This is a genomic window from Streptomyces sp. NPDC039462 (assembly GCF_055639375.1).
The window spans coordinates 1-113,127 of the sequence record NZ_JBVKAO010000006.1 but is presented as its reverse complement, the minus strand read 5'-3'; the positions used below and the strand labels follow the sequence as shown (position 1 = coordinate 113,127).

98 protein-coding genes, 2 pseudogenes and 1 riboswitch (1 of these 101 only partly in view) are annotated in these 113,127 nt (G+C 71.7%); of the genes and pseudogenes, 57 read left to right on the top strand and 43 right to left on the bottom strand.

The features are described from left to right. Together qcrC and ctaE are read right to left on the bottom strand one after the other, a co-directional pair. Window positions 1-156, bottom strand: the 5' end (the start) of a protein-coding gene (qcrC, locus tag ACZ7LU_RS28845; RefSeq protein WP_362997664.1) for a cytochrome bc1 complex diheme cytochrome c subunit. It extends 654 nt beyond the left edge of the window; 156 of the gene's 810 nt are visible here — the first part of the coding sequence; the start codon lies at window positions 154-156; the stop codon falls past the left edge of the window. Window positions 157-233: 77 nt separating this feature from the next. Continuing rightward, window positions 234-854, bottom strand: a complete 621-nt coding sequence (gene ctaE, locus ACZ7LU_RS28840; RefSeq protein ID WP_055566234.1) for an aa3-type cytochrome oxidase subunit III — start codon at window positions 852-854, stop codon at window positions 234-236. A gap of 163 nt (window positions 855-1,017) precedes the next feature. Between ctaE and ACZ7LU_RS28835 the strand changes: the two genes are divergently transcribed. Continuing rightward, window positions 1,018-1,416: a hypothetical protein gene (locus ACZ7LU_RS28835; protein WP_398312786.1), complete on the top strand. Its 399-nt coding sequence runs from the start codon at window positions 1,018-1,020 to the stop codon at window positions 1,414-1,416. Window positions 1,417-1,498: 82 nt separating this feature from the next. Here ACZ7LU_RS28835 and ACZ7LU_RS28830 read toward each other — a convergent pair whose 3' ends face one another. From ACZ7LU_RS28830 to ctaC, 4 genes are all read right to left on the bottom strand, one after another. Next, window positions 1,499-2,746 carry a L,D-transpeptidase gene (locus ACZ7LU_RS28830; protein ID WP_471918429.1) on the bottom strand — a complete coding sequence of 416 codons (1,248 nt, stop codon included), beginning with the start codon at window positions 2,744-2,746 and terminating at the stop codon, window positions 1,499-1,501. 141 nt (window positions 2,747-2,887) lie between these two features. Next, complete coding sequence (locus ACZ7LU_RS28825) at window positions 2,888-3,286, bottom strand: cytochrome c oxidase subunit 4 (protein ID WP_055566237.1); 399 nt, start codon at window positions 3,284-3,286, stop codon at window positions 2,888-2,890. Then, window positions 3,283-5,025: an aa3-type cytochrome oxidase subunit I gene (ctaD, locus tag ACZ7LU_RS28820; protein WP_468083543.1), complete on the bottom strand. Its 1,743-nt coding sequence runs from the start codon at window positions 5,023-5,025 to the stop codon at window positions 3,283-3,285. The genes ACZ7LU_RS28825 and ctaD overlap by 4 nt, the downstream gene beginning before the upstream one ends. After that, on the bottom strand, window positions 5,022-5,984 hold the full coding sequence (ctaC, locus tag ACZ7LU_RS28815) for an aa3-type cytochrome oxidase subunit II (RefSeq protein WP_398296892.1): 963 nt from the start codon (window positions 5,982-5,984) through the stop codon (window positions 5,022-5,024). The genes ctaD and ctaC overlap by 4 nt, the downstream gene beginning before the upstream one ends. A 522-nt stretch (window positions 5,985-6,506) precedes the next feature. Between ctaC and ACZ7LU_RS28810 the strand changes: the two genes are divergently transcribed. Continuing rightward, on the top strand, window positions 6,507-7,883 hold the full coding sequence (locus ACZ7LU_RS28810) for an aminotransferase class V-fold PLP-dependent enzyme (RefSeq protein WP_471918428.1): 1,377 nt from the start codon (window positions 6,507-6,509) through the stop codon (window positions 7,881-7,883). Between the two features lie 3 nt (window positions 7,884-7,886). Here ACZ7LU_RS28810 and ACZ7LU_RS28805 read toward each other — a convergent pair whose 3' ends face one another. Next, the gene (locus ACZ7LU_RS28805) at window positions 7,887-8,861 is read right to left on the bottom strand and encodes a carbohydrate kinase family protein (RefSeq protein WP_398296896.1); all 975 of its coding nucleotides are present in this window, start codon (window positions 8,859-8,861) and stop codon (window positions 7,887-7,889) included. A gap of 144 nt (window positions 8,862-9,005) precedes the next feature. Between ACZ7LU_RS28805 and ACZ7LU_RS28800 the strand changes: the two genes are divergently transcribed. Both ACZ7LU_RS28800 and ACZ7LU_RS28795 read left to right on the top strand, forming a co-directional pair. Further along, entirely contained in the window at window positions 9,006-9,233 is a 228-nt protein-coding gene (locus tag ACZ7LU_RS28800; protein ID WP_471918616.1) for a hypothetical protein, read from the top strand. A 162-nt stretch (window positions 9,234-9,395) separates the two neighbouring features. Beyond that, window positions 9,396-10,907: a hypothetical protein gene (locus ACZ7LU_RS28795; protein ID WP_471918427.1), complete on the top strand. Its 1,512-nt coding sequence runs from the start codon at window positions 9,396-9,398 to the stop codon at window positions 10,905-10,907. 73 nt (window positions 10,908-10,980) lie between these two features. On the opposite strand, the gene ACZ7LU_RS28790 is transcribed toward ACZ7LU_RS28795, so the two are convergent. Continuing rightward, entirely contained in the window at window positions 10,981-11,337 is a 357-nt protein-coding gene (locus ACZ7LU_RS28790; RefSeq protein ID WP_030933606.1) for a HesB/IscA family protein, read from the bottom strand. A 259-nt stretch (window positions 11,338-11,596) separates the two neighbouring features. Here ACZ7LU_RS28790 and nadA point away from each other — a divergent pair, with 259 nt between their 5' ends. Further along, complete coding sequence (gene nadA, locus ACZ7LU_RS28785) at window positions 11,597-12,784, top strand: quinolinate synthase NadA (RefSeq protein ID WP_471918426.1); 1,188 nt, start codon at window positions 11,597-11,599, stop codon at window positions 12,782-12,784. A 20-nt stretch (window positions 12,785-12,804) separates the two neighbouring features. Here the strand turns inward: nadA and ACZ7LU_RS28780 are convergent, their stop codons facing one another. The 4 genes from ACZ7LU_RS28780 to ACZ7LU_RS28765 all read right to left on the bottom strand — a co-directional run bounded on the left by ACZ7LU_RS28780 (window position 12,805) and on the right by ACZ7LU_RS28765 (window position 15,975). Then, entirely contained in the window at window positions 12,805-13,485 is a 681-nt protein-coding gene (locus ACZ7LU_RS28780) for a response regulator (RefSeq protein ID WP_398296904.1), read from the bottom strand. Next, a complete protein-coding gene (locus ACZ7LU_RS28775; RefSeq protein WP_471918425.1) occupies window positions 13,482-14,702 on the bottom strand; it encodes a sensor histidine kinase in 1,221 nt (406 codons plus the stop codon). Before ACZ7LU_RS28775 ends, ACZ7LU_RS28780 begins: the two co-directional genes overlap by 4 nt. A 164-nt stretch (window positions 14,703-14,866) precedes the next feature. After that, complete coding sequence (gene pspAA / locus ACZ7LU_RS28770) at window positions 14,867-15,145, bottom strand: PspA-associated protein PspAA (protein WP_398296908.1); 279 nt, start codon at window positions 15,143-15,145, stop codon at window positions 14,867-14,869. Between the two features lie 32 nt (window positions 15,146-15,177). Then, on the bottom strand, window positions 15,178-15,975 hold the full coding sequence (locus ACZ7LU_RS28765) for a PspA/IM30 family protein (RefSeq protein WP_398296910.1): 798 nt from the start codon (window positions 15,973-15,975) through the stop codon (window positions 15,178-15,180). A gap of 261 nt (window positions 15,976-16,236) precedes the next feature. On the opposite strand from ACZ7LU_RS28765, the gene ACZ7LU_RS28760 reads away from it, so the two are divergent. From ACZ7LU_RS28760 to ACZ7LU_RS28750, 3 genes are all read left to right on the top strand, one after another. After that, window positions 16,237-16,863: a DUF3043 domain-containing protein gene (locus ACZ7LU_RS28760; RefSeq protein WP_471918424.1), complete on the top strand. Its 627-nt coding sequence runs from the start codon at window positions 16,237-16,239 to the stop codon at window positions 16,861-16,863. 74 nt (window positions 16,864-16,937) lie between these two features. After that, window positions 16,938-17,645, top strand: coding sequence for a class I SAM-dependent methyltransferase (locus ACZ7LU_RS28755; protein ID WP_471918423.1), 708 nt, complete (start codon window positions 16,938-16,940; stop codon window positions 17,643-17,645). A 123-nt stretch (window positions 17,646-17,768) separates the two neighbouring features. Continuing rightward, a complete protein-coding gene (locus tag ACZ7LU_RS28750) occupies window positions 17,769-18,833 on the top strand; it encodes a S1C family serine protease (protein WP_468556016.1) in 1,065 nt (354 codons plus the stop codon). 93 nt (window positions 18,834-18,926) lie between these two features. On the opposite strand, the gene ACZ7LU_RS28745 is transcribed toward ACZ7LU_RS28750, so the two are convergent. Further along, window positions 18,927-19,163 carry a hypothetical protein gene (locus ACZ7LU_RS28745; RefSeq protein WP_398296916.1) on the bottom strand — a complete coding sequence of 79 codons (237 nt, stop codon included), beginning with the start codon at window positions 19,161-19,163 and terminating at the stop codon, window positions 18,927-18,929. A gap of 99 nt (window positions 19,164-19,262) precedes the next feature. On the opposite strand from ACZ7LU_RS28745, the gene ACZ7LU_RS28740 reads away from it, so the two are divergent. Then, on the top strand, window positions 19,263-20,483 hold the full coding sequence (locus tag ACZ7LU_RS28740; protein ID WP_471918422.1) for a bifunctional adenosylcobinamide kinase/adenosylcobinamide-phosphate guanylyltransferase: 1,221 nt from the start codon (window positions 19,263-19,265) through the stop codon (window positions 20,481-20,483). A 3-nt stretch (window positions 20,484-20,486) separates the two neighbouring features. On the opposite strand, the gene ACZ7LU_RS28735 is transcribed toward ACZ7LU_RS28740, so the two are convergent. Continuing rightward, window positions 20,487-21,539 (bottom strand): class I SAM-dependent methyltransferase, encoded by a 1,053-nt coding sequence (locus ACZ7LU_RS28735; protein WP_471918421.1) that lies wholly within the window; start codon window positions 21,537-21,539, stop codon window positions 20,487-20,489. Between the two features lie 135 nt (window positions 21,540-21,674). Here ACZ7LU_RS28735 and cobT point away from each other — a divergent pair, with 135 nt between their 5' ends. Genes cobT through ACZ7LU_RS28720 form a run of 3 tightly spaced genes read left to right on the top strand, consistent with a single transcriptional unit; the run spans window position 21,675 to window position 25,361 of the window. Further along, window positions 21,675-22,814: a nicotinate-nucleotide--dimethylbenzimidazole phosphoribosyltransferase gene (gene cobT, locus ACZ7LU_RS28730; RefSeq protein WP_471918420.1), complete on the top strand. Its 1,140-nt coding sequence runs from the start codon at window positions 21,675-21,677 to the stop codon at window positions 22,812-22,814. Window positions 22,815-22,866: 52 nt separating this feature from the next. Then, window positions 22,867-24,645 carry a phosphatidylglycerol lysyltransferase domain-containing protein gene (locus tag ACZ7LU_RS28725; protein ID WP_471918419.1) on the top strand — a complete coding sequence of 593 codons (1,779 nt, stop codon included), beginning with the start codon at window positions 22,867-22,869 and terminating at the stop codon, window positions 24,643-24,645. Then, entirely contained in the window at window positions 24,642-25,361 is a 720-nt protein-coding gene (locus tag ACZ7LU_RS28720) for a hypothetical protein (RefSeq protein WP_468083521.1), read from the top strand. Before ACZ7LU_RS28725 ends, ACZ7LU_RS28720 begins: the two co-directional genes overlap by 4 nt. Here the strand turns inward: ACZ7LU_RS28720 and ACZ7LU_RS28715 are convergent. Next, window positions 25,280-26,065, bottom strand: a complete 786-nt coding sequence (locus ACZ7LU_RS28715; protein ID WP_471918418.1) for a hypothetical protein — start codon at window positions 26,063-26,065, stop codon at window positions 25,280-25,282. The two genes, ACZ7LU_RS28720 and ACZ7LU_RS28715, sit on opposite strands and share 82 nt — an antisense overlap. An 80-nt stretch (window positions 26,066-26,145) precedes the next feature. Here ACZ7LU_RS28715 and ACZ7LU_RS28710 point away from each other — a divergent pair, with 80 nt between their 5' ends. The 7 genes from ACZ7LU_RS28710 to ACZ7LU_RS28680 all read left to right on the top strand — a co-directional run bounded on the left by ACZ7LU_RS28710 (window position 26,146) and on the right by ACZ7LU_RS28680 (window position 36,970). Beyond that, window positions 26,146-26,928 (top strand): adenosylcobinamide-GDP ribazoletransferase, encoded by a 783-nt coding sequence (locus tag ACZ7LU_RS28710; RefSeq protein WP_471918417.1) that lies wholly within the window; start codon window positions 26,146-26,148, stop codon window positions 26,926-26,928. Between the two features lie 134 nt (window positions 26,929-27,062). After that, a complete protein-coding gene (locus tag ACZ7LU_RS28705; RefSeq protein WP_471918416.1) occupies window positions 27,063-28,610 on the top strand; it encodes a leucyl aminopeptidase in 1,548 nt (515 codons plus the stop codon). Between the two features lie 294 nt (window positions 28,611-28,904). Then, window positions 28,905-30,293, top strand: coding sequence for a dihydrolipoyl dehydrogenase (gene lpdA, locus ACZ7LU_RS28700; RefSeq protein WP_398296934.1), 1,389 nt, complete (start codon window positions 28,905-28,907; stop codon window positions 30,291-30,293). A 63-nt stretch (window positions 30,294-30,356) separates the two neighbouring features. After that, a complete protein-coding gene (sucB, locus tag ACZ7LU_RS28695) occupies window positions 30,357-32,111 on the top strand; it encodes a 2-oxoglutarate dehydrogenase, E2 component, dihydrolipoamide succinyltransferase (RefSeq protein ID WP_471918415.1) in 1,755 nt (584 codons plus the stop codon). Window positions 32,112-32,250: 139 nt separating this feature from the next. After that, window positions 32,251-32,874 (top strand): GntR family transcriptional regulator, encoded by a 624-nt coding sequence (locus ACZ7LU_RS28690; RefSeq protein ID WP_398296938.1) that lies wholly within the window; start codon window positions 32,251-32,253, stop codon window positions 32,872-32,874. A 302-nt stretch (window positions 32,875-33,176) separates the two neighbouring features. Continuing rightward, window positions 33,177-35,882 carry a pyruvate dehydrogenase (acetyl-transferring), homodimeric type gene (gene aceE / locus ACZ7LU_RS28685; protein ID WP_398296940.1) on the top strand — a complete coding sequence of 902 codons (2,706 nt, stop codon included), beginning with the start codon at window positions 33,177-33,179 and terminating at the stop codon, window positions 35,880-35,882. Between the two features lie 116 nt (window positions 35,883-35,998). Beyond that, window positions 35,999-36,970 (top strand): helix-turn-helix transcriptional regulator, encoded by a 972-nt coding sequence (locus ACZ7LU_RS28680; RefSeq protein WP_471918414.1) that lies wholly within the window; start codon window positions 35,999-36,001, stop codon window positions 36,968-36,970. Window positions 36,971-36,988: 18 nt separating this feature from the next. On the opposite strand, the gene ACZ7LU_RS28675 is transcribed toward ACZ7LU_RS28680, so the two are convergent. Beyond that, on the bottom strand, window positions 36,989-37,915 hold the full coding sequence (locus ACZ7LU_RS28675) for an SDR family oxidoreductase (RefSeq protein ID WP_471918413.1): 927 nt from the start codon (window positions 37,913-37,915) through the stop codon (window positions 36,989-36,991). 134 nt (window positions 37,916-38,049) lie between these two features. On the opposite strand from ACZ7LU_RS28675, the gene ACZ7LU_RS28670 reads away from it, so the two are divergent. Beyond that, on the top strand, window positions 38,050-38,571 hold the full coding sequence (locus ACZ7LU_RS28670; RefSeq protein WP_471918602.1) for a DUF4240 domain-containing protein: 522 nt from the start codon (window positions 38,050-38,052) through the stop codon (window positions 38,569-38,571). A gap of 21 nt (window positions 38,572-38,592) precedes the next feature. Here ACZ7LU_RS28670 and ACZ7LU_RS28665 read toward each other — a convergent pair whose 3' ends face one another. Beyond that, on the bottom strand, window positions 38,593-39,399 hold the full coding sequence (locus ACZ7LU_RS28665; protein WP_471918412.1) for an SDR family NAD(P)-dependent oxidoreductase: 807 nt from the start codon (window positions 39,397-39,399) through the stop codon (window positions 38,593-38,595). A gap of 82 nt (window positions 39,400-39,481) precedes the next feature. On the opposite strand from ACZ7LU_RS28665, the gene ACZ7LU_RS28660 reads away from it, so the two are divergent. Next, window positions 39,482-40,150, top strand: a complete 669-nt coding sequence (locus tag ACZ7LU_RS28660; protein WP_471918411.1) for a TetR family transcriptional regulator — start codon at window positions 39,482-39,484, stop codon at window positions 40,148-40,150. A 3-nt stretch (window positions 40,151-40,153) separates the two neighbouring features. Here the strand turns inward: ACZ7LU_RS28660 and ACZ7LU_RS28655 are convergent, their stop codons facing one another. Both ACZ7LU_RS28655 and ACZ7LU_RS28650 read right to left on the bottom strand, forming a co-directional pair. Further along, on the bottom strand, window positions 40,154-41,287 hold the full coding sequence (locus tag ACZ7LU_RS28655) for a PP2C family protein-serine/threonine phosphatase (RefSeq protein WP_398296948.1): 1,134 nt from the start codon (window positions 41,285-41,287) through the stop codon (window positions 40,154-40,156). 65 nt (window positions 41,288-41,352) lie between these two features. Continuing rightward, complete coding sequence (locus tag ACZ7LU_RS28650; RefSeq protein WP_471918410.1) at window positions 41,353-41,841, bottom strand: GNAT family N-acetyltransferase; 489 nt, start codon at window positions 41,839-41,841, stop codon at window positions 41,353-41,355. 77 nt (window positions 41,842-41,918) lie between these two features. Here ACZ7LU_RS28650 and ACZ7LU_RS28645 point away from each other — a divergent pair, with 77 nt between their 5' ends. Both ACZ7LU_RS28645 and ACZ7LU_RS28640 read left to right on the top strand, forming a co-directional pair. Continuing rightward, window positions 41,919-42,833, top strand: a complete 915-nt coding sequence (locus tag ACZ7LU_RS28645; protein WP_471918409.1) for a TIGR01777 family oxidoreductase — start codon at window positions 41,919-41,921, stop codon at window positions 42,831-42,833. A 261-nt stretch (window positions 42,834-43,094) separates the two neighbouring features. Continuing rightward, the gene (locus ACZ7LU_RS28640; protein WP_471918408.1) at window positions 43,095-44,381 is read left to right on the top strand and encodes an NAD(P)/FAD-dependent oxidoreductase; all 1,287 of its coding nucleotides are present in this window, start codon (window positions 43,095-43,097) and stop codon (window positions 44,379-44,381) included. Window positions 44,382-44,453: 72 nt separating this feature from the next. Here ACZ7LU_RS28640 and ACZ7LU_RS28635 read toward each other — a convergent pair whose 3' ends face one another. Further along, window positions 44,454-45,899, bottom strand: a complete 1,446-nt coding sequence (locus tag ACZ7LU_RS28635; protein ID WP_471918407.1) for a regulator — start codon at window positions 45,897-45,899, stop codon at window positions 44,454-44,456. Between the two features lie 217 nt (window positions 45,900-46,116). Between ACZ7LU_RS28635 and lipB the strand changes: the two genes are divergently transcribed. The 5 genes from lipB to ACZ7LU_RS28610 all read left to right on the top strand — a co-directional run bounded on the left by lipB (window position 46,117) and on the right by ACZ7LU_RS28610 (window position 50,351). Beyond that, the gene (gene lipB / locus ACZ7LU_RS28630) at window positions 46,117-46,914 is read left to right on the top strand and encodes a lipoyl(octanoyl) transferase LipB (protein WP_398296958.1); all 798 of its coding nucleotides are present in this window, start codon (window positions 46,117-46,119) and stop codon (window positions 46,912-46,914) included. A gap of 192 nt (window positions 46,915-47,106) precedes the next feature. Next, complete coding sequence (locus tag ACZ7LU_RS28625) at window positions 47,107-48,072, top strand: lipoyl synthase (RefSeq protein ID WP_398296960.1); 966 nt, start codon at window positions 47,107-47,109, stop codon at window positions 48,070-48,072. A gap of 362 nt (window positions 48,073-48,434) precedes the next feature. Then, the gene (locus tag ACZ7LU_RS28620; RefSeq protein WP_365367177.1) at window positions 48,435-48,641 is read left to right on the top strand and encodes an SCO2195 family GlnR-regulated protein; all 207 of its coding nucleotides are present in this window, start codon (window positions 48,435-48,437) and stop codon (window positions 48,639-48,641) included. Window positions 48,642-48,671: 30 nt separating this feature from the next. Further along, complete coding sequence (locus tag ACZ7LU_RS28615; RefSeq protein ID WP_398296962.1) at window positions 48,672-49,379, top strand: DUF4191 domain-containing protein; 708 nt, start codon at window positions 48,672-48,674, stop codon at window positions 49,377-49,379. Window positions 49,380-49,679: 300 nt separating this feature from the next. Further along, window positions 49,680-50,351 carry a UdgX family uracil-DNA binding protein gene (locus ACZ7LU_RS28610; RefSeq protein ID WP_471112150.1) on the top strand — a complete coding sequence of 224 codons (672 nt, stop codon included), beginning with the start codon at window positions 49,680-49,682 and terminating at the stop codon, window positions 50,349-50,351. 14 nt (window positions 50,352-50,365) lie between these two features. Here the strand turns inward: ACZ7LU_RS28610 and ACZ7LU_RS28605 are convergent, their stop codons facing one another. Continuing rightward, window positions 50,366-50,833 (bottom strand): RDD family protein, encoded by a 468-nt coding sequence (locus ACZ7LU_RS28605; RefSeq protein ID WP_398296966.1) that lies wholly within the window; start codon window positions 50,831-50,833, stop codon window positions 50,366-50,368. Window positions 50,834-51,136: 303 nt separating this feature from the next. Here ACZ7LU_RS28605 and glnA point away from each other — a divergent pair, with 303 nt between their 5' ends. After that, the gene (gene glnA / locus ACZ7LU_RS28600) at window positions 51,137-52,546 is read left to right on the top strand and encodes a type I glutamate--ammonia ligase (protein WP_398298442.1); all 1,410 of its coding nucleotides are present in this window, start codon (window positions 51,137-51,139) and stop codon (window positions 52,544-52,546) included. Window positions 52,547-52,880: 334 nt separating this feature from the next. Here the strand turns inward: glnA and ACZ7LU_RS28595 are convergent, their stop codons facing one another. Beyond that, on the bottom strand, window positions 52,881-54,335 hold the full coding sequence (locus tag ACZ7LU_RS28595) for a 5'-methylthioadenosine/S-adenosylhomocysteine nucleosidase family protein (RefSeq protein WP_471918406.1): 1,455 nt from the start codon (window positions 54,333-54,335) through the stop codon (window positions 52,881-52,883). Window positions 54,336-54,486: 151 nt separating this feature from the next. Here ACZ7LU_RS28595 and ACZ7LU_RS28590 point away from each other — a divergent pair, with 151 nt between their 5' ends. Next, complete coding sequence (locus ACZ7LU_RS28590; protein WP_471918405.1) at window positions 54,487-55,002, top strand: hypothetical protein; 516 nt, start codon at window positions 54,487-54,489, stop codon at window positions 55,000-55,002. 121 nt (window positions 55,003-55,123) lie between these two features. After that, on the top strand, window positions 55,124-55,927 hold the full coding sequence (locus tag ACZ7LU_RS28585) for a hypothetical protein (RefSeq protein WP_471918404.1): 804 nt from the start codon (window positions 55,124-55,126) through the stop codon (window positions 55,925-55,927). Between the two features lie 526 nt (window positions 55,928-56,453). On the opposite strand, the pseudogene ACZ7LU_RS28580 reads toward ACZ7LU_RS28585, so the two are convergent. The 3 genes and pseudogenes from ACZ7LU_RS28580 to ACZ7LU_RS28570 form a co-directional block, all read right to left on the bottom strand. Further along, a pseudogene (locus ACZ7LU_RS28580) lies at window positions 56,454-57,316 on the bottom strand (DUF3631 domain-containing protein); the annotation flags it as partial. Between the two features lie 58 nt (window positions 57,317-57,374). Then, complete coding sequence (locus tag ACZ7LU_RS28575) at window positions 57,375-58,163, bottom strand: metallophosphoesterase (RefSeq protein ID WP_471918403.1); 789 nt, start codon at window positions 58,161-58,163, stop codon at window positions 57,375-57,377. Further along, entirely contained in the window at window positions 58,160-61,585 is a 3,426-nt protein-coding gene (locus ACZ7LU_RS28570; protein ID WP_471918402.1) for an AfsR/SARP family transcriptional regulator, read from the bottom strand. Before ACZ7LU_RS28570 ends, ACZ7LU_RS28575 begins: the two co-directional genes overlap by 4 nt. 146 nt (window positions 61,586-61,731) lie before the next feature. Here ACZ7LU_RS28570 and ACZ7LU_RS28565 point away from each other — a divergent pair, with 146 nt between their 5' ends. Further along, a complete protein-coding gene (locus ACZ7LU_RS28565; RefSeq protein WP_471918401.1) occupies window positions 61,732-63,306 on the top strand; it encodes an MFS transporter in 1,575 nt (524 codons plus the stop codon). A 56-nt stretch (window positions 63,307-63,362) separates the two neighbouring features. Here the strand turns inward: ACZ7LU_RS28565 and ACZ7LU_RS28560 are convergent, their stop codons facing one another. From ACZ7LU_RS28560 to ACZ7LU_RS28540, 5 genes are all read right to left on the bottom strand, one after another. Continuing rightward, window positions 63,363-64,238: an ABC transporter ATP-binding protein gene (locus ACZ7LU_RS28560; protein WP_471918601.1), complete on the bottom strand. Its 876-nt coding sequence runs from the start codon at window positions 64,236-64,238 to the stop codon at window positions 63,363-63,365. An 11-nt stretch (window positions 64,239-64,249) separates the two neighbouring features. Next, the gene (locus tag ACZ7LU_RS28555) at window positions 64,250-65,350 is read right to left on the bottom strand and encodes a FecCD family ABC transporter permease (RefSeq protein WP_471918400.1); all 1,101 of its coding nucleotides are present in this window, start codon (window positions 65,348-65,350) and stop codon (window positions 64,250-64,252) included. Beyond that, entirely contained in the window at window positions 65,347-66,390 is a 1,044-nt protein-coding gene (locus tag ACZ7LU_RS28550; RefSeq protein WP_471918399.1) for an ABC transporter substrate-binding protein, read from the bottom strand. The genes ACZ7LU_RS28555 and ACZ7LU_RS28550 overlap by 4 nt, the downstream gene beginning before the upstream one ends. 66 nt (window positions 66,391-66,456) lie before the next feature. Next, a riboswitch (cobalamin riboswitch) is annotated at window positions 66,457-66,641 on the bottom strand. Beyond that, window positions 66,639-67,127 carry a VOC family protein gene (locus tag ACZ7LU_RS28545; protein WP_471918398.1) on the bottom strand — a complete coding sequence of 163 codons (489 nt, stop codon included), beginning with the start codon at window positions 67,125-67,127 and terminating at the stop codon, window positions 66,639-66,641. It overlaps the preceding riboswitch by 3 nt. A 5-nt stretch (window positions 67,128-67,132) precedes the next feature. Next, window positions 67,133-67,993, bottom strand: coding sequence for an AraC family transcriptional regulator (locus ACZ7LU_RS28540; RefSeq protein WP_471918397.1), 861 nt, complete (start codon window positions 67,991-67,993; stop codon window positions 67,133-67,135). A gap of 190 nt (window positions 67,994-68,183) precedes the next feature. Here ACZ7LU_RS28540 and ACZ7LU_RS28535 point away from each other — a divergent pair, with 190 nt between their 5' ends. Both ACZ7LU_RS28535 and ACZ7LU_RS28530 read left to right on the top strand, forming a co-directional pair. Continuing rightward, entirely contained in the window at window positions 68,184-69,314 is a 1,131-nt protein-coding gene (locus tag ACZ7LU_RS28535) for an HAD family hydrolase (protein WP_468716192.1), read from the top strand. 56 nt (window positions 69,315-69,370) lie between these two features. Next, complete coding sequence (locus ACZ7LU_RS28530) at window positions 69,371-70,138, top strand: alpha/beta hydrolase (RefSeq protein ID WP_471918396.1); 768 nt, start codon at window positions 69,371-69,373, stop codon at window positions 70,136-70,138. Between the two features lie 39 nt (window positions 70,139-70,177). Here ACZ7LU_RS28530 and ACZ7LU_RS28525 read toward each other — a convergent pair whose 3' ends face one another. Further along, window positions 70,178-71,146 (bottom strand): alpha/beta hydrolase family protein, encoded by a 969-nt coding sequence (locus tag ACZ7LU_RS28525; RefSeq protein ID WP_471918395.1) that lies wholly within the window; start codon window positions 71,144-71,146, stop codon window positions 70,178-70,180. Between the two features lie 90 nt (window positions 71,147-71,236). Continuing rightward, window positions 71,237-71,545 carry a hypothetical protein gene (locus ACZ7LU_RS28520; protein ID WP_362997767.1) on the bottom strand — a complete coding sequence of 103 codons (309 nt, stop codon included), beginning with the start codon at window positions 71,543-71,545 and terminating at the stop codon, window positions 71,237-71,239. 168 nt (window positions 71,546-71,713) lie between these two features. Here ACZ7LU_RS28520 and ACZ7LU_RS28515 point away from each other — a divergent pair, with 168 nt between their 5' ends. The 4 genes from ACZ7LU_RS28515 (at window position 71,714) to ACZ7LU_RS28500 (ending at window position 75,250) form a co-directional block, all read left to right on the top strand. Next, the gene (locus ACZ7LU_RS28515) at window positions 71,714-72,082 is read left to right on the top strand and encodes an arsenate reductase family protein (protein ID WP_398296994.1); all 369 of its coding nucleotides are present in this window, start codon (window positions 71,714-71,716) and stop codon (window positions 72,080-72,082) included. A 208-nt stretch (window positions 72,083-72,290) separates the two neighbouring features. Beyond that, entirely contained in the window at window positions 72,291-73,319 is a 1,029-nt protein-coding gene (glnII, locus tag ACZ7LU_RS28510; RefSeq protein WP_362997771.1) for a glutamine synthetase, read from the top strand. 300 nt (window positions 73,320-73,619) lie between these two features. Further along, on the top strand, window positions 73,620-74,189 hold the full coding sequence (locus tag ACZ7LU_RS28505; RefSeq protein WP_471918394.1) for a winged helix-turn-helix domain-containing protein: 570 nt from the start codon (window positions 73,620-73,622) through the stop codon (window positions 74,187-74,189). Window positions 74,190-74,263: 74 nt separating this feature from the next. Further along, entirely contained in the window at window positions 74,264-75,250 is a 987-nt protein-coding gene (locus ACZ7LU_RS28500) for an NAD-dependent epimerase/dehydratase family protein (protein WP_471918393.1), read from the top strand. A gap of 66 nt (window positions 75,251-75,316) precedes the next feature. Here ACZ7LU_RS28500 and ACZ7LU_RS28495 read toward each other — a convergent pair whose 3' ends face one another. After that, on the bottom strand, window positions 75,317-77,515 hold the full coding sequence (locus ACZ7LU_RS28495; protein ID WP_471918392.1) for an MMPL family transporter: 2,199 nt from the start codon (window positions 77,513-77,515) through the stop codon (window positions 75,317-75,319). Window positions 77,516-77,768: 253 nt separating this feature from the next. Here ACZ7LU_RS28495 and ACZ7LU_RS28490 point away from each other — a divergent pair, with 253 nt between their 5' ends. The 3 genes from ACZ7LU_RS28490 to ACZ7LU_RS28480 are packed head-to-tail and all read left to right on the top strand — an operon-like array spanning window position 77,769 to window position 81,093. Beyond that, window positions 77,769-79,046 (top strand): sensor histidine kinase, encoded by a 1,278-nt coding sequence (locus ACZ7LU_RS28490; RefSeq protein WP_471918391.1) that lies wholly within the window; start codon window positions 77,769-77,771, stop codon window positions 79,044-79,046. Then, window positions 79,031-79,681: a LuxR C-terminal-related transcriptional regulator gene (locus ACZ7LU_RS28485; RefSeq protein ID WP_398297007.1), complete on the top strand. Its 651-nt coding sequence runs from the start codon at window positions 79,031-79,033 to the stop codon at window positions 79,679-79,681. Before ACZ7LU_RS28490 ends, ACZ7LU_RS28485 begins: the two co-directional genes overlap by 16 nt. Window positions 79,682-79,713: 32 nt before the next feature. After that, on the top strand, window positions 79,714-81,093 hold the full coding sequence (locus ACZ7LU_RS28480; protein WP_470975653.1) for a DUF1996 domain-containing protein: 1,380 nt from the start codon (window positions 79,714-79,716) through the stop codon (window positions 81,091-81,093). A 13-nt stretch (window positions 81,094-81,106) separates the two neighbouring features. On the opposite strand, the gene ACZ7LU_RS28475 is transcribed toward ACZ7LU_RS28480, so the two are convergent. Further along, window positions 81,107-81,490, bottom strand: a complete 384-nt coding sequence (locus ACZ7LU_RS28475) for a hypothetical protein (RefSeq protein WP_471918390.1) — start codon at window positions 81,488-81,490, stop codon at window positions 81,107-81,109. A 176-nt stretch (window positions 81,491-81,666) separates the two neighbouring features. On the opposite strand from ACZ7LU_RS28475, the gene ACZ7LU_RS28470 reads away from it, so the two are divergent. The 6 genes from ACZ7LU_RS28470 to ACZ7LU_RS28445 all read left to right on the top strand — a co-directional run bounded on the left by ACZ7LU_RS28470 (window position 81,667) and on the right by ACZ7LU_RS28445 (window position 90,982). Continuing rightward, the gene (locus ACZ7LU_RS28470) at window positions 81,667-84,801 is read left to right on the top strand and encodes an alpha-N-acetylglucosaminidase (RefSeq protein ID WP_471918389.1); all 3,135 of its coding nucleotides are present in this window, start codon (window positions 81,667-81,669) and stop codon (window positions 84,799-84,801) included. An 813-nt stretch (window positions 84,802-85,614) separates the two neighbouring features. Beyond that, complete coding sequence (locus ACZ7LU_RS28465) at window positions 85,615-86,118, top strand: tetratricopeptide repeat protein (protein ID WP_471918388.1); 504 nt, start codon at window positions 85,615-85,617, stop codon at window positions 86,116-86,118. Window positions 86,119-86,165: 47 nt separating this feature from the next. Beyond that, a complete protein-coding gene (locus ACZ7LU_RS28460) occupies window positions 86,166-88,109 on the top strand; it encodes a hypothetical protein (protein ID WP_471918387.1) in 1,944 nt (647 codons plus the stop codon). Between the two features lie 87 nt (window positions 88,110-88,196). Then, entirely contained in the window at window positions 88,197-89,111 is a 915-nt protein-coding gene (locus tag ACZ7LU_RS28455) for a metal-dependent hydrolase (RefSeq protein ID WP_468304266.1), read from the top strand. A 1-nt stretch (window position 89,112) separates the two neighbouring features. Then, window positions 89,113-90,180 (top strand): PDR/VanB family oxidoreductase, encoded by a 1,068-nt coding sequence (locus ACZ7LU_RS28450; RefSeq protein WP_471918386.1) that lies wholly within the window; start codon window positions 89,113-89,115, stop codon window positions 90,178-90,180. Between the two features lie 67 nt (window positions 90,181-90,247). After that, entirely contained in the window at window positions 90,248-90,982 is a 735-nt protein-coding gene (locus ACZ7LU_RS28445) for a TetR/AcrR family transcriptional regulator (RefSeq protein WP_398297023.1), read from the top strand. Here ACZ7LU_RS28445 and ACZ7LU_RS28440 read toward each other — a convergent pair. Next, a complete protein-coding gene (locus ACZ7LU_RS28440) occupies window positions 90,961-91,317 on the bottom strand; it encodes a 5-carboxymethyl-2-hydroxymuconate Delta-isomerase (RefSeq protein WP_471918385.1) in 357 nt (118 codons plus the stop codon). The two genes, ACZ7LU_RS28445 and ACZ7LU_RS28440, sit on opposite strands and share 22 nt — an antisense overlap. 50 nt (window positions 91,318-91,367) lie before the next feature. Between ACZ7LU_RS28440 and ACZ7LU_RS28435 the strand changes: the two genes are divergently transcribed. Continuing rightward, complete coding sequence (locus ACZ7LU_RS28435) at window positions 91,368-91,889, top strand: GNAT family N-acetyltransferase (RefSeq protein WP_471918384.1); 522 nt, start codon at window positions 91,368-91,370, stop codon at window positions 91,887-91,889. Here ACZ7LU_RS28435 and ACZ7LU_RS28430 read toward each other — a convergent pair. Then, window positions 91,886-93,523, bottom strand: coding sequence for a SpoIIE family protein phosphatase (locus tag ACZ7LU_RS28430; RefSeq protein ID WP_471918383.1), 1,638 nt, complete (start codon window positions 93,521-93,523; stop codon window positions 91,886-91,888). The genes ACZ7LU_RS28435 and ACZ7LU_RS28430 overlap by 4 nt on opposite strands. A gap of 335 nt (window positions 93,524-93,858) precedes the next feature. Here ACZ7LU_RS28430 and ACZ7LU_RS28425 point away from each other — a divergent pair, with 335 nt between their 5' ends. The 3 genes from ACZ7LU_RS28425 to ACZ7LU_RS28415 all read left to right on the top strand — a co-directional run bounded on the left by ACZ7LU_RS28425 (window position 93,859) and on the right by ACZ7LU_RS28415 (window position 97,585). Next, on the top strand, window positions 93,859-95,520 hold the full coding sequence (locus ACZ7LU_RS28425; protein ID WP_468304248.1) for a glycoside hydrolase family 13 protein: 1,662 nt from the start codon (window positions 93,859-93,861) through the stop codon (window positions 95,518-95,520). 25 nt (window positions 95,521-95,545) lie between these two features. Further along, a complete protein-coding gene (locus tag ACZ7LU_RS28420; RefSeq protein WP_398297033.1) occupies window positions 95,546-96,571 on the top strand; it encodes a LacI family DNA-binding transcriptional regulator in 1,026 nt (341 codons plus the stop codon). Window positions 96,572-96,688: 117 nt separating this feature from the next. Next, window positions 96,689-97,585 carry a phosphatase PAP2 family protein gene (locus ACZ7LU_RS28415; RefSeq protein WP_471918382.1) on the top strand — a complete coding sequence of 299 codons (897 nt, stop codon included), beginning with the start codon at window positions 96,689-96,691 and terminating at the stop codon, window positions 97,583-97,585. Here ACZ7LU_RS28415 and ACZ7LU_RS28410 read toward each other — a convergent pair. Continuing rightward, a complete protein-coding gene (locus tag ACZ7LU_RS28410) occupies window positions 97,566-99,143 on the bottom strand; it encodes an amidohydrolase (RefSeq protein WP_471918381.1) in 1,578 nt (525 codons plus the stop codon). The genes ACZ7LU_RS28415 and ACZ7LU_RS28410 overlap by 20 nt on opposite strands. A 12-nt stretch (window positions 99,144-99,155) precedes the next feature. Continuing rightward, window positions 99,156-100,622, bottom strand: coding sequence for an APC family permease (locus ACZ7LU_RS28405; RefSeq protein ID WP_398297039.1), 1,467 nt, complete (start codon window positions 100,620-100,622; stop codon window positions 99,156-99,158). Window positions 100,623-100,762: 140 nt separating this feature from the next. On the opposite strand from ACZ7LU_RS28405, the gene ACZ7LU_RS28400 reads away from it, so the two are divergent. Then, a complete protein-coding gene (locus ACZ7LU_RS28400) occupies window positions 100,763-101,380 on the top strand; it encodes a TetR/AcrR family transcriptional regulator C-terminal domain-containing protein (RefSeq protein WP_471918380.1) in 618 nt (205 codons plus the stop codon). A gap of 9 nt (window positions 101,381-101,389) precedes the next feature. Here ACZ7LU_RS28400 and ACZ7LU_RS28395 read toward each other — a convergent pair whose 3' ends face one another. From ACZ7LU_RS28395 to ACZ7LU_RS28385, 3 genes are all read right to left on the bottom strand, one after another. Then, window positions 101,390-102,034 (bottom strand): hypothetical protein, encoded by a 645-nt coding sequence (locus ACZ7LU_RS28395; RefSeq protein WP_398297043.1) that lies wholly within the window; start codon window positions 102,032-102,034, stop codon window positions 101,390-101,392. Window positions 102,035-102,168: 134 nt separating this feature from the next. After that, window positions 102,169-103,377 (bottom strand): eCIS core domain-containing protein, encoded by a 1,209-nt coding sequence (locus ACZ7LU_RS28390; RefSeq protein WP_471918379.1) that lies wholly within the window; start codon window positions 103,375-103,377, stop codon window positions 102,169-102,171. Window positions 103,378-103,531: 154 nt separating this feature from the next. Continuing rightward, window positions 103,532-106,543: a bifunctional [glutamine synthetase] adenylyltransferase/[glutamine synthetase]-adenylyl-L-tyrosine phosphorylase gene (locus tag ACZ7LU_RS28385; protein ID WP_471918378.1), complete on the bottom strand. Its 3,012-nt coding sequence runs from the start codon at window positions 106,541-106,543 to the stop codon at window positions 103,532-103,534. A gap of 119 nt (window positions 106,544-106,662) precedes the next feature. Between ACZ7LU_RS28385 and ACZ7LU_RS28380 the strand changes: the two are divergent. Beyond that, window positions 106,663-107,229, top strand: a pseudogene (locus tag ACZ7LU_RS28380) (pyridoxamine 5'-phosphate oxidase family protein). Window positions 107,230-107,325: 96 nt separating this feature from the next. Beyond that, entirely contained in the window at window positions 107,326-107,763 is a 438-nt protein-coding gene (locus ACZ7LU_RS28375; protein ID WP_468304224.1) for a VOC family protein, read from the top strand. 42 nt (window positions 107,764-107,805) lie between these two features. Here the strand turns inward: ACZ7LU_RS28375 and ACZ7LU_RS28370 are convergent, their stop codons facing one another. Further along, entirely contained in the window at window positions 107,806-109,167 is a 1,362-nt protein-coding gene (locus ACZ7LU_RS28370; protein ID WP_055564891.1) for a glutamine synthetase family protein, read from the bottom strand. 390 nt (window positions 109,168-109,557) lie between these two features. Between ACZ7LU_RS28370 and ACZ7LU_RS28365 the strand changes: the two genes are divergently transcribed. Then, entirely contained in the window at window positions 109,558-110,814 is a 1,257-nt protein-coding gene (locus ACZ7LU_RS28365) for a globin domain-containing protein (protein ID WP_471918377.1), read from the top strand. Between the two features lie 17 nt (window positions 110,815-110,831). Here the strand turns inward: ACZ7LU_RS28365 and ACZ7LU_RS28360 are convergent, their stop codons facing one another. Continuing rightward, complete coding sequence (locus tag ACZ7LU_RS28360) at window positions 110,832-111,299, bottom strand: RrF2 family transcriptional regulator (protein WP_471918376.1); 468 nt, start codon at window positions 111,297-111,299, stop codon at window positions 110,832-110,834. A gap of 136 nt (window positions 111,300-111,435) precedes the next feature. On the opposite strand from ACZ7LU_RS28360, the gene ACZ7LU_RS28355 reads away from it, so the two are divergent. After that, on the top strand, window positions 111,436-112,095 hold the full coding sequence (locus tag ACZ7LU_RS28355) for a DUF3105 domain-containing protein (RefSeq protein WP_398297067.1): 660 nt from the start codon (window positions 111,436-111,438) through the stop codon (window positions 112,093-112,095). Beyond that, window positions 112,092-112,715 carry a DUF305 domain-containing protein gene (locus ACZ7LU_RS28350; protein WP_398297069.1) on the top strand — a complete coding sequence of 208 codons (624 nt, stop codon included), beginning with the start codon at window positions 112,092-112,094 and terminating at the stop codon, window positions 112,713-112,715. Before ACZ7LU_RS28355 ends, ACZ7LU_RS28350 begins: the two co-directional genes overlap by 4 nt. Window positions 112,716-113,127: the final 412 nt, after the last annotated feature.

The window sequence follows — 113,127 nt, the reverse complement described above, 5'->3', positions numbered from 1 at the left end:
GCCCTCGTCGATGGCGAGGGACTGGGCGGTGTCATCGGCCTGCGCCTTGTCCGCCGGCGCGAACGCGGCGTACAGCCCCCCGGTGGCCGCCAGCGCGAGGAGTAGGACGACGACCGCCGCCAGCGGATGGCGTCGTCGTGCGGAGAGCTTTTTCACGGATTACCCCGGTGTCAGGATCTTCTGCGTCGATGCTTCTGGAATGTTTCGAATGCGTCGCGTGAGCGACCTGCCGCTTACTTGATCATGTAGATCGTGGCGAAGAGGCCGATCCAGACCACATCGACGAAGTGCCAGTAGTAGGACACGACGATGGCTGCGGTCGCCTGCTCGTGGGTGAACCTCCTGGCCGCATAGGTGCGACCGAGGACCAGCAGGAAGGCGATCAGGCCGCCTGTCACGTGCAGTCCGTGGAAGCCGGTGGTCAGGTAGAAGACCGAGCCGTACGGGTCCGACGAGAGCGAGAGGCCCTCGTGCTTGACCAGCTCGGTGTATTCGTACACCTGACCGCCGATGAAGATCGCACCCATGATGAAGGTGACGATGAACCACATCCGGAGCTTCTTCACGTCACCGCGTTCAGCTGCGAACACGCCGAGCTGACACGTGAGAGAGGAGAGCACCAGGATGGTGGTGTTCGTCGCCGAGAACGGGAAGTTCAGGGCCGAAGCCATTTCCTTCCAGTGATCAGGACCTGTCACCGATCGCAGGGTGAAGTACATCGCGAAGAGGGCCGCGAAGAACATCAGCTCGGAACTCAACCAGATGATGGTTCCGACGCTGGTGAGGTTCGGTCGATTGACCGGCGGGTGCGCGTGCCCGGTATCTACTGTCGTTGCTGTCGCCACGACCGACATTATGTCGGTCGCTTATCCCGCCCTCACCCCGGGGGGTGCCGTTCGGAGTGTCTGCGGTCTGTGTCCTGCCCGGATGGCCCATCGGAGGCCTCCGCGAACCGGTGTTGACGGGGTGTCGGGAGGAGTAGCATCCGCCCATCGGTTCCCGAGTATCGGAGGAACAATGCAGCCGACCGCCACGGTGCTGGTCTACAGCGACAACGCGAGCACCCGCGAGCAAGTCCGGTTGGCCACCGGCCGCAGGCCGGCCGCCGACGTTCCCCAGGTCCAGTTCATCGAGTGCGCGACGCCGCACGCGGTCATCAAGGAGCTCGACCGGGGCGGCATCGACGTCTGCGTGCTGGACGGCGAGTCGGCGCCCGGCGGCATGGGGGTCTGCCGCCAGATCAAGGACGAGGTGTTCCAGTCGCCGCCCGTGCTGCTGCTCATCGGGCGCCCGCAGGACGCCTGGCTGGCCACCTGGAGCCGGGCGGAGGCCGCGGTGACCCTGCCGATCGACCCGGTGGAGTTCGCACAGGCCCTGGCCGCCCTGCTGCGCACCAGGACGGCTGTCGAGGCCTGAGGGCCACTGATCTCCGCGAGAGGGGCCCGCGCCACGGCGCGGGCCCCTCTCGTGCGCCTCTGACGGGCTCTCTGCCGGGCCGCTAGACCCGCGGCCGCAGCCTGGCCGCGTCGACCGCCGCGGGGCCGTTCTTGGCCCCGGTGAGCAGCGCGCTGCCCTCGCGCCACTTCTTCCAGGCCATGTTCCAGTCGCCGAGGCCGTTGCCGAAGGTCGGCATGTCCTCGCCGTTGCTGTTGATGACCGTCACGAGGTCGCCCTGCCGGACGGTCTCGTAGAACCAGGCGGCGTTCCCCGTGCTCATGCCGGTGCAGCCGTGGCTGGTGTTCGCGGCCCCCTGCGAACCCACCGACCAGGGCGCCGCGTGCACGTACTCGCCGGAGTCGGTCACGCGTGTCGCGTAGTAGACCATCTTGTCGTAGAAGTCCGACGCGCCGATGCTGGCACTGGTCATGCGTACGGAGTACTCCTTGCCCAGCACCACCTTGACGCCGTTGCGGGTGGAGTAGCCGGGCTTTCCGGTGGTCACCGGGATGGAGTTGATCTGCTCGCCGTTGCGGTAGACCGTCATCCAGTGCGAGGAGGCGTCCGTGACGGCCTCGATCCGGTCGCCGATGGTCAGCTTGAGCGGCTTGGCCTCGCCGCCCCAGAGCTTGTCCTTGACCTTGAGGCCCTCGAGGTTGCTGGAGACGTAGACGGTCGCGCCCGTGGGCCAGTACTCCTTCGGGCGGTAGTGCAGCGTCTCGCTGTCCACCCAGTGCCAGGCGCCCTCCGTGGCGGGCACCGAGCGGACCTTCAGGGCGCGTTCGACTATGGCCCTGGCCTCCTTGTCCTTCACCGGGGCGCTGAGGGCGGCCGTGATCGGCTGGCCGACGCCGTACTTGCCGGACTCGGGGCCGAAGGTGACCTTCAGCCGTTTCTTCTTGTCGGGCGTGTCGGTGTCGAAGGTCAGGACCTTGCGGCCCGGCGACCCCTCGTCGTCCTCGGTGCTCACCCGCACGGTGTAGTGGGCCCCTGCCGCCAGGGGGGTGGTGCTGTGCCACCGGGCGCCGTCCGCCGAGAGTTCACCCGCCACGTACCGCCCCATGGCGTCGGTGGCCGTCACATCGGTGATGCGCCCGTCCTCGCCCTGGGCGGTGACCTCCAAGGGCTTGTCCGGGTCCGCCTTCTGACTGCCCACCGGGCCGTTGAAGGCGATCTGGCCGGCCGCGTCGTACGGCTTCGCCGAGAGCGGGTGGCCGTCGGAGCTGCCGCACGCCGTGGCCCCCGCACCGAGGGCGGCCACCAGCGTCGTGCAGCTCAGTACCGTGCGGATTCGCGGAGAGTGGCTCATAAACACACGGTATGAAGATTCATCAAGTCCGGCGCGCCGAGTGACCCGTAAGAGGGATGGAAGATGCTCCGCACGCCGAAGGGCCCGGACGCTCCTTTCGGAGTGTCCGGGCCCTTCGGGTGCGGGTCGTGAACTACAGACTCACTGGGTCTGGTTCTCGCCGCGGTAGTACTCGAAGACCCAGCCCCACAGGCCGATCAGGATGATCGGGGCCGAGAAGTACAGCAGCCACCAGCCGAAGACGACACCCATGAAGGCGAGCGCGCCACCGACGGCCAGGGAGAGCGGCTGCCAGCTGTGCGGGCTGAAGAAGCCCACCTCGCCGGCCTCGTCCGCGACATCGGCCTCCTTGTTGTCCTGTGCGGAGGCGTCGACCCGCCGGGCCGTGAAGGCCAGGTAGTAGCCGATCATGATGCACAGGCCGAAGGCCAGGAAGAGCGCCGTGGTACCGGCCGGCTCCTTCGACCACACGCCATAGACGATCGCCATGGCGAGGACGAAGACGCTCAGCCAGATGAACATCTTGCCCTGGATCTTCACTTCGCGGTCTCCTTGTCGCCGCCGAACAGCGCGGTGTCCTTCTGCCCGTCGTTCTCGATGTGGCCGAGAGCCGCGATCTCAGGGTGGTGCAGGTCGAACGCCGGCGATTCCGAGCGGATGCGCGGCAGGGTGATGAAGTTGTGCCGCGGGGGCGGGCAGGACGTCGCCCACTCCAGCGAGCGGCCGTAACCCCACGGGTCGTCGACCTCGATCTTCTTGCCGTACTTGGCCGTCTTCCAGATGTTGTAGAAGAACGGCAGGATCGACAGACCGAGCAGGAACGAGCAGATCGTCGAGATCGTGTTCAGCGCGGTGAAGCCGTCGGCGTGGAGGTAGTCCGCGTACCGGCGCGGCATGCCCTCGGCGCCCAGCCAGTGCTGGACGAGGAAGGTGCCGTGGAAGCCGACGAACAGCGTCCAGAAGGTGATCTTGCCCAGGCGCTCGTCGAGCATCTTGCCGGTGAACTTCGGCCACCAGAAGTGGAAGCCGGAGAACATCGCGAAGACCACGGTGCCGAACACCACGTAGTGGAAGTGCGCCACCACGAAGTACGAGTCCGAGACGTGGAAGTCCATCGGCGGCGAGGCCAGGATGACACCCGTCAGACCGCCGAAGGTGAAGGTGATCAGGAAGCCGACCGCCCACAGCATCGGGGTCTCGAACGACAAGGACCCCTTCCACATCGTGCCGATCCAGTTGAAGAACTTCACGCCCGTTGGCACGGCGATCAGGAACGTCATGAAGGAGAAGAACGGCAACAGCACGCCGCCCGTGACGTACATGTGGTGGGCCCACACCGTCACCGACAGACCCGCGATCGCGATCGTCGCACCGATCAGACCCATGTAGCCGAACATCGGCTTGCGCGAGAAGACCGGGATGACCTCGGAGATGATGCCGAAGAACGGCAAGGCGATGATGTACACCTCTGGATGGCCGAAGAACCAGAAGAGGTGTTGCCACAGCAACGCGCCGCCGTTGGCCGCGTCGAAGATGTGCGCACCGAACTTGCGGTCCGCCTCCAGGGCGAACAGCGCGGCCGCAAGGACCGGGAAGGCCAGCAGCACGAGCACCGCGGTCAGCAGCACGTTCCACACGAAGATCGGCATGCGGAACATCGTCATGCCCGGCGCGCGCATGCAGATGATCGTGGTGATGAAGTTGACCGAGCCCAGGATCGTGCCGAAGCCGGAGAACGCCAGACCCATGATCCACATGTCCGCGCCGATGCCCGGCGAGCGGACCGCGTCGGAGAGCGGGCTGTAGGCGAACCAGCCGAAGTCGGCCGCGCCCTGCGGGGTGAGGAACCCGCCGACCGCGATCAGCGAGCCGAACAGGTACAGCCAGTAGGCGAACATGTTCAGCCGCGGGAAGGCCACATCGGGCGCACCGATCTGCAGCGGCATGATCCAGTTCGCGAAACCGGCGAACAACGGCGTCGCGAACATCAGCAGCATGATCGTGCCGTGCATCGTGAACGCCTGGTTGAACTGCTCGTTCGACATGATCTGCGTACCCGGACGGGCGAGCTCGGCGCGCATGAAGAGCGCCATCACACCGCCGATGCAGAAGAACGCGAACGACGTGACCAGATAGAGCGTGCCGATCGTCTTGTGGTCAGTGGTGGTCAGCCACTTGATCACGACGTTTCCCGGCTGCTTGCGCCGAACGGGCAGCTCGTTCTCGTACGAGTCGGTTGGTGCTGCCGCGGCACCCTGGGGTTCGTTGAGGATGCTCACAGGTTGTTCGTCTCCCGGTTCTTCTCAGGGCCCGTCTGCTCAATGCCGGCCGGGATGTAACCGGTCTGGTTCTTCTTCGCGAGGTCCTCGAGGTGCTGCTTGTAGCGCTCGGGAGAGACGACCTTGACGTTGAAGAGCATCCGGGAGTGGTCGACGCCGCAGAGCTCGGCGCACTTGCCCATGAAGGTGCCCTCCTTGTTCGGAGTCACCTCGAAGGCGTTGGTGTGGCCCGGGATGACGTCCTGCTTCATGAGGAACGGCACCACCCAGAAGGAGTGGATGACGTCACGCGAAGTCAGAACGAAACGGACCTTCTCGCCCTTGGGGAGCCAGAGGGTCGGTCCGGGGTTGCCGTTCTGGGGGTTCCGCTCGCCGGGCGTGCCGACCTCGTAGACACCGCCGGCGTTGGCCGGGAAGTCCTTGCGGAAACGGTCCGGAATGGCTTCCAGGTCCTTGGACGTCTTGGCGTCGTCCTTGTCGGAACCCGGGACGTCCTCGATGTAGTTGAAGCCCCAGCTCCACTGATAGCCGACCACGTTGACCGTGTGGGCAGGCTTGTCTTCGAGCTCGAGGAGCTTCGACTCGTCACGTGCCGTGAAGTAGAAGAGCACCGAGACGATGATGAGAGGCACCACGGTGTACAGCGCCTCGATGGGCATGTTGTAACGCGTCTGCGCCGGTACTTCCACCTTGGTGCGGCTGCGCCGGTGGAAGATGACGCTCCACAGGATCAGGCCCCAGACCAGGACGCCCGTGGCGAGCGCTGCCGCCCACGAGCCCTGCCAGAGGGAGAGAATCCGCGGAGCCTCTTCCGTTACCGGGGTGGGCATTCCAAGGCGGGGGAAATCCTTGTATGTGCAACCGGTGGCGGTCGCCAGGATCAGGCCCGCAGTCAGCACCTGCGGCAGCTTCCGCCGCATCGGGCGCCGCGACGAGCGGTCGGAGCCGTTGGGACTCACGTAGCGCCTTCCCGAGAGTCTCGCCCGCGCGGTCGGCTGCGGCCTTCACGCTGGTAGGTCGCCGCCCTGCGTCGGGCAGGGGTTTGGATGTTTATGCGGACCAAACCCTACTGGACGCTATTTGGGGTCGCGCGGGGAGGGTGCCTAACGCGCCGCGGGTCACTCCGAAGGGTGGGACGGGGCGCCGTCGGGCCCTTTCTGACGGAGGGTCGGGACGCCTCCGGGCTCGGCGGAATGCCCCGGTCCGGGCGCCCACCGGCTCGGTCCGGCTTCTTGGGGTGCGGCTGCGGGGCCGTCGTGGCTGGGCGCGCAGTTCCCCGCGCCCCTGGAGAGCGGCCCTTGCAGGGCGCTCCTGGCGGTTCGGCCGCTTGGCTTGGGCGCCCACCGGCTCGGTCCGGCTTCTTGGGGTGCGGGTGCGGGGCCGTCGTGGCTGGGCGCGCAGTTCCCCGCGCCCCTGGAGGGGCGCCCCTTCGGGGGTGCCCCTTGCGGTCGGCTCCCGGGGAGGCGGCTTAGCGTTGGCGTGTGGCCTACTTCGATGTTGCTTCCGCTGCTCCCCTTCATCCCGTTGCCCGGCAGGCGCTGCAGGCCTCGCTCGATGAGGGGTGGGCCGATCCGGCGCGGCTCTACCGGGAGGGGCGGCGGGCGAGGCTGCTGCTCGACGCGGCGCGGGAGGCGGCCGCCGACGCGGTGGGCTGCCGGCCCGACGAGCTCGTCTTCACCTCCTCCGGCACCCGTGCCGTGCACGCGGGGATCGCGGGGGCGCTCGCCGGTCGTCGGCGCGTCGGACGCCACCTGATCGTGTCGGCCGTCGAACACTCGTCGGTGCTCCATTCGGCGGCGGCCCACGAGTCCGACGGCGGGACGGTGACCGAGGTGGCGGTGGACCGGGGCGGGGCGGTGCGCCCGGACGCGTACGCCGCCGCGCTGCGCGAGGACACAGCGCTCGCCTGTCTGCAGTCCGCCAACCACGAGGTCGGCACCGAGCAGCCGGTCGCGGAGGTGGCGGAGGTGTGCCGGGCCGCCGGGGTGCCGCTGCTCGTGGACGCCGCGCAGTCGCTGGCCTGGGGGGCCGTCGACGGGGACTGGTCGCTGCTGACCGGGAGTGCCCATAAATGGGGTGGTCCCGCGGGTGTCGGGCTTCTTGTCGTACGTAAAGGGGTGCGGTTCGCCGTGCGGGGGCCCGTGGACGAGCGGGAGTCCGGGCGCGCCGCGGGGTTCGAGAACATCCCGGCGATCGTCGCGGCGGCGGCTTCGCTGCGGGCGGTGCGGGCCGAGGCCGTCGCCGAGGCGGCGCGGCTGCGGGAGCTGACGGAGCGGATCCGGGCGCGGGTGCCCGGGCTCGTGCCGGATGTGGAGGTGGTGGGCGATCCGGTGCGGCGCCTTCCGCACCTCGTCACCTTCTCCTGTCTCTATGTCGACGGGGAGACTCTGCTGCACGAGCTCGACAGGGCCGGTTTCTCCGTGTCGTCGGGGTCCTCGTGCACCAGCTCGACGCTGACGCCGAGCCATGTGCTGCGTGCCATGGGGGTGGTCAGTGAGGGGAACGTACGGGTCTCGTTGCCGGTCGGGACCGATGAGGCGGACGTCGAGCGGTTCCTCGACGTGCTGCCCGGGGTGGTGCGCGGGGTGCGGGAGACCCTGGGGGCGCCAGTGGGGGGCGGCAGCGGGGAGGCCGAGGCCGTGACGGTCGACGCGCTCGGGATGAGCTGTCCGCTGCCGGTCATCGAGCTGGCCAGGGCAATCGGCGGGGTGCGGGTGGGCGGCACCGTCACCGTGCTCGCCGACGACGAGGTCGCGGCGGTCGACATCCCGGCGTGGTGCTGGACGCAGGCCCAGGAGTACGTGGGTGAGCGGCCGGCGGACCACGGCGTGGCGTATGTGGTCCGCCGGAGCTCGTGAGCCTCAGGCGAGGTGCGGCTGGACCTCCGCGGCGGCGGCGTGACCGTACGCCTTGGTGAAGCGGTCCATGAAGTTGCTGCGGCGCAGCTCGTACTCCTGCGTGCCGACGGTCTCGATGACGAGGGTGGCGAGCATGCAGCCGACCTGCGCCGCGCGCTCATGGGAGACGCCCCAGGCGAGGCCCGAGAGGAAGCCCGCGCGGAACGCGTCGCCGACGCCGGTCGGCTCGACCTTCGCCTCCTCCTCCGGGACGCCGACCTCGATCGGGTCCTGGCCGACGGACTCTATGCGGACGCCGCGCGAGCCGAGGGTCGTCACGCGGTGGCCGACCTTGGAGAGGATCTCGGCGTCGGTCCAGCCCGTCTTGGACTCGATGAGCCCCTTCTCGTACTCGTTCGAGAAGAGGTACGTCGCGCCGTCGAGGAGCGTGCGGATCTCCTCGCCCTCCATGCGCGCGATCTGCTGGGAGAAGTCCGCGGCGAAGGGGATCTTGCGGGTACGGCACTCCTCGGTGTGCCGGAGCATCGCCTCGGGGTCGTCGGCGCCGATCAGGACGAGGTCGAGGCCGCCGACGCGGTCGGCCACCGTCTTCAGCTCGATGAGGCGGGCCTCGCTCATCGCGCCCGTGTAGAAGGAGCCGATCTGGTTGTGGTCGGCGTCCGTGGTGCAGACGAAGCGCGCGGTGTGCAGGGTCTCGGAGATCCGGACCGATGCGGTGTCCACGCCGTGCCGGTCGAGCCAGGCCCGGTACTCGTCGAAGTCGGAGCCGGCGGCGCCGACCAGGATCGGGTGGGTGCCGAGCTGGCCCATGCCGAAGGTGATGTTGGCGGCGACGCCGCCCCTGCGGACGTCGAGGGCGTCGACGAGGAAGGAGAGGGAGACCGTGTGCAACTGATCGGCGACCAGCTGGTCGGCGAAGCGGCCGGGGAAGGTCATCAGGTGGTCGGTGGCGATGGAGCCGGTGACTGCAATACGCACGGCTGGATGCTCCTGTGGAGGGAGGCGGGGATTGACAGTTCACGCTACCGGGTCGAGGTGCTGTCGAGGCACCGTCCCTGAAGTGGCAAAACTACCCGATAGTAGGGCTTTTTTCGTGGGCGGTCGGATGCATACGGTGCCGTTATGACCGTTATCCCGAAGGATGTCGTCCTGAGCCGTCGCGCCGCGTCCACGGCGGAGGCCCCGGAGAGCATGGAGACGCTGCGCGGGGACTGTGCCCGCATGGCTCCGCACTGGGTGGTGCCCGCCGTCGCCGCGACCGCCCCCGTGCCGCCCTCGCTGATCCACGGCGTCAGCGTCCCGCCCGCCTCCGCCCGCCTGCTCTCCGAGATGTCCGAGTACGGGGACTGAGGGATACCGGCGCCGGAGGTCCGGCGCGCGTAAGGGAACCGTGCGCTCCCCCGCTGCGTCCCATCGCCGTCCCCCGTATAGGGGAACTGGGATACGACAAGCCCGCCGGTGGCAGTCACCTGTGGGATTCCTGGGACAGCGGCACAGCGAAGGAGCGATGCGGTGAGCACCGAGCGATCCGTTCATGAGGCGGCCGAGCCGCGGCGGCGACGGTCCCGTCTGGCCGTCGTCTCGGTCGCGGCCACCGTGCTGCTGGTCGGCGGCGGTGGCGCGTACCTCGCGTCGGGCGCGTCCGGCGGCGGCAGCGGCGAAGGAGCCCCCGCGGCGGACGGCGGCGACCCGCCGCCGCTCGCGCTGGACGGCTATCCGGCCGGCGACCGGCAGAACGACGGCGGGACCGGCACCGGCGGCACCGGTGGCACGCCCGGCATCGCGCCGGGCGAGCCCGACCCGAGCGGCGCCACGTACCGGGCGACCGGCGAGCTGCCCAAGGGCCCGGAGTCGGCCGCCGTCTACCACGCGCGCGGCGAGGTCACCCGGGCTGAAGTGGCCAAGCTGGCCAAGGCGCTCGGAGTGTCCGGGACGCCGACGTCGCGGGACGGCGCCTGGCGGGTCGGCCAGGACAACGACGGGTCGGGGCCCTCGCTCCAGGTGAACAAGCAGGCGCCCGGCACCTGGACGTACGCCAGGCACGGCATCGGCGGCACCGACAACTGCCCCAAGGGCAAGCCCTGTTCCAGCACCTCCACCGCGCCGAACGGAGAGCTGGGCGACGCGGTGGGCGAGAAGGCCGCCAAGGAGGCCGCCGCTCCCGTCCTGAAGGCGCTCGGCCAGGACGACGCGAAGCTGGACGCACGCCAGCTCATGGGTGCCGTACGCGTCGTGAACGCCGACCCGAAGGTCGACGGCCTGCCGACCTACGGCTGGTCGACCGGCATCCAGGTCGGCGCGGGCGGCGAAGTGGTCGGCGGCAGCGGCCAGTTGAAGGCGCCGGTCAAGGGTGCGACGTACCCGGTGATCAGCGCGCGGGAGGCCCTGGACCGGCTGAACGCGTCGAGCGACGGCCACGGCCGCATCGGCATCGGCGGCTGCGCGACCCCGGTGCCGCACATGGACGACAGCACGAAGACGGAGGGCGGCGGCGGATCGAAGCAGGCGCCGTGCGAGCCGTCGTCGACGCCTCCGAAGCCGCGGCCGGTCGCCGTCGAGGGTGCCACGTTCGGCCTCGCGACGCACTACGTGGGCGGCAGGCAGACCCTCGTACCGTCCTGGCTGTTCGACATGAAGCCGCAGGGCGCGCGGGACACCTTCACGGTGACGCACCCGGCGGTCGCGCCCAAGTACCTGACGTCGCCGAGCACCCCGGGCACGCCCACGCCCACCGAGAAGCCGGGCAAGGGCGACAGGAGCGGCACCGACCAGGCCCGCGTCGAGTCCTACAGCGCCGACGGGAAGTCGCTGACCGTGCACTTCTGGGGCGGCGCGTGCAGTGAGTACTCCGCGTCCGCGCGCGAGGACGGCGACCGCGTCACGGTCACGGTGACCGAGACCGGGCGCAAGGGCGACGTCTGCATCATGGTGGCCAAGGAGCTCAAGGAGACGGTCACCCTCGACAAGCCGCTGGGCGACCGCGAGGTCGTCGACGCCTCGGGCGAGACGGTGCGGCGGAAGTAGCACGTACGCATGAAGGCGGCGGCCCCCTGAGATCTCAGGGGGCCGCCGCCTTCATGCGTGGGTGCCTACAGGCTTAGCTGAAGGAGTCGCCGCAGGCGCAGGAACCGGTGGCGTTCGGGTTGTCGATCGTGAAGCCCTGCTTCTCGATGGTGTCCACGAAGTCGATGGAGGCGCCGCCCAGGTAAGGAGCGCTCATCCGGTCGGTGACGACCTTCACGCCGTCGAAGTCCTTGACGACGTCGCCGTCGAGCGAGCGCTCGTCGAAGAACAGCTGGTAGCGCAGGCCCGAGCAGCCGCCGGGCTGCACGGCGACGCGCAGCGCCAGGTCGTCCCGGCCCTCCTGCTCAAGGAGGCCCTTCACCTTGGCCGCGGCGGCGTCCGACAGGAGGATGCCGTCGCTCACGGTGGTGGTCTCGTCCGATACGGACATCTGCTTCTCTCCCGGGTTGTACGGAGACTGCTTGCCGACGGTTGCAACCGGCGGGGCCGCGGATTCATTCCGGGCCGAGCGCTTACGTCCTTACCCCTTCATGCTCGCACATGGCGCCGGGCGGCAGGGCGGAGCGGGGAACGGCGAATGCGTCACATCGACACTATGGCCATCGTCAAACTGACGTGAAGCGGATATGATAGATAACGTCAATTAGACGAAAAGGCTCGTCTGCAGAACAGAAACGGTAGGTGTCGTCGTGACCACCGCCCAGTCCCCCGTGGACCTCGACGTCCAGCCCACGCCCCTCGCGCTGCTGCTGCTCGGCCGCGAGGCCGACCCGAAGAGCGAGCGCGGCGTGGAGTGCCCCGGCGACCTGCCCTCCCCCTCCGACCCGGACCTGGTGGAGCGCGCCCGCGCCGCCAAGGAGAAGCTCGGCGACAGGGTCTTCGTGCTCGGCCACCACTACCAGCGCGACGAGGTCATCCAGTTCGCGGACGTCACCGGCGACTCCTTCAAGCTGGCGCGCGACGCTGCCGCCCGGCCGGACGCCGAGTACATCGTCTTCTGCGGCGTGCACTTCATGGCCGAGTCCGCGGACATCCTGACGACGGACGACCAGAAGGTCGTGCTCCCCGACCTGGCCGCCGGCTGCTCGATGGCCGACATGGCCACCGCCGAGCAGGTCGCCGAGTGCTGGGACGTGCTGACCGAGGCCGGGATAGCCGAGCAGGTCGTCCCCGTCTCGTACATGAACTCCTCGGCGGACATCAAGGCGTTCACCGGCAAGCACGGCGGCACGATCTGCACGTCGTCGAACGCGAAGCGCGCCCTGGAGTGGGCCTTCGAGCAGGGCGAGAAGATCCTCTTCCTGCCCGACCAGCACCTGGGCCGTAACACCGCCGTGCGTGACATGGGGATGTCCCTGGACGACTGCGTCGTCTACAACCCGCACAAGCCGAACGGCGGCCTGACCGCCGAGCAGCTGCGCGACGCGAAGATGATCCTGTGGCGCGGGCACTGCTCGGTGCACGGACGCTTCTCGCTGGAGAGCGTGGAAGACGTGCGCGCGCGCATCCCGGGTGTGAACGTCCTGGTGCACCCGGAGTGCAAGCACGAGGTCGTCGCCGCCGCCGACTACGTGGGCTCCACCGAGCACATCATCAAGACCCTGGAGGCGGCGCCGGCCGGCTCCAAGTGGGCCATCGGCACCGAGCTGAATCTCGTACGCCGACTGGCGAACCGTTTCGCCGCCGAGGACAAGGAAATCGTCTTCCTCGACAAGACGGTCTGCTTCTGCTCGACCATGAACCGCATCGACCTGCCGCACCTGGTCTGGACCCTGGAGTCACTCGCCGAGGGCAACCTGGTCAACCAGATCGAGGTGGACCGGGAGACCGAGCAGTTCGCGAAGCTGGCCCTGGAGCGGATGCTCGCGCTTCCGTAGGCCCCGGCACCACTCAGGAGCTACTCCGCTCTCGGCCGCACCAGGCCCGACTCGTAGGCGATGACGACGAGTTGGGCCCGGTCGCGGGCGCCGAGCTTCGCCATCGCCCGGTTCACATGGGTCTTCACGGTGAGCGGGCTGACCTCCAGGCGCTCGGCGATCTCGTCGTTCGAGTGGCCGCCCGCGACCTGCACCAGGACCTCGCGCTCGCGTCCGGTGAGCGCGTCGAGCCGCTCGCCGCGCACCGGCACGTCACCGTCCAGGCCCTCGCCCTGCGCGAGGAACTTCGCGATCAGCCCCTTGGTGGCCACCGGGGAGAGCAGCGCCTCCCCGGCCGCCGCGATACGGATGGCACCGAGCAGCTCGTCGGGCTCCGCGCCCTTGCCGAGGAACCCGGAGGCGCCCGCGCGCAGCGACTGCACCACGTACTCGTCGACCTCGAACGTCGTCAGCATCACCACGCGCACATGGGCCAGCGCCGGGTCGGCGCTGATCAGGCGGGTGGCGGCCAGTCCGTCCGTGCCGGGCATCCGGATGTCCATCAGGACCACGTCGGCCCGCTCCGACCTGGCGAGTTCGACCGCCTCCGCTCCGTCGGACGCCTCGCCGACCACCTCCATGTCGGGTTCGGAGTCGACGAGCACCTTGAACGCGCTGCGCAGCAACGCCTGGTCGTCGGCGAGCAGTACGCGGATCGTCACGCGGTCCCTCCCTTTGCCGTGGTGACGGGCAGGATCGCATGGACGCGGAAGCCGCCGCCGTAGCGGGGTCCCGCCGAACAGCTGCCGCCGAGGGCGGTGACGCGTTCGCGCATGCCGAGCAGGCCGTGGCCGCCGCCGTCGGTGTTCTGGACGTCGCCCTTGCCGGGTCCCGGGCCGTCGTCGATGACGGTCACCTCCACGTTCGGGCCGACGCGGACCACGCTCACCTCCGCCTTGGCGTCCTTGCCCGCGTGCTTCTGCACGTTGGTCAGCGCCTCCTGGATGATGCGGAACGCGGCGAGGTCGACGGCGGCCGCCAGATCGAGGCCGACCTGGCCGAGCGCCACCTCCACGGGCAGACCGGCGTTGCGGAACGTCTCGACGAGCTCGTCGAGACGGTGCAGGCCCGGCGCCGGCTCGGTGGGCGCCTCGGGATCGCCGGTCTGCCGCAACAGGCCGACCGTGGCCCGCAGTTCGTTGAGCGCGGAGCGGCTGGCGTCCCGTACGTGCGAGAGGGCTTCCTTGGCCTGGTCGGGCCGCTTGTCCATGACGTGCGCGGCGACCCCGGCCTGCACGTTGACCAGGGCGATGTGGTGGGCGACCACGTCGTGCAGATCCCGGGCGATGCGCAGCCGCTCCTCGGCGACGCGGCGCCTGGCCTCCTCCTCCCGCGTGCGCTCGGCCCGCTCGGCGCGCTCCCTTATGGCGTCCACGAAGGCGCGGCGGCTGCGCACCGCGTCGCCCGCGGCGGCGGCCATGCCGGTCCAGGCGAAGATGCCGAGGTTTTCCTGCGCGTACCAGGGCAGGGGGCCCGACAGCATCGCGACGCCGGTGAGGCCCGTCATGGTGACGAGGCCGATCCGCCACGTCGTGGAGCGGTCGGTGGTGGCGGCGACGGTGAACAGCGCGATGACGGCGCACATCACGACGGGCGCGCGGGGCTCGCCGGTGAGCAGTTCGACGAGGGAGGCGGCGCAGGTCGCGGCCAGCACGGACCAGGGGGCGCGGCGGCGGAAGACCAGGGCGAGCGCGCCGAGAGCCATCAGGAGCAGGCTCGGGACGTCGGGGGTGCGGGTGCCCCAGGTGGGGCCGTGCTCTCCATAGGGCTCGGCGAAGGAGCCGACGACCATGCAGACGAGGACGGCGGAGGCGAGCACCGCGTCCACCGCCAGCGGGTGTGTTCTGGCCCAGCCGCGGCCTCGTACGAGAGTGGTCACTCGCCAAACGTTACGGGGACTGGCCATGGGCCTTGACCAGATCTGCGGCATCAGCGCTCGGGGGTTGTCTGCGGGTCCGTTGTGGCTGGGCGCGCCCACGCGGCGGAGCCGCACATGTAACTGCCCCGCGCCCCTGACGGGCGCCCGTCAGGGGCGCCCGCATGTCAGCCGGGGATCAGGCCGTCGTCGTTCAGCATGGTGCGGACGTCGTCCAGGGTGGCGTCCGGGGACGGGAGGATCAGCTCGGAGGGTTCCAGGGCGTCGTCCGGGAGGGGGTCGCCGAGCTCCCGGACCTTGTCCAGGAGCGCGTGCAGCGTGCGGCGGAAGCCGGCGGAGTCGCCGCCCTCCATCTCCTCGAGGAGTTCGTCGTCCAGCTTGTTGAGTTCGGCGAAGTGGCTGTCGGCCAGCTTCACCTGCCCCTCCCCCATGATCCGTACGATCATGTCGCCCTCCTCGGACGTGTGTAGGGCTGTTGCTACTGCTTGTCGAAGCGCGGGGTGTCCTGCGGCTGCTGCTGCGACTGCGGCCGACCCTGGCCGCCCTCGATCGCCTGCTGTCCGCCGCTGGAACCTCCGGCGAGCTCCGCCTTCATGCGCTGCAGTTCCAGCTCTACATCTGTACCACCGGAGAGGCGGTCCAGCTCGGTCTGGATGTCGTCCTTGGCCAGTCCGGAGGAGTCGTCGAGGGCACCGGAGGCGAGCAGTTCGTCGATCGCGCCGGCCCGCGCCTGGAGCTGCGCGGTCTTGTCCTCGGCGCGCTGGATGGCCATGCCGACGTCGCCCATCTCCTCGGAGATGCCGGAGAAGGCCTCGCCGATGCGGGTCTGCGCCTGCGCGGCGGTGTACGTGGCCTTGATCGTCTCCTTCTTCGTACGGAAGGCGTCGACCTTGGCCTGGAGGCGCTGCGCCGCGAGGGTGAGCTTCTCCTCCTCGCCCTGGAGGGTCTGGTGCTGCGTCTCCAGGTCCGTCACCTGCTGCTGGAGCGCGGCGCGGCGGGACAGGGCCTCACGGGCCAGGTCCTCGCGGCCGAGCGCCAGCGCCTTGCGCCCCTGGTCCTCCAGGGTCGACGACTGCTTCTGGAGCTGGGTGAGCTGCAGCTCGAGGCGCTTGCGGGAGGTCGCCACGTCGGCGACGCCGCGGCGCACCTTCTGCAGCAGCTCCAACTGCTTCTGGTACGAATAATCGAGGGTTTCGCGCGGGTCCTCGGCCCGGTCAAGGGCCTTGTTCGCCTTCGCGCGGAAGATCATCCCCATACGCTTCATGACACCGCTCATGGGCTTCGCGCGCCCCCTTCTGACGGACTTCCAGCTCCAGGTACTGCTCAGAACCCACAGTACGGGCCCTGCATCCATTACCGCACTGTTCGCGGGCGGATGCGCTCATCCCCAAGGACGACTGCGTCCCGCGCCACTCCGGCGTAAGGAGTAGGTGCACCCCTGGGGCCGGCTCCGGCGCATACCGCCCACTACGTCCCCTTAGGCACATAAATCAAGACGCCTGGTGTTGCCGGATCGTTCCCGGCCTGACCGACGTCCATGCCCTCGCACCCCGTACCCTTGGCTTTTGTGTTCCGTAGCCGATCCAAGGAAGAGAAGGCCCCGGCCGCCCAGGCGCCGGTGACCGACTCCAACCAGCCCCGTGACCCGCAGGCCCCGAAGGGCCGCCCCACCCCCAAGCGCGCCATGGCGCAGTCGCAGCGTCGCAGCGTGACGAACACGCCGACGTCGCGCAAGGAGGCCGCCAAGCGGCAGCGCGACGAGCGCCGCACCCAGATGGCGAAGCAGCGCGAGGCGCTGGCGAGCGGTGACGAGCGGTACCTGCCCGCCCGTGACAAGGGGCCCGTGCGCAAGTTCGCGCGCGACTTCGTGGACTCGCGTTTCTGCGTCGCCGAGTTCTTCCTGCCGATCGCGGTGATCATCCTGGTCATGAGCATCGTGCAGATCCCGCAGCTGCAGAACATCTCGCTGCTGCTCTGGCTCTGCGTGATCGTGCTGATCGTCGTCGACTCGGTCGCCACCGCGTTCCGCCTGAAGAAGCGCCTCAAGGAGCGGTTCCCGGACGAGAACACGAAGGGCGCCGTCGCGTACGCCCTGATGCGCACGCTCCAGATGCGCCGTCTCCGGCTGCCCAAGCCGCAGGTCAAGCGCGGAGAGCGACCCTGAGCGGATTCACCGGCGGAGCCGGGGCCTGGCTGGAGAAGCTGGGCGGCCTGCGCAACGCCGTGCGACAGGAGTTGGTGGCCCGCCAGCTCGACGAGCAGATAGCGGGGCGCTTCCCGGTGGGGCAGCGGCTCCGCGTGCTCGACGTCGGCATGGGGCAGGGCACGCAGGCGCTGCGGCTCGCCCGTGCCGGACACAAGGTGACGGGCGTCGAGCAGGATCCCGCCATGATCGCCGCCGCGCGCGCGGCGCTCGCCGAGGAGCCCGAGGGCATCCAGGGGCGGGTGCGGATCGTCGAGGGCGACGGACACCAGACCGGGGTGCACTTCATGCCCGGCAGCTTCGACGTGGTGCTGTGCCACGGCGTACTGATGTACGTGCAGGAGCCCGACGCGCTCCTCGCCGGGCTCGCCCGGATGCTGGCGCCCGGCGGGCTGCTCTCGCTGCTCGTGCGCAACGCGGAGGCGCTGGCCATGCGGCCGGGCATCGCCGGCGACTGGGCGGGGGCGCTCGCCGCCTTCGACTCCGTCACGTACCGCAACCGGATCGGGGTCGACGCCCGCGCGGACCGGCTCGACGCGCTGACCTCCTCGCTGGCGGGGCTCGCGGCGCCACTCCAGGTCTGGTACGGCGTGCGGGTCTTCACGGACACCGTGGCCGACGGAGCGGCGATTCCTCCGGAGTGGGAGCTGGAGGCGCTGCTCGCCGCGGAGGAGCGGGCGGGGCGGACCGATCCTTACCGGCGGGTCGCCGCGTTGCTGCATCTCTGCGGGGTGCGGGACTAGGACCCGGCGGGTCCGGGTGGCCGGCGGTGGCCGACGGGGCGGTGACGCCTGATCGGCCCCCTGAGTCCCTGATCGGCCCCTTAAGTCAGGGCGGCGCCGTACGGCCGAACCGAGACTCGGAACATGAGTCTTCCTCGTACGCGTGCCGTGCCGTCCGCTGCCGTCCTGATCACCGTCGCGCTCGTCGGCGGCTGCTCCTCCGCGGGGTCCGGCTCGGGCTCCGGTGACTCCGACAGATCCACCACGCAGGCCGCGCCCGCCGCCGCGAACGATCTGCAGGAGGACTACCAGAAGGTGATCAAGGACGTCCTGCCGTCCGTCGTCCAGATCGACGCCGCCGACGGTCTCGGCTCCGGGGTCGTCTACGACGACAAGGGCCACATCGTCACCAACGCCCACGTCGTGGGCAAGGGCAAGCGTTTCAAGGTGACGACGGCGACCGGCGAGGAGGCCCTGACCGCCGATCTCGTGGCCGCCTACCCGGAGCAGGACCTCGCCGTCATCAAGCTGGGTGACGTGCCGAAGGGGCTGAAGGCCGCGAAGTTCGGCGACTCCACCAAGGCCGAGGTCGGGCAGATCGTGCTGGCCATGGGCTCCCCGCTCGGCCTGTCCTCCAGCGTCACCCAGGGCATCGTGTCGGCGACCGGGCGCACGGTCAGCGAGGGCCGCTCCGGCGGAGGGACCGGGGCCACCATCGCCAACATGGTGCAGACCTCGGCCGCGATCAACCCCGGCAACAGCGGCGGCGCGCTCGTCGATCTCGACGGGCAGGTCATCGGCATCCCGACGCTGGCCGCGAGCGACCCGGACATGGGCGACAGCGCCGCACCCGGCATCGGCTTCGCGATCCCGTCCTCGATGGTGAAGACCGTCGCCGACCAGATCGTCGAGAGCGGCAGGGTCACCGACTCGGGCCGGGCCGCGCTCGGCATCACCGGCCGCACCGTCCTCGGCGACGACTACCGGCCCGCGGGCGTCGCCGTCGTCGAGACCCAGAAGGACGGCGCGGCGGCGAAGGCGGGCATGACGGCCGGGGACATCATCACCCGGCTCGGCGACGACGAGATCACCACGATCAACTCCCTCTCCGAGACGCTCGCCTCGGCCGAACCGGGCCAGAAGACGCGGGTCACGTACGTCCGCGACGGCGCCGAGAAGACGGCGGACGTCACGCTCGGGGAGATGTAGCGGCCGAGTCCCACCGGGGCCGGGAAGCGCGCCCCCGTCGGAGGCGGCGCCCGAATCGCGGCGCCGCTTCCTCCCGTACCCGGGGGCCGGGGCCTAGGCCGAGGCCTCCGCGTCCTCCCCCTCGGCCTCCATGTGCAGGCTCATCGGGCCGTAGATCTTGTTCGTGTCCTCGAAGAGGGTCACCTGGTCGGCGCCGCCCTCGGCGAGTTCCTTCCAGTACTCACCGACCCAGGACTCCGCGTCGCCCTGCGTGGTGAACTCCTCGGGCTGCACCGCGGGCTGGACCTCCGTCCCGTCCGCCTTCTCGAACAGCCACGTCCATGCCGCCATGTCAGCCTCCCGAGGTCCCGTGGCGGTGTGGAACCGCCTGAATCCGCTTGAAGCCTAGCCGGGCGCGCGGCGCTCGACCCGACGCGGGAGGATCTTCGTGTGGAACTGACTCTGCTCGGCACCGGCGCCCCCGGTGGACTGCCCCTCCCCGACTGCCCCTGCGCGGCCTGCGCGACCGCGCTCGGCGACGCGGCGCGTGCCGCGACCGCGCTCCTCGTGGACGGCGTACTGCTCCTCGACCTCACCCCCGGAGCGGCCTTCGCGGCGGCCAGGGCCGGGCACTCGCTCGGCGGAGTCCGTCAGGTGCTGCTCTCCCACCCGCACGACGGGCCCCCCGTCGAGGTCCCCGCGGGGCTGCCGCAGCCCGGGCGGGTCGCGGACGGGCGGGAGCTGGCGCTGCTCACCGGGCACCGGGTGCGTGCGGTGGCGCTGGACGCGCCCGGCACCGGGTACGAGGTGGCGGGGCCGGACGGGGAGCGGCTGCTGTATCTGCCGCCGGGCGGGGCGCCCGCGGGGCTCGCCGACGGGAACGGGAACGGGAACGGCTGGCAGGTGACGTACGAGATGGTCGTCGGCGATGTCCTCGGGCGTCCCGACGGGCTCGCCCGGCTGCGTGCGGCCGGGGCCGTCGGTCCCACCACCGACGTGATCGCGGTGCACATCGGCCACGAGGCGCCGCCGGGCGGCGAGCTGGCGCGCCGGCTCGCCGCCGTGGGGGCGCGGGCCGTGCCGGACGGCTCGACGCTGGTGGTCGGCGCCTACGAGGACGTCCCTGACGTGCCGCGCCGCACCCTCGTCCTGGGCGGCGCGCGGTCGGGCAAGTCGGTGGAGGCCGAGCGGCGCCTGGAGGCCTTCCCCGACGTGCTGTACGTGGCGACCGGCGGGACCAGGAGCGGTGACTCCGAGTGGGCCCGGCGGGTGAGCCTGCACCGCGAGCGGCGCCCCGGCTCCTGGCGGACCGCCGAGACCTGCGACCTGGTGCCGCTGCTCGCGCAGGACGGGCCGCCGCTGCTCATCGACTGCCTGTCGCTGTGGCTGACCCACGTCATGGACGAGGTGAAGGCGTGGGACGACGCCGAGTGGGCGGGCGGCGGGGAGCGGGCGCTGCGGGACCGGGTCGCCGAGCTCGCGGCGGCGGTGCGGGCCACCCGGCGCACGGTCGTCGCCGTCTCGAACGAGGTCGGCTCCGGGATCGTCCCCGCGACCGCGTCGGGCCGCCGCTACCGCGACGAACTGGGCCGCCTCAACACGGCGTTCGCCGCCGAGTGCGAGCACGTGCTGCTCGTCGTGGCGGGCCAGGCCCTCACCTTGCGCGGCTGACGCCTACGCCGCGCCCCGGCGCGCGACGACCCGGTAGGTGTTGGCGAAGCCGACGCGGGTGAGCAGGGGCGACAGGAGTACGTCGAGGGCTCGGGCGAGTGCCACGGGCGGGACGGACGCCCACCGTGCGGCCCGCCGCAGCGTCAGCTGGAGCGGGGAGGCGGGTCTGGCGCGCCACGGGACGTCGGGCTCGGGGAGGCGGGCGGTGAGGAAGAGCGCGACCGCCGCGCTCAGGTCGACCGGTACGTGCGCCGCGCGCCGCTCGACGGCGACGACCGTGAAGCCGAGCCGCTCCAGTTCCCGCCGGAGGTTGGCGAGCGGCATGAGGTGCAGGTGCTGTGGCTGGCCGTACGAGATCCACCATCTGCCGAGCAGCCCGGCGTAGCGGCACTCGGGGTCGGTGGCCTCGATCAGGAGGTGGCCGCCGGGGCGCAGCACGGTTCTCGCGGCTCTGAGTTCCGCGCGGGGGTCCGGGCCGCGTTGCAGGCAGTGGAACATGCTCATCGCGTCGTAGCGGCCGGCGAGGGAGCCCGCGAGCCCCGTTAGCGTGCCCCGGTGGCCCTCCTCGATGCGGCCGCGCCGCACGCCCTCCGCGACGCCGCGTCCCCGGTCGATGCCGTCGAAGGACGTGTACGGCAGGACCTGCTTGGCCAGGGCCGGGAAGTGTGCGGCGCCGGTGTCGATGTCGAGCCAGCACTCGGGCTCGTCGAAGGCCCGCACCGCGCGGACGCCGGCGAGACGGCGCTTCGTGCCCGCCCACGCGGCCGCGCCGAGCAGCTGCCTGCCGCGCAGGTCCCTGCGGTAGAAGTCCCGGCCCTCGGCGGTGAGGCGGGGGTTCTGGAAGCAGTGGCCGCAGTCGCCGCACCGGTCGACCCGGAAGCTGCCCGGCTTGCGCTGGATGAGGTCGGTGGTGCGCAGCCTCGTCCGCAGCCGCCCGGAGCCGCACCAGGGGCAGTCGGTGCGGCGGGGCTCGTGGAACCGCTCGGTGCCCTGGGCGAGTTCGGCGAGGTAGACGGGGCGCCGGGCGGCGACCTGTCGGGCGGCATCCGTGGTCATGGTCGTACTCCTGGAGGAAGCCGATACAAACGGGAACGTAAAGGGACACTCCCCCACAAGTAGTGACGCTACGCATCGCGCCGACCGCAGGGGCGTTCGAGCGGCACCGCCGCCGCTCCCGGTACTGTTCGGCGAATGAGCTCGCTGAATCTCGACGACTTCACCGACCTGATCGAGCGGCCCGACGGCGGGGTCCGCCGCGACGCCGAGGAACGCAGGGAGCGGCAGACCGTGCCGCCCGGCTCACTGGGCCGCCTCGACGAACTCGGCGAGTGGCTCGCGGCGGCCCAGTCGTCGGTGCCGGTTCGGCCGGTCGAGCGGCCGCGCGTGGTGCTGTTCGCGGGCGACCACGGGGTCGCCGAACTCGGCGTCTCCGCGCGGCCCGCCGGGAGCACCGCCGATCTCGTGCGTTCCGTACTGGCCGGCGAGAGCCCGGCGGCGATCCTCGCCCGCCGCCTCGACGTGCCCGTCCGCGTCGTCGACATGGCGCTCGACTGCGACCCGGGCGAGCTGCCCGCCGAGGTCGCGGGACACCGGGTGCGGCGCGGCTCGGGGCGTATCGACATCGAGGACGCGCTGACCGTCGAGGAGGCGGAGCAGGCGCTGCGCGCGGGCATGGCCGTCGCCGACGAGGAGGCGGACTCCGGCACCGATCTGGTCGTGCTCGGCGATGTGAGCGTGGGCGGTACGACGCCCGCAGCGACGCTGGTCGCCGCGCTGTGCGGGACCGACGCGTCCGTGGTGACGGGGCGGGGCGGCGAGCCCATCGACGACCTGGCGTGGATGCGCAAGTGCGCGGCGGTGCGGGACGCGCTGCGGCGGGCCCGGCCCGTGCTCGGCGACCAGCTGGAGCTGCTCGCCGCGGTGGGCGGCGCGGACGTGGCGGCGATGACGGGCTTCCTGTTGCAGTGCGCGGTACGGCGTACGCCGGTGATCCTCGACGGCGTCGTGGCGTCGGCCGCGGCGCTGGTCGCCCAGCGGGTGGCCTTCCGGGCGCCGGACTGGTGGCTTGCGGGGCACGACAGCGGGGAGCCGGCCCAGGCCAAGGCGCTCGACCGGATGGCGCTCGAACCGCTCCTGACGCACGGGGTCAAGGTCGGCGAGGGCGCCGGAGCGCTCCTGGCCCTGCCGCTGGTGCAGGCCGCCGCGGCGCTCTCGGCGGAGCTCCCCGAGCGGCCCGCCGCCGCAGAGGACAAGACGGAGGACGAGACGGGGGCCGAAACGGGCAACGCGGCGGAGAGCGAAGCGGAACCTTCGGTGCCGCCCACCGCCTAGGCGCCCGGCGGCGGAGGAGACCGCACCGATCTTGCCCATATGATCCCTTTTCATGGGAGATGAGCAGGGAGCCGAACAGGCCGTCACCGGACGGCAGAAGTCACGCACCGTCATACAGCGCCGCGCCGCGGGGTTCGCGGTCTGGTACCTCCGGGCCGTCGCCTTCATCAACTTCCTGAGCGCGGTCTGGGTGTCCCTCGGGCAGGACCTGCGGCAGCACAACACGGAGGACTACTTCACCCCGTACATGCTGACCGCGGGCTTCGCCTCCGGGGCGTTCACGCTGTTCCTGGCGATCACCATGCGGCGCCGCAAACGCGCGGCGTGGATCCTCAACCTCGTGCTCGGCGGCCTCTTCCTGCTGCTCTTCGCCTTCGCGATGGTCTTCCCGGAGATCCGCCGGCACGCGCAGAACTGGATCTCCCTGGCCCTGACCGCCGCGTTCGTCGCGGCCCTGGTCGCCGGCCGCCGCGAGTTCTACGCCAAGGGCGACCGCGCCAACCCGAAGCTGGCGTCGGCCGTCGCCGTCGGCGGGCTCCTGGTCACCTCGCTGCTCGCGGCGCTGCTGGTCACCGTCACCAACCACGCCCACGACGACCACCGTTCGACCTTCCTTGAACGCTGGCGCTACGGCACCATGCGCCTCGTCTCGCTGGCCGCCGACGACCGGCGCTTCGAGGGCATCGCCACGCCCGGCTGGGTCGACGTCGTCATCAACGTCCTCAGCGCGCTGCTGGTCTGCGCGGTGCTGTACGCGGCGTTCCGCTCCCGCAGGGCCGTGGACCCGCTCACCGAGGACGACGAGGAGAGGCTGCGCGCGCTGCTCGACCGGCACGGCGACCGGGACTCCCTCGGGTACTTCTCGCTGCGCCGCGAGAAGAGCGTCGTGTGGTCCCCGACCGGCAAGGCGGCGGTCGCGTACCGCGTCGTCGGCGGTGTCTCGCTGGCCTCCGGCGATCCCATCGGCGATCCGGAGGCCTGGCCCGGCGCGATCGGGCCGTGGCTCGCCGAGGCCCGCGAGCACGGCTGGATCCCCGCCGTGATGGGCGCGAGCGAGGAGGCGGGCACGATCTACGCGCGGCACGGCCTCGACGCCCTGGAGCTGGGCGACGAAGCCATCGTGGAAATCGCCGACTTCACCCTTGAGGGGCGGGCCATGCGGACCGTCCGGCAGGCGTACAACCGCGTGAAGCGCGCCGGGTACACGGTCCGCATCCGCCGGCACGAGGACATCCCCGCGGACGAGATGGCGACCCTCCTGGAGCGTGCGGACGACTGGCGCGACGGAGCGACCGAGCGCGGCTTCTCCATGGCTCTCGGGCGGCTGGGCGATCCTGCGGACGGGCGGTGCGTGATGCTCGAATGCCGGGACGGCGACGGCGTGTTGCGGGCGGTGCTCTCCTTCGTCCCGTGGGGGCCGCACGGGCTCTCCCTCGACCTGATGCGGCGTGACCGCGACTCCGAGAACGGCCTGATGGAGTTCATGGTCATCGAACTCCTGCAGTACGCCCCCGAGATCAAGATCACTCAGGTGTCGCTGAACTTCGCGATGTTCAGGTCGGTCTTCGAACGCGGCGCGCGGCTCGGCGCGGGCCCGGTCCTTCGCCTGTGGCGGTCGCTGCTCAGCTTCTTCTCGCGGTGGTGGCAGATCGAGTCCCTCTACCGGGCCAACGCGAAGTACCGGCCGATCTGGGAGCCCCGCTTCCTCCTCTTCGAGACGAGCTCCGATCTGCCGCGCATCGGCATCGCGGCCGCCCGGGCGGAGGGGTTCCTCGAAGCGCCGGGGCTCCCGAAGTGGCTGCACCGCAAACATCTGGAGTCGAGACGATGAGTGCCCTGGCCCGCTCCGCACGCGCCGAGTGGGGGCCGCTCTTCTCCACCGTGCGCGACGCGCTGGCCGCCCGGCGGTGGCGGGCCGTTCCCATGACGCTGGCGGCCGTCTGTCTCACGGCACTCTTCCAGTACGTGCAGAACCAGCCCTGGGGCTATCAGTTCGTCCAGAACATCGGCTGCGTGCGTGCCGAGGACCCGCTCTGGCTGGCCCTGCTCCGCACCCCGCTCTCCCTCTTCGTGCCCGCCCTCGACCTGCCGGTGTGGGGCGCGCTCGCGCAGCTCCTGATCGTCTTCGGGATCGCGGAGATCTGCCTGGGCCGGTGGCGGACGCTCGTCATCGCGTACGCGGCCACACTCGCCGGCACGCTCTACGCGCGCGTGGGCATCGAGTGGGGTCCCGGAAACCCCTTCGGGCTCCCCGCGTCCGACGCGCGGGTCGTCGACACCGGCCCGTCGGCGGCCGTGGTCGGCCTCGCCGTCTTCGTGTGCTGGCGCTACCGGGCGTACTTCACGGCGGCCCTGGTCACCGCCCTGATGGTCGTGGAGGTGCTGGTCAAGAACAATCTCGCCGGCAAGGAGCACCTGGCCGCCATCGCCGCGGTGGTCGTGCTGTGCGCGCTCTCGGCGGTACGTCACCGGCGCGGCGGCACCCGCTCCGGCGGGTCGGGCTCGGAGGGCGAGGGGCCCGGCGTGAAGCCGCCGATCCAGTCCTGAAGCCTGCGGCGCGGACCGGACCAGCGGCGGTCGTGGTGGAAGGCCCGCAGCCCCGCACGCGCGCGTGCCCGGTGCCGGTTGCGGTAGAAGCGCCGCGCCCACGCCGACCCCGGCCGGGCGAGGCGGACCGCGCCGACCAGCGCGACGAACGGGACCACCATGCCGATCAGGGCCGTGCGCAGCTTGCCCTTGAGGAGCGCGATCACGGCGAAGGCGCAGTTGACGCCGACGTTCAGCGCGAACAGGGCGCGGTTCTGCCGCTCGACGGGCGCCAGGTCGTTGACGCCGAGCGGTGTGAAGCCGGTGAGCACGAGGACGACCAGGGCGGCCGTGAGCATCACGACCTCCACGCTCTTGCGGCCCTGCTCGCTCCAGTACACGTCGTCGAGGTGGAGGATCAGCGCGAACTCGTCGAGCACGAGGCCCGCGCCGAGCCCGAAGATGACGGCGGCGTACAGCGGTCCCGCGCCGTGCCGTCCCGCCGCCACCGCCCAGAACCCGCCGACCAGCATGAGGAAGATCCCCGGCACGACGTGGTGGACGTGCACGTCGCCCGTGCGGATGTTCCGGAACGGCCCCTTGCCCGCCCGGATCAGCCGCGTGATGGTCCTGGTGACCAGGAACGACGCCACGAAGGAGAGCAGCGCGAGCAGCAGCGGCAGCTTCCCCGGCTCGACGACGTTCCGGTACCACCAGTCGTTCATGCCCCCATCCTCGGCGGCCGCCGACCGCACCGCACCCGGGTGCCGACCGGCGGGGCGGCACCCCCGGGTAACCTTCGCCGGTGCCAAGAACCCCCCTGTCCGACGGCGTCCGCTTCGCCTTCGGCACCCTCACCGCGCTCCCCGTCAGGGTCACCCGCTGGGACCGCGGCGCCGCGCGCGGCGGCATGCAGTGCGCGCCCCTCGCCGGTCTGGTGGTCGGCCTCTGCACCGCGGGCGCCGGCGGCGTCCTGACGGCGCTCGGCGCGGGGCCGCTCCTCGCCGCCACCGCGACCGTCGCGACCCCCGCCGCCCTCACCCGCGGCCTGCACCTGGACGGCCTCGCCGACACCGCCGACGGCCTCGGCAGCGCCAAGCCCGCCGACGACGCGCTGCGCATCATGAAGCAGTCCGACATCGGCCCCTTCGGCGTCATCACCCTGCTCTTCGTGCTGCTCGCCCAGGTCGCCGTGTTCTTCCAGCTGTACGAGGCCTCGTGGGCCCGCGGCGCCGTCGCCGCCGTCGTCTCGGCGACCACCGCGCGCGTCGCCATGACCCTGGCCGCCCGCGACGGGGTGCCGCCGGCCCGCCCCGAGGGGCTCGGCGCCGCCGTCGCCGGGGTGGTTCCGCGCGGCCGCGCGTGGGCCGTCGCCGCCGTCGTCGCGTGCGGGGCGGCGGCCGCCGGACTGCCGCTCGGGACGGCCGACGCCGTGCGGGGCGCGGCGGCCGTCGTCCTCGCGCTCGGCGCCGCGGAGTTGCTGCTCCGGCACTGCGTACGACGGTTCGGCGGGGTCACGGGAGACGTGTTCGGCGGCCTCGCGGAGACGGCGGCGACCGGCGCCCTGGTCGTTCTCGCCCTCGGCTGACACCGCCCCGCTCCGAGTCGGCACCGCGCCGAACACACACAGTGAGGCGCACCGCAGCGCTCACGGGCGTAGGCTCGCGACGGGCTCACCACCCCACAGCCCGACGAAACTCACTGAAAGAGGACCTCACCACCGTGACTGCTCTGACTCTCAGCACCGCCGCCGCGACCGGCCTGCGCGCCGACGCGATCGTCGTCGGTGTCGCGAAGGGCGCTGGATCCAAGGGGGGCCTGGTCGTCGCCCCCGGCGCCGAGGCCGTGGACAAGGCGTACGACGGCAAGCTCGCGTCCGTCCTGGAGACCCTCGGCGCCTCGGGCGGTGAGGGCGAGGTGACGAAGCTCCCCGCGCCGTCCGGTTTCAAGGCGCCGGTCGTCGTCGCGGTCGGTCTCGGCGGGGTCCCGGAGAAGGACGAGACGTACGGCACGGACGCGCTGCGCCGCGCCGCGGGTGCCGCCGCCCGCGCGCTGACCGGTGCGAAGAAGGCCGCGTTCGCGCTGCCCTTCGAGGACGCCGACGACGCCGGCGCCGTCGCGGAGGGTGCCCTCCTCGGCTCGTACTCCTTCGACGCGTACAAGGACCAGGCCGACACCAAGGCCACGAAGAAGAACGGCAAGGACGCCAAGGCCCCGCTGGCCGAGGCCGTGCTGCTCGGCGCCAAGCCCCGCGACAAGGCGTACAAGGCCGCGATCGAGCGCGCCACCGCCGTCGCCCAGGAGCTGAACCGCGCCCGCGACCTGGTCAACACCCCGCCGAACGACCTCAGCCCCGAGGCCTTCGCCGCCGTCGCCCAGGCCGCGGCCAAGGAGCACGGCATCAAGGTCCAGGTGCTCGACGAGAAGGCCCTCGCCAAGGGCGGCTACGGCGGCATCCTCGGCGTCGGCGCGGGCTCGGACGCCCCGCCGCGCCTGGTGAAGCTGTCGTACACGCACTCCAAGGCGAAGAAGCACCTCGCCTACGTCGGCAAGGGCATCACGTACGACTCGGGCGGCATCTCGCTGAAGCCCGCCGGTCACAACGAGACCATGAAGTGCGACATGGCCGGTGCCGCCGCGGTCTTCGCCGCCGTCGTCGCCGCCGCGCGCCTCGGCCTCGAGGTGAACGTCACCGGCTGGCTGGCGCTCGCCGAGAACATGCCGTCCGGCTCCGCGACCCGCCCCGGCGACGTCCTGCGCATGTACAGCGGCAAGACCGTCGAGGTCCTCAACACCGACGCCGAGGGCCGCCTGGTCCTCGCCGACGCGATCGCCAAGGCCTCCGAGGAGGAGCCCGACGCGATCGTCGACGTGGCGACGCTGACCGGCGCCATGATGATGGCGCTCGGCAACCGCACCTTCGGCATCATGTCGAACGACGACGCCTTCCGTACGTCGGTCCACGAGATCGCCGAGGAGGTCGGCGAGCCCTCCTGGCCGATGCCGCTCCCCGCCGACCTGCGCAAGGGCATGGACTCCCCCACCGCCGACATCGCCAACATGGGCGAGCGCATGGGCGGCGGCCTGGTCGCCGGCCTCTTCCTCCAGGAGTTCGTCGGCGAGGGCATCACCTGGGCCCACCTGGACATCGCGGGCCCGGCCTTCCACGAGGGCGCCCCCTACGGCTACACCCCCAAGGGCGGCACCGGCTCCGCGGTCCGCACCCTGGTCCGGCTCGCCGAGCACACCGCCGCGGGCGACCTGGGCTGATCCGTACGTGCCGAGGGCCCCGGACCCGTCTGGTGTCCGGGGCCCTCGGCGATTTCGCCCTGAACGAAATCCGTACGTTCGTACGCAACACAAGGCCCTGGAGACGGTCGATCCGACGTCTCACAGCCTGGCCCGGCGTCCCGTCTGTCGGCGACAAGTGCGAAGATGGGTTCTCGGCAGGACAGGGCCCCCACCAAAGGGCCGAAACAAGAGCGGCCGAATACCAGCCGACCGACCGGTCGTCCCCAGCGAAAAGGGGTCCGGCGTCCGGCGCACATGCATGGAGGACGTGACGTGGCGAACGACGCCAGCACCGTTTTCGACCTAGTGATCCTCGGCGGTGGTAGCGGCGGTTACGCCGCGGCGCTGCGCGGAGCGCAGCTGGGCCTGGACGTCGCCCTGATCGAGAAGAACAAGCTCGGCGGCACCTGCCTGCACAACGGCTGCATCCCCACGAAGGCGCTGCTGCACGCCGGCGAGATCGCCGACCAGGCGCGCGAGGCCGACCAGTTCGGCGTGAAGGCCACCTTCGAGGGCATCGACATCGCGGCCGTCCACAAGTACAAGGACGACGTGATCTCCGGCCTGTACAAGGGCCTGCAGGGCCTCGTCGCCTCCCGCAAGGTGACGTACATCGAGGGCGAGGGCAAGCTCTCGTCGCCGACCTCGGTGGATGTGAACGGCCAGCGCGTCCAGGGCCGTCACGTGCTCCTCGCGACCGGCTCCGTGCCGAAGTCGCTGCCGGGCCTGGAGATCGACGGCAACCGCATCATCTCCTCGGACCACGCGCTGACCCTGGACCGCGTCCCGGAGTCCGCGATCATCCTGGGCGGCGGCGTCATCGGCGTCGAGTTCGCCTCGGCGTGGAAGTCCTTCGGGACCGACGTCACGGTCATCGAGGGCCTCAAGCACCTCGTGCCCGTCGAGGACGAGAACAGCTCCAAGCTTCTTGAGCGCGCCTTCCGCAAGCGCGGCATCAAATTCAACCTCGGCACGTTCTTCGAGAAGGCCGAGTACACCGAGAACGGCGTGCGCGTCACCCTCGCCGACGGCAAGACCTTCGAGGCCGAGGTCCTCCTGGTCGCCATCGGCCGCGGCCCGGTCTCGCAGGGCCTCGGCTACGAGGAGCAGGGCGTCGCGATGGACCGCGGCTACGTCCTCGTCGACGAGTACATGCAGACCAACGTCCCGACCATCTCGGCCGTGGGCGACCTGGTGCCGACCCTCCAGCTCGCGCACGTCGGCTTCGCCGAGGGCATGCTGGTGGCGGAGCGCCTGGCCGGCCTCAAGACCGTCCCGGTCGACTACGACGGCGTGCCCCGGGTGACGTACTGCCACCCCGAGGTCGCCTCCGTGGGCATCACCGAGGCCAAGGCCAAGGAGATCTACGGCGCGGACAAGGTCGTCGCCCTCAAGTACAACCTCGCGGGCAACGGCAAGAGCAAGATCCTGAAGACCGCGGGCGAGATCAAGCTCGTCCAGGTCAAGGACGGTGCCGTGGTCGGCGTCCACATGGTCGGCGACCGCATGGGTGAGCAGGTCGGCGAAGCCCAGCTGATCTACAACTGGGAGGCGCTGCCGGCCGAGGTCGCCCAGCTCATCCACGCCCACCCGACGCAGAACGAGGCGCTCGGCGAGGCCCACCTGGCACTGGCGGGCAAGCCGCTGCACTCCCACGACTGACCTTCGGTCACTCCGGCGCGACGACCAGACTTTCCGCAATTTTCGTAAGGAGCAACTGAAACCATGGCGGTTTCCGTATCCCTTCCGGCGCTCGGCGAGAGCGTCACCGAGGGCACTGTCACCCGTTGGCTGAAGGCCGAGGGCGAGCGCGTCGAGGCCGACGAGCCGCTGCTCGAGGTCTCGACCGACAAGGTCGACACCGAGATCCCCTCCCCGGCCGCCGGCATCCTGGCGTCCATCAAGGTCGCCGAGGACGAGACCGTCGAGGTCGGCGCCGAGCTCGCCGTCATCGACGACGGCTCGGGCGACGCGGGCGGTTCGGCCGCCCCGGCGCAGGCCGAGGCCCCGGCCGCCCCTGCCCAGGAGGAGGCCCCGGCCGCCCCCGCGCAGGAGGAGGCCCCGAAGCAGGAGGCCCCCGCCCCGTCCGGCGGCGGCGCCGCCGAGGGCACCGAGGTCACCCTGCCCGCGCTCGGCGAGTCCGTCACCGAGGGCACCGTCACCCGCTGGCTGAAGGAGGTCGGCGAGGAGGTCGCGGCCGACGAGCCCCTCCTGGAGGTCTCGACGGACAAGGTCGACACCGAGATCCCCTCGCCGGTCGCGGGCGTGCTGCTCGAGATCGTCGTCGGTGAGGACGAGACCGCCGAGGTCGGCGCCAAGCTCGCCGTCATCGGTGCGCCCGGTGCCGCTCCGGCCCCGGCCAAGGAGGAGGCCCCGGCCGCCCCCGCGCAGCAGGAGGCCCCGAAGCAGGAGGCCGCCCCGGCTCCCGCGCAGCCCGCCGCCCAGGCCCCGGCCGCTCCGGCCCAGCCCGCGGCTCAGGCTCCGGCCCCGGCCAAGCCCGCCCAGCCGGCCCCGGCCGCGCCGGCCGCCCCGGCGCAGGCCACCCCGGCCGACGACGGTGCCTACGTGACCCCGCTGGTCCGTAAGCTCGCCTCCGAGAACGGCGTGAACCTCTCCGAGGTCACCGGTTCCGGTGTCGGCGGTCGCATCCGCAAGCAGGACGTCATCGCCGCCGCCGAGGCCAAGAAGTCGGCTCCGGCTCCGGCCGCCGCCGCGCCGGCCGCCGCGCCGAAGGCCCCGGCTCTGGAGGTCTCCCCGCTCCGCGGCCAGACCGTCAAGATGACCCGCATGCGCAAGGTCATCGGCGACAACATGATGAAGGCGCTGCACTCGCAGGCCCAGCTGACCTCGGTCGTCGAGGTCGACATCACCAAGCTGATGAAGCTGCGCGCCAAGGCGAAGGACTCCTTCGCGGCCCGTGAGGGCGTCAAGCTCTCGCCGATGCCGTTCTTCGTCAAGGCCGCCGCCCAGGCGCTGAAGGCCCACCCGGTCATCAACGCCCGGATCAACGACGACGAAGGCACCATCACGTACTTCGACTCGGAGAACATCGGCATCGCCGTGGACGCCGAGAAGGGTCTGATGACGCCGGTCATCAAGGGTGCGGGCGACCTGAACATCGCCGGTATCTCCAAGAAGACCGCCGAGCTGGCCGGCAAGGCCCGTGGCGGTGGCCTCACCCCGGACGACATGTCCGGCGCCACCTTCACGATCTCCAACACCGGTTCGCGCGGCGCCCTGTTCGACACGGTCATCGTGCCGCCGAACCAGGCCGCGATCCTCGGCATCGGTGCCACGGTGAAGCGTCCGGTCGTCATCAACCACCCGGACCTCGGCGAGACCATCGCCGTCCGTGACATGACGTACCTGTCGCTCTCCTACGACCACCGTCTGGTGGACGGCGCCGACGCCGCCCGCTATCTGACCGCGGTCAAGGCGATCCTGGAGGCGGGCGAGTTCGAGGTCGAGCTCGGCCTGTAGTCCGCCCTCCGCGTGAGGCTGTAACACTCGTCTCATCAGCGCGTACGCCCCCGTCCGGAGTTATCCGGGCGGGGGCGTCGCCGTATTGTCTAGGGGTCACACGCCCTTGGGGCCCGCAGCCCCTGCCGGAGGAGCTCTCATGACCGCGCCCGTCGTTCACTCGCTGCGCGAACAGATCCGCGAGCACATCGTGGAGGGGATCGTCAGCGGGCGCTGGAAGCCGGGCGAGCGCATCGTGGAGCGCCGGATCGCGGTGGAGCTGGAGGTCTCGCAGACCCCGGTCCGCGAGGCGCTGCGCGAGCTGGAGACGCTGCGGCTCATCGAATCGGCGCCCAACAAGGGTGTACGCGTACGCAATCTGACGGCCGCCGACCTGGAGGAGAGCTACCCCGTCCGGGCCGGTCTCGAGGCCATCGCGGCCGAGCTGGCGGCGGAGCGGCTCGCCGCGGACTGCTCGGCCCTGGAGCCCCACGTCGCGGCCCTCTACGAGGCGGACCGCGCGTCGGACGGCACCGGGCAGGTGCGGCACACCGTCGCCTTCCACCGGGAGCTGGTGCGGGCCGCGGACAACTCCGTCCTCCTGCACACCTGGGAGGGGCTCGGCATCGAGGTCTTCACGGCGCTGTCCATCCGCTGGCTGGGCACGGTCCAGCAGTCGTACGCGGAGGAGCACGAGGAACTGGTCTCCGCCTTCCGCCGCCGCGACCCCGCCATCGCCGACCTGGTGAAGGCGCACGTGCTCGGCTGCGCGCCGCGGGCCTGAGCCCGCGCTCATCCGTGGGCGCCGGTCCGCAGACGTGCTCCCACCTGCGTAAACCCTTCAAATCGAAGGCACCGCGTGCCCGCTTTGCTGGCACCGGATGCCGACTTTCGCGATCTGGGGAAGTTTTTCGCTCAACGCTTTGATCGATCATCGATCACGGGCTTACAGTCGTCGATGGCCCTGTGGCGGAGCCACACAAACGATTCCGCACCAGAGCCTCACGCCCTGTCCTGCCAAAGACATCGGGCACCCCCACCCCTTACCGAAACAGGGGACCCCCTCCGACTCAGGAAGGCGGCGCAATGACCGACCCCTCCGCAATCCAGCCGAGCGAGCTCGACCAGCTCCCGGACCGCGACCCCGAGGAGACCGCCGAATGGCAGGCCTCCCTGGACGCCGTTACTCAGGCGGCCGGGCCGCACCGTGCCGCGTACCTGATGCGCCGCACGCTGGAGCGTGCCGAGGGCGCGGGCCTGGCGCTGCCCAAGCTCCTCGAGACCGACTACGTCAACACGATCCCCACCTCCGCGGAGCCGTCCATCGACGGTGACGAGGAGATGGAGCGGAAGATCACCGCGTGGAACCGCTGGAACGCGGCCGCGATGGTCACCCGCGGTTCGAAGCACGGCGTCGGCGGCCACATAGCGACCTTCGCGTCCGCCGCCTGGCTGTACGAGACCGGCTTCAACCACTTCTTCAAGGGCAAGGAATCCCAGGACGCCCCCGGCTCCGGTGACCAGCTCTACATCCAGGGCCACGCCTCCCCGGGCATCTACGCCCGCGCCTTCCTCGACGGCCGCCTGAACGAGGCGCAGCTCGACAACTTCCGCCAGGAGGCCGGCGGCAACGGCCTCCCGTCGTACCCGCACCCGCGCCGCCTGCCCTGGCTGTGGGAGTTCCCGACCGTCTCCATGGGTCTGGGCCCGCTCTCCGCCATCTACCAGGCACGCTTCAACCGGTACCTCACCAACCGCGGCATCAAGGACGTCTCCGCCTCGCACGTGTGGGCGTTCCTGGGTGACGGCGAGATGGACGAGCCCGAGTCGACGGCGGCCCTCGCACTGGCCGCGCGTGAGGGTCTCGACAACCTCACCTACGTCATCAACTGCAACCTGCAGCGCCTCGACGGCCCGGTCCGCGCCAACTTCCGCGTGGTGCAGGAGCTGGAGGCGCAGTTCCGCGGCGCCGGCTGGAACGTCATCAAGGTCCTGTGGGGCAACGCCTGGGACGAGCTGTTCCAGCTCGACACCACGGGTGCCCTGGTCCGCCGCCTCCGCGAGGTGCCGGACGCGCAGTTCCAGACGTACGCGACGCGCGACGCCGCCTACATCCGCGAGCACTTCTTCGGCTCCGAGCCCGCGCTCGTCGAGCTGGGCAAGCTGCTCACGGACGACAAGATCAGCGAGTGCTTCCACCTCTCGCGCGGCGGCCACGAGGCCCGCAAGGTGTACGCGGCCTACCGTGCGGCGCTCACCCACAAGGGCGCGCCGACCGTGATCCTCGCGCAGACGGTCAAGGGCTTCACGCTCGGCAAGGGCTTCGAGTCCAAGAACGCCAACCACCAGATGAAGAAGCTGACGGTGGACGAGTTCAAGGACATGCGGGACCTGCTGGGGCTGCCGATCCCCGACAGCGCCTTCGTCGACGGCCAGGTGCCCTACGGCCACCCCGGCGCCGACTCCCCCGAGGTCCGCTACCTCCAGGAGCGCCGCGCGGCCCTCGGCGGCCCGGCCCCGGCCCGCCGCACGCAGCCGCTGGCCCCGCTGCCCGCCGCCGCGGACAAGACGTTCGCCTCCTTCGACAAGGGCTCCGGCTCGCAGTCGGTGGCGACGACCATGGCGTTCGTACGCCTGGTCAAGGATCTCGTACGCGACAAGCAGACCGGCAAGCGCTGGGTGCCGATCGTCCCCGACGAGGCGCGCACCTTCGGCATGGAGTCGCTCTTCCCGTCGCTCGGCATCTACTCGCCGAAGGGCCAGACGTACGAGCCGGTCGACCGCGACCAGCTGATGTACTACAAGGAGGCCAAGGACGGCCAGATCCTCAACGAGGGGATCACCGAGGCCGGTTCGATGGCGGACTTCATCGCCGCGTCCACGTCGTACGCGACGCACGGCGAAGCGATGATCCCCTTCTACATCTTCTACTCGATGTTCGGCTGGCAGCGCACGGCCGACCAGATGTGGCAGCTCGGCGACCAGCTCGGCCGCGGCTTCCTCGTCGGCGCCACCGCGGGCCGTACGACGCTGACGGGTGAGGGTCTGCAGCACGCGGACGGTCACTCGCCGGTGATCGCCGCGACGAACCCGGCCGCGCTGACGTACGACCCGGCGTTCGCGTACGAGATCGCGGCGATCGTCAAGGACGGCCTGCGCCGCATGTACGGTGAGGCGGCCCCCGGCGAGGACCAGAACGTCTTCTACTACCTCACCGTCTACAACGAGCCCATGCCGCAGCCCGCGAAGCCCGCGGGTGTCGACGAGGGCATCGTGCGCGGCCTCTACCGCTTCAACACGGCGGAGTCCGCGGGCCTCTCCCCCGCCGCCAACGCCGCGCGCATCCAGCTGCTCGGCTCCGGCACGGCCATCCACTGGACCCTCAAGGCCCAGAAGATGCTCGCCGAGGAGTGGGGCGTGGCCGCCGACGTGTGGTCCGCGACGTCCTGGACCGAGCTGCGCCGAGACGCCCTGGAGGCGGACGAGGCGCTGCTGCGCGGCGAGGAGCGCGTCCCCTACGTGCGCAAGGCACTTGAGGGTGCGCAGGGCCCCGTGCTCGCCGTCTCCGACTACATGCGTCAGGTCCCCGACCAGATCGCGCAGTGGGTCGAGCAGGACTACTCCTCGCTCGGCGCGGACGGCTTCGGCCTCTCCGACACGCGTGAGGCCGCGCGCCGCCACTTCGGTGTCGACGCCGAGTCGATCGTCGTCGCCGCGCTGGCGCAGCTCGCCCGCCGCGGCGAGGTGCCCGCGTCCGCGGTGAAGGAGGCACGGGCCAAGTACGGTCTGTGAGTCTTCGGGAGTACTGACCCGCCGCTTCGCGGCGGATGTCCCCCGCCCGCCCGCCCGTTCGCCCGCTTCGCGGTGAACGGGCGGGCGGGTGTTTGCGTGGGCGGCATCATGGACCCATGCGCGCTGCCCGCCTCATCAAGATGGTGCTCCTGCTCCAGGCACGGCCCTCCATGACGGCCGCCGAGCTGGCCGCGGAGCTCGAGGTGTCCGAGCGGACCATCACGCGCGACGCGCAGGCGCTGTCCGAGGCGGGCGTGCCCGTCTACGCGGACCGGGGGCGCACCGGCGGCTACCGGCTGGTCGGCGGCTACCGCACCCGCCTGACCGGGCTCGGCCGCAGCGAGGCCGAGGCGCTCTTCCTCTCCGGGGTGCCGGGCGCGCTGCGCGAGATGGGGCTCGCGGACGCGGCGTCCGCGGCCCGGCTCAAGGTGTCGGCGGCGCTCATGCCGTCGCTGCGGGACGCCTCGCAGAACGCCTCGCAGCGGTTCCACCTGGACGCGCCGGGCTGGTTCAAGGAGACGCCCGCCCCGGAGCTGCTGCCCGCGGTGGCGGACGCGGTCTGGGACGACCGGTGCGTGACGGCCCGCTACCGCCGCCAGGAGGCCGAGGTGGAGCGGGAGTTGGAGCCGTACGGCCTCGTGCTCAAGGCGGGCGTCTGGTACTTGTGCGCGCGGGTGCCGGACTCCGGGACGTACCGCGTGTACCGCATCGACCGGTTCACCGCGGTGGAGGCCGGTGAGGAGCGGTTCGTGCGGGACGAGGAGTTCGACCTGCCGGGGTTCTGGGAGGAGCGGGCGGCGCAGTTCGCGCGGGCGATCCTGCGGGCCGAGGTCGTGGTGCGGCTCTCCGAGGCTGGCGTGCGGCAGCTGCCGTACGCCACCGACCGCGTCGTCGCCCGCGAGGGGATGGAGTCGGCGGGCGAGCCGGACGCGGCGGGCCGGGTGACGGTCACCCTGCCCGTCGAGAACGAGGACGTGGCGTACACGCAGCTCATGGCGCTCGGCCCGGAGGTGGAGGTGCTGGAGCCGCCGAGCCTGCGCGCCCGCTTCGCGGACGCCGCGGCGCGTGCGGCGGCGCTCTACCGCTGACGCTCTCCTGCCGAGGCCCTACCGGTAGCCGGTGACGTCCGCCGTGGGGCTCTCCTGGTCGACCTCCGTGATGTACCGCCAGGCGTCGGGCCGCGAGCCGTCCACGTCCGTGAAGCCGTACTCCTTGGCGAGGCCGCCGCTGGAGAGCGACGCGCCGTTGTGGCGGGCCACCTCGGGGTCGGCGGCGAGCGCGACGAGGGCCCGGCCGACGAACGTCGGCGTCTCGGAGATCGCGAAGTGCGGGTTCTGCTCGCAGCCCGCGAGCCAGTTCTCCTCCGTCACCTTGAAATGGGTGTCGAGCATCGCTTCGGAGCGCAGCCAGCCGGGGGTCAGACAGAGCGCCGTGCAGCCGTACTCCTCGACCTCCTCGGCGAGGTCGCGCGCCATGCGCAGCGGGGCGGCCTTGGCGAGGTCGTAGTAGAAGGGCTTGCGGTAGTGGGGGCCGTTGTACTCCGCGGTGCCGTCGGTGACCTCGACGACGAGGCCGCCGGGGTTCCTGATGAGGAGCGGCAGCGCGTACCGGCTGGTGACGATGTGGGTCTCGATGCCGAGGCGGAGGATGCGCAGCCCCTTGTCGAGGTCGTGCTCCCACATCTTCTTGTCCCACTCGACGTGGATGTCGCCGCCCCAGATGTCGTTGACGAGGATGTCCAGGCGGCCCTGTTCCTCGTCGATCCGGTCGGCGAGGGCCTTCACCTGCTGCGGCTCCAGGTGGTCGGTGGGCACGGCGACGCCCTTGCCGCCGGCCGCGTCGACGAGTTCGGCGGTCTCCTCGATGGTCTCGGTGGTCCGGCCGCTCTCGCTGGCGTGCTCGCGGGTGGTGCGGCCCGTCACGTACACGGTGGCTCCGGCGCGGCCGAGCTCCACGGCCATGGCGCGGCCGGCGCCGCGGGTGGCGCCCGCGACGAGGGCGATCTTCCCGGTCAGGGTCTGGGTGGTGTCCATGCCCGCGAGGCTGCCACCAAAAGGGGACATCTCCTGTCGGTCTTTCCACGGGCATGTGCGCGCATAACGACACAGCCGCATTCCGGCGCACTCCGCGTGCGCCCCCACTCCCCAGGACCGATGCTGGACCCGTGATGGACGAGACGGAGTTCTGGGAGATCGTGGACAGCACCCGCGAGGCCGCCGACGGCGACCCCGAGGACCACGCCGAGCTGCTCGTCGAGAGACTGCTGCAGTCCGACCCGGACTCGGTCCTCGACTTCGCCCGTCACTTCGAGGCCCGCTACAACCGCGCCTACCGCTGGGATCTGTGGGGCGCGGCCTCGGTGCTGCTCGGCGGCGCGAGCGACGACGCCTTCGACTACTTCCGGTGCTGGCTGATCGGGCAGGGCAGGGCGGTCTACGAGGGCGCGGTGCACGACCCGGACGCGCTCGCCGACCTCCTGGACGAGTTCGACGAGGAGCTCGACGGGGACGGCGAGGAGCTCGGCTACGCCGCGGACGAGGCGTACGAGCAGCTCACCGGCCTCGACACCCCGGACCTCGGCATCCCGCCCGCCCCCGCCGAACCGGAGGGCACCCCGTTCGACCTCGAGAACGAGGCGGTGCTCGCGGAGCGGTACCCGAAGCTGTGGGACCGCTTCATGGCCGACTGAGGCCTGCTCGGGGTCCGGCCGTCAGAAGTGCGTGCCGCCGTCGATGCGGATCTCCGTGCCGGTGATGAAGCGGCCGTCGTCCGAGGCGAGCATGGCGACGACGGAGGCGACGGTCTCAGGGCCCGCGAAGCCCTGGCCGAGGGCGGGCGCGAGCTTCACGAACAGGCTCATGTCGGCGTCCTCGGGCAGGCCAGGGCCGACGCTCTGCCTGCTGGCGCCGGAGCCGTCCGTCATGCCGGAGGAGATGGAGCCGGGCTGCACGGCGGTGAAGCGGATGCCCTGCTTGCCGTACTCGGCGGCCAGCGCGTGCGTCATGGACTGGATGCCGCCCTTGCTCGCCGCGTACGCCGCCATGTACGGGTGGGCGAACATCGCGGACGTGGAGCTGAAGTTCACGACGGCGGCGTTGTCGCCCTCGAGCAGGGCGGGGATCGCCTCCCGGATCATCAGGAAGGTGCCGGTGAGGTTGACGCCTATGACCTGGTTGAAGGCGTCGAGGGTGGTCTCGTGGGCGTGCGAGGAGCGCAGGATGCCCGCGGCGTTGACGAGGACGTCCAGACCGCCGAGCGCGGCCGTGGCGGAGGCGACGCCCGCGCGGACCGAGGCCTCTTCGGCGATGTTCACGACCACGGTGGTGAGGCGCTCCGCGTTCGCTCCCGCCTTGGTCGCGGTGTCCTTGAGGCCGTCCTCGCTGACGTCGGCGGCGACGACGCTGCCGCCCTCGGCCAGCATGCGCAGGACGGTCGCCTGGCCGATGCCGGAGCCACCGCCGGTGACCAGGGCGCGGCGCCCCTCGTAACGGTTCAGGGTCTGCGTGGCGCTCTGCATGGCGTACTCCCGCTCTCGCGACTGTGGTGCTTTCCCAATACACGGTACGCCTAGGTGGCACGTTGTGCCACATTGCCTGTTCATGCCTTTCTGGCGCGGTCGGCGTAGGCTTCGGCGCGTGAGCAATCAGTCGCCGACCCCGCCCCTCTCCCTCACGGAGCGCCGCAAGCTGGCCACCCAGCTGGAGATCGCGCACGCCGCGGCCGAGCTCTTCACCGCGCACGGGACCGACGGCACCACGGCCGAGGCCATCGCGGGCCGGGCCGGGGTGGCGCTGCGCACCTTCTACCGGTACTTCCGCACCAAGCAGGACGCGGTGGGCCCGCTGCTCGCCGTCGGCGGGGAACGGTGGCGTGCGCTACTGGCGGGGAGCGAACCGGGCGTGGCACTTCCCGAGGCCCTTCGGGGCGCGATCGCCGAGGCGCTCGCCGCCCGGGACGAGGCCGCCGCGGCCGGGCTGCGGCAGGTCCGCGGGCTGCTCCGCGCGGCCGCCGGCGACCCGGCGCTGCGCGCGGTCTGGTACCGCGTGAACCAGGAGTCGGAGGAACGGCTGCGGCCCGTCGTCGCGGAGCTCGCGGGCGAGGGGGTGCGGCCGCTGGAGGTCCGCGTCGCGGCCGCCGCGGCGACCGACGCGATCCGGATCGCCCTGGAGGTGTGGGCGGAGTCGGACGCGGACGTCACGGGCCCGGGCTGCCCCGCGGAGCTCGCGGCGCGGTGCCTGCGGGGTCTGCTGGGCGGCTGGGACCGCTGACCGTCACGCCTGCTGCGCGGAGGTGAGCGGGCCCGGCGCGAACACCATCATCGTCACGTCGTCCCGTACGCGCCCCGCGTACCGCACCACGTCCGCCCACACCTGCTCCACGAGCCCCGCCGGGTCGTCCAGCAGCGCCGGGTCCGCCTTGAGCAGCGCGGTGAGGCGCTCGTCCAGGGGGTAGAACGCGCCGGACGCGTCCCGTGCCTCGCTCACGCCGTCGGTCAGGCCGAACAGCAGGTCACCGGCGAGCAGCGGCACGGTCAGGCCCTCGGGCGGGGCGACGCCCGCGATGCCCAGGCCGAGCGGCGCGCCGGCGGTCACGTCCAGCTCGGTGACCTCGGGGCCGCGCAGCAGCAGGGGCGGCGGGTGTCCGCAGGAGACGACGCGTACGACGGAGGCGTCGTCGGGGAACTCCAGGAGCACCGCCGTCGCGAACAGTTCGGCGTGCTCCTCGCCCTCGGAGTCCACGACGAGCCTGCGGTCGAGCTGGGCGGCGACCCCTTCCAGGTCCGCCTTGTCGATGACCGCCTCGCGGAACGCGCCGAGCAGCGCGGCGACCGTGCCGACCGCCTCCAGGCCGTGGCCCCGCACGTCGCCGATGAGGGCGCGCACCCCGTGCGGCCCTCTGCGTACGTCGAAGAAGTCGCCGCCGACCAGCGACTCGTGCTCCGCCGCCTGGTACAGGCCCGCGAACCGCACCCTGCCGACCCGTTCCGGCAGCGGTGGGAGGACCGCGAACTGGGCCGCCTCGGCGACCGTGCGGACGGTCACGAGCTGGGCCTCGCGGCGGCTGCGCACCCAGGCGAAGAGCACGCTGAGCACCGCGATGAAGGTGATCGTCAGCGCGTCGCTGTTGCCCGGGTGGCCGAGGCCGAAGTGCGGCAGGGAGAGCAGCAGGACCACGACGCCCCCGACGAGGGCCGTCGCCGCGGGTCCGTACGACAGGGCGGCCAGCGGCGGGACGGCCGCGACCAGGAAGCTGAGGTCGAGCGTCTTCGGGGTGACCAGCTGGACGAGGACGATCGCGAGGAGGAGCAGCGGCGGGGGCCAGCGCACCCAGGGCGGGGGCGGTGTGCCACGCAGCAGCCAGTCGCGCTGTTCCGCGTCTCGCCGTCTGGCCGCAGCCCTGATCATCCCTTCACGCTCCTACGGCCGCGGCGCCCCCGCACGCCGGGCAGGTCCGTCGGGTCATTCGCCGGTCAGAGGGGACGGCCCATGAGGACGTCGTCGACGTACGCGCCGTCCAGCAGGAACTCGCCGGGCAGCACGCCCTCGATGACGAAGCCCTCCGCCTCGTAGAGCTTGCGGGCAGGGGTGTTGTGGCCGAGGACCCGCAGGGTGATGCGCACCGCGCCCTGGCGGCGGGCCTCGTCCATGGCCGCCCGGAGCAGCCGTCTGCCGACGCCCCGGCCGCGCACCTCCTCGGCGACGACGAAGCCCTGGATCTGGCGCACGTGCGCGTTGACGAGCAGCGGGGTGGGGAAGCCGAGCTTCACATAGCCGACGATCCGCCCGTCCACCTCGCCGACCAGGTGGTCGCGGGGCCCGAAGCGGTCGTTGAAGAAGGAGTCATAGGGCGGCTCGGGGCGGGGCTGGACCGCGTGCAGCGTGGACCAGGTGGCACGGTCGAGACGGGCGAGCGCGTCGTCGTCCTCGGGCCGTGCGGTACGTATGTGCATGTCCGGCATGACGCCACTGTACGGCGGCCGGATCGCCGCCACGTCGGCCGCGTGGAGCGGGCGCCCGCGCGGTTTCCCGGGGCAGGATGGAACGCATGGAAACCACACACTCGCGCGTCGCCGTGACCGGCGCCTCCGGGCTCATCGGTACGGCGCTGACGCGCTCCCTGACCGCCGACGGGCACGACGTGGTGCGGTTGGTGCGCAGGGCGCCACGGGGCAAGGACGAGGTGCGCTGGGACCCCCAGGAGGGGTTCGTCGACAAGGCCGGGCTCGCGGGCTGCACCGCGGTCGTCAATCTGGCGGGCGCGGGCATCGGGGACCACCGCTGGACGGCCGCCTACAAGCGGGAGCTCAGGGACAGCAGGGTGCTCGGCACCGGCACGCTCGCCGCCGCCGTGGCCTCGCTGGACGAGCCGCCGCGGGTGTTCGTGAACGCCAGCGCGATCGGCTACTACGGAGACACCGGCTCGCGGGCGGTGGACGAGGGCGCCCCGGCCGGGAGGGGCTTCCTGCCGTCGCTGTGCGTGGAGTGGGAGGCCGCCGCGGCCGCGGCCCAGGAGGCCGGCATCCGTACCGTCTTCGCCCGCAACGGCCTCGTGGTCGGCCGCGGGGGCGGTGCCTGGGGCCGGCTCTTCCCGCTCTTCAAGGCGGGGCTCGGCGGGCGCCTCGGCGACGGCCGGCAGTACTGGAGCCACATCTCCCTGCACGACGAGGTGGCCGCGCTGCGGCACCTGATCGACACGGAGACGCTGTCGGGCCCGTTCAACCTCACGGCGCCCGAGCCGCGCACCAACCGCGAGGTGACGGCGGCGATGGGGCGGGTGCTGCGCAGGCCCACCCTCCTCACCGCGCCCGCGCCCGCGCTGCGTGTGGTGCTCGGCGAGATGGCGGGGGACGTCCTCGGCAGCCAGCGGGTGCTCCCGACGCGGCTCCTGGAGTCCGGCTTCACCTTCGCCTTCCCCGGCATCGAGGAGTCGATCCGGGCGGCGCTGAGGTGAGCCGCCCGGGCCGGCCGCGGTGACCGGACGCGGCCGCTCCGGGGCGGGTGCCGACGCGGATGTCTCCGGCGTACGCCCCTGACGGAAAGGGACCGAAGGCCTCCGGACGTGACCACTGTGCGACCGGCGTGCGACCGTGCCCGGTCGATGCGCGACTCCTTCTGACCGGAACCCCTCCTACCCTCGTGCCGAACTCGGGTATTCCGGAGCCCTGTTGGGGGCATCAGCAACCCAGCAGCCGCGCGACCTCGGGAGGGGCACGTGCCAGAGCATGCGCACCATGCGGATGTCGTCATCGTGGGAGCCGGGGTCGCCGGGCTCTCGGCAGCGCACCGGCTGACCAGCGCCGGTGTCATGACCGTGGTCCTGGAGGCCGCCCCTTACGTCGGCGGCCGGATGTCGACCGAGAAGATCGACGGATTCCGGCTCGACAGAATCGGCCAGCTCCTCACCACGTCGTATCCGGAACTGCGCAGGACCCCGGGACTCGACTCCCTCGTCCTGCGCCCCTTCGCGCCCGGCCTCCTCGTGCACAGCGAGGGCCGCAGGCACCGTGCCGTCGAGCGGCTGCCCGGACGGAGCGCAAGGGGCGCACTCACGGCGGCGCGCGCCCTTACGAGCGCCCCCCTGGACCAGGCCCGGCTCGGCGCCGCCCTCGCCCGCATCGCCGCGACCCCCGTCGAGCGCCTCCTGGCCCGGCCCGAACTCCCGGCGGCGGACGCGCTCTCCGCGCGCGGGCTGCCCGCCCGCACGATCGACGGCTTCCTGCGCCCGCTGCTCTCCGCGCTCCTCTGCGACGCGGGCCTGACCACGTCGAGCCGGTGCGCGGACCTCGCCCTGCACGCCTTCGCCCGCGGCCGCCTCTGCCTGCCGGAAGGCGGCGCGGACGTCCTGCCCGAGCTCCTCGCCGCGGCCCTGCCGCCCGGCGTGGTCCGCACCGGCGTCCGCGTCACCTCGGTCTCCACGAGCTCCGTCAGGACCGCCGAGCACGGCGAGATCGCCTGCCGCGCCGTCCTCCTCGCCACCGACGCGCGCGCCGCCGCCGACCTCCTGCCCGGCCTGCGCGTGCCGCCCTTCCACGAGGTCACGGTGGTCCACCACACGGCACCCGAGCCGCCGCTCGACGGGCCCGCGCTGCTCCTGGACGCGGACCGTGCGGGCCCGGTCGCCCACACCGCGGTCATCAGCCGGGTCGACCCGTCGCGCGCGCCCGCCGACCGCGTCCTCGTCTCCTCCACGGTCCTCGGCCCACCGCCGGACGAGCCCGCCGTCCGCGCGCACCTCGCCACGCTGTACGGGACGCCGACCGACCGCTGGGAGACGCTCGCCGTCCACCACACCCGCGAGGCCGTGCCCGCGATGCCGCCCCCGCACGACGTGCGGCGCCCGGTGCGGCTGCTCTCCGGGCTCTACGTCTGCGGCGACCACCGCGACACCAGCACCGTCCAGGGCGCCCTGCACTCGGGGCGGCGCGCGGCCCACGCCGTCCTCACCGACTTCGGCATCGACTCCTCGTACACCCAGGAGCCCCTGCCCACCGCCGCCTGACCCTCCGACCCCCGGTCCCGCTCCCCCGGAAGCCCCCGCGCCCCCCCACGCGGGGGCTTCTCCCCGTGCGCCTCACCCCAGCGCGGCGACCTTGTCCCGGTATCCCCGCACCGGGGCCGCGTCGCGGTAGGGCTCAAGACGGCGCTCGAATTCGCGTACGTACTCGTGCGCCCGCGCGGACCGCATCTCCCCCGCCGCCTGCGCCGCCTCGGCACCCAGCTGGCAGGCGGCCTCCAGCTCGCCGAGGCCGAGCCGCGCGGTGGCGAGGACGACCCGGCAGAACAGCCGGCTGCGCGCGAAGGCGGGGGTGCGCAGCTGGAGGGAGCGCTCGGCGTACTGGGCCGCCGCGCGGTACTGCTGGAGGTCGCGGTAGCTGTGCCCCAGCTCGTCCGCCAGCTGTGCCTCGTCGAAGAACCGTGCCCAGTACGGCACCTCGTCGCCGGGCCGCGCCGCCTCGAGGGACCGCTCGGCCCGGCCGAGCGCCGCGGTGCAGGCCCGCACCTCGCCCAGCACCCCGTGCCCGCGCGCCTCGGCGGCGTACAGCAGGGCCTGCACGACGTGCGGCGCCGAGGAGCCGACGCCCTGCTGGGCGACCCGCGCGAGCTGCACGGCCTCGCGCCCGTGGCCGAGGTAGACGGCCTGGCGGCTCATCGTGACCAGGACGTACGAGCCGTACGCCCGGTCGCCCGCGGCCTGCGCCAGGCGCAGCGCCTGGACGTAGTACCGCTGGGCGAGGCCGTGGGCCGCGATGTCGTACGAGGTCCAGCCCGCGAGGCGGGTCAGGTCGGCGGCGGCCGCGAAGAGCCGTCGCCCGGCCTGCTCGCCGTAGACGCCGCGCAGCATCGGCTCGGCCTCGTGCTCCAGATAGCGGACGAGGGCCTGCCGGGCGTGCCCGCCGCCGTACGCGTGGTCGAGCGCGCGGAAGAGCTCGCCCACGGAGCGCAGCGCGGCGATGTCGCCGCTGCTGACCCGCTGTCCCGGGCCGCGCTCGGGGCCCTGCCGCTGCCGGGGCACGCCGGGGCGGCCCTGGGCGGGCACGCGCGCGTGGGACGGGTCGACGTCCCCGCGTCCGACGCGTTCGTCGGCGCGGCCGATCAGCCAGTCCCGGCTCGGCACCACGAGTCCGGCCGGGGTGAACGCGATCTTCCGTAGCTCCGCGTGGCTTCCGGAGTCCTTGCGCCACAGTCCGCCGACGATGTCGACGGCCTCCTCGGGGGTGGCCGCGAATTCAAGACCGGCGTACACCGGAGCGCACGCGTCGAGCCCGAGGTCCTGCGCGGAAAGGCGCCGGCCGAGGCGTCTCGTGAAGACCTCGGCGATCAGCGCGGGTGTGGTGCCCCTGGGCTGCTGGCCGCGGAGCCAGCGGGTCACGGATGTCTTGTCGTACCGCAGGTCCAGGCCGTGCTCGAGACCCAGTTGGTCGACGCGGCGGGCAAGGCCCGCATTGGAGAATCCGGCTTCCGAGATGAGAGCGGCTAGCTGGCGGTTGGGAGTGCGCTGCGGGGGTCGTTCCGTCATCGGCTGTGCGGTCTCCTGCCTTTCGGGCCTGCCTTGAGCAGCCCTTATGGCCTCGTGAACGGCGTGAATGTAACGGCCGTCACAGCCTGCGGAGGCGCCTTCTCCGGCCATTCATCCGATCGTGTGAGGAACCCGGGCCGAGGTTGCCGACGGAGGGGGGCCGTACAGTGGCAGGGGCGCGATATGTGCACGATGAATGTTCAGGGAGGCACCTGCCGTGAGTGAGTTTCGGTTCGTCCGGCTGGGCTTCGGCCCGGACTTCGTGGAGTACCAGGAGGCGTGGGACGAGCAGCGCCGTGTGCACGCCGCCCGCTTCGCCGACGAGGTCCCGGACACCTGCCTGCTCCTGGAGCACCCGCCGGTCTACACCGCGGGCCGCCGCACCGAGGACAGCGAGCGCCCGCTGGACGGCACTCCCGTCATCGACGTGGACCGCGGCGGCAAGATCACCTGGCACGGCCCCGGCCAGCTGGTGGGCTATCCGATCCAGAAGCTGCCGCGCCCGGTGGACGTCGTGGCGCACGTGCGCCGCCTGGAAGAGGCGCTGATCCGGACGTGCGCGGAGTTCGGCCTCGAGACCACGCGCGTGGAGGGCCGCAGCGGCGTGTGGGTCCTCGGCGACCCGGTGGAGCAGCGCCCCGCGCTCGGCGGGCTCTCCTTGGACTTCGACCCGCGCCTCCAGGACGACGAGTTCGACGCCCGGTTCAACGGCCCGGAGTACGCCCCGTCCAACGCGGGCCAGCGCCGCGAGGACCGCAAGATCGCGGCCATCGGCATCCGGGTCGCCAAGGGCGTCACGATGCACGGCTTCTCGCTGAACGTGAACCCGGACAACACGTGGTTCGACCGGATCATCCCGTGCGGCATCCGCGACGCGGGCGTCACGTCCCTCGCGTACGAGCTGGACCGCGAGATCACCATCGCCGACGTGCTGCCGGTCGCCGAGCGGCACCTGCGGGACGTCCTGGAGAACGCGGAGCTCAAGCCGCGCGTCGTGGAGCCCGCCTCCGCATAGGGACGCCCCGGGCGCGGGGAACGCACCCCGGGCACAGGGCGGCCCCGGGCGCGGGGAACGCACCCCGGCACAGGGCCACTCCGGCCGCCGGGGAATGCACCCCGTTGGCCAGAGGTTGGCCGGAAGTAAGCCCCATGACATCACGGGCGTACCCTGGTGGACGCCGAAGAATCGAAGCTACAGGGAGCCGATGTGTCCGCAGTCGCACCCGACGGACGCAAGATGCTGCGCCTGGAGGTCCGGAACGCCCAGACCCCCATTGAGCGCAAGCCCGAGTGGATCAAGACCCGGGCGAAGATGGGCCCCGAGTACAACGCCCTCCAGAAACTCGTGAAGAGCGAGGGTCTGCACACGGTCTGCCAGGAGGCGGGCTGTCCGAACATCTACGAGTGCTGGGAGGACCGCGAGGCCACGTTCCTCATCGGCGGCGACCAGTGCACCCGGCGATGTGACTTCTGCCAGATCGACACCGGCAAGCCGCAGGCCCTCGACCGCGACGAGCCGCGCCGCGTCGGCGAGTCCGTCGTCACGATGGACCTGAACTACGCCACGATCACCGGCGTCGCCCGCGACGACCTGGAGGACGGCGGCGCCTGGCTGTACGCCGAGACGGTGCGCCAGATCCACGCCATGACGGCGGAGCGCGCCGAGGGCTACACCAAGGTCGAGCTCCTCATCCCCGACTTCAACGCCGACCCCGACCAGCTCGCCGAGGTCTTCTCGTCGCGCCCCGAGGTCCTCGGGCACAACGTCGAGACGGTGCCGCGCATCTTCAAGCGCATCCGCCCCGGCTTCCGTTACGAGCGGTCCCTCGAGGTCATCACGAAGGCCCGCGAGGCCGGCCTGGTCACCAAGTCCAACCTGATCCTGGGCATGGGCGAGACCCGCGAAGAGGTCAGCGAGGCGCTGCGCCAGCTGCACGAGGCGGGCACCGAGCTCGTCACCATCACCCAGTACCTGCGTCCCACGCCGCGCCACCACCCCGTGGAGCGCTGGGTGAAGCCCGCAGAGTTCGTGGAGCTGAAGGAGGAGGCCGAGCAGATCGGCTTCTCCGGCGTGATGTCGGGCCCGCTGGTCCGCTCCTCGTACCGCGCGGGCCGCCTGTACCAGATGGCGATCGAGAAGCGCGGAGCGTACGTGGCGTCGCAGGCGGTGTGACACCGGCACGTGCCGGGCGCGGGCCGGTGTGACACCGGCACGTGTCGCGCACGGAGCGACTGTGTGAATCGGCGCACAAGCGCCTACCACCCGGTACTGGCCGTAATGACGCGGCCCATACGATCCCCGCAGGTGAACGGGACCGTATGGGCCGCGTCAGCGTTTTGGGCCCCCGTATCAAGGTTTCATCGGCGTTTGACCGGTCGGTCACGTCCTGGTAACACCAATCAGTGACCCTGGTACTACCGCACGTAGAGCCTTACCCATAGCCCAGCGTCACCCCGTAGCTCAGCTTTACCCGTAGCCCAGCCTCATCCATAGCCGCTCCCCCCACCCGAGCCGCTCTCCAGGAGGGCCCCATCATGCAGGCCGCGCCCGTTCGCGCCACCGCCATCCCGTCCGTCTCCACCGCCCTGCGCGCCGTCGAGTCGCTGCTGATGAGCGGCGGCCAGCGCACCGCACGGCGCAACGCCTGGACTTCCGTCCTGGAGGACCGGCGCCGCGCCAAGGACCGGGTCGAGGCTCTGCGGGTACTCGAAGAGACCGTGACGACAACCCGCACGTCGTAGTTGCCTCCGGGGCCACGTAGACTTCTCGGCATGGCGAGGAAGGAAACCACCGCGGCGGATGCGGCCGCGGAGCCAGGGCGACTCAAGCAGATCGCTCTGACCTACAAGATGACCCGGCGGGCCGACTCCAAGATCGGTCTCATCATCGCGGCTGTGGGAATCGTCGTCTTTGGCGTCTTCCTCGCGATCGGCTTCTGGGTGGGTCACCCGATCTACCTGGGCATTCTCGGCTTCCTGCTCGCCTTCCTCGCGATGGCGATCGTCTTCGGACGCAGGGCCGAGCGCGCCGCCTTCGGGCAGATGGAGGGCCAGCCCGGTGCGGCGGCCGCGGTGCTCGACAAGATCGGCCGCGGCTGGACGACGACCCCCGCGGTCGCGATGAACCGCAGCCAGGACGTGGTGCACCGCACCGTCGGCAAGGCCGGCATCGTCCTGGTCGCGGAGGGCAACCCGAACCGCGTGAAGGGCCTGCTGGCCGCCGAGAAGAAGAAGATGGCCCGCATCGTGGCGGACGTCCCGGTGCACGACGTCATCGTCGGCACCACCGAGGGCACCGTCTCGCTGAAGAAGCTGCGCACGACGCTCCTGAAGCTGCCGCGCGTCCTCACGGGCCCGCAGGTCACCGCGACGAATGACCGTCTGCGGGCGATGGGGGACCTCATGTCGAACATGCCGTTGCCGAAGGGGCCGATGCCGAAGGGCATGCGGATGCCTCGCGGCGGCCCGAAGATGAAGTAGCGGACGGCTTCTCCCTTTCTGGCGTCACCTTCTTACGCTGGACGAAGGCCCCGGAACCGATGGGTTCCGGGGCCTTCGTGCGTCCGTTGGCCGGTGCGCGGGCCCGCTGGGACGCTGGCGGGAGGGAGGCGCGCCATGCCTAACAGGAACCAGACGGGCGGGAACCGGTCGGACAGGAACCAGACGGGCGGGAGCCAGACGGGCAGGAACCGGTCGGGCGGGAACCGGTCGGACAGGGCACGGTCGGACGGGGCACGGTCGGACGGGGCACGGAAGGGGTCCGACGGGGCTTCGGCCTACGTGCCCGCGCGGGGCGGGATCCCCGCGCTCCGCCGAGCGGCCGCCGACTGCCGCGGCTGCCCGTTGTACGCGGACGCGACGCAGACCGTCTTCGGCGCCGGCCCCGCCCATGCCCGCCTCATGCTGGTCGGAGAGCAGCCGGGCGACCAGGAGGACCGGGCCGGCGAGCCGTTCGTGGGCCCGGCCGGGCGCCTGCTCCGTTCGGCGCTGGGCGAGGCGGGGATCGAGGAGGACCAGGCGTACCTCACCAACGCGGTCAAGCACTTCAAGTTCGCGCCGGTCTCCGAGGGCCGCAAACGCCGTATCCACAAGGCGCCCAGCCTCGGCGAGCTGACCGCGTGCCGCCCGTGGCTGGCGGCTGAGCTACGGCGGGTGGACCCGGAACTGGTCGTGGCGCTCGGCGCGACGGCGGGCAAGTCCTTGCTGGGCAGTTCTTTCAAGGTGACAGAGGCGCGGGGAGCACTGCTCACCCTTCCGACGGGCAGGGGGCCGGAGTCGGAGTTGCCGCTTGCGGCCACCGGGGAGGAGGCGGAGGAGGACGGCCGGCGCCTCCTCGCCACCGTGCACCCTTCGGCGGTGCTCCGCGCGAAGGACAGGGACGAGGCGTACGCGGGACTTGTGTCGGACCTACGGGTGGCAGCCCGATTCCTTCAGGGGACGAACCACTCGTAGAGGACGATCCTGGATCAGATGCGGATCTGGATGGCGCGGGAGAGGCGGTCGTGGAGGCCGCGGCCGTCGCGGTCCCAGATCAGGGCGGGGATGACGAGGCAGAGCAGGATGCCGCGGACCAGGACCCAGCCCGGCGCGAGCCGCCCGCCGCCCTCGGCGATGACGCGCAGCCGGAAGAGGGCCTTGCCCGGGGTGCAGCCGACCGTGGCGACGGTCAGCACGCTCATGACGAAGAAGATGCCGAGGGCCCAGTTGCCCAGCGCCTGCTGGTCACCGCCGGCGAACAGACCGTATGCGATGAGCATGCACAGGCCCCAGTCGACGGCGATGGCGCCGATGCGGCGGCCGGGACGGGCGATCGACCCCGGTCCCTCCTCGGGCAGGCCGAGTTGCTGACCCCGGTATCCGAAGTCGACACCGGCTTCCTCGGCGGCCGCGCGGGGGCCGGACAGCCACGATCCGATTGCTTGCCTCTTGTCCACCCGTCAAAGGTACTGCGCCCCTTGTTCCACGGGGGTGGGCGGGGTGTTCCCCGGGGACGGGCGGGATGTTTCCCGGAGGTGGGCGGGGCCGAACACAAGACCGCATACGCCGGACACGGAGCTGAGCCCGCCGGATACGCCCCGCCCTCCGGTTAACTTCGACGAAACAAATGGGTCATGCTTGAGAAATCCCCCGTCCTTATGGTCGGGTCCCAGCGTGTGCCACCGCACTGGCCGCACGACGAGCTGCAACCCGAGCTGCAACCCCGTCCCGCCCCGGGCGGGAGTAGGAGGAGTTGGATGTTGTTCCAGAACGCCGACGACGCGAAGAAGTTCATCGCGGACGAGGACGTCAAGTTCATCGACGTCCGCTTCTGCGACCTGCCCGGTGTGATGCAGCACTTCACGATCCCGGCGGCGGCGTTCGACCCGGACGAGGAGCTGGCCTTCGACGGTTCGTCGATCCGTGGCTTCCAGGCCATCCACGAGTCCGACATGGCGCTGCGCGCCGACCTGTCGACGGCTCGCGTGGACCCCTTCCGCCGCGACAAGACCGTCAACATCAACTTCTTCATCCACGACCCGATCACGGGCGAGCAGTACAGCCGTGACCCGCGGAACGTGGCGAAGAAGGCGGAGGCGTACCTCGCCTCGACCGGCATCGCCGACACGGCGTACTTCGGCCCCGAGGCCGAGTTCTACGTCTTCGACAACGTCCGCTTCCAGACGTCGGCGAACGAGAGCTTCTACCACATCGACTCCGAGGCCGGCGCCTGGAACACCGGTGCGGTCGAGAACAACCGCGGCTACAAGGTCCGCTACAAGGGTGGTTACTTCCCGGCCCCGCCGGTCGACCACTTCGCGGACCTGCGCGCCGAGATCTCCCTGGAGCTGGACAAGAACGGCCTTCAGGTCGAGCGCCAGCACCACGAGGTGGGCACGGCGGGCCAGGCCGAGATCAACTACAAGTTCAACACGCTGCTCGCCGCGGCCGACGACCTGATGCTCTTCAAGTACATCGTGAAGAACGTCGCCTGGCGCAACGAGAAGACCGCGACGTTCATGCCGAAGCCGATCTTCGGCGACAACGGTTCGGGCATGCACGTCCACCAGTCGCTGTGGTCGAACGGCGACCCGCTCTTCTACGACGAGCAGGGTTACGCGGGCCTCTCGGACACCGCCCGCTACTACATCGGCGGCATCCTCAAGCACGCCCCGTCGCTGCTGGCCTTCACGAACCCGACGGTGAACTCCTACCACCGCCTGGTCCCCGGCTTCGAGGCCCCGGTCAACCTGGTCTACTCGCAGCGCAACCGCTCGGCGGCCATGCGTATCCCGATCACGGGCTCGAACCCGAAGGCCAAGCGCGTCGAGTTCCGCGCGCCGGACCCGTCCTCGAACCCGTACCTCGCCTTCTCCGCGCTGCTCCTGGCGGGCCTCGACGGCGTCAAGAACAAGATCGAGCCGGCCGAGCCGATCGACAAGGACCTCTACGAGCTCGCCCCCGAGGAGCACGCGGGCGTCCCCCAGGTCCCGACCTCCCTCCCCGCGGTCCTCGACGCCCTCGAGGCGGACAACGAGTACCTCCAGGCGGGCGGCGTCTTCACGTCCGACCTGATCGAGACGTGGATCGACTACAAGCGCACGAACGAAATCGCCCCGATCCAGCTCCGCCCGCACCCGCACGAGTTCGAGCTTTACTTCGACATCTAAAGGGCGGGGCCGGGTGGCCTTGGCCGGAGGCCCGGGAACGTGACGTGACCTGCGGAAACACTCTCCAGTGTTTCTCATTGGTGCGGCTCGTTTTCCAGGCTCTTGTCCACCAGGTGTGCACCGGTCCGGCAGGTCTCTGACTGGACATCAGAATCATCGGTGAGGGCTGCTTCCCTGATTATCAGGGAAGCAGCCCTCACCGCTATGCCGACTACTTGAAGACGACCGATCCGTCACATTATGGCTCGTGCGTCACCGTTCGCTCGCGCAACAAGCACCGTTCAACACCGGTTGAGCCGATGCCTGACCAGGGGCAATCTACCGGCGGGGCCAATCAACGGCGAGTGCGAGGAGTGTGGAAGGAATAGACCAGCCGAGCAGCCAACTCCTCGGCCAATTCCGAGCCGTGTCTGGCAGCCGCCGCGGCAGTGACGGCTTCCTCAGGCACAACCTCAATGGGCGCATCGATAGCGCGGAACCCGGCGGAATTGGGATTCACTTCGCTGAGGCGCTCAACGGTGACCAGTCTGGTGTTCTCAATGGCCGCCGCCGGCGCGTAAGACGGAGCCGACGGCACGTCAATGGCCACCAAAAGAGCCAGTAGAGCCGCGATCCGCTGGCGGGCGTGCTCCTCGTCAAGCACGTATGTGAGTCCTGGGTGCGGAAGCGATTCCCAGGCACTGCGCTGCCCTGACTTTGTGATGGCCAGCCCAGCCGAACGACCACGCGGATCAGCAACACTCACCACAACCATGTCAGCCGAGTCGTGGGCTTCTACCCGTTCGAGGTTCGTGAAGAACCCCTCCGAGCGTCCCAGACCAAGCAGGTCAGCCGCCAGCTTTCGCATACGCGCCGCAGGCACCCTGTTGGCTACATGTACGGGAACCAGGTGAAGCTCAAGCACAGATGGACCACTGGTGTATGCGCTCCCGGGGACTAGGTCTTTGTGCCAGGACACTTCGACCGGTTCGTCGAGCGGTTGCCAGGTCAGCTCGTCAATGGGGCCTTGCGATCTGGCGCCTGAAGGAACGTCCACAGGCGTGAGCTGAGCGATGACTTCTGCCAGAAACAACGCAGCGTTCTGTGCGGCGATCTGCTGCACGCCAGCAGCATCGGTGTCCTTTTTCGTTCCGTCCGCTCGATCACTGACTCCTCGGATCATCAGGTGAGGCACGGCTCGAGCCTTGTGAGCGGCGCTAGCGAAGCCAGCACCTTCCATCTCCACTGCGACGGCACCGTTGTAGTACTGATCCAGGAACACGCGCAGGGGCGACTCCCGCGGAGCATTGAGGACGACATCACCAGCGACGATGGGCTTGAAATGCACAGCGGTTGCAGTTCGTGCCCCATCAGTGAGCTTGTCTCTCCAAGCACCAACATTGGCTACGTACTGGGCCACCTGTTGCAGCGAGTACGTGGCTTCCCAGCTCCGCGGCCGGGCCTTGAACCCGTCCAGGTCCTGCTTACCTCCGTGATACGCGTATACCTCGGTGGCGACCACGACATCTCCTGGAGAGATGTCCTCCTTCAGCGCCCCAGCGATCCCCACGAACAGAACCGCTCGCGGCTGGACGAAGCTGACAGCCCGTTCAGTGATCACCGCCGCGGAGTCGTTACCAGGGCCGGTGGACGCCAAGTACACGGTGGACGACGTCCCCGAGAGTCGCCCGCGCTCAAAGACGGTCCCAACATGGTCAACACGCTGAGGATCTTCGATCAGGCGGCGTACAGCTTGATACTCCAAGGGCAGCGCCGTAAGCACTACGATCTTGTCCGATGCCTCGTCCATCTCATCCCCTTGCCCAGAGTCCCTCTGCGGTGCAGCCTCTCTGCGGAGTCCGCCCCTCGGCGTTCATACCGTAGGTTCAACGACCGCGTGTGAATGGGTGAACGGTGGCGTGTCGTGAAATGAGGGGGAAGCAGTGGCTAGTAACAGCGAAATGAGCGAGAGCGCCCTACTCCTCGCTGAGTACGCCCAGCTCAAAGACGAGCAGCGAGCGCGCATCGGCTTCCGCGACAACCTGCTGTACGTAACACTTGCAGCAGCCACGGCCATAACAGCCGTCACTCTGCAGACCAACCACCCACAACTGATGTTGGCCCTGCCAATCGTGTGCGTCGTGCTCGGGTGGACCTACTTGGTCAACGACGAAAAAATCTCTGCGATCGGGCGATACATCCGTACAGAAATGGCACCCCGACTCTCGATCGCTACAAGCACAGGCGGCCAACTGTTCGGCTGGGAAACGTTCCATCGCAGCGATACCAAGCGGGTGTCGCGCAAGGTCACACAAACGGTGGTTGATCTGACTGCCTTCCTCGTCACTCCCATCGCCGCACTCGTCGCCTTCTGGTCCTCCGGAACAGGCAATGCCCTGCTGACCACCGCATCCATCTTGGAGGCTGCTTCGCTCGTCGGCCTAAGCATCCAATTCCTGCGCTATGCCGAGCGATGATCGTCATGTCGTGGGTGGATGGTTTCGGTCGAACTGCGGGACGACAGGGGCCCGCAACTGGTGCGTGTCGCTCAGGACTTCCCATTCCGCCCAACCGTCATTGCCGCGATGATGTCTCATCATGAAGGAACTCGTTGTCGCCCTGGTCGCCGCGGTGTTCGGGCTGGCCGGCACGGTCGTCGGTGCAGCTCTGTCAGCGCGGGCTGCGAAGAAGGGAGCCGTGCTCAGTGCACAGGTCACCTTGCAGCAAGTTCACGACCAAGCCACAGTCGATCAAGCCCACTGGCTTCGGCAACAGCGGCTTCAAGCGTACGAAGCCTTCCTAGAAGCTTGGGACGAGTGCCTGCGCCTCATTGACTCCGTGGGTCTGCCGGGAGACTCCGAATCGCCGGGAGCCAACCCCCTGAAGGAAGCCGCCGGCCGCATGGCAGAACGTGCACGGCGGATCGACATCCTTGGAGCGGCCGAGGTGGCTCGGGCGGCGGAAGAACTCGCCGACAGCATCCGGCGTGACGTGGGCACAGCCACCAAACTCAAGGAACTCACAGAGTCAACACTTCCGACAGCGACCGACCGGATGACCAACGAGACAGCACCAGCAATGGCCGCCGCTTCGGAAGCCATGCGAGAAGCCAGGACACAGATGCAAGAGCTCGTGATGGAGGCAGATGAGAGCGGTCGACCGCTCCACGAGGATCCGCGGACAGCATCGATATTCGAGAGCTTCGAGAGAGTCCAGGAGCTCGCCAACACTGCGATTTCCCGTGCGAACGAGGATGGCGACAGGTTCGAGACATTCCTCGACCGAGCGACCGTGATCGTCGATGAACTGAGGCGCAGCCAGGAAGCCCGCGCAGGGATTCGTGAGCGGTTCACGACCGCCGCGAGGCACACGCTCGCTGCCACAGCACCACCATCTCCATAGCGAAGACCCGCAGAGGGTGAGGCTGTGTCGTCTCCCCTCGAGCGCCTTGGGCGAGAAACTCGCCTTGGCCCCAGCCCCGCACCCGGCACACGCAACCCGAGCCGCGCCGCGCAGAACGTCGCCGCAGCCGACCTCACGCTCACCGTCGAGGTTCTCGCCCGAATCGCTGAGATCGCGCCCGACGACGGCCCCGGCAAACGTCTGGACTGGCACCCACCCCACCAAACACCTGCCCGGGCGCCTGCAACTTGCTGCTGTTCGTCGGTCCAGGCCGAGCCATCCCCGGCGGCGGGCGGGATGGAGGTCGCTGCTGTCGTTGTCGGGCATCGCGATGCTCCCATGGCAGGGGTTGGTGGGGTGTCGCATCCGTTGCATGCGTCGCGTGTCTGGTCAGCACAGGTACGGACAGCCGGGCAGGTACGGATACGTCCGTCCCGGTGAGAGAGTCCGTCCCGCACTGACCTGCGCGGGGACGGATGCGACGCAGTGATACGGACTACGGCCCAAGTGCATTAAGCGGGTGGGGTCAGAGAGTTCGCTTCGGCCTCGAAAAGCCGGCGGGCGGGCCGACGGGCAGCGAGCCCGACGGCGCTGCGGGCGGCATACCTTGCGTCGGGTGTGCAGGAGCGGTGTCGTGTGCGGGCTCGCGCGTGGCGTCCGCCTGGACGAGGTCGGGGCAATGGCGTGCCCAAGCGTCCAGGAATCGGTTACGCGCGTACGCCTTGGCCTGCCTGCCCTGGTCGACGCGGTAGTTGGCCGGGCCGATGCCGAAGACCCGCAGCAGGTTGCCCAGGTGGTAGGCGTTGAGCCCCTTGACGCCATACTCCGCCCACGAGCGTTCGTGTCCTGAATCAGGGCGGCGACCAGATCCAGCGTGGGCAGAGCCTCGCAGTTGTTCACGCGCTCAAAGACGCGGTGGATGTCGCGGAGCAGCCGCGTCTTCAGGCTGGTCTGCTCGTCCTGGACGGCCTCGTGCCTGGTCATGGCGAGACAGGCGGCACGGGCCTGGTCGGGCCAGTGGCCGCCAGCCAGGTCAGCGATGATGACCAGCGGCTCCCAGGTGTCCGCTGCACGGTCCTCCACCGGCATCGCCGGAACCATGCGGGCGGCCGTGCCCCGCAGCGGGCCCAACCAGGCAGCCAACCGTTCACGCAGCGAATTGAGTTCGGGCGCCGCGTACCGCGACCGGAACGGGGCGACCTTCTCACCGGGCTTGCGCTTCTGCATCCGCAGGACGACCGACCGGTCCGTGATCGTGTCCGGCAGATCGCCGGTCCCTGCGATCGCCGCCATCGCGAAGGGGGGGGAACGACGTGAGCTGTGCTCCGGGCCTGAGATCCGCCAGGCGGGCCGGCTGCGCTGGTGGCCGGCGTTCAGCAGGCCGCGCAGGGTCGCGGCTGGCCTTGGGACGGATCTTGCCGGGTCAGGGCCGCGTCCCGTAGGGGGATCAGGACGTGGTGAGGGGGATTGGGCGGTAGTGCGTTGTCAGGCGGTTCGTGGGGTCCAGGACGTGGAACGCGACCGCCGGGGGGAGGTCGTGGTGTACGTGGTGGGGCTGGGGTTCCCAGGGGAGGCGGAGGGTGGAGACCACGCCTGGGGCCACCAGGAGGGGGCGGTTCGCGAAGGTGGTGGCCGCGGGGGTGTGTGCGTGGCCTGCGAGGAAGGCCGTGACGTTCGGGTGGCGTGACGTCAGGGCGGCCAGGCGGTGCTCGTCGTGCTGGCGGATGTCGTCCACGTAAGGGGTGTTCAGGGGGACCGGCGGGTGGTGGAAGCCGATCAGGACGGGGTGCGTGGGCGGGGTGTCGGCGAGGAGGGTGGACAGCCACGTCAGGGTTTCGTCCGCCAGTCGGCCGTAGTCCTCGCCGGGGACCGACGTGTCGCACAGGGCCAGCGTGAAGCGGTCCGTGGTGAGTGCGGTGTTGATGGGGGCCGTGCTCGGGGGCTCTCCGGGGGGCGCCGGCTCGCCCAGGAAGTGTTCGCGGAACGCAGGGCGTTCGTCGTGGTTTCCCGGGCAGGTCAGCAGGGGGTGCCGGGTGGCGAGGAGTTCGCGGGCCGCCTCGTACTCGGACGGGGTCGCGTGGTCGGCGATGTCGCCGGTGGCGATGATGGCGTCCAGGTCGTACGGAAGGCTGTTCAGGTACGTCATGACCGCCCTGGTGCGGGCGATGCTGCGGCCGTCGTCCTCTTCGCGCGTGTCTATGTGGGTGTCGCTCAGGTGCGCTATCACGGTCATCATCGCTGCGGGGCCTCGTTCGGTCGGTGGGCGACGGGGGATGTGGCGTTCAGGGTCTTATGTGTCGCCGTTTCTATGCGTGTTACGTCTGCCTGTTCCGTGGCGGGGATCGGGGTGGACGTCGTGGCGCGGAGTTGGGCCGCGGCCGCGAGCAAGTGGGCTGCCTGGGCCGGGCGGCCCGCGCGGGTGTGGGCGCCCGCCATGCCTTCGAGGGCCAGCGCGATCAGGCCGGGGTTGTCGGTGGCGCGCGCGGTCGCGTAGCCCTCGCGGTGCAGGCTCAGGGCCTCCTCCGCGTCGCCCCGCTGCTCGGCGAGGAAGCCGAGCTCGGTGAGGAGCGCGGCCGTCTTGGGGCCCCAGTCCATGGCCCGCGTCCAGGCCAGCCAGGGGCGGAGGCGGGCCTCGGCGTCCGCCGGCCTGCCCCGGCGGCGGGCCGTGCGGCCGAGGCCCAGGTCGGCGAAGTACTCGCCGACGACGTCGGACTGCTCGACGGCGAGGCGGCGCGCCCGCTCGTTCAGGGCGTCGGCGCCGTCGTGGTCGCCGGTCAGCAGGGCGACGCGGCCGAGTCCCGACAGGGCGTGGGAGGCGTCGATCCAGAGGTGCAGGTCCTCCGCGATGCGCAGCGCTTCGCCGTGCAGAGCGCCGGCCCTTTCGGGGTCGCCGGTGACCTCGGCGTGCACGGCGAGCAGCGCCATGGCCTGCGACTGGCCCCAGCCGTCGCCCAGTTCGCGGAAGAGGCGCAGGCTCTGCGCGCCCGCGTCGCCGAGCGTCGCCAGGTCGCTGAGGGTCGCCGCCTGCCGGGCGCGGGTGCTGAGCGCGGCGGCGACGCCCCAGCGGTCGTCCAGGGCGCGCAGTTCCGCGAGGACGGGGGTGATCAGGTCTTCGCCCGCGGAGAGGTCGCCGCAGCCCTGGAGCGCGGCGGCCTGGAACCAGCGGACCCGTGCCCGTCGTACGGGGTCCTCGATGAGGGTGGGTGGGGTGGGTGGGGCGGGCATGCCGGGTGGGGTCTGCGTGGCGTGCGTGGTGTGTGTGACGTGCACTGTCCGTGTGACGTGCGCTGTCTGTGTGGCGTGCGCTGTCTGTGTTCCGGGCGCGGTGCCCGGGCCCGTGTCCTCCGCCGTGCGGGTCAGCGTGCCGACCGCCTGCCGCCAGGCCTGCGCCTCGGCGCGTACGCCCCGCGGTGCCTCGCCCGTCGCGGCCAGGGCCGTGTCGAGGGCGCGGCGCGCCCCGCCCAGGCGGCCGCGCAGGTAGCAGAACCAGGTCGTCGCGTTGACAAGGCGCAGCGCGCGGTGGGCGTCTCCGTGCCGGGCCGCGTCGTGGATGGCCGCGCGTACGTTGGCGGACTCGGCGTCCAGGAGGCGCAGGGCGCGTCGCTGGGCGGGGCCGCGCAGGTCGCGGTCGGCCGCTTCGGCGAGGTCGGTGTAGTAGCGGCGGTGGCGTTCTCGTACGTCGGTGTCCTCGCCCGCGTCGTGCAGGTGCTCCAGGCTGTACGCCGCCACCGATTCGAGCAGGCGGTAGCGGATGCCGTCCGCCGTGTCGACGGTGGCGACCAGGGAACGGTCGACGAGGCGGGCGATCAGGTCGGGGACGTCGGCGGCGGGGACGGCCGCCGCCCGGGGTCCCGCCTCGTCCGGGTCCGCGCACACCGCCTCGGCCGCCCGCAGCGTGCAGCCGTCCGCGTGGACCGCCAGGCGGCGCAGGACGACGCGTTCGGGTTCCGTGAGCAGGGCCCAGCTCCAGTCGATCACGGCGCGAAGTGTCTGCTGGCGGGGCGGGGCGCCGCGGTGGCCCGCGGTGAGGACGCGGAAGCGGTCGTCGAGGCGGGCCGCCAGTTCGTGGACGCCGAGGCCGCGGACGCGGGTTGCGGCGAGTTCGAGGGCGAGCGGCAGGCCGTCCAGGCGTCGGCAGATCGCCGCGACCGGGGCGGCGTTGTCCGCGTCGAGTGCGAAGCCGGGGGCGGTGGCGGTGGCCCGGGCGAGGAACAGTCTGACCGCGCTGGACGCCTGCAGCTCTTCCGGCGTCGGCTCGGCTTCGGGCGACGGTAGTTGCAGTGGGGGGACCGTCTGGAGGGTTTCTCCCGGTACGGCCAGTGGTTCGCGGCTCGTGGCCAGGATCCGCAGGTCCGGGGCCGCCGTCAGCAGCGACTGCACGACCTCCGCGGCTTCTTCGACCACGTGTTCGCAGTTGTCGAGCACGAGCAGGACGCGGCGGGTGCGGAGCGCCGCGGTGATGCGGTCCAGGAGGCCGGCCGGGGTCGCCTGGTCCCCCCGCGGTGCAGCGGTCGTCGTGACGTCGTCGCGGACGTCCAGGGCCGCCGCCACGAGCTCGGCGATTCCGGTCTGCGTCTGTCCGCGCGCGGACAACTCGACCAGGTGGGCCCCTTCGTACTCCCCGTACTCATCCGTCTGATCCAACAGGCGTCCGGCGACCTCAAGAGCCAGGCGCGTCTTGCCGACGCCGCCCGGGCCCGTGAGCGTGAGCAGCCGGCCGTCCTTGAGGTGTGTCCGCGCCTCCTCCACGGCGTGGGTGCGGCCGATGAGGTCGGTGAGGGGCGTGGGGAGGTTGGTGGCACGACGAGGGCGACTCGGCGGGGCCAGCAGGGTGCGTGGGGGTGACGGGGCCGCTGGGGCTGGTGGGACCGCCGAGGCCAGTGGAGTCGGTGGGGCCGGGCTCAGCTCCGGGTCATGGTTCAGGATCGCCGTGTGCAGGGCGGTCAGGGCCGGGCCCGGGTCCACGCCCAGTTCCGTCCGCAGCAGGTCGCTCAGCTCGCGGTACGCGGCGAGTGCCTCGCTCTGGCGGCCCGCGCGGTAGAGCGCGCGCAGGTGCGCGGCACGGAGGCGTTCGCGGAGCGGGTGGCGTGCCACCAGGTCCGCCAACTCGGCTATGTCACCGGCGAGTCTGCGGTCGTCGCCCTCCTCGGCGCGGGCCTCCGCACGGTCCTCCAAGGCCGTCAGCCGCTCCTCCTCCAGGCGCGCGACCGCGGCCTCGGCGAACGTCTCCTCCGCCACGTCCGCGTACGCCGGCCCCCGCCACAGCGCCAGCGCCTCGTCCAGCAACTCCACGCGTACGCGCGGGTCATCGCTCTCGCGCGCCCTCTCCACCAGTACGTGGAAACGGTGGGCGTCGACCGTGCCGGGGGCGGCGTTCAAGGCGTAACCGGCGGGCTGGTGCGTGATCAGCGCGCGGGCTCCGGGCTCCGCGTCGTCGAGGACGCGGCGGAGGCGGGAGATCTTGCTGCGCAGGACCCCGGTGGGGCGGGCCGGCAGGTCCTGGCCCCAGAGGTCGTCGACGATCCGGTCGGCCGGGGCGGGGCGGCCCTCGCGGATCAGCAGGTCGGCGAGGAGCGCGCGCACCTTCGCCTCGGGTACGGGGACCCGCCTGCCGTCGGCCGTCCACACCTCCAGGGGGCCGAGTATCGCGAAGCGCATGCCACCCAACGTAGTCCAGCCTGGCCGGAATTGATCACTCCGGGATTTCTGCTTTCCGAGTCGGCCGCTCTCCACCGGAACCCCGCCGGCCCCCTCCGAAACCCTTCCATAACCTTTCCGGAACCCCTGCCGCCCAGCCTGACGGCATGTCTACTTCCTCAGCTTCTACTGCCTCTGCGGCGCCCGATCCGTCCGCCCCGCCCCCCGCAGGCCCCCGCGAGTGGATCGGTCTCGCCGTCCTCGCGTTCCCCGCGCTCCTGCTCTCCATGGACGTCACCGTCCTCTACATGGCGCTGCCCACCCTCGGCGCCGATCTCCACGCCGACAGCACGCAGTCGCTGTGGATCGCCGACATGTACCCGTTCATGCTGGCGGGCTTCCTCGTCACCATGGGCACGCTCGGCGACCGCATCGGGCGGCGCCGCCTGCTGATGGTCGGCGCCGCCGCGTTCAGCGCGGCCTCCGTGCTGGCCGCGTTCGCCCCGAGCGCCGAACTGCTCATCGCCGCGCGGGCGTTGCTCGGAGTGGCGGGGGCGTCGGTGCTGCCCTCGACGATGTCGCTGATCAGCACCATGTTCCGGCAACCCGCACAGCGGGCCAGTGCCTTCGGGCTGTGGATGATGGCCTTCTCGGTGGGCGCGGTCATCGGGCCCGTCGTGGGCGGCCTGATGCTGGAGCGGTTCTGGTGGGGCTCCGTCTTCCTGCTCGGTGTGCCCGTGATGGCGCTGCTCCTGATCTGCGCGCCCGTGCTGCTGCCCGAGCACCGCGACTCATCGCCCGGGCGCCTCGATCCGCTCAGCGTGCTGCTGTCGCTCGCCGCGATCCTGCCGGTGGTGCACGGCCTCAAGGAGGTGGCGCGGGACGGCGCCGAGCCGCTTCCGCTCGCCTTCGTCGCCGCCGGGCTCGTCGTCGGCCGGATCTTCGTGCTGCGTCAGCGGCGGCTCGCCGACCCCCTGCTCGACCTGCGGCTCTTCGCGGAGCGCGCGTTCAGCGGGGCGCTCGTCGTCTTCCTGCTCGGCATGATCACCCTGCACTCCCTGACCCTGTTCTTCACGCAGTACCTGCAGCTGGTCGAGGGGCTCTCGCCGGTCCGCGCCGGGCTGTGGATGATTCCGTTCGTCGCAGGGACGTTCGCCGGTCTCGGCCTCGCCCCGCGGATCGCGCGCCGCGTGCGGCCGGCCCGGGTCATCGCGGGCGGGCTGCTCGTCGCGAGCGTCGGCTTCGCCCTCATCTCGCGCGTCGACGCGTCGTCGGGGCTCGCCCCGCTCGTCATCGGCAGCACGGTGGTCACGATCGGCTTCGGGCCCCTGATGGTGCTCGGTACGAACATGATCGTGGGGTCGGCGCCGCCGGAGCGGGCCGGGGCGGCGGCCTCGGTGTCGGAGACCGGTGCCGAACTCGGCTCGGCGCTCGGTGTCGCCGTCCTCGGCAGCGTCGGCACGGCCGTCTATCGGGGGCAACTGGCGGACGCGGACGCCTTGGACGCCGTCCCGCACGGAACCGCCGACGCGGCTCGCGAGGGGCTCGCGGCGGTGCGGGGCACGGCCGACGGGCTGCCGGACGGCCCTGCGGCCGAGGCGCTGCTCGGCGCCGCCCGCGACGCCTTCGCCACGGGTCTCGGCACGGTCGCCCTGATCAGCGCCGTGCTGCTGGCGGCGCTCGCGGGACTCACGATGGCGTTGCTGCGGCACGTACGCCCCATCGGGGCGCCGGAGGAGTGAGCGACGCGGGGACCGACGGGCGAACCCCGAGAAAACCGGGGGCCACGGGGGCCACCTCAGCCGCGGAGGAACCGCACCGAAGGCCGGCCCCCCTTCGGAAGACCCCCCTCCGAAAAGCCCCCCTCGGAAGGGTCGCCCTCCCCTGGCGTCACCACCGCCCGCACCCCATAGACCTCGGCGATCAGCTCCTCGGTGATCACCTCGGCCGGGGTGCCCGCCGCGTACGCCGTGCCGTCCTTGAGGACCAGCAGCCGGTCGCAGAACATGGCCGCCAAATTGAGGTCGTGCAGCGCGATCACGCTGGTGACGGGGAGCTCCGCCACCAGCGTCAGCAGGTCCAACTGGTGCTGGATGTCCAGGTGGTTGGTGGGCTCGTCGAGCAGGAGCTCGCGGGGTTCCTGGGCCAGCGCGCGGGCGATCTGGACGCGTTGGCGCTCGCCGCCGGAGAGCGTGTGCCAGGCCTGTCCCGCGCGCTCGGCGAGCCCGGTGCGCGCCAGGGCCTCGCGCACGGCCCGCTCGTCGCGGGCCGTGGGGCCCGACCAGGCGCGGCGGTGCGGGATGCGGCCCAGGCGTACGACATCTCGTACAGTCAACTCGACCTGGGTCGAGGCGTGTTGCTCGACGACGGCGACCCGGCGCGCCACCTCGCGGCGGCCCGTGTCGGACAGCGGGCGGCCGTCCAGGGTGACCACTCCGGAGGCCGGGGCGAGGACGCCCGCGAGGATGCGCAGGAGCGTGGACTTGCCGGATCCGTTGGGGCCGAGGAGCCCCACCATGGCGCCGTCGGGCGGCGCGAGGCTGACGCCGTCGACGACGAGCCGCCCGCCCGCCTCACGGGAGACCCGGTCGGCACGCAGGCCGGGGGCGCCCGGGGCATCCGGGGCGCCCGTGCCGTCCGGCGCGCCCGCGTCACCCGAGGCGCCCGGGAGCATCACGTCGTACGTCATGACGTCCTCCGCGTCCGGTACAGCACGGCCACGAACGCCGGTACGCCGATGAGCGAGGTCACCACGCCGACCGGGACCTCCTGGGGCTCCAGGGCCGTGCGGGCCAGCGTGTCCACCCAGACCAGGAAGACCGCGCCGGCGAGCGCGGTGACCGGGAGCAGCCGGGCGTGGCCGGAGCCGACGACCGCGCGGGCCGCGTGCGGCAGGACGAGGCCGACGAAGCCGATGGCGCCCGCCGAGCTGACCAGGGCCGCGGTCAGGAGAGCGGTCGTGCAGAGCAGGACGAGCCGGGTGCGGGCCACCCGGACGCCCAGCGCCGCCGCGGCCTCCGGGCCGAACGCGAAGGCGTCGAGCGTGCGGGCGTGGCCCAGGCAGACGACCAGCGTGACCGCGAGCACCGCGCCGCACAGCCACACGTCCGTCCAGCCGGTACCGCTGAGGGAGCCGAGGAGCCAGAAGAGGATGCCGCGGGTGGTCTCCGCGTCGCCCGCCGTGAGGACGACGAACGACGTGAGCGCGGAGAACAGCTGCATGGCCGCCACGCCGGACAGCACGACCCGGTCCGTCGTGTCGCCGAGCGTGTGACTCAGGAGCAGGACCAGCGCGAAGGAGCAGAGCGCGCCCGCGAAGGCGCCCGCCGAGACCGAGACCGCTCCCCCGCCGACGCCGAGGACGACGACCGCGACCGCTCCCGTGGACGCCCCGGACGACACCCCGAGCACGAACGGGTCGGCGAGCGGGTTGCGGAGCAGCGACTGCATGACCGCCCCGCAGACCGCGAGGCCCGCGCCGCAGACCGCGGCGAGCAGGGTGCGGGGCATCCGCAGGTTCCAGACGATGCCGTCCCTGATCGGGGTGAGGGGGCTCTCGCCCCAGCCGAGGTGCGCGACGACGGTCGCCCACACGTCCGGCACGGAGATGTCCGCGGGCCCGATGGTGACGGCCACGGAGACGGACAGGACGAGCCCGGCGGCCCCGGCCACCCAGAGGAGGCCGAGCCGCAGTCCGTGCCGTATGGAGAAGACGACGGGGTCGGGGGCATTCGCGGGGAGAGCGGGTGCGGGGACCGTGTCCCTGCCGGGTGCTGCCTCCGTCACTTGACGAGCCCGAATTTCCGCAGGCCCGCGGCGACCTGTTCGATGCCGTCGACCGTGCGGATCGTGGGGTTCATGGCCTGGCCGCTGAGGAGGACGTACCGCTTCTTCTTCACGGCGGTCAGGTTCTTCGTCGCCGGGTTGGTCTCCAGGAACTTGATCTTCGCCGCCGCGCTCTCGGCCGACTGCGACTTGCGCGTGAGGTCGCCGATGACGAGGACGTCGGGGTCGCGGTCGGCGACGGTCTCCCAGTTGATCTGGGGCCATTCCTCGCGGGTGTCGTCGAAGACGTTCTTCGCGCCGAGCTCGCGGGTGATGATGCCGGGCGCGCCGCAGCAGCCCGCCATGTAGGGGGCGTCGGAGTTGGCGAACCAGTACAGGAGCGTCACGTCGGAGGCGGCCGCCTCGTCGATGTCCTTCGTGGCCTTCGTGATACGGCCCTTCAGGTCCGCGACCAGCTTCTCGCCGCGCTTCTCGACGTGGAAGACCTTCGCCAGGTCGCGCACCTCTTTGTAGACCGTGTCCATGGTGAGGGTCTTGACGCGTTTGCCGTCGCCGCCGCTGTCGTTGTCCTTGCCCGCGCAGTCGGTGGGCGAGACGTAGACGGGGACGCCGAGTTCGGTGAACTTCGTGCGGTCGGCGACGCCGCCCTTGCCGACCGTGTAGAGGAAGGAGGCGCTGACGAAGTCGGGCTCCTTGGAGAGGACCTTCTCCAGCGCCGGGTAGCGGTCGGCGAGCCGCTCCACCTTCGCGTTGTCCTTCTCCAGGTTCTTCAGGACCGGGTCGGTCCAGGTGCCGGTGCCGACCATGCGGTCGGCGAGGCCGAGGGAGAGGAGGATCTCCGTGGAACCCTGGTCGAGGGAGACGGCCCGCCGGGGCGCCGCGTCGACCTTCGCCTCCTTGCCGCAGGAGGCGACCGTCACCGGATAGCCGTCGGCGCTCCCGCCCGCCGGCTTCTCCGCGGAGCCGCCGCACGCGGTGAGCGTGAGCGTGCCGGCACAGAGCAGGGCGGACAGAGTGGATATACGGGCTGTCGAGGACACGTGATCCCTTGGGTCTCGCGGCTCATACGCGGAGCCTGGCCTGCGTCACGACCTCCGCCGCCCGGTGTGCGAGCGGAGGCGCCAGCAGGTCTTCGGACTCGGGATCGACCGGGCGGGGCGCCTTCCCGGGCGTCCTGGAACGCCCAGTGGCCGTGGCCCCGCCCGTCCCCCTCACCGCTGCGCGTCAGTTCCGGATTCGCACCGGATTCCCTGGCCCAGGTGTGGGTTTGACTGGCTTGCGCAAGTTATCACGCGTCCTCGCGGGGGCGGTCCGTGCCGTGGACCGGCACGGGCCTCGGCTCGCCGCGGTAGGTGCCGAAGGACCAGCGGTTTCCCTCGGGGTCCTCGATGCCGAACTCGCGGCTGCCGTAGGGCTTGTCCTCGATCTCACGGGTGATCTTGACGCCGGCCTCGGTGAGGCGGGCGTACAGGGCGTCCACATGGTCGGTGACGACGTAGGCACCGGACGTGCCCGGCTTTCCGCAGGCCGCGGCCGCCGACTCGGGGTCGTACGAGCCGAGCATGATGCCGCCGCCCTCGGGCCAGTCGAGCTGGGCGTGGGCCACGCGGCCGCCGTCCTCGTAGACGGCGGTGCGCAGGAAGCCGACGGTGCCGACGAGGAAGTCGATCAGCGCGGGGGCGTCCTCGGCCTGGAGCGCCGGCCAGATGGCGGGGGCGGGTGCGGTTTCAGGGGCGCCAGGCGTGGTGTCGGGTGTGGTATCGGGTGTGGTGTTCATGTCTCTCACTCTTCTCCGCCGCCGTGCGCCCCGGCTTGGATATTCCGGCACTCCTCGGCCAGCCAGCGGGTGGGGCTCGCCTCCGTGTACTGCCGGAAGTCGCGGACGAGGTGGGAGTGGTCGTAATAGCCGGTCTCGGCGGCGACCCGGGCGAGGTCCGGCGGCCCGCCCGCCGCGACGGCGCGGACCACGGCGGCCTTGGCGTGCTGGAAACGCATCAGGCGGGCGGCCTGTTTGGGGCTCAGCCCGGTCTCGGCGCGGAACAGCGCGGTCAGCCGGCGCTCGCTGAGCGCCACGTGCCGGGACAGGCCGCCGAGGGTGCCCGCGCCCCGGTGCCTGGCCAGCCACGCCCAGGCCTCGGCGACCTCCGGGCGCACGGCCCCGGCGGCGCGGTCCTCGGCCGCGCGCCGCCGCAGATAGCCGGAGAGCAGGGCGAAGCGGTCCTCCCAGCGGTCCAGTTCGCACAGGCGCTCGCGGAGGTCGGCGGCGCGGTCGCCGAGGACGTCGGTGCCGCCGACGACGAGCTGCCCGGCCAGTTCCGCGGCGGGCAGCCCGAGGAGCGGGCGGGCCGCGAGGGGGTGCACGGCGAGCTGGATGCCCGCCTCGTGCTCGGGCTGTACGACGTACGCGGGGCTCTGGTGCAGGCCGCCCACGACGATGTCGGTGCGCGCCGCGTCCGGTCCCGTGGCCTGGCCGGGGGTGGCGCCGGTGGCGATGGGGCCGTCCAGCGAGAAGATCAAGGTCAGATACGGGGACGGGAGGCCCCGGTGCAGGGCGGGCCGCTGCCCCGCGGTGCGGTAGCCGACCGCGGAGACGACCATGCCGCCGAGCCGTGGAACGGTCCGGACGAACTCACGGGAGCCCATGCGTTCCAGTATGCGGGGCGTGGCCCGGACGCGTCGCGGAGTCCCCTACCGCTACCCCCGTCCCCCTCCCCCATACCCCCCGCCCCCGGTGACTTCGATCATGGGAAATGAGCGTCCCGGCCCATAGCATGGCGCGCCGCTCCGGACGGGGCCGCGCATCGCTTTCAGGAAACGGCAGGGACGTAGAGACATGGCAGTACGGGCAAAGGGCAAGCTGGCCGTCATCGGTGCCACGGGGGCGCTGGCCGCCGCCGTCCTCGCGGGCAGCGCACTGTGGCCCACCAGCGAGGCGACCGCCGCCGACACCTCCGTGGCCACCGCCCGTGAGCTGTCACACTGGCCGAAGCCCGTCGCGAAGAAGCTCGGCAAGGTCATCGCGGAGAACGGCCACAAGGGCGCGTACGCCGTCTTCGACGCGGACAACACGACGTACCGCAACGACCTCGAAGAGTCGCTGCTGCCCTTCCTGGAGATGAAGGGCGTCCTGAGCCGCAAGACCATGGACCCGTCCCTGAAGGTCATCCCCTTCAAGGACAAGGCCGGGCACAAGGAGAGCCTCTACAGCTACTACAACCGGCTGTGCGAGGTGGACGACCAGGTCTGTTACCCCTGGGCCGCGCAGATCTTCTCCGGCTTCACGCTGAAGGAGCTCAAGGGGTACGTCGACGAGCTCCTCGCGTACAAGAAGCCGATCCCCGCCGAGTACTACGAGGACGGCAAGCTCACGAAGACCGAGGTGAAGGCGCCGGAGTTCTCGCGCGGCATGCAGCAGCTGTACAGGACGCTGCGCTCGCACGGCATCGAGGTGTACGTTGTCAGCGCGGCCGGCGAGGACCTGGTGCGCATGGTGCTCGCCGACCCGAAGTACGGCTACGGCGTGAAGCCGCAGAACGTCATCGGGGTGTCCATGCAGCTCAAGGACCGCAGGACCGGTGAGGTGACCAGTTCCCGCAAGGAGATCGCCGAGGGCCGCTTCGGTGAGAAGGACCGCGAGAAGCTCGCGCAGCGCGAGCTGACGCCGAACCTGTGGGCGCCGCTGACCTGGTACGAGGGCAAGCCCGCGGCGATCAACACGTACATCGACGAGTGGAAGAAGCCGATCCTCGCGGCCGGTGACACGCCGGTCAGCGACGGGCCGATGCTGTTCCACTCCGCCGACGTGGAGCATGGCGGCGTACGCGTCTGGGTCAACCGCAAGGACTCGTACATGAAGCAGCTCGACGGGATGAAGAAGAAGAACGCCGAGCGGCAGCGCGAGCTGGGCCAGAAGGTGACCGCCGACAAGCGGTGGCTGACGGTCACGCCGGATCAGATCGGCTGACGGCGCAGGATTCGGCCGGCGGCCCAAGATTCGGCTCACGGCGCAGGATAGGGAGCATGACTCAGGAATTCCTCGCCACGGAGACCGAACCTGCCCTGTCCGACTTCTCCTTCGCCTGTGACGGCGAGACGTTGAGCTGCGCCGAGGCGCTGCCCGGTGTCGGGCCCGATGCCGGGGTCACTCCGGCCCCCGCCACCACCGTCGTCCTGCTGCACGGCGCGGGCGGCGGCAACAAGGAGCGGCTGGCCGCTCTGCAGGCCGAGTTCGCGGCGCGCGGCTGCCGGGCGCTCGCGCTGGACTTCTCCGGGCACGGCGAAAGCACGGGCGCGCTGCGGGAGTTGAGTCTGCGGCGGCGGTGCGCGCAGGCGGCGGCGGTGGTCGAGGGGCGGGTGCCCGCCTCCGACAGCCTGGTGTTCGTCGGGTTCAGCATGAGCGGGCAGACCGTGGCGGACCTGGTGGCGCACTTCGGCGCGCGGGTCACGGGCATCGGCCTGTGCGCGCCCGCCGTGTACGCGCCGGAGGCCTGGCCGCTGCCCTTCGGCGACGGCGACGGCCGCTTCACCGAGATCATCCGTACGCCGGGCCGGTGGCGCGAGTCCGCCGCGCTGGACGTCTACCGGGGCTTCGGCGGGCGCGCGGTGCTCGTCGTGCCCGGCACCGACGCGGTGATCCCGCCCGAGGTCACGTCGGCCGTCGGCGAGGCGCTCGCCGCCCGGGCCCGGTTCGAGCGCCTCGAACTGCCGGACGCCGACCACGCGTTGGGCGCCTGGCTGCGGGACCACGCGGAGGACCGGCGGCGGCTGGTGGACGCGCTGCTCGGCTGATCCGGGTCACCGGAACACACCACCGGCCGCCGGTCCGGGCTACGTCCCGGGCGTCGCCGCCCACGCCGCCACCCACTTCGCGAGCGCGCCGCCCGCGCGGGTCCACGCGAAGTGGTCGAGCCGGCCGCCCGCCTCCTGCGCCGTGTAGTGGCGGCGGGTGAGGCGGGCCCGCGGGACCTTGCCGAGCAGGTGGTCGAGGGCGGCGGCCGGGGCGAGCGTGTCGCCGTCGACGGAGACCGCGAGGACGGGCAGCTCCAGGGTGGCGAGCGCCGCTTCGTAGTCGAGCGTGGAGCCCTTGCCGCTGTAGCGGCCCGTACGCACCTGCCGGGCCCAGTCGCGCATGACGCCCTTGGGCTGGTCGCCGCCGAAGCCGAGCCGGGTGCCCGGCCAGCGGCCGAGCACGGCAGCCGTCGCCGTGATGAGCGTTTGCGCAAGGAGCAGGCCGGGGCCGCGCCACGGGCCGTACGCGCGGAACCACACCGATCCCGTGGCGACGACCGCCACCCCGTCGACTTCGGAGCCGTCCCGGCCGGCGGCCAGCGATGCGTATACGAGAGCGAGTTGGCCGCCGAGGCTGTGACCGAGGACGTACAGGGGCGGTTCGGTGCCGAGCTCGGCGCGGATCGCCGCGACGACCGCGGGGATGTCCTCCTCGACGATCGCGCGGTAGCCGTGGCCCGGCGCGCCGGGACCGATGGCGCGCGGGGTCGCCTCGCCCTGGCCGCGCAGGTCGACGGTGAGCACCGTCAGCCCTTCGTCGTGCAGTTGGCGCGCGAAGCGGCGGTAGAAGCGGGCGGGGGTGCCCATCGCGGGCAGGATGAGCACCGCGGGGGCCGGGGGCGGCCAGGGTGCCGGGCCGGAGCCGGACGGAAGGAAGCGTTCCGGCGCGGGGGCGCGGAGCGAGCGCACGGGCAGGCGGGTGCCGTCCGGGAGTTCGGCGGTCGTCAGGAGCGGCAGTTCGCCGACGGGTTCCGGCTGGGGCATGCCGACGGGTTCCGGCTGGGTCATGGGGCACAGCATGTCCCATCGCACACATGACCGCACAGACCTGTGCGGGGCCCGCGGAGGACGGCTCCCTCCACGGGCCCCGCGGTCCACTCAGCGGCTGTACCGCATGAGCGCCCGCACCATGTGACAGGTGATGTCGGACGGCGGATGGATCCCGACGTCCTCCGCCATGCGCCGTATCGTGCTGTTCTTCGCCTGGTTCGGCAGATAGACGCCCGAGTCGAGCAGGGCGATGGCCAGGCGCATGGCCTTGAGGCGGCGGTTGTGGTTGACGTACCACTCGCGCGGGCGGCCCGGGGGCAGCGCCTTCTTCTCCAGTGGTGCGTACGGCAAGTCGATCAGGACGGGCTTCGGTACGGTCTTGGACACACGCTTGGACGTGAGTGCGGCAGCGGGCACGGGCATCCTCCTGTCGCGGTCGGGACCCCCCGTCGGGCGCCCTCGAACACTACTGTGATTCTACTGCGGGGCACTGACAATCGCCGCTGGCCAGAGGGGCTTTGGGCTGTTCGAATACGGGGGTGCCGCGCGGCCCGGGACGGGTGTTCCGGAGGTAGCGTGTGGGGCATGGAGATCTGGATCAACCCCGCCTGTTCGAAGTGCCGCAGCGCGCTCACGCTGCTCGACGCGGAGGGCGCCGACTACACCGTCCGCCGCTACCTCGACGACGTGCCGACCGAGGACGAGATCCGTGCCGTCCTCGACCGCCTCGGCCTCGAACCGTGGGACATCACGAGGACCCAGGAGCAGGCCGCCAAGGACCTGGACCTGAAGGACCGTGCGGCCTGGCCCCGCGACGCCTCGGGCCGCGACCGCTGGATCAAGGCTCTCGCCGACCACCCCAAGCTGATCCAGCGCCCCATCATCACGGCCGACGACGGCACGGCGGTGGTGGCCCGCACGGAGGAGGCGGTGCGGGACGCGCTGTCGCGCTGAGACCGCGAGGACGGACGGTGCCGTGAAGCCGGCGGGGCGGTGAAGCCGGGCGGTGTCGTGAAGCCGGACACACCCGCCTCAGGTAACACGGGGTTCACATAAGAGCAACGGTCGGGAAATCGCGGGTTGCCAGGCTGCCGCCCATCACCACGGCACCGCAGCACCCGCACGTTCTGCGCCGTACCGAGCGTTATGAGGATGAGGCCCCGTGACCTTCAAGGCTGAGTACATCTGGATCGACGGCACCGCGCCGACCGCGAAGCTCCGCTCCAAGACCAAGATCCTGGCGGACGACGCGAAGGGCGCCGAGCTGCCGCTCTGGGGCTTCGACGGGTCCAGCACGAACCAGGCCGAGGGCCACGCGTCCGACCGCGTCCTCAAGCCGGTCTACACCTGCCCGGACCCGATCCGCGGCGGCGCCGACGTACTCGTCCTGTGCGAGGTCCTCAACACGGACATGACGCCGCACGAGTCCAACACCCGCGCCGAGCTGGCCGAGGTCGCGGGCCGCTTCGCCGCGCAGGAGCCGATCTTCGGCATCGAGCAGGAGTACACGTTCTTCGAGGGCGACCGCCCGCTCGGCTTCCCCGTCGGCGGCTTCCCCGCCGCGCAGGGCGGCTACTACTGCGGCGTCGGCTCGGACGAGATCTTCGGCCGTGACGTCGTCGAGGCGCACCTGGAGAACTGCCTGAAGGCCGGGCTCGGCATCTCCGGCATCAACGCCGAGGTCATGCCGGGACAGTGGGAGTTCCAGGTCGGCCCGCTGGCTCCGCTGGAGGTCTCCGACCAGCTGTGGATCGCCCGCTGGCTGCTCTACCGCACCGCCGAGGACTTCAAGGTCTCCGCGACCCTCGACCCGAAGCCGGTCAAGGGCGACTGGAACGGCGCCGGCGCGCACACGAACTTCTCGACGAAGGCCATGCGCGAGGGCTACGCGCCCATCATCACCGCCTGCGAGGCCCTCGGTGAGGGCTCGAAGCCGCTGGACCACGTCAAGAACTACGGCGCGGGCATCGACGACCGGCTGACGGGTCTGCACGAGACCGCCCCCTGGGACGAGTACAAGTACGGCGTCTCGGACCGCGGCGCCTCGGTCCGCATCCCCTGGCAGGTCGAGGTGGAGCAGAAGGGCTACATCGAGGACCGCCGCCCGAACGCGAACGTCGACCCGTACGTCGTGACGCGCCTGCTCGTCGACACCTGCTGCACCGCGCTGGAGAAGGCCGGCCAGGTCTGATCCCACCGGTCACCGAGGGGTCGCGCACCGGTCACGGTGGGCGACCCCGTCGTCATCTGATTCAATGGAGCCATGGGCAGCCACCGGATCACCGCGACGGGTCGTCACGACCTCGAGCCCTTCTGGCCCTCCCGGCAGCATCACGACTTCGACCGGGTGTGTTGCCGCGCGATGAACGCGCGGGCCCTGTAAAGCCGTTGCCCCCGGCCTGATGCCGCCGCAACCGGCCTTCGCCTGACGCGCACGACGTACGTCTCGTTCTCGACGACTCCTTCTTCGCGCGAAAGAGCTGACTCCCCCATGGCGAACTCACGTTCCTTCACTGCCTCCGCTCCCACCACCCTCACCCCTCCCCCGGCCCCGGGCCGCGGCCGGCTGCGAGCCGTCGCGCCCGACGAGGTGGTGCAGATCACCGACTTCCTTCCGCCGGGCGCCACTTGGCTGCCCGCGCCGCAGCACACCCTGCCGACCCTGCCGGGACAGCCGCCGATGGTCGGCTACCTCGTCCTCGTGCCGGCCGGGCAGGAACCCGTGACCAGCGCCGCCGAGTCCGTCCTGCCCGAGGCGCCCCCCGCTCCCGGCCCCATCAGGGTCGACCCCGTGCAGCGCGCCGTCGAGGTCGACGGGCGCCCCCTCAACCTCACGTACCTGGAGTTCGAGCTGCTCGCGCACCTCGTCGCGCACCCCCACCGGGTGCACACCCGCGACCAGTTGGTGACGACGGTGTGGGGGTACGGCCACGTGGGCGACGGCCGCACCGTCGACGTCCATGTCGCGCGGCTGCGGCGCAAGCTGGGCGCCGAGCACCGCAGGACGATCCAGACGGTGCGTCGCGTCGGCTACAAGTACGCGCCGCCGACCCCCCGCTGAGCTGCGGTTCCCCTCTCTGCCCCGAGCAGAATCCGGTTCACAGGACCCGGGTCGCCGGGGCAGAGTGCACTGCCATGAGACTTCTGATGCTGGGCGGTACCGAATTCGTGGGGCGTGCGGTCACCGAGGCGGCCCTCGCCCGTGGCTGGGAGGTGACCGTCTTCCACCGCGGTCACCACGCGGCGCCCGAGGGCGCGCGGGCCGTGCACGGTGACCGCACCGTCGAGGGCGGCCTGGCCGCCCTCGACGACGGCGAGTGGGACGTCGTGGTCGACACCTGGTCGGCGGCGCCCCGGGTGGTGCGGGAGTCGGCCCGGCTGCTCGCGTCCCGCGCGGGCCGGTATGTGTACGTGTCGAGCGGCTCCGTGTACCGCTACCCGGGCGAGGCCGGCTCCGACGAGAGCTTCCCCGTGGTGGAAGGCGACCCGGACGCGGAAGCGTCGGCGTACGCGGAGGACAAGCGGGGCGGCGAGCTCGCGGCGATCGCCGAGTTCGGGGCGGAGCGGACAGTGCTCGCGCGGGCCGGGCTGATCCTCGGCCCGTACGAGAACATCGGGCGGCTGCCGTGGTGGCTGAACCGGGTGGCGCGCGGTGGGCCCGTCCTTGCCCCCGGGCCGCGGGACCTCGACATCCAGTACGTCGATGTGCGGGACCTCGCCGAGTTCGTCCTGGACGCGGCCGCCGCCGGGCTGCACGGGGCGTACAACCTGGTCAGTCCCATGGGGCGGATCACGATGGGTGAACTCCTCGACGCCTGCGTGGAGGTGGCGGGCCCGGCGGCGGAGCTGCGCTGGACGGAGCCGCAGGCGGTGCTCGACGCGGGCATCGAGCCGTGGATGGAGCTGCCGGTGTGGCTGGCTCCGGGCGAGCTGCACGACACGATGCACCGGACGTCGTCGGAGAAGGCGGTCGCGGCGGGCCTCAGGACCCGGTCCGCCGCCGAGACGGTGCGCGACACGTGGGAGTGGCTGCGGTCCATCGGCGGGACGGCGCCGCAGCGGCCCGACCGGCCGGTCGTCGGGCTCGCCCCCGAGAAGGAGGCCAAGGCGCTGGGCCTGTGACGTGACACGGCGTGGCCCCGGCACCGGGTGGGCGCCGGGGTCACGTTCACGTGTGCGGGTGCCTCATCAACGCCCGCTGGCCACCGGGGTGTTGTACGGGCCCGGCCGCGGCGGGGCGGCCGGTGCCTCCTCCCCGTGGGAGACCCGCGGGAGCCACCGCAGGTACCGGGGCGTGTGCCAGTTGCGCTCGCCCAGCAGGGCCATCAGGGACGGCAGCAGGATCATGCGGACGACCGTCGCGTCCAGGAGGACCGCCACTCCGAGACCCACCCCCATCTGCTGCATGTCCTGCATGGACAGCGTGCCGAACACCGCGAAGACCGCCACCATGATCACGGCCGCGCCGGTGACCGCGCCCGCCGTGCGCGTGATGCCCTCGCGGATCGCCGAGCGGTTGTCCATGCCGCGGTCGCGGGCCTCGCTGATCCGGGACACCACGAACACGTGGTAGTCCATGGAGAGGCCGAACAGGACGACGAGGACGAACAGCGGCATCCAGTTCTCGATCGCGCCGACCTGCTCCGAGCCGATCAGCTCCGCGCCCCAGCCGTACTGGAAGACGGCGGTCATGACGCCGTAGGCGGCGCCCACCGACAGCAGGTTCAGCGCGATCGACGTCACCGCGATCACCACCGAGCGGAAGCTGAAGAGCATCAGGAGGAAGGTCACCGCGGCGATGAACGCGAAGACCGGGACGATGCCCTTGCTGAGCTGGTCGCTGAAGTCCTCGGACGATGCCAGGTCACCGCCCACGTGGGCCGTCGCGTCCACTCCCTCGAAGGCCGCGGGCACCGTGTCGTCGCGCAGTTCGCGCAGGGCCTTCTTCGCCTCGGCGTCGGTGCCGTCGCCGGGCAACGGGATCTCGATCTCGGCGACGTTCTTCGCCTTGTGGACGGTGAGTTCGGCGCCGTCACCGGCCTTCTCGGTCAGCGAGTCGAGCGCGGCCCGCACCGGCTGCGCGCCGATGTCGTCGGCCTCGACGACCACCCGGGCCGGAGCGGGGCCGCCGGGGAACTCATCAGTGATCCGCTGATAGGAGACGGACAGCGGGGCGTCGGAGCCGAACTGCTTCTCCAGGCCGAGCTGTTCGGTCTTCATGCCGAGCGCGGGAGCGGCGAGGGCGAGCAGGAGGACCGCGGCGCCGACGGCGAAGAACTTCGGGCGGGCGAGGACGGGCCTCAGGATCTTCGCCGCGGTGCCGCCACTGGCGTGCACACCCTTCTTGGCACGGCGGTTGAGGAACGGGATGCGGCCGGCGTCGATGCGGTCGCCGAGCGCGGCGAGCAGCGCGGGCAGGACCGTGACCGAGCCGAGCATCGCCACGCACACCACGAGGATCGTGGCGACGGCGAAGCCCTTGAAGAGGAGCAGCCCGGACAGGAACATGCCCGCCATGGCGACCATGACCGTGAGGCCGGAGACCAGGACGGCGCGGCCGCTGGTGGCCGCGGCGATCCGCAGCGCCGTCTCGGCGTCCCGCCCCGCGGCCCGCTCGTCCCGCTCGCGGCGCAGGTAGAACAGGCAGTAGTCGACGCCGACCGCGAGGCCCATCAGGAACATCACGGAGTACGTCGTCTCGAACAGGTGCAGCTGGTGGCTGGCCAGGGAGAGCAGTCCGAAGGCCGCCACGCACGCGGTGAGCGCGAGCCCCACCGGGAGGAGCGCCGCGACCACGGCACCGAAGGCGACCAGGAGAATGCCGAGCGCGAGCGGCACCGCGGTGAACTCGGCCTTCTTCAAGTCGTCGGCGAGCAGGTCGGACAGGTGCTTCTCGGAGCTGGCGTCGCCGAACTGGTGGACGGTGATGCCGTGCGCCGCGCCGTCCTCCTTCGCCTTCGCCACGGCGTCGAGGACCGCCTCGACGCGGTCGGCGGCCTCATCGGAGGGACCCTTGATCTCAAACCGGAGCAGCGCTTCCCTGCCGTCCTCGGAGGGCAGCGGCGCCTTGAGGTCGCGTACGTCACCGGTCGCGGTCAGCGCCTTCGACAGGTCGGCCGCCGCGTCCCGCCAGCCGCCGGCGGACGCCCCGTCGGAGGCGCTGACCATGACGAGCTCGCCCGCGGGCTCGTCGATGTCCGCGTCCTTCAGGATCTCGGCGGCCCGGCCCGATTCGCCGACCCCCATCTCGTCGTCGGACGCGGTGACCGTGCCGGAGGCCCCGCCGATGACCGTGGCGAGGACCACGAAGACCAGCCAGCCGAGGATGGCCGCCTTCCGGTGGTGTGCGCTCCACACACCGAGTCGTGCCGCGAGATTCCGCCTCATGGCGCTTCGCCCCCATCAGATCTGCGTCTGTATGCGTCGGATAAGACGTCACTCACGCTAGAAATCGGCGGCCGCCCGCCCCAGCCGCCGAAGCCCCCTCTCGCGGAGGCACAGGGCGAGGCCAGGGGTGTCGTCAGGTACACCCCGGGCCCGGGTGGCGGGCCCAATGACCCGCACCCCGGCACCGGCGAAGATATGAACGTGCCGGACGCGGGGAACGCGGCCGGACCCACGGGGACGACGAGAGGGACTGATGACCATGACGAGGCTCAAGGACGCACTGATCGCGGGGGCGAGGGGCCTCTATCTGACGATCTTCGCGTTGGTGGGCTCGATCGTCCTCTTCGTGTTCTCGGTCCTCTCGATCGCGTTCATCCTGCTGGGTGTCGGCATCCTCACCACCCCGCTCGTCCTCGCGGGCGTGCGCGCGTACGCGAACTCCTACCGCCGCCGGGCCGCCGAGTGGTCCGGCGTGACGATCCCGGACGCCTACCGCCCCTTCCCCACCGACCTGCGCCCCGGCGTCACCGGGCAGGTGGAGCGCTGCACGCTGATGCTGAAGGACCCGGCGACCTGGCGCGACCTCCAGTGGCTCCTGGTGAACATGACCGCGGCCCCGGTCGTCGTCATCTTCGCCCCCGCGCTGCTGCTCTACATGGTGTACGGCTGGGTCCTCGCCCTCGGCGTCTGGGAGCCCATCCACGACGCGGGCGGCGGCGAGTGGTTCGCCTTCATCCACGTCACCTCGCAGTCCACCGCCAACCAGGCGGCGCTGCTCGGCATGGGCTTCTTCGCCCTCGGCGTCCTCGTCAACCCGTCCCTCGTGCGCGCCCACTTCCTGTTGGCCCGTACGTTCCTGGCCCCCACCACGAGCATGCGGGAGCGCGAGCTGGCCCGGCGCGTGGACCGGCTGACCGAGACCCGGCACGACGCCGTCGACAACTCCGCCGCCGAGCTGCGCCGCATCGAGCGCGACCTGCACGACGGCGCGCAGGCCCGCCTGGTCGCCATGGGCATGGACCTCGGCACCATCGAGGCGATGATCGAGTCCGACCCCGCCAAGGCCAAGGAGCTGCTCGCCAAGGCCCGGCAGAACTCCGGCGAGGCGCTGACCGAGCTGCGCGACCTGGTGCGCGGCATCCACCCGCCGGTCCTCGCCGAACGTGGCCTCGGCGACGCGGTGAAGGCCCTCGCGCTGCGCCTCCCCATCGCCACCGAGGTCGACGTGGAGCTGGCGGGGCGGGTCGAGGCGCCGGTGGAGTCCGCCGCGTACTTCGCGGTGAGCGAGACCCTGACCAACGCGATCAAGCACTCGGGGGGCGACCGCATCTGGGTGGACATGCACCACGCGGACGGCATGCTGCGCATCGCCGTCACGGACAACGGCAAGGGCGGCGCCGCGATCGGCTCCGGGTCCGGGCTGAGCGGTGTCGAACGCCGACTCGGTACATTCGACGGCGTACTGGCCGTCAGCAGCCCCGCGGGCGGTCCGACCATGGTGACCATGGAGATCCCTTGCGAGTTGTCCTAGCCGAAGACCTCTTCCTGCTGCGCGACGGCCTGGTGCGGATGCTGGAGGCGTTCGACTTCGAGATCGCGGCGGCCGTGGAGAGCGGGCCCGAACTGACCAAGGCGCTCGCGGAGTTGCGGCCGGACGTCGCCGTCGTGGACGTCCGGCTCCCGCCGTCCCACACCGACGAGGGCCTGCAGTGCGCGCTCGCCGCCCGCCGGGCCAGGCCCGGACTGCCCGTCCTCGTCCTCTCTCAGCACGTCGAGCAGTTGTACGCGCGCGAGCTCCTCGCCGACGGGAACGGCGGCGTCGGCTATCTCCTCAAGGACCGGGTGTTCGACGCGGCGCAGTTCATCGACGCCGTGCGCAGGGTCGCGGCCGGCGGCACCGCGATGGACCCGCAGGTGATCCAGCAGCTCCTGTCGCGGCACTCCGCCGAGGAGCCGCTCGCCGCGCTCACCCCGCGCGAGCGCGAGGTGCTCGAACTCATGGCGCAGGGCAGGTCGAACGCGGCCATCGCGGCGCAGCTCGTCGTCACCGAGCGGGCCATCGCGAAACACACGTCCAACATCTTCGGGAAACTGGACCTGGCGGTCTCCGACGACGACAACCGGCGCGTCCTCGCCGTCCTCGCGTATCTGGACCAGGGGCGCTGAACACGCCGGGCCGCTGATGCGTATGTAGTCCCATGGGACGTACCTCACGAAAACGATCAAGGCTGACGCGGCGGGTCGTCGCCACGTCCGCAGCGTTCATCATGGGCGGCGGCGCTCTGGTCGCCGTGAACGTCTACGCGAATGCCGGAGAAGGCGCGGACCGGCCCCCTCCGCGGGGTTCCGGGGATTCCGGACAGCAGGTGTCGACCATCAGCTGCCCGGATGTGGGCAATCAACTGCCCGAGGTGCCCGATGCCGCGCGGGGCGAAGTGGACCGGCGACTCGCCGACCTCGACGGCCAGATCACGGAGGCGTACGGGCAATTCGCACGGACACCGGACAAGGAGTCCCTGCTCGCGCCCTTGGCGGAGAAACGCAGGGAGACTCTCGGCGGCATCACGAATGCTCTGGAGCAGGCCGGCGCCCGGCCCCCCGAGGGGATCGACAGCATGGCGCCTTGCACGCTGCGCGCCGACGACCAGGGGCAGGGGCAGGATCAGGGTCAAGATCAAGGTCAGAGCGGTAACGGGCCCGAGGCCGGTGACTTCGTCGAGATCGAGTCCGTTCAGCCGAACGTCAAGCGCCCCCGCGACGGTCGCAATGCCTCCCGCGGCACCTTCACCACGAAATGCGGACGGAACGAGAACGGCAAATTCAATCCGGACAACGTCATCGTCGCGCCCGGTGTGAGCAATGGCGCGCACCACATGCACGACTACGTGGGAAACCAGGCGACGGACGCCTTTTCCAGCGACGCCGATCTCGCCGCCGGTCAGACCAGTTGCCGCAATCAGGGCGACAAGTCGACGTATTACTGGCCCGTCCTGAGGCTCCAGAACGGGCAGAACGAGGACGACGCCCAGGCCGACGGCGGCGGCAAGGACCAGAACGTCGGCGAAATCCAGACACCGTCCTCGGTGACCCTGAAGTTCGCCGGAAATCCGGTGAGCAAGGTCGTCGCCATGCCGCGCTTCCTGCGCATCATCACGGGTGACGCCAAAGCCTTCACCAATGGCGACGCCAACGCCAACGCGTCATGGAGCTGCACCGGATTCGAGAACCGGCAGCTGACGGACAAATACCCGATCTGCCCCGAGGGCAGCAAGGTCGTCCGGACCTTCAACTTCCAGAGCTGCTGGGACGGACAGAACACCGACAGCGCCAACCACCGCACCCACGTCGCCTTCGCCGACCGGCGCACCGGCGCCTGCCCGCGGGGCTTCCGCGCCATTCCCCAGCTGGTACAGCGCGTCGTGTACGACGTGCCGCCGGGGCCCGGCTTCGCCGTCGACTCGTTCCCCGAGCAGCTGCACAAACCCGTCACCGACCACGGCGACTTCATCAACGTCTTCGACGAACGGCTGATGCGGCGCGTCGCGAAGTGCGTCAACTCCGGGCAGCGCTGCACCTGACCCGCGGCACCGCTCACCCCTCGTGCCGGCCGTGGTGGTCGCCGTGCCTCCCCGCGGCGTCCACCACGGTTCCGCCGAGCCGGTCGCGCAGCTCCGAGATGTCGTCGGCGTCCCCGACCGCGACCCAGCTGCTGCCGCCGACGAGGTACGTACCGCCGTAGTCGTTCGCCTCGTCCAGCCATTCGGCCTGGCCACGGGCGTTTGTAAAGGTTACGAGGACATAGCGCCGGGCACCGTTCTCACAGGTGGCCTGGCGCAGTTCGGCCGCGTCCGTCCGGACGTCGGGCCTGCATCCCGCCTCGGCCGCCAGCTGCTCCAGGCTGCCGCTCGCCGTGCGCGGTGTGTCGTCACCCCCCGAGCCGCATCCCACCACTGCCAGCAGGGCTCCCACAGCCATGCCCGAAAGGGCGCTCCGTGCTGCCCGCACCGTCCGCGCCGCCCGCGTGCCTCGCGCTGCCCTCATCGTCCCAGCACTCCCTTTCAGCTATCTCGACCCGTCCGCTCCACGTGGACCGTTGAGCACGCGGGGCGACGCGGATACCGTGCGCGCAGCCTTCACCCCAGGGGGTACACATGTCCGAACCGTCCCGACGTACCGTGCTCGGCAGCGCGGGGGCCCTCGGCCTCGGTGCCGCGGTCGGCGGCCTGCCGGCCCTGACCGGCACCGCGGCCGCACGACCCGCCGAGGCTCCCGCCTTGGATACGGATGCCGCGCGCTCCGCGCTCAACAGACTCCTGCCGCACCACGCGCAACAGATCCGGCTCAGACTCGTCCCCGCGCGCGGCGGTGAGGGTCGCGAGGACCGCTTCAGAGTCACCGGCAGCACGGGCCGGATCGAGGTATCCGGTACGACGCCCGCGGTGCTGCTCACCGGCGTCCACTGGTACCTGAAGTACGTGTGCGGGGCCCACATCACCTGGAACGGCAGCCAGTTGGACCTGCCGCGCAGACTGCCCGCGCCGGCCCGGCCGCTGGAGCGGTCCACCTCGCTCCCCCACCGGTTCGCCCTGAACGACACCAACGACGGGTACACCGCGCCGTACGCCGACTGGGCGTACTGGGAGCGCATGATCGACGTACTCGCCCTGCACGGCTGCAACGAAGTCCTGGTCATAGCGGGCGCCGAGGCCGTGTACCACCGGGTGCTGCAGGAGTTCGGCTACTCCGACGCGGAGGCCAGGGCGTGGCTGCCCGCCCCCTCGCACCAGCCGTGGTGGCTGCTGCAGAACCTGTCCGGGTACGGCGGGCCCCTGTCACAGCAACTCATCGACGACCGGGCCCGGTTGGGGCGGCGCATCGTCGGCCGGCTGCGGGAGCTCGGGATCGCCCCGGTGCTGCCCGGCTACTACGGTCACGTCCCCGACGGGTTCGTCGAGCGCAACGGCGGCGACGCGCGGGTCGTGCCGCAGGGCGTCTGGCACGGGTTCCGGAGACCCGACTGGCTCGACCCACGCACCTCCGCCTTCGCGCGGGTCGCCGCCTCCTTCTACCGGCACCAGGAGCAGCTCTTCGGCCCCGCCGACCTCTTCAAGATGGACCTCCTGCACGAGGGCGGCACCGCGGGCGACGTGCCCGTGCCCGCCGCCGCCCGGGGCGTGGAGACGGCCCTGCGGACGGCGCGGCCCGGCGCGACCTGGGTGATACTCGGCTGGGAGGCCAATCCGCTGCCCGCGCTGCTCGACGCCGTCGACAAGAAGCGGATGCTGATCGTCGACGGTGTCTCGGACCGGTACGCGAGCGTCACGGACCGGGAGAAGGACTGGGGCGGCACGCCGTACGCCTTCGGGACCATCCCCAACTTCGGCGGGCGCACGACGATCGGCGCCCGCACCCACCTGTGGAACGAGAGGTTCTTCGCCTGGCGCGACAAGAAGAACAGCGCGCTGGTGGGCACGGCCTTCATGCCGGAGGCCACCGACCGGGACCCCGCCGCCTTCGAGCTCTTCTCCGAACTGGCCTGGACGAAGAGCCCGCCGGATCGGGCCGCGTGGTTCTCCTCGTACGCCGACTTCCGGTACGGCGGGCGCGACCGGGACGCGCGGGCCGCGTGGCGCGCGCTGCACGACACCGCTTACCAGCACACCGCCGTCGAGCGCAGCGACCCGCACGACTCGCTCTTCGCCGCCCGGCCCGACCTCGCGGCCGCGCGCGCCGCGGAGTACGCGCCGCGTGCGCTCACCTACGACCCGGGGCGGTTCGACGCCGCGCTCACCGGGCTCCTCGGGGTGTCGGGCGCGCTGCGGGACAGCGCCGCCTACCGGTACGACCTGGTCGACGTCGCCCGGCAGGCCCTCGCGCACCGCAGCCGCCAGCTCCTGCCGCAGCTGCGGGCCGCGTACGAGCGGAAGGACCGGGAGACCTTCGGCGCCCTGTCGAAGCTGTGGCTGCGGCTGATGCGGCTGTCGGACGACGTGACGGGCACCCACCCGGCGTTCCTGCTCGGCCCCTGGGTCGAGGACGCCCGCCGCATGGGGACGAACGACGCGGAGCGCGCGGAGTTCGAGCGCACCGCGAAGGTCCTGATCACCGTGTGGGGCGACCGGGCCACCTCCGACGCCGGCCGCCTCCACGACTACGGCAACCGCGAATGGCACGGCCTCATCCGCGACTTCTATGTGCCGCGCTGGCAGAAGTGGCTCGACGAACTGGCGGACGCGCTGGCCGCCGGGCGGCCGGCGAAGCCGGTGGACTGGTTCGCGTTCGAGGAGCCGTGGACGCGGGAGCGGAAGGACTATCCGCTGCGGCCCGTCGGCACGCCGTACCGGACGGTCTCGCGCGCGCGGGACGTGCTGGCGCGGGCGCCCTACCAAGGCACCCTGGAGGTCACGGCGGACCCGCCCGCCGTCCCGCCGGGCGGCCGTTCCCTGCTGACCGCGACCTTCCGCAACGTCAACGGGCTGCGCGCCACCGGGCGCGTCGACTTCGCGTTGACCGGCATCGAGGCGGAGCCGGTCGGGCCCGTGTCGCTGCCACGGGTCGCGCCCGCCGGGACGGGAAAGGTGGCGTGGCGGGCCACCACACCGGGAACCCCGCTGGACCGCCCGCTGCGGCCGCTCCCCTACGAGATCGCCGTGCGGTACGGGCCGCTGGGCGAGCGCCGGGTGCGGTCCGTGCACGAGGGCACGCTGTTCGAGGCCGGTCCGGTGAGCGACGCGTGGCTGACCTACAGCAACAACGCCGCCGTGTTCGGGGAGCTCGCGGGGCGGTACGCGATCGACGGGGGCGGCGCCGATCTGTGGAAGGGGACCGCCGAGTTCGGGACGCTGTACCGGGGCGGGGCGCTGCGGGACGGGGTGTCGGTGACGGTACGGGTGGACGCGCAGGCGGTGACGGGGCCGTGGGCCCGGGCGGGCCTCATCACCCGCACCTCCCTGCGCACGCCGCTCTCCCCCGGCTTCGTCAACCTCGCCGTCACCCCCGCCAACGGGGTCGTCCTCTCCTACGACACGAACGGTGACGGCACGCTGGACACGTATCAGCGCGTCACCGGCGTCAAGGCGCCGGTGACGCTGCGGTTGTCCCGCGCGGGCACGTCGTTCACGGGCGCGTTCTCGACGGACGACGGCGCGACGTGGCGCACGGTGGCAACGGTGCAGGTCCCGGGCGCGGCACCGGCTCAGGACGTGGGCCTGTTCATGAGCGCGACGAACGGGGGCGACGGGGAGCGCGGGACGGTGGAGTTCAGCGGGTGGGGGGTGGAGGGGTAGGGGGCTGCTCTGTGCGCGCGGGGCCCTGCGGCGCTTGGCGCGCGTGGTGCGCGTGGTGCGGGTCGCGCCTTCTGCCCGTCTGTGGGTGCGGGGCCGCGGGGGTATGTACGTACTCGCCATCACTACGCGCCACGCCTCAAGAACAAAGACGCCACAGTGCGCTCAGTGCTCCGTGCGCACATACCCCCACGTCCCCTCCCGTCTCGATCGCGGCTGCCGGCCGGTGGGGGTTCCCCGCGTTCGCTCCCCTGCCCGGCAGCTGCGCCCCGGTGGGGGTTCACAGCCTTCGCTCCCCTGCACGGCAGCTGCGCCCCGGCGGGGGTCCCCACCTTCCCCCCCTGCCTGGCAGCTGCGGCCCGGTGGGGGTACCCCGCCTTCCCCTCCTGCGCGGCAACTGCGGCCCGGTGGGGGTTCACAGCCTTTGCTCCCCTGCATGGCAGCTGCGGCCCGGCGGGGCACCCCCGCCTCTGCCCCCTGGGCGGCGGCTGGGTTTGGGGGCAATCCTCGCCCACCCGCGCGACTCCCGCAGGACATCGCAGAGCAACCCCCACCCACCCGCGCTACTCCCACGGGACATCGCGGAGCAACCCCCACCCACCCGCGCGACTCCCGCAGGACATCGCAGAGCAACCCCCACTCCCCCGCCCCTACCCCCGCGGGACGGCGCGGGGCAAACGGGTGGGTGGGTGGGGAGCATCCGCCGCGGAGCGGCGGGCTTGGGGACCTGCCCCAGCGGGACGGTGCAGGGGGACCCGCCCGCTCCGCCCAAGAAAAGGGGTGGCCCAGGGGTGGGGTGGATGTCACCGTGGGGGGATGGATGAAGCGTGGGAGCGGCGGGTTGCCGAGGCTTGGGGGAAGTTCGACTCCTATGGGGAGGAGGAGGGCGCGGTGTTTCGGGGGGTGATCGACGACCTCGTAAGCGAGTTGCCCCCTGCACACCCCGTCGGCCTCTTCGAGCGCGCCTCCGCCTTCGATTCCACCGGCCACTCCGACCGCGCCGTCCCGCTCTACCAAGAAGCCCTGGAGCGCGGCCTGGACGGGTATCGCAGGCGGCGTACGGCCGTACAGCTCGCCAGTTCGTTGCGGAACGTGGGTCGGGCCGAGGAAGGTGTCGCCCTGCTGAGGCGCGAACTGGACGCGGGCTCCGACGAGTTGGACGACGCCGTGCGCGCCTGTCTCGCGCTGTGCCTCGCCGATCTCGGCCGTGAGCGCGAGGGGCTCGCCCTCGTGCTCGGGGCGCTCGCGCCCCATCTGCCGCGCTATCAGCGGTCGATGGCCCATTACGCCCGGGCGCTCGTCGCGGACGGTCAGTCATGAGGTGACCAACCGAGGATTCGCTCGTTTTGCTGAACGTGTCGTCGAATGTGCAGTCTCCGCCGAAGTCCCCGAAGTCACCGAAGTCCAGCGGCCCCGCTCCCGTCGTCGACGTGGAGCAGGCCGAGGCCGCCCTCGTCGAGCACTACCCACGGCTCGTGCGGCTCGCCTATCTGGTGCTGCCGCCGAGTCTGGGCCGCAACCGCCGGGTCCTGACCGCCCACGCCCTCACCCAGCGCGCCCTGCCGCGCAGCCGCAGGACGGGCGAGGCGGTCGCCGTCCCGGCCCAGCGGAACAGCGGGAGCGGCGGGAGTGGGGGGAGTGGTGGGCCGCAGGGGGATCCGGCCTACTCGTACGTGCGGCTCCAAGTGGTGTGCGGCGCTCTCGTCGCCGGCGAGCCCCTGCGGTGGCGTTCCTGGCCCAAGCGGGCGCAGTTGCCGCCGCTGCTGCCGCAGGTCCGCGGGCTGCGGCTCTTCCCGCGCTCGGGTGGCGCCGACGAACTCGACCTGGACCAGCGGCTGGCCGACCTGTCGGGTGCCGCCCGCGCCGCCTACGTACTGCGCGGGATGGAGGGCCTCGACGACGACGGCGTGTATGACGTCCTCACCGCCGCGGGCTGTGACGACCCCGAGGACGCCCTCGACGAGGCCGACGAGGTCGAGGAGCGGTACGAACTGCTCGCGTCGCCCGAGTTCGACCCCTGCACCCTCCAGGCCCGGCCGACCGACCTGATGCGGCGCAGGCAGCACATGAAGGCCGCCGGTGTCGCGGTCGCCGCCGCGCTGGTGTGCGGGGCCCTGCTCGGCATGCCCGGCGACGGCTGGGGGCCCGACGGAGCCGCCGCGCCGCCCTATGCGCAGAACCCGGCCGGGCAGGCCGCGCTCGATCCGGCGCAGTTGCGGGCGGCTCCCGCGGGGGCGTGGAAACGTTCCGCCCGTACCGACTTCTCCGTGTGGCCCGCCCGCGGCAACCTCATCGGCGACAAGGAGCTCCTCCGCCGCGCCCTCGCCGTCTGGGCGCGGCCCGGCGAGTCCGTGCAGGTCTCCGCGACGCCGGGCACCGCGGCCGGTGCGCCGCCCGGCCCCGCCCAGCTGCTCTTCGCCGGCGAGGTCGACTCCGCGCGCGTGGTGCTGCTCTACGACGGCCTGCGCATCGTGCGGTACGCGGAACCGCAGGAGGGCACGAGCGGCGCGGCGCTCGACTTCGCGCGTGTGGACGGCGCGACCAGCGCCGAGGCGAACGCCGTCGTCGTCGACCGCGCCGACGGGAACATCCGCTATCTGACGGCTCCCTGGGTGCGGTCCGCCGCGGTGCAGGATCTGCTGAAGCCCGCCACGAAGGCCGCCGCGCTGCGCCGTTCCGATGACGGTGTCACCGAGCCCTTCGCCGGGCCCGCGCAGGCCGGGCAGTGCACGTCGTGGAACGCGCTGCGGCTGCGGGACCACTCCGGCGCGGTGCGCATGTCGACCGACCTCGGCGAGCTCGTCCCCGCCCATCTGACGGCCGGCCGCCCGCGGGCCCCGCGCGAGGCCACGCCCGCGGACTGGTCGAAGTCCGCGTGCTCCCTCGCGTCGGTGCGCTCGCACGGCATCCGGTCCGTGAACTCGTGGACGTACGCCCGTCAGGCCCTGCCCGAGGGCAACGGCGTCGCGGACTGGGCCTGCACCCGCGCCGAGACCTGGCGGGGCCTCGGCAGCCGTACCCTCGCCGAGTTCCGGACCCCCGAAGGGCCCGCGGGCGCCATCGCCGCGCAGGCCGGGGACTCCCCCGCCTGCGGCGCCCGCGCCCCGCACGTGCTCGCGGGCGTCCTGTGGAAGTCCCGGGCCGGAAGCTGGTACCTCCTCGGCGCGGGCAGCAAGAACGTCACCTCCATCACCGCGTCCGGCGGCACGCGCGTGGCCGGCAACCTCCTGGCCACCAGGACGGAGCGGACCGCGCAGGCGCGGCTCAGCGGCAGGCTCGGCGACGGCACGAAGGTGCAGACGCTGCGGTAGGCGACCGGAGGCCCGGCCGGGGGGTCCGCCCAAGTTCCCCGCGCAGACCCCTGTACCCCCCGGCCTACCCATCAGTACATTGACGCCATGTCTAATACGCAGAGCCGGGCGCCGGAGCCCGTCGCGTCCGAGCACATACCGCTCAAGGCACGCAACGTCTCCTTCTCCTGGGAGAACACCCCGCTCCACTGGCTCCCGGGCGACCCGTTCACGACCCACACCATCAACGTGCTGCATCTGCTGCTGCCCGCCGGTGAGCGCTGGTTCGTGCACGTCTACAAGCAGGTGCTGCCGCTCATCCGCGACGAGCGGCTCCGCGCGGACGTCATCGGGTTCATCGGCCAGGAGGCCATGCACTCCCAGGCACACGACGAGGTCCTGCCGCACCTCAAGGAGCAGGGGCTCGACCCGACGCCGTACACCGCGCAGGTCGACTGGCTCTTCGAGAAGCTGCTCGGCGACCGGACGCTGCCACCGGGCAGGGCGAGCCGGTGGTGGCTGATGGAGCGCGTGGCGATGATCGCGGCCATCGAGCACTACACCGCGTTCCTCGGCGACTGGGTGCTCAACGCCGGGGAGCTGGACCGCAGGGGCGCCGACCCGACGATGCTGGACCTGCTGCGCTGGCACGGCGCGGAGGAGGTCGAGCACCGCTCCGTCGCCTTCGAGGTGTTCATGCACGTCGACGGCGGCTACCGGCGGCGGGCCAGGACGTGGGCGACCGCGTTCGGCGCCCTGGTGTTCCTCTGGCAGCGCGGGGCGCGGTTCTTCATGGAGAACGACCCGACGCTCGTCGACGGCAGGGCGACCTTCAAGGACTTCCACCGGAGCGGGCGCGCCGGGACACTTCCGTCCACCGGTGCCATGATCCGCTCCATCCCCCGCTACCTGAGCCGGAGTTACCACCCTTCACAGGAAGGCAGCACGGAGCAAGCTGTCGCCTATCTGGCCTCCTCGCCCGCCGCCCGCGCCGCTCTCGCCGCCGAGAAGGGGACCGTCTGACATGCCCCGCATCCGCACCGTCGCCCTCGCCGCGGGCGTCGCCCTGCTCACCAGACGGGCCATGCGGCGCCGCATCGAGGCCTCCCCGCTGTGGCCGCTGCCCGCCCTTGCGGAGCCGGTCTCCGGGCGGCCCCGCTCCCGGGCGCTGCGACTCCGCGTCGCCCGCCACGAGACGATCGCCGACGGTGTCGTACAACTGCGTCTGGAAGGCGCTGACTTGCCGTCGTGGGAGCCGGGTGCCCATCTCGACGTCGTGCTGCCGTCGGGGCTCGTGCGGCAGTACTCGCTCTGCGGCGACCCCGAGGACTCCTCCTCGTACACCGTCGCGACCCGGCTGATCACGGCCGAGCAGGGCGGTAGGGGCGGCTCCCGCGAGGTGCACGGGCTCCGTGAGGGCGTACAGGTCGAGGTGCGCGGGCCGCGCAACCGCTTCCCGCTCGCCGACGCGGCGTCGTACGTGTTCGTGGCCGGGGGCATCGGTATCACGCCGATCCTGCCGATGCTGCGGGCCGTCGAGGCCTCCGGGGCACAGTGGCGGCTGCTGTACGGAGGGCGTTCCCGTGCCTCGATACCCTTCCTCGAAGAGGTCGAGAAGCTCGGCGGGGCCGGGCGGGGGCGCGTCACCGTCGTCGCGGAGGACGAGGACGGGCTGCCGGACCTCGCCGCCTTCCTCGACGGTACGCCGCGCGGCACCGCCGTCCACGTGTGCGGGCCCGAGGCTCTGATGGACGCCGTCGCCGCCGTCCTGCCGGACGGGTGTGCGCTGCACCTCGAACGTTTCGCGCCACGCACGTCGGCCGACGGCAACGCCCCCTTCGAGGTCGAACTGCGCCGCAGCGGACGCACGGTGGCCGTCGCCGCGGACACCACGGTGCTCGCCGCCGTCCGCGCCGCGCTGCCGGACACCGCGTACAGCTGCGAGCAGGGTTTCTGCGGTACGTGCCAACAGCGTGTCGTGGAAGGGGAGATCGACCACCGGGACGAGCTGCTCACGGACGGCGAGCGGGCCGGCTCCATGCTCATCTGCGTCTCGCGGGCGCGCGGCGAGCGGATCGTCCTCGACATGTGAGGTGAGCACCCCGGGCGGACGCGCACCGGTCGGCCGAGGGGCCGGTTCTGCTCGGTAAGGTGTTCGCATGACAACCGGGGTGCGCCGCAGGATGGGTGTCGAGGAGCGGCGGCAGCAGTTGATCGGGGTCGCGCTCGAACTGTTCAGCCACCGCTCCCCCGACGACGTCTCCATCGACGAGATAGCAGCGGCCGCGGGCATCTCGCGCCCGCTGGTCTACCACTACTTCCCCGGCAAACTCAGCCTGTACGAGGCGGCGTTGCGCCGGGCGGCGGAGGATCTGGCCGAGCGGTTCGTGGAGCCGCGCGAAGGGCCGCTCGGGGCGCGTCTGCTGCGGGTGATGGGGCGCTTCCTCGCCTTCGTCGACGAGCACGGCCCCGGCTTCTCCGCGCTGATGCGGGGCGGTCCCGCGGTCTCGGCGGGCGGGGCGCTCGCGCGGGAGACGGCCTCCGCGACGAACGCGCTGATCGACTCGGTGCGGCAGGCGGCGTACGACCAGATCCTCGCGCATCTGGGGGTCGGCGACCCGCCCGCCCGGCTCGAACTCGTCGTGCGGTCATGGATCTCGCTCGCCGAGTCGACGGCGCTGATCTGGCTGGACGGCCGGCGCATCCCGCGCGGGGAACTGGAGTTGCAGCTGGTGCACGACTTCGCGGCGCTGGCCGCGGTGAGCGCCGCGTACGACGAGGAGATGGCGGCGCTGCTGCGGGGCATCCTCGCCGCGGAGCCGGCCGACGGCCCGTTCGCCCAGCTCCTCGACCGGCTGTTCGCGCTGGCGCCTCAGGCCGCGGACTTCCGGTAGGAGGCGTCCAGGTCCCGGATCTCGGCTGATGCGTGCAGCCGCAGCCCGTCGGCGGCCTTCACGTACTGCCGCACGAGGTCGAGCGCGCCTTCCGTGACCCGCGCCTTGGTCTCCTCGGAGCGCCCGGGCAGCAGTCCGATCATGACGTGGACGATGCCGTCGCTGCCCGCGCCGTCGCCCACGACGCACTCCTCGGTCCGGACGAACCGGGTCTTGCAGGCGTCCGACGAGGCGCCCGCGACGTCGACGAGCAGCGGGTGCAGGGCGAGGGCGAACCCTCTGCGGTCGAAGCCGTCCGCGACCTGCTCGGAATAGTCGACGGTGATCTGCGGCATGGGCCACCCCTTGTTCGGTCGATGTCATCCCCACCTTTACGGTGATCGACATGACGGCGCAACTGACCGTCCGCAGCGCGGACATCGACGACACGGCCACACTGGTCGACCTCTACGAAGGTGCGGCCCGCTGGATGCTGGACCACGGCATCGACCAGTGGAAGCCGGGCGCCAAGGACGAGCGGCACTTCCGCCGGCTGATCGAGTCCCCCTCGGCGGAGGTGTGGCTCGCGCGGGACGCCACGGGGAGCCTCGGGGCGTACGAGCTGTGGTGGTCCGACGAGCAGGCGTGGGGCGCCCAGCCGCCGGTGGCCGGGTACGTGCACCGGCTGATGACGCGGCGCGGGGCACCCGCGGGGACGGGCCGGGCGCTGCTGCGGGACGCCGAGCGGCGCATCGCCGCGGCCGGCCGCGCCTTGTGCCGCCTGGACGTCGTGGTGACCAACCCGCGCCTGCGCACGTACTACGAAGAGGCCGGTTACGCGGCCGTCGGGGAGCTCCGGGACAAGCTCTCCGCCGATGGAAGACCGTACGGCGTGCTGCTCATGGAGCGGCCGCTCCTGGTCCGTTAGGACCCGTCCGCGCGCAGCCGCATGGCGAGCAGGGCGATGTCGTCGTCGCGGCCGTGGCCGAGGCAGGCGAGCAGGGTGTCGCAGAGGGCCGCGACGCCGAGGGGCGCCTCGGCCGCGACCGCGCGCAGCTGCTCCATGGAGACGGCGAGGTCGGTGCCGCGGGTCTCGATGAGCCCGTCGGTGATCAGGAGGAGCCGGTCGGTGCGGCGCAGGACCGTCTCGGTGGGCGCCGGCCTGTTCAGGCCGAGGCCGAGCAGCGGGCCGCTGGCCCTGAGGTAGTCGGCGGTGCCGTCGTTCCCGACGATGAGGGGCGGGATGTGCCCGGCGTTGGCGACGCGGGTGTGGCCGGTGGCCGGGTCGGTGAGTGCGAGGCAGAGGGTGGCGGTCACCTCGGGGTGGTAGCGCTGCAGCATGTTGTCGAGGCGCCGGGCGAGGGAGCCGGGGTCGGGGTCCTCGATGCAGTAGGCGCGCAGCGCGTGCCGGATCTCGACCATCACGGTGGCGGCATCCAGGGAGTGGCCGACGACGTCGCCGATGCCGGTGAGGAGGCCCTGCGAGGTGCTGAGCGAGGCGTAGAAGTCGCCGCCGATCTCCGTGTCGCGGGAGGCGGGTTCGTAGCGGACGACGACTTCCGTGCCGGGGGTCTGGGGCACGTGCGCGGGCAGGAAGCTGCGCTGGAGGGTCAGGGCGATGTGGCGCTCCACCTCGTACATCAGCAGTCGCTCGGCGGCGACCGCGGTGGCGTGGGCGAGCCGCCCCACGAACCGGCCGGTGCCCGGCACGAGTCCGTTGGCGTAGGCGGGGGTGGCGAGGCAGACCGGCGCGGCCCCTTCGCGGGCGCGGGCCAGGGTGAGCCGGGCGCCGCCCGGGACGCCGGTGTCGTCGGCCTGGTCGGTGTGGAAGAAGCCGGCCGGCCACAGAGGTGCGGGCACGACGAGGTCGCGCACGCCGACCCGGCCCGACATGTCGCGCTCGATCAGGAGGGCCACCGCCTCGTGCGCGCCGTCGTCGGGCAGGGAGGCGGTGGCTCTGCGCCGCGACAGGCCCCGGTGGACCTCGCCGTCGTCACCGAGGACGAACGCGGCGGCGGGGCCGTGGGTGAGGCGGGCCGCGCCGGTCGCCGCGGCCTCGGCGAGCTCGCGCGGGCAGCGGGCCGACTGCACGTCAAGGATGGTCTCTGCGAGCCGGGTGAGGTGTCCGGCCTGGGCCTCGGCGTGGGTGCGGTGGCGGGCGCCGCGGGCGGCGGCCCGCACGACGGCCTGGATCTCCTCCGGTTCGGCGGGCACGGTCAGATAGGCCTCGCCGCCCGCGTCGAGCCCGCGGCACCGGTCGGCCGGGGCTATCCGGGCGGCCGAGAAGTGCACGACGGGCAGCGCGGCGAACGGCGGTGACTCCTTGAGGCGGCGGCAGAGTTCGAAGCCGCTCATGTCGGGCAGGCCGACGTCGACGAGTGCCACGTCCGGCAGTTCGCCGGTGCGTCGGCGCACGTCGAGCTCGATGAGCGCCTCGCTCGCGCTGGCCGCGAGCACGACGGAGTGGCCGTCCCTGCGCAGGACGGCGCTCAGTGCGTATCGGCTGGCGGCGACGTCGTCTACCACCAGGATCGTGGTGCGTGCCTTGCCGTTGACGCTCACTCGGGGGCCCCTTTGGGGCTGGTGGGGCAGACCCCCTTCGGGCCCGCCCGACCAAGTTAGCGCTCCGACGCACGCTCCGGGAGATGATGACGACGCTACGACCGGGAACGGTGAAGATCCAGGAACTTTCCTCGTGGCCCGGGCTTGTGACGATACGATCTGCGCCCACCTCCGGGCGGTGTTCCCCCCCCCGGTACGCCGGGCCGGAACGCACCGGTGTGGCGCAGGCCGTCGTGACCTTCGTGTTCCGCCGGGCGTTTTACCGGAGTGTCCGACCGCCCCGCCCCGCGCCCCCGCGCCCGACCCCGTAACTTCCCGTACCGGCAAGGGACTCCATGACCCAGAACGTCACCACCGCACCCACCACCGGCTCCGCGTCCGCCCGGGAGTGGTGGCGCGACGCGGTCATCTACCAGGTCTACCCGCGCAGCTTCGCCGACGGGAACGGCGACGGCATGGGGGACCTGCCCGGCATCACGGCCCGCCTGCCCTACCTGCGCGACCTGGGCGTGGACGCCGTCTGGCTCTCGCCCTTCTACGCGTCGCCGCAGGCCGACGCGGGCTACGACGTGGCGGACTACCGCGCCGTCGACCCGATGTTCGGGACCCTCGCCGACGCCGACCGGCTCGTCCGCGAGACCCACGCGCTCGGGCTGCGCTTCATCGTCGACATCGTGCCCAACCACTGTTCGGACCAGCACGCGTGGTTCCGGCAGGCGCTGCGGGACGGGCCGGGGTCGGCGGCGCGCGAGCGCTTCTTCTTCCGCCCCGGCAGGGGCGCCGACGGGTCCCTGCCCCCGAACGACTGGGAGTCCGTCTTCGGCGGCCCCGCCTGGACCCGGGTCGAGGACGGCGAGTGGTACCTCCACCTCTTCGCGGCCGAGCAGCCCGACTTCGACTGGGCGCACCCGGACGTCCACGAGGAGTTCCGCTCCGTCCTGCGCTTCTGGCTCGACCTCGGCGTCGACGGCTTCCGCATCGACGTCGCCCACGGCCTCGTCAAGGCGCCGGGCCTGCCGGACATCGGCCACGCGGAGCAGGTCAGGCTGCTCGGCAAGCAGGCCGTGCCGTACTTCGACCAGGACGGCGTGCACGAGATCTACCGCGACTGGCGGCGCATCCTGGACGAGTACGGGGCCGGCCCCGGCACCGAGCGGATCGCCGTCGCCGAGGCGTGGACCCCGACGGTCGAGCGCAGCGCCCTGTACCTGCGCCGCGGCGAGCTGCACCAGGCCTTCAACTTCGAGTATCTGACGACCGGCTGGGACGCCGCCGCGCTGCGCGCCGTCATCGACCGCTCCCTCGCCGCGATGAACGCGGTGGACGCGCCCGCCACCTGGGTGCTCTCCAACCACGACGTCGTACGTCACTCGACGCGCTTCGCCGACGGCGACGGGGCCCGCGGGCTGCGCAGGGCGCGGGCCGCCACGCTGTTGATGCTGGCGCTGCCCGGCTCCGCGTACCTCTACCAGGGCGAGGAGCTCGGCCTGCCGGAGGTGACCGAACTGCCGGACGAGGTGCGGCAGGACCCGGCGTTCTTCCGCGGTTCGGGGCAGGACGGCACGCGGGACGGCTGCCGGGTGCCGCTGCCGTGGTCCGGTGAGCGCCCGCCGTACGGCTTCGGGCCGGTCGAGGGCGGTCCGAGCTGGCTGCCGCAGCCGGACTCCTGGCGGGATCTTTCGGTGGCGGCGCAGACGGGCGACCCGGCGTCCACGCTGGAGTTCTACCGCCGTGCCCTGGCGGTGCGCCGCGCGCATCCGGCGCTCGGCGCGGGCCGTGACGTCGCGTGGGTGCCGGCGCCCGACGGCGTGCTCGCCTTCCGCCGCACCACCGCCGCCGGTTCGTTCGTGTGCACGACGAACGTCTCCGCGTCCCCCGTCACGGTGCCCACGCCCGGCACGCCGCTCCTCGCGAGCGCGGACGTGGCGCCGGAGGCCGGGCCGGACGCGGGATGGACCGTACTGCCGGCTGATTCAACGGTCTGGTGGGCAGCCTGAGATACGACCGGTACAGTCCAATCCTGTGACCGCACGGCTAGCCGACATCGCAGCCCAGGCGGGGGTCAGCGAAGCGACAGTAAGCCGCGTGCTCAACGGCAAGCCGGGCGTCGCCGCGGGCACCCGTCAGTCCGTGCTCGCCGCGCTCGACGTGCTGGGCTATGAACGTCCGGTGCGGCTGCGGCAGCGCAGCGCGGGCCTCGTCGGGCTGATCACGCCGGAGCTGGAGAACCCGATATTCCCCGCGCTCGCGCAGGTCATCGGGCAGGCCCTGACCCGGCAGGGGTACACGCCGGTGCTCGCCACGCAGACCCCGGGGGGCTCCACCGAGGACGAGCTCACCGAGATGCTGGTGGACCGCGGGGTCGCGGGCATCATCTTCGTCTCCGGTCTGCACGCGGACACCTCCGCCGACATGCACCGCTACGAACAGCTGCGGGCGCAGGGCGTCCCCTTCGTCCTCGTGGACGGCCACTCGCCGAAGGTGCAGGCGCCGTCCATCTCCCCCGACGACCGTGCGGCGATGCGCCTCGCGGTCACCCACCTCGTCTCCCTGGGTCATACACGCATCGGTCTGGCCCTCGGCCCGAAGCGGTTCGTGCCCGTACAGCGGAAGATCGAGGGCTTCGTACGCACGATGCGGGACCAGGTGGGCACGGCCTCCGGCGACATCGAGACAGATCTGGTCCAGCACTCCCTGTACACCCTTGAGGGCGGCCAGGCCGCGGCCGCGGCGCTGATGGACCGCGGCTGCACGGCCGTCGTGTGCGCCAGCGACATGATGGCGCTCGGTGCGATACGGGCGGCGCGGCAGCGCGGCCTTGAGGTGCCGGACGACGTCTCGGTGGTCGGCTTCGACGACTCGCCGTTGATCGCGTTCACGGATCCACCGCTGACGACCGTGCGCAAGCCGGTGCCCGCCATGGGCCAGGCGGCGGTGCGCACGCTCCTGGAGGAGCTGGGCGGCACCCCCGCGCCGCCGACCGAGTTCGTCTTCATGCCCGAACTGGTGGTTCGCGGTTCAACGGCTTCTGGTCCCGGGCGCCCCTAGGGGAACACGGGGATCGCTCCGGGGTCGCGGCGTCGTTCCTGTGGCGTAGAGAATGCGGCCCGAACCCGACCAGGGGATGATCGGTCGGAGGGTGGGAATCTGGCAGACTCTGTCCCTATGGGTGAGACGACCGTGACGACACTCGAGGGCCGGCAGCGGCCCGATGCATCACCCATCGCGGGCGCGGAGAACGCCCGCAATGGGCAGAATGCGCTGCGTCGTCTCCGACGGTTCCGCACCCCTCGCCGCCCCCGGCTGTGGTTCGAGATCCTGCTGATCGCGGTGAGTTACTGGACGTACTCGCTGATCCGCAACGCCGTGCCGGAGCAGAAGTCCCAGGCCCTGCACAACGCCGACTGGATCTGGCGCGTGGAGCACAGCCTGGGCATCGCCGTCGAGAAGAGCGTCAACCACGCCGTGGACTCGGTGACATGGCTGATCGTCGGCATGAACTACTACTACGCGACACTGCATTTCGTGGTGACGCTCGGTGTCCTGGTATGGCTCTTCCGCTGGCATCCGGGGCGGTACGCGGCCGCACGCCTCGTCCTCTTCGCGACGACCGCGGTGGCCCTGGTCGGCTACTACCTGTATCCGCTGGCGCCTCCCCGCCTGATGAACGGCACCACGTTCATCGACACTGTGGTGGTCCACCACACGTGGGGCTCGATGGCCTCCGGCGACCTCAAGAGCATGTCGAACCAGTACGCCGCGATGCCGTCAATGCACATCGGCTGGTCCCTGTGGTGCGGCCTGACCATCTTCGCCCTGGCGTCGGTGCCGTGGGCCAGGGTGCTCGGCCTGCTCTACCCCGTCGCGACGCTCGTCGTCATCGTGGCCACCGCGAACCACTTCTGGCTGGACGCGGTCGGCGGCATGATCTGCCTGGCCTTCGGCTTCCTGGTGGCCCGGCTCTGGTACGGCGCGATGCCGTACCGGCTGTCCCGCGACGTGGCGGGGGCCGCACCCAGGTCGGATGCGGCCCTCCGCATGCTCATGCGTCGCGGTACGTGACGTTCCCGCCCGCCACCGTCAGCCGGACCGGCGCCTGCGCCACCTCGTCCGCGGGCGCGGCCACCGGATCGAGCCCGAAGGCCGTCAGGTCGGCCCGGAACCCGGGAGCGACACGGCCCGCCACGTCCGCCTCGCCGCCCGCGACGGCGGCGTGCGTCGTGCACCCTTCCAGCGCCATGAGCCCCGTGAGGCCCTGGGCAGGACCCGCCGCGCCCCGGGGCGTCCGAGCCGTGGCGAGGACCTCGCGCGCGTCGTAGTGCGCGATCGGCCAGTCGGAGCCGAGGGCCACGTAGGCCCCGGCGTCCCGCAGGTCGCGCATGCGCCAGGCCCGGGCGGCCCGGGCGTCGCCCAGCCGCTTCGACCACTCGTCGCTGTGGTCCGCCCGCGTGTACGCGGTGTGCGGCGGCTGCATCGAGGCGATGACGCCCAGCTCGGCGAAGCGCGGGACGGTGTCGTCCGGCACGGTCTCGATGTGCTCGATCCGGTGCGCGAGGCGGCCGCTCTCCCCCAGCGACGCCACGGTGTCGAGGGCGTGCCGCACGGCCGCGTCGCCGATGGCGTGGGTCGCCGTGCGCACCCCGGCCGCGTGCAGCCGCCGCACGGCGTCCGTGTACGCCTCGGGGTCCGGCCAGAAGGCGTCGGCGCCCTGCCCGTGGCAGTCCGCGTGCTCCAGCCACGCCGTGCCGCCCTCGACCGTGCCGTCCATGAAGAACTTGGCGCCGCCGACCCGCCACAGCCGCCCCGCCTCGGCCTGTAGGGCGATGATCTCCTCGATCCCCTCCTGCCCCACCCCGGGCATGCACCAGGGGGCGAGCCGCAGCCGCAGCGGCAGGTCGCCGTCCTCCTCGACCGAGGCGAGGAGCCGCGGCACGTCCTCGCCGAGGTCCATGACGTGGGCGCCGGTCAGGCCGGTGGTCGCCATGGCGGAGAGCAGCTCGACCAGGCGGGTGCGGCGCTCGGCGTAGGAGGGCCTGGGCAGCACGGCCTGGACGAGGTCCATGGCGGCGTGCTCGACGAGGTGCCCGGTGGGGCGCCCGTCCGCGTCGCACACCACGGTGGACCGCTGGACGAACTGGCGCGGCCCCTCGATTCCGGCGGCCCGCAGTGCGGCGCCGCTGACCAGCGCGGAGTGCCCGTCGTACAGGCGGATGAAGGCGGGCGCGCCGTCGAGCACCTCCTCGACGAGGGCGCGGTCGACGGGCCGCCCGCCGAAGGCGTTGTGGTCGAGCCCCCAGGCGATCACCCATCCCTCGGTCCGCTCGGCGCCGCGCAGGGCGGCCCGCAGCGCGTCCAGGTCGCGCACGGCGGAGAGGTCGGTGCCGGTGGCCATCTCCAGGCCCCACACCGGGTGGCTGTGGGAGTCGACGAGGCCGGGGGTGAGGGTGGCGCCGGCGAGGTCGATGAGCTCGGTGCCGGGGCCGCGTTCCGCTCTTACGTCGCCGTGGTCGCCGACGGCGACGATCACGCCGTCCCGGACGGCGACGGCGGTGGCGCGGGGGCGGTCGGGATCGAGGGTGCGGATGTGGGCGCCGGTGAGGATGAGGTCGGCTGCGGGCACGGTGGGTGACTCCTATGCGGTGGGGCTGGTGGTGCTGGTGAGGGGTCCGGTGGGTTGGTCCTGTTCCTGCGGCGGCTCGGCGGCGAAGTCCGCGTAGACGTCCGGCCTGCTCCGGCGGAGCCGCGCCGCCAGCGCGAGACCGAGCACGAGGACGGCGGGGACGAGCGCGATCAGGACCCCGTTCACGAACGGCGAGGCCCCGGTGAACAGGTCGATGTGGGTGACGACCAGGACGAGCGCGGCGGTGAGGAGCACGGTCGCGGCGACGGGCGCGACGACGGTGCGCAGGGCGCCTTCCTGGTGGCTGATCCGGCGGAAGTAGCAGGGTATGGCGATCGCGGCGAGCAGCTGGAGTACCAACAGGCCGATCATTCCTGGCGTGTTGACCCAGAGCAGCAGCTGTTGGTACGGGTCCGCGCCGGCCGCGGCGAAGGTGAGGACGACGACCGCGCCGAGGACGGTCTGTGCGGCGCCCGCGACGTACGGCGAGCGGTGGCGCGGGTGGACGCGGCCGAGCGCCGCGGGCAGGACGCCCTCCTCGGCGAGGGAGAGGCTGTAGCGGTTGATGGCGTTGTGGAAGGCGAGCAGGGAGGCGAGGACGCTGGTGACGATGAGGACGTGCATGAGGTCGGCGGCCCAGCCGCCCACATAGGTGGTGATGGCGGAGAAGAAGAGCCCGGCGGGATCGGCTCCCGCGGCCTTCACGACCTCCTCCTCGCCGAAGGCCTGGACGACGGTCCACACGACGAAGGCGTAGAAGAGGCCGAGGAAGGCGACGGCGATGTAGGTGGCGCGGGGCACGGTGCGGTCGGGGTCGCGGGCCTCACGGCGGTAGATGACGGTGGACTCGAACCCGGTGAACGCGGCGAAGGCGAAGGCGAGGACAGCGGCGGTGCCCGGTACGAGGACGTTGTCCGGTGCGAGGCTCCGCAGCCCGAGCCCGTCTGCGCCGCCTTCGACGAGGACGCCGCCCGCGAGCAGGACGAGGATGCCGGTCTCGGCGACGAGGAGCACACCGAGCAGCTTCGCGCCGAAGTCGATGGACCGGAATCCGCCGTACCAGATGAGCAGCAGCCCGGCGAGGGACACCGGCAGCCAGGGGATCTCGACGCCGAAGAGAGCAAGCCCGGTGTCCTGGGTGGCGGTGCCGAGCAGACCGTAGACGCCGATCTCCATGCCGTTGTAGCCGAGCATGGCGAGGAGCGCCGCGGCGATGCCGGCCGGGCGGCCGAGGCCGCGGGTGATGTACGCGTAGAAGGCACCGCCGCTTCGCACGTGGCGGCTCATCGTGGTGAAGCCGACGGCGAAGACGGTGAGGGTGACGCCGGCGAGGAGGTAGCCGACGGGGGCGCCGATGCCGCCGAGCGTGAGGGCCATGGGGGCGACGCCCGCCATGACGGTGAGCGGGGCCGCGGCGGAGACCACGAAGAAGGCGATGTCGGCGGTGCCGAGTGTGCCGGTGCGGAGCGTGCTGGCCATGGAGGGACGGCCCTTCTGCGGCGGGCGGAGGAGCAGAGAGCGGGTACAGGAAGCGGGGGTGTAAACCTAAAGGCTTTCGGTTTCGGCAATGTAGCCTCGCCCTGGGCAGTTCGGGAAGGCTTCAGAGAAAGATCGGGACCATGGGACGGCCGCGCACACCACTCCTCGACCGGCAGCGCATCACCACGACCGCACTGGAACTCGTGGACGAGCAGGGCGACTTCAGCGTGCCGCAGATCGCACGGCGGCTCGGCGTCCAGACGGGCTCGGTGTACCACCATGTGGACGGCAGGGACGGCATCGTCGAACGGCTGCGCGAGCGGGTGGCCGAGTCGATCGACTCCGGCACGCTGGCCCCGGGCCGCCCCTGGGACGCGGCCCTGACCGCCTGGGCCCGCTCCTACCGCGCGGCGTTCGCGGCCCACCCCAAGGCGATCCCGCTCCTGACGACGTCCCCGGTGCGGGCCCCGCGCGTCCTCGACCAGTACGAGCGGGCGGTGACCCTGCTCCTGGCCGCGGGGTTCGCCCTGCCCGACGTCATGCCGGTGATCACGGGCCTGGAGAACCTCGTCCTCGGCTCGGCCCTCGACCTGGCGGCGCCGGAGACGATGTGGGTCCTGACCGACGAGACGGCGACGCCCCGGCTCGCCGAGGCCCTCGCCGCGGTGCCGCGAGGCCGCGCCGAGCAGGCCTTCGAGCTGGCGCTCAAGGGTTTCCTCGCACATGCGCGGGAGATGTTGGCGGCGTACGACGCGTGAGTACGGCGGTCAGTGATCGCCCTTCCACACCGTGAACTTGAGCCGGATGAACTCGGCGTCGACGTCACCGTCGGTGTACTCGGCGAGAGCGACGAGGCCCGTCGGCGAGATGAGGCACAGCCGCTCGCCGACCCTCATGTTCGGGATGACCACGAGGTCCCTGAAACGGCTCACGGTGCTGCACGTCTCGTACGTGCCGCTCTCCTTGCGGCCGAGAATCACCATCTGCGCGCCGGCTCCGACGTAGAGGTTGCCCGAGTCCCAGTAGAGCTCCTTGTCCGCCGTGTCCTTGTGGACGGGCCGCATGGGATCGTCGGCGAGGCTGATGCCGTAGTCGGCGGCGATGTCGACGGTCGGCGACTTGAGGACACCGGAGGCGCGGGGGTTCTTGGCCGGGCCCGACTCCTTGGGCGAGTCGGCGGGGGCGGTCACGGTGGCGGTCGCCGTAACCGTCGCCGTGGCCGTCGCTGTCTCCGTCACGGTCCTCGCGGTCGGCGAGCTGACCACCGTCGGCAGTCCGAAGAAGCCGAGGACCAGGCCGATGAGGCCGGTGATCGCGGAGATCCAGGCCGCCACCTCCACGAACCGCCGCCCGGGTCCCGGCGGCGGTGGCGAGGGCGGCGCGGGAGCAGGCGTCGGCGGCGCGTTCGACATCCCGGTCACCCCGTTCCCCCTTGCGCGCAGCGCGCGCCCGGCCACGTCCCGCCGCGTCCGGCGTGTGGCGATTGTGCCGCGTCCCACCCGTCCCGGGCGACCCCCTCCGGCCGCTCTGGCCGAATCCGTACGGGCTACTTGAACGACTCGTCGCCGTCCCACTTCACGTGGACGACCTCAGGAGCGAGGCCGTGGACCACCGCGCGGCCGACGTCCTTCTTGAAGCGGTCGATCAGGTCCTGTACGTCGCCCAGGGGGTACCTGGACTCCAGCGCGCCGATCAGCGCCTCGGTCGAGACGCCGACGGCGGCGGCGAGTTGCTGGGTGTTCCCGGGCCGGTTGTTCCAGCCGGCGGCGTTGTTGCGGCCCACGTGGATCGACTCGGACGCCGTGAGGGCGGACGCGCCGGCCTGGTGGATCAGGTTCTGGCCGGCCACCGGGCGGGCCGTCAGGTGGAAGAGCGAGCCCTTGATCGACGCCGTGGACGCGCCCGTCTTGCGGTCCTGCACCTCGCCGCCGCTGGTGAGCATCACATTGAGGTGGACGGCAAGCTGGGCCGTCGTACCGCCGTCGTTCACGGTGACCACGACGGGCCGGGAGATGAGGTTGTTGCCGCCGTTGTTGCGGCACTCGGGGCCGAACTGGAACCCGGCGAGCGTACGGTCCTGACCGACGATGATGTCCAGGAGCTGGTTCCAGTCGACTCGGGGAGCCGTCTGGGTGCTGGGGGCGCGCTGGACGGCGGACGTGTCCGGCACCGCGGTCGCTGTCGCGGTCGCGCGCTGCACCGGTGCCGCTTCCGTGTGGGCCGCGGGTGCCGGGCCCGAGAGGACCTTGTGGGCGTTCGCCTCCGCCTCGCGTTCGAACCGGTCGGACGGGTCCGACACGCGGAGCCCGTCGCCGTGGTCGGTGCCCGCGACCGGGCCCTGCCGCTGCTGGATGACGTGCGTCAGCTCGTGGGCGAGCGTGTGGCGGTCCGCGCCGCCGTCTCCGATGACGACGTGGCTGCCCGAGGTGTAGGCACGAGCGCCGACCTCGGCCGCCGATGCCTTCGCGGCGCTGTCGTCGTGGATGCGGACGTCGGAGAAGTCCGCGCCGAGACGGGCCTCCATGTCGGTGCGGGTGGCGGTGTCGAGGGGCCGTCCGCCGGCGCGGAGCACGTCGTGGACGGCGGACCGCTGCACCGCCCGGACGACGGCCGCGTTGCCCGCGGTGCGCTGCAGCGCCGTGAGCTCCTGCGCGCTCATGGTGCCGCCCGCGCTCGACGGCGACGCGGCGGGACGCGCCGGGGCGCGGCCGGTTCTGTCGCCGTCGGCGGGTCGGGCGGTTTCGCGGGCGCGCATGGGGCCTCCAGGGAGACGGACTGGGACCCTTCCTGGATACGTCATGGGGTGGCCGCCGGGCCAGGTGCGCAAGGGCAGCGTTCGGTGTCTGTTGGGGCAGTGCGAGAGGGGTGCCGGCGGGTGGTGGCGCGGGGGCCGACGGCGCCGGCGCGTCTCAGGAGCCGTAGAACCGTTCCTCCATCACTGCCCGCGCCCTGCGCGTGGTGCGGCGGTAGTCGTCCAGCATGTCGCCCACGTGCCCGGAGTCGTAGCCCAAGTAGCGGGCCACGGCGGCCAGTTCACGGCCGTCGGAGGGGAACGTGTCGCCCGCGCGGCCGCGTACCAGCATCACCGCGTTGCGTACGCGGGTCGCGAGGACCCACGCCTCGTCGAGGGTCGCCGCGTCCTCGGCCGGGATCAGCTCCGCCTCGCGTGCGGCGGCCAGGGCCGCGCGCGTGCGGGTGGTGCGCAGGCCCGGCACGGTCCCGCCGTGCTGCAGCTGCAGGAGCTGGACCGTCCACTCGACGTCGGAGAGGCCGCCGCGGCCCAGCTTCGCGTGCAGGGTCGGGTCCGTGCCGCGCGGCATCCGCTCGGCCTCCATGCGGGCCTTGAGGCGGCGGATCTCGCGGACCGCGTCCTCGCCGAGGCCGTCCGCCGGGTAGCGGAGGGGGTCGATGAGGTCGATGAAAGCGCGGCCCAACTCCTCGTCGCCCGCGACCGGTTCGGCCCGCAGCAGCGCCTGGGACTCCCAGACGAGGGACCAGCGGCGGTAGTACGCCTCGTACGATCCGAGGGTGCGCACCAGCGGGCCGCTCCTGCCCTCCGGGCGCAGATCCGCGTCGATGAGCAACGGCGGGTCTGCGGACGGGAGTTGGAGCAGTCTGCGCATCTCGGCGACGACCTTGGCCGCCGCCTTCGCCGCCTCCTGCTCGTCGGCACCCTCGCGCGGCTCGTGCACGAACAGGACGTCCGCGTCCGATCCGTAGGCCAGCTCGTGGCCGCCGAAGCGGCCCATGCCGATGACGGCGAAGCGGGTCGGGAGCGTGTCGCCCCAGCCCTCGCGGACGACCGCGCGCAGCGTGCCCGAGATCGTGGCGGCCGTCAGGTCGGAGACCGCGCCGCCCACCCGGTCCGCGAGCCTGCCGGGATCGGCCTCGGCCGGGCTGTCCTCCGTGCCGTACGAGCCGATGATGTCGCCCGCGGCGGTGCGGAACAGCTCGCGGCGGCGCATGCCGCGCGCCACCGCGACCGCCTGCTCGGCGCCGTCGGCGCGGCGCACCGCCGCCAGGACCTCCTGCTCCAGGTGGGCGCGGCCGCGCGGTTCGAGGCCCCGCTGGTCGCCGAGCAGGGCGACGGCCTCGGGGGCGCGCAGGAGCAGGTCGGGGGCGAGGCGGCCCGCGGACAGGACGCGGGCGAGGTTCTCGGCCGCCGTGCCCTCGTCCCGCAGCAGCCGCAGGTACCAGGGGGTCTTGCCCAGCGCGTCGGACACCTTGCGGAAGCCGAGGAGGCCCGCGTCCGGGTCGGCGGAGTCCGCGAACCAGCCCAGCAGGACCGGCAGCAGGGTGCGCTGGATGGCCGCCTTGCGGGACACGCCGGACGCCAGCGCCTCCAGGTGCCTGAGCGCGGCGCTGGGGTCCGCGTAGCCGAGCGCGACGAGGCGCTCGCGGGCCGCCTCCGTGCTCAAACGGGCCTCGCCGGGCGCGAGTTGGGCGACGGCGTCGAGCAGCGGGCGGTAGAACAGCTTCTCGTGCAGGCGGCGCACCACGGAGGTGTGCCGCTTCCACGCGCGGTTCAGTTCGGTGATCGGCTCGGTGCGCATCCCCAGGGAGCGGCCGATGCGCCGCAGGTCCGCGTCGTCCTCCGGGACGAGGTGGGTGCGGCGCAGCTTGTAGAGCTGGATGCGGTGTTCGAGGGAGCGCAGGAAGCGGTACGCGTCGTCGAGCTGGACGGCGTCCACCCGCCCCACGTAACCGCCCTCGCCGAGCGCGTGCAGCGCCACCAGCGTCGACCCGCTGCGGATGGAGGGGTCGCTGCGGCCGTGCACCAACTGGAGCATCTGCACGGCGAATTCGACGTCGCGGAGCCCGCCGGGGCCGAGCTTCAGCTCCCTGTCGACCTCCCCCGCCGGGATGTTCGCGACGACCCTGCGGCGCATCTTCTGCACGTCGGGCACGAAGTTCTCGCGCTCGGCGGCGTGCCAGACGAGGGGCGCGAGCGTGGCGACGTACTCCTCGCCGAGCGCGAGGTCGCCCGCGACGGGGCGGGCCTTGAGGAGGGCCTGGAACTCCCAGGTCTTCGCCCAGCGCTGGTAGTACGCGAGGTGGCTGGAGAGCGTACGCACCAGCGGGCCGTTCCTGCCCTCGGGGCGGAGGTTCGCGTCGACGGGCCAGATGGTGCCCTCGATGTTCGTCTCGGAGCAGATCCGCATCATGTGCGAGGCGAGCCGGGTCGCGGCCCGCAGCGCCTTGCCCTCGTCGGCGCCGTCGGTGCCCTCGGTGCCCTGGGCGGGTTCCGCCACGAAGATGACGTCGACGTCGGACACGTAGTTCAGCTCGTGGCCGCCGCACTTGCCCATCGCGATGACCGCGAGCCTGCACAGCGCCGCGTCGCCGGGTGCCGCCGCGCAGGCCATGGCGAGCGCCGCCCGCAGCGTCGCCGTCGCGAGGTCCGCGAGCTCGGCCGCCGCCTCGGCGACGTCCGTCGTGCCGCACACGTCGCGGGCCGCGATGGAGAGCAGGCAGCGGCGGTAGGCGACGCGCAGCGACACCGGGTCGGTGGCGACGGCGAGCCCCCGCTCGAAGTCCGCCACGCCGGGGTGCAGGTCCGCCGACTCGTACGTGACGAGGGCACGCCAGTCGCTGGGGTGGGTGGCCAGGTGGTCGGCGAGGGCCTCGGAGGCGCCGAGCACGCCGAGGAGGCGGTCGCGCAGGGGCTTCGCGGTGACGAGGGTGTCGAGCAGCTCCCGCCGCCCGAGGTCGCTCTCCTGCGCCTCCACGAGCCGGACGAGGCCCAGCAGCGCCAGGTCGGGGTCGGCGGTGGCGCCGAGCGCGTCCAGGAGCAGCGGGTCGGAGCGCACGGCGCTCAGCGCGGGGTCGTCGAGCAGCCGCTCGGCGGCGGACGGGTCGGTGAAGCCGTGCCGCAGCAACCGCGTGAACGTACTGCTCCGTCGCCCTTGCGGCAGCGTCATGCCGATCCTCCGTTCGATCACTCCTCGGCCCGAGCCTACGGCCTGACCGATGAACTCGGCGCGCGAGCGGAGTCTGCCCTTGCGAAGGAGTGTCGACGGCGCGCCGGGAGGTAAGGACCATGCCGGACGAAGATCCCCGTGCAGAACGAGAGCCTCGTACGGAACTGGAGCCCCGCGCAGAACTGGAGCCCCGTACAGAACTGGACAGCAGATACAGCAGCGCGGGCGCGGAGGCGACGCCGTGGCCGTCGGCCGAGCCCCGTCTGAAGGCGGCCGAGCTGTTCTGGATCTCGACGGTACGACCCGACGGGCGCCCCCACGTCACCCCGCTGCCCGCGGTGTGACTGGACGGCGCGCTGCACTTCGCGACGGGCCCCGACGAGCGCAAGGCCCGCAACCTGGCGGCCAACCCGGAGACCGTCCTGACGACCGGCTCCAATGCCTGGGACGAGGGCTACGACCTCGTCGTGGAGGGCACGGCGGTCCGGGTCACCGACGAGGCCCGGCTGCGGCGCCTGGCGGCGGCCTGGGAGGAGAAGTACGGCAGCTTCTGGCACTACGAGGTGCGGGACGGCTGCTTCCACCACGGCGCCGGCCACGCGCACGTCTTCGCGGTGGCGCCCCGCACGGCCTTCGGCTTCGGCAAGGGCGAGCCGTTCAGCCAGACGCGGTGGCGTTTCGCGTGAGCGGTGGCGTTTCGTGTGAGCGGTGGCGTTTCGCGTGAGCCCGACACCCCTCGCGGAACGCTGACACGGCACCAACTCCCTGATGTACTGCGGCCCATGGAATACACACTCGAAGTGATCCCGCTGCCGGTGACCGACATCGACCGGTCCATGGAGTTCTACCGCGACAAGCTCGGCTTTCACGTCGACATCGACGCGGAGGTCATGCCGGGCATGCGCATCGTCCAGCTGACCCCGCCGGGCTCGGGCTGTTCCATCGCCCTGGCCGGCGACGCGCTGTGGGAGACGATGGCGGGCCCGAGGCCGGCCGCCGGCTCCTACCAGGGCCTGCAGCTGTGCGTCGCCGACGCGAAGGCCGCGCACGCCGAGCTGACGGCCCGCGGCCTGGACGTCAGCGAGCCGGTGCAGCACGCGCCGCAGGACGGCGGCACCTTCATGTACTTCAAGGACCCGGACGGCAACGGCTGGGCGATCCAGGAGTACCGGGTCCGGGCGACGACGTCGCTGCGGGACGCGATCGTGCCGAAGGCCTGACCGGCCGGGGCCGCCGGTCCGCCCGGCGGCCCCGCCCCGCGTCTACAGCACCGGCAGGTTCTTGCGGAGCTCGAAGGCCGTGACCTCGCTCCGGTACTCCTCCCACTCCTGCTTCTTGTTGCGCAGGAAGAAGTCGTAGACGTGCTCGCCGAGGGTCTCGGCGACCAGTTCGGACTTCTCCATGAGCGCGATGGCCTCGCCGAGGTTCTGCGGGAGGGGCTCGATGCCCAGGGCGCGGCGTTCCGCGTCGCGCAGCGCCCATACGTCGTCGTCCGCGCCCGGCGGGAGTTCGTAGCCCTCCTCGATGCCCTTCAGGCCGGCGGCGAGCAGCACCGCGTAGGTGAGGTAGGGGTTGGCGCCGGAGTCGATCGAGCGGACCTCGACCCGGGCCGAGCCGGTCTTGCCCGGCTTGTACATCGGGACGCGGATCAGGGCCGAGCGGTTGTTGTGGCCCCAGCAGATGTACGAGGGGGCCTCGCCGCCCGCGCCCGCGGTGCGCTCGGAGCCGCCCCAGATGCGCTTGTAGGAGTTCACCCACTGGTTGGTGACGGCCGAGATCTCCGCGGCGTGCCGCAGCAGGCCCGCGATGAAGGAGCGGCCGACCTTGGAGAGCTGGTACTCGGCACCCGACTCGTAGAACGCGTTGCGGTCGCCCTCGAAGAGGGAGAGGTGCGTGTGCATGCCGGAGCCCGGGTGTTCGGAGAACGGTTTCGGCATAAAGGTGGCCTGGACGCCCTGTTCGAGCGCGACCTGCTTCATGACCAGGCGGAACGTCATGATGTTGTCGGCCGTGGAGAGCGCGTCGGCGTAGCGGAGGTCGATCTCCTGCTGGCCGGGGGCGCCCTCGTGGTGGCTGAACTCCACCGAGATGCCCATGGATTCGAGCATGGTGATGGCCTGGCGGCGGAAGTCCATGCCCACGTTCTGCGGGGTGTGGTCGAAGTAGCCGGAGTTGTCGGCGGGGGTGGGCCGCGAGCCGTCCAGCGGCTTGTCCTTCAGGAGGAAGAACTCGATCTCCGGGTGGGTGTAGAAGGTGAAGCCCAGGTCGGAGGTCTTGGCGAGGGCCCTCTTCAGTACGTAGCGGGGGTCCGCGAAGGACGGGGAGCCGTCCGGCATCAGGATGTCGCAGAACATGCGGGCCGTGCCCGGGGCCTCCGCGCGCCAGGGCAGCACCTGGAAGGTGGAGGGGTCCGGCTTGGCGATCATGTCCGACTCGTACACCCGGGCGAAGCCCTCGATGGCCGAACCGTCGAAGCCGATGCCCTCATCGAAAGCCTGTTCCAGCTCGGCCGGGGCCACTGCCACCGACTTCAGGAAGCCGAGGACGTCCGTGAACCACAGGCGCACGAACCGGATGTCGCGCTCCTCCAACGTACGGAGCACGAATTCCTGCTGCTTGTTCATCTTCCGCTTCCACCCATCCTTGCTGGTCAGGCCACCTGCATGCGCGCCCCGGGGCACACCGGGCACACGAGCATCCCACTCCTTGGTTTCGCGCGCGTTGCGGACCCCGTGCCGCGGTGTCCGAACCGCGCCGGTGGCCGCTTCGCCGCTGCGTGCCGCTTGTCGCTCTGTGCCCATAGTGCCTGCTCCACCGCGCGGCCGTAACGGCGGCAGGCGCAGGCCCCCGGCGACTATAAGTTGCATCTGAGATGTTAATTTTAGTCCCGAAACAGACAAGGGAGGCGCAATCCTCCCGTACCGCGTCCTGCCCATCGGCGCTCATCGACGCCCACCGGCGTCCATCGGTGTCCGTCGGTGTCCATCGGCGCCCATCGGCGTGAGGAGCCCACGTTGCTGTCAGAACAGTCGGCCGCGACCGTCCGTGCCACGCTTCCCGTCGTCGGAGCCGCCATCGGTGAGATCACCGAGCGGTTCTACGCACGGCTCTTCGCAGCCCATCCGGAGCTGCTTCGCGACCTCTTCAACCGCGGCAACCAGGCCGCGGGCACCCAGCGGCAGGCCCTGGCCGGCTCCATCGCCGCCTTCGCGGTCCACCTGGTCGAGCACCCCGACGAGCGGCCCGACGTCATGCTGAACCGCATCGCGCACAAGCACGCCTCGCTCGGCGTGGCCCCCGACCAGTACGGGACGGTGCACCGGCACCTCTTCGCCGCCATCGCCGAGGTGCTCGGCGACGCGGTCACACCCGAGGTGGCCGCCGCCTGGGACGACGTCTACTGGCTCATGGCCAACGCCCTCATCGCCATCGAGGCCCGGCTCTACGCCGAACAGGGCGTCACCGCGGGCCACGACACCTGGCGCGAGTGGGAGGTCGTGGACCGCGTCGAGGAGACCGCCGACGTCGCCACGTTCCGGCTGCGGCCCGCCGACGGGGCGCCGGCACCGGGCTTCCGCGCGGGGCAGTACGTGTCCGTGCAGGTGCAACTCGGGGACGGGGCGCGGCAGATACGGCAGTACAGCTTGTCGGGCGGGGCGGGGGCTGAGTGTGGGGCTGGTTCTGGGGCTGGTTCTGGGGCTGGTTCTGGGGTGTGGCAGATCAGTGTGAAGCGGGTGCCGGGGGGCGCCGGGATACCCGAAGGTGAGGTCTCGAACCACCTGCACGCGCGCGTGCGCGAAGGAGACGTCCTGCGGGTCTCCCCGCCGTACGGGGATCTCGTCCTCGACGAGACCGACACGGACGTTCCGCTGCTGCTCGCCTCCGCCGGCATCGGCGTCACCCCGATGGTCGCCATGCTGGAGCAGCTCGCCGCCACCGGACACCGCGCACCGGTCACCGTCGTGCACGCCGACCGCTCCCCCGCCGAGCACGCGCTGCGCGCCGACCACGAGGCGTACACCGGCAAACTCCCGGACGCCACCGCGCACTTCTTCTACGAGCGGCCCGAGGCAGGTCACCCTGCGGAGCTCACGGGGCGCGTCGATCTGGCCGCGCTTCCCGCGGTCGCGCCGGGCACGCGCGCGTACCTGTGCGGGCCGCTGCCGTTCATGCGGACGGTACGTTCCCAGCTGATCGAGCGCGGCGTCGCCGCCGCGGACATCCACTACGAGGTGTTCGGGCCTGATCTGTGGCTGGCGGCGCAGGGCTGAGTGGACGTGGGGGGGGGTCAGATGTCGTCGCGGGGTGGCTCGGGGGTCGCTTCGCGGGTTGTGATGCCGATGAGCAGCGGGCCCGTCGGGGCGGCCACGATGTCCGCCACTGTGAGCCCGTCCAGCGAGGTGTAGAAGGCCTCCTGCGCCCTGCGCAGCGCGTCCCGCAGGCGGCACGCCGAGTTCAGCGGGCACGGCGTGCCGCCGCCCTCGCAGTCCACCACGTCGCCCGTGCCCTCGAAGGCCCGCACCAGCGCGCCGACCGACGCCGTGCGGCCCGCCTCCGTCAGCGTGAGGCCGCCTCCCCTGCCCCTGCGGGCCGCGAGCAGGCCCATCTTCTGGAGCTCGGCGACGACCTTCGCCTCGTGGGTGTACGGCACCGCCATGTCGGCGGCCACCTCGCGCGTCGTGGGAGCCGCTCCGGTCGCCACGGCCAGGCGCATGAGGGTGCGCAGCGCCAGGTCGGTGGATCTCATGAGCCGCATGTCCCCGAGCGTAGGTAATGCGCATCTGTGGCTCAAATTTTGCGCCCGGACGCCCTGTGGTAGCGGCCCTTCCTCGCATTACGATCAGCGGACTCGTTCGTCGTCCAGTTCGGCCCTTTCCGCAGAAGGACACATCATGGGTTCCGCCAAGAACACGAGCAACGCTTCCCGCAAGGCCCGGATAGAGGAGATGCGCCGGGCGGACCGTGCGCGTGACCGGCGGGGGCGGGCCCTGACGATCACCCTCAGCGCGGTCCTCGTCGCGGCGCTCGGCGTGGGCGGCTTCTTCCTCTTCGACAAGGCGTCCGACGACTCGGGCTCGAAGGACGACGCGAAGGGCTGGCCGAAGTACAAGGTCTCCGCCGACGGCGAGAAGGTCTGGGGCAAACTCGGCCGTACGCACGTCACGAAGAAGGTCGACTACCCCATGACGCCGCCCGTCGGCGGGGACCACAACCAGGTGTGGATGAACTGCAACGGCGACGTCTACAAGAAGGAGATCCCGGAGGTGAACGCCGTGCACTCCCTTGAGCACGGTGCCGTCTGGGTCACGTACAACGACAAGGCGAAGCCGGCCGACCTGAAGAAGCTCGAGGCGAAGGTCAAGGCCACGCCGTACTCGTTGATGAGCCCGGTCAAGGACCAGAAGGACCCCGTCATGCTGACCGCGTGGGCACACCAGCGGACGGTCTCGGGGGCGGACGACCCGAAGGTCAAGGAGTTCTTCTCCAAGTACGTCCAGGGCAAGCAGACGCCGGAGCCGGGAGCGGCGTGCACGAGCGGGCTGGCGCAGTGAGGCGGCGTACCAACTGGCTCGTCGGGGGCGTCGTCGCCGCGGTCGTCGCGGGCGGCGGCATCACGGCGGCGGTCGCCGCCACGGACTCCTCCGATTCGGGGAGCACGCCCGCGAGTTCGTCCGCCGACGCGGGGTTCGCGCGGGACATGGCCGTCCACCACCAGCAGGCCGTGGAGATGTCGTACATCGTGCGGGACCGGACCGACGACGAGGAGGTGCGGCGCCTCGCGTACGACATCGCGCAGACCCAGGCCAATCAGCGCGGGATGCTGCTCGGGTGGCTGGACCTGTGGGAGCTGCCGAAGGTTCCGGACGGGGCTCCCATGGAGTGGATGGGCATGGGGGACATGCCGCCCGGCAAGGACGGGGCGCTGATGCCCGGGATGGCTACGGGGGCGGAGCTCGAACGGCTGGGGAAGCTGAGCGGCAAGAAGGCGGAGGTGCTGTATCTGCAACTGATGACGCGGCACCACAAGGGTGGGGTGCATATGGCGCAGGGGTGCGTGGACCGGTGCGAGGTTTCCGCGGAGCGGAGGCTGGCTCGGGGGATGGTGGAGTCGCAGGAGTCGGAGATCTCGCTGATGTCTACGCTGCTGAAGGCGCGGGGCGCTAAGCCGTAGCGCTGGCGCTGGCGCTGGTGCTGTGCCTGGGCGGGGTTCGCCTTTTGTCCGCCCGTGGGGCGGGGCCGCGGGGGTATGTGCGTACTCGCCATCCCTGCGCCGCGCCTCAAGCCCAAAGACGCCACAGCACGCTCAGTGCTCCGTTCGCACATACCCCCACGTCCCCTCGCGAGCGCGAGCGGCTGCCGGGCCGGTGGGGCTTCCCCGCCTTCGCTCCCCTGCGCGGCAGCTGCGGCCCGGCGGGGGTTCCCCGCCTTTTGCCCCTCCTTGCGCGGCAGCTGCGTCTCGGGGCAATCCCCCCCACCCGCCTTACTCCCGCTGTACGTCGCGGAGCAACCCCCACCCACCCACTCCCGCAAGACAGTGAAGAAAGGGAAGAGGAAGGGAGGAAGGGGGGGGGGAGAGGGCTGGG

Bases quoted from the DNA above. Each gene is read 5' to 3' on its own strand.
- ACZ7LU_RS28480 (WP_470975653.1), top strand. From the start codon at position 79,714: ATGGGACGTACCTCACGAAAACGATCAAGGCTGACGCGGCGGGTCGTC.
- ACZ7LU_RS28830 (WP_471918429.1), bottom strand. From the start codon at position 2,746: ATGAGCCACTCTCCGCGAATCCGCACGGTACTGAGCTGCACGACGCTG.
- ACZ7LU_RS28355 (WP_398297067.1), top strand. From the start codon at position 111,436: ATGGGTTCCGCCAAGAACACGAGCAACGCTTCCCGCAAGGCCCGGATA.
- ACZ7LU_RS28760 (WP_471918424.1), top strand. From the start codon at position 16,237: ATGCCCTCGCACCCCGTACCCTTGGCTTTTGTGTTCCGTAGCCGATCC.
- ACZ7LU_RS28435 (WP_471918384.1), top strand. From the start codon at position 91,368: ATGACGGCGCAACTGACCGTCCGCAGCGCGGACATCGACGACACGGCC.
- ACZ7LU_RS28515 (WP_398296994.1), top strand. From the start codon at position 71,714: ATGGAGATCTGGATCAACCCCGCCTGTTCGAAGTGCCGCAGCGCGCTC.
- ACZ7LU_RS28375 (WP_468304224.1), top strand. From the start codon at position 107,326: ATGGAATACACACTCGAAGTGATCCCGCTGCCGGTGACCGACATCGAC.
- ACZ7LU_RS28400 (WP_471918380.1), top strand. From the start codon at position 100,763: ATGGGACGGCCGCGCACACCACTCCTCGACCGGCAGCGCATCACCACG.
- ACZ7LU_RS28655 (WP_398296948.1), bottom strand. From the start codon at position 41,287: ATGATCAGGGCTGCGGCCAGACGGCGAGACGCGGAACAGCGCGACTGG.
- ACZ7LU_RS28455 (WP_468304266.1), top strand. From the start codon at position 88,197: ATGTCTAATACGCAGAGCCGGGCGCCGGAGCCCGTCGCGTCCGAGCAC.
- ACZ7LU_RS28670 (WP_471918602.1), top strand. From the start codon at position 38,050: ATGGACGAGACGGAGTTCTGGGAGATCGTGGACAGCACCCGCGAGGCC.
- ACZ7LU_RS28440 (WP_471918385.1), bottom strand. From the start codon at position 91,317: ATGCCGCAGATCACCGTCGACTATTCCGAGCAGGTCGCGGACGGCTTC.
- ACZ7LU_RS28790 (WP_030933606.1), bottom strand. From the start codon at position 11,337: ATGTCCGTATCGGACGAGACCACCACCGTGAGCGACGGCATCCTCCTG.
- sucB (WP_471918415.1), top strand. From the start codon at position 30,357: ATGGCGGTTTCCGTATCCCTTCCGGCGCTCGGCGAGAGCGTCACCGAG.
- ACZ7LU_RS28450 (WP_471918386.1), top strand. From the start codon at position 89,113: ATGCCCCGCATCCGCACCGTCGCCCTCGCCGCGGGCGTCGCCCTGCTC.
- ACZ7LU_RS28495 (WP_471918392.1), bottom strand. From the start codon at position 77,515: ATGAGGCGGAATCTCGCGGCACGACTCGGTGTGTGGAGCGCACACCAC.
- ACZ7LU_RS28395 (WP_398297043.1), bottom strand. From the start codon at position 102,034: ATGTCGAACGCGCCGCCGACGCCTGCTCCCGCGCCGCCCTCGCCACCG.
- ACZ7LU_RS28595 (WP_471918406.1), bottom strand. From the start codon at position 54,335: ATGGACGAGGCATCGGACAAGATCGTAGTGCTTACGGCGCTGCCCTTG.
- ACZ7LU_RS28385 (WP_471918378.1), bottom strand. From the start codon at position 106,543: ATGACGCTGCCGCAAGGGCGACGGAGCAGTACGTTCACGCGGTTGCTG.
- ACZ7LU_RS28575 (WP_471918403.1), bottom strand. From the start codon at position 58,163: ATGATGACCGTGATAGCGCACCTGAGCGACACCCACATAGACACGCGC.
- cobT (WP_471918420.1), top strand. From the start codon at position 21,675: ATGAGCTCGCTGAATCTCGACGACTTCACCGACCTGATCGAGCGGCCC.
- ACZ7LU_RS28445 (WP_398297023.1), top strand. From the start codon at position 90,248: ATGACAACCGGGGTGCGCCGCAGGATGGGTGTCGAGGAGCGGCGGCAG.
- ACZ7LU_RS28590 (WP_471918405.1), top strand. From the start codon at position 54,487: ATGAGCGAGAGCGCCCTACTCCTCGCTGAGTACGCCCAGCTCAAAGAC.
- ACZ7LU_RS28585 (WP_471918404.1), top strand. From the start codon at position 55,124: ATGAAGGAACTCGTTGTCGCCCTGGTCGCCGCGGTGTTCGGGCTGGCC.
- ACZ7LU_RS28680 (WP_471918414.1), top strand. From the start codon at position 35,999: ATGCGCGCTGCCCGCCTCATCAAGATGGTGCTCCTGCTCCAGGCACGG.
- ACZ7LU_RS28360 (WP_471918376.1), bottom strand. From the start codon at position 111,299: ATGCGGCTCATGAGATCCACCGACCTGGCGCTGCGCACCCTCATGCGC.
- ACZ7LU_RS28415 (WP_471918382.1), top strand. From the start codon at position 96,689: ATGGGTGAGACGACCGTGACGACACTCGAGGGCCGGCAGCGGCCCGAT.
- ACZ7LU_RS28465 (WP_471918388.1), top strand. From the start codon at position 85,615: ATGGATGAAGCGTGGGAGCGGCGGGTTGCCGAGGCTTGGGGGAAGTTC.
- ACZ7LU_RS28505 (WP_471918394.1), top strand. From the start codon at position 73,620: ATGGCGAACTCACGTTCCTTCACTGCCTCCGCTCCCACCACCCTCACC.
- ACZ7LU_RS28615 (WP_398296962.1), top strand. From the start codon at position 48,672: ATGGCGAGGAAGGAAACCACCGCGGCGGATGCGGCCGCGGAGCCAGGG.
- ctaE (WP_055566234.1), bottom strand. From the start codon at position 854: ATGTCGGTCGTGGCGACAGCAACGACAGTAGATACCGGGCACGCGCAC.
- ACZ7LU_RS28800 (WP_471918616.1), top strand. From the start codon at position 9,006: ATGACCGTTATCCCGAAGGATGTCGTCCTGAGCCGTCGCGCCGCGTCC.
- ACZ7LU_RS28635 (WP_471918407.1), bottom strand. From the start codon at position 45,899: ATGACGGAACGACCCCCGCAGCGCACTCCCAACCGCCAGCTAGCCGCT.
- ACZ7LU_RS28545 (WP_471918398.1), bottom strand. From the start codon at position 67,127: ATGAACACCACACCCGATACCACACCCGACACCACGCCTGGCGCCCCT.
- ACZ7LU_RS28405 (WP_398297039.1), bottom strand. From the start codon at position 100,622: ATGGCCAGCACGCTCCGCACCGGCACACTCGGCACCGCCGACATCGCC.
- ACZ7LU_RS28500 (WP_471918393.1), top strand. From the start codon at position 74,264: ATGAGACTTCTGATGCTGGGCGGTACCGAATTCGTGGGGCGTGCGGTC.
- ACZ7LU_RS28620 (WP_365367177.1), top strand. From the start codon at position 48,435: ATGCAGGCCGCGCCCGTTCGCGCCACCGCCATCCCGTCCGTCTCCACC.
- ACZ7LU_RS28565 (WP_471918401.1), top strand. From the start codon at position 61,732: ATGTCTACTTCCTCAGCTTCTACTGCCTCTGCGGCGCCCGATCCGTCC.
- ACZ7LU_RS28560 (WP_471918601.1), bottom strand. From the start codon at position 64,238: ATGCTCCCGGGCGCCTCGGGTGACGCGGGCGCGCCGGACGGCACGGGC.
- ACZ7LU_RS28715 (WP_471918418.1), bottom strand. From the start codon at position 26,065: ATGAACGACTGGTGGTACCGGAACGTCGTCGAGCCGGGGAAGCTGCCG.
- ACZ7LU_RS28675 (WP_471918413.1), bottom strand. From the start codon at position 37,915: ATGGACACCACCCAGACCCTGACCGGGAAGATCGCCCTCGTCGCGGGC.
- ACZ7LU_RS28835 (WP_398312786.1), top strand. From the start codon at position 1,018: ATGCAGCCGACCGCCACGGTGCTGGTCTACAGCGACAACGCGAGCACC.
- pspAA (WP_398296908.1), bottom strand. From the start codon at position 15,145: ATGATCGTACGGATCATGGGGGAGGGGCAGGTGAAGCTGGCCGACAGC.
- ACZ7LU_RS28540 (WP_471918397.1), bottom strand. From the start codon at position 67,993: ATGGGCTCCCGTGAGTTCGTCCGGACCGTTCCACGGCTCGGCGGCATG.
- ACZ7LU_RS28475 (WP_471918390.1), bottom strand. From the start codon at position 81,490: ATGGCTGTGGGAGCCCTGCTGGCAGTGGTGGGATGCGGCTCGGGGGGT.
- ACZ7LU_RS28570 (WP_471918402.1), bottom strand. From the start codon at position 61,585: ATGCGCTTCGCGATACTCGGCCCCCTGGAGGTGTGGACGGCCGACGGC.
- ACZ7LU_RS28665 (WP_471918412.1), bottom strand. From the start codon at position 39,399: ATGCAGAGCGCCACGCAGACCCTGAACCGTTACGAGGGGCGCCGCGCC.
- ACZ7LU_RS28660 (WP_471918411.1), top strand. From the start codon at position 39,482: ATGCCTTTCTGGCGCGGTCGGCGTAGGCTTCGGCGCGTGAGCAATCAG.
- ACZ7LU_RS28735 (WP_471918421.1), bottom strand. From the start codon at position 21,539: ATGACCACGGATGCCGCCCGACAGGTCGCCGCCCGGCGCCCCGTCTAC.
- ACZ7LU_RS28750 (WP_468556016.1), top strand. From the start codon at position 17,769: ATGAGTCTTCCTCGTACGCGTGCCGTGCCGTCCGCTGCCGTCCTGATC.
- ACZ7LU_RS28470 (WP_471918389.1), top strand. From the start codon at position 81,667: ATGTCCGAACCGTCCCGACGTACCGTGCTCGGCAGCGCGGGGGCCCTC.
- ACZ7LU_RS28645 (WP_471918409.1), top strand. From the start codon at position 41,919: ATGGAACGCATGGAAACCACACACTCGCGCGTCGCCGTGACCGGCGCC.
- ACZ7LU_RS28690 (WP_398296938.1), top strand. From the start codon at position 32,251: ATGACCGCGCCCGTCGTTCACTCGCTGCGCGAACAGATCCGCGAGCAC.
- ACZ7LU_RS28530 (WP_471918396.1), top strand. From the start codon at position 69,371: ATGACTCAGGAATTCCTCGCCACGGAGACCGAACCTGCCCTGTCCGAC.
- ACZ7LU_RS28725 (WP_471918419.1), top strand. From the start codon at position 22,867: ATGGGAGATGAGCAGGGAGCCGAACAGGCCGTCACCGGACGGCAGAAG.
- ACZ7LU_RS28650 (WP_471918410.1), bottom strand. From the start codon at position 41,841: ATGCCGGACATGCACATACGTACCGCACGGCCCGAGGACGACGACGCG.
- ACZ7LU_RS28535 (WP_468716192.1), top strand. From the start codon at position 68,184: ATGGCAGTACGGGCAAAGGGCAAGCTGGCCGTCATCGGTGCCACGGGG.
- ACZ7LU_RS28765 (WP_398296910.1), bottom strand. From the start codon at position 15,975: ATGAGCGGTGTCATGAAGCGTATGGGGATGATCTTCCGCGCGAAGGCG.
- ACZ7LU_RS28390 (WP_471918379.1), bottom strand. From the start codon at position 103,377: ATGCGCGCCCGCGAAACCGCCCGACCCGCCGACGGCGACAGAACCGGC.
- ACZ7LU_RS28745 (WP_398296916.1), bottom strand. From the start codon at position 19,163: ATGGCGGCATGGACGTGGCTGTTCGAGAAGGCGGACGGGACGGAGGTC.
- ACZ7LU_RS28370 (WP_055564891.1), bottom strand. From the start codon at position 109,167: ATGAACAAGCAGCAGGAATTCGTGCTCCGTACGTTGGAGGAGCGCGAC.
- aceE (WP_398296940.1), top strand. From the start codon at position 33,177: ATGACCGACCCCTCCGCAATCCAGCCGAGCGAGCTCGACCAGCTCCCG.
- ACZ7LU_RS28525 (WP_471918395.1), bottom strand. From the start codon at position 71,146: ATGACCCAGCCGGAACCCGTCGGCATGCCCCAGCCGGAACCCGTCGGC.
- ACZ7LU_RS28490 (WP_471918391.1), top strand. From the start codon at position 77,769: ATGACCATGACGAGGCTCAAGGACGCACTGATCGCGGGGGCGAGGGGC.
- ACZ7LU_RS28720 (WP_468083521.1), top strand. From the start codon at position 24,642: ATGAGTGCCCTGGCCCGCTCCGCACGCGCCGAGTGGGGGCCGCTCTTC.
- ACZ7LU_RS28425 (WP_468304248.1), top strand. From the start codon at position 93,859: ATGACCCAGAACGTCACCACCGCACCCACCACCGGCTCCGCGTCCGCC.